The organism is Kineothrix sp. MB12-C1, assembly GCF_030863805.1.
Classification (GTDB): domain Bacteria; phylum Bacillota; class Clostridia; order Lachnospirales; family Lachnospiraceae; genus Kineothrix.
On the sequence record NZ_CP132957.1, the window covers coordinates 1,038,086 to 1,153,428 of the forward strand.

Genomic DNA, 115,343 nt, shown 5'->3' on the forward strand with positions numbered 1-115,343 from the left:
TTTTCTCATAATGCCCCCTGTTAGCCTTTCACTGCTCCGGCTACCACACCTTCTATAATGTATTTCTGACATGTCAGATAGAATATAACAATTGGAATAATAGCTAATACGAGCATCGCCATAAGCGCTCCCATATCTTTATTTCCGTTGGAGCCTACAAGCATCTGAACTACAACCGGAATGGTTTTATACTGTGTACTGATACCGATAATTAAATAAGGAAGAAGGAAGTCGTTCCATATCCACATCGCATTTAAAATAGCGACTGTAATTGCCGTAGGTTTCAATATCGGAAAAACAACTCCGAAAAACGTCTGCAGAGGGCTGCAGCCATCGATCATTGCCGCTTCTTCAATTTCGAGCGGAATGGACTTTACAAATCCTGAAAACATAAATACGGATAGGCCTGCACCGAAACCCAGGTAAAGGAAACACATACCCAAAGGGTTACGAAGGTGGAAGGTATTCGCAAGATTTGTCATCGTGAACATAACCATCTGGAAAGGCACAATCATGGAAAACACAAACATATAGTAAAGTATGGTCGAGTATTTCGATTTCACCCTTGTAATATAATAAGCGGTCATCGATGTAAATAAAATTAGCAATACTACTGAAAGAATCGTAATGAAAAATGACCAGACAATTGCGTTGAGAAGGCCAGTCTTAACCAATCCGTTCACATAGTTAGTCAATCCTACAAAAGTCTCCGTATCAGGAAGGGAAAACGGGTCCGAGCTTATGAAGAACTTCCCTTTAAAGGAGTTATTGAGGATAAATAAAAGAGGATAAAGGATAGCAACCGTAAATACACACAGAATAACAAAAATTATTTTATTAGTAAATCTGCTTTTTGCCGATGTCATTAGTGTTCTACCTCCTTGTTCCTTGTAAATGATAATTGAATAACCGCAATTACTGCCACCAGTAAAAAGAATATAACTGCCTTGGCCTGACCGACTCCTTCGTAACCGGTCTTACCATAAAATGTCTCGTAAATGTTAAGCGCCAACATCTGTGTCTTCTTCATAGGGGCACCGTTTGTCAGAGCTTTATTCTGGTCGAACAGTTTAAAACTATTCGATAAGGTTAAGAACATGCAGATAGTAATCGAAGACATTACCATCGGAATCTTCACCTTTAGCAGGGTCTGCCACGGTGTTGCTCCATCGATTTTGGCCGCTTCCACTAATTCTCCCGGCACGTTCTGAAGGCCAGCGATATAGATAATCATCATATAACCTATCATCTGCCAGTTCATCAAAAGTATCAAACCCCAGAAACCATATGCCGCATTCGATACAATTGTCGTCTCATATTTATATAAAATAGCATTAATCATTTGCTGCCATGTATAGCCGAGTACAATACCGCCGATTAGATTCGGCATAAAAAATACAGTTCTGAATAAATTCGTTCCTTTAATTTTTCTAGTCAATAATAGTGCAATCGTAAATGCCAGTAAATTAATTGTCAATACACTGATTAATGTAAACACTCCTGTAAAACCTAATGCTGTCGTAAATCCCTGGCCGCTGGAAAAGGCCGTTTTGTAATTATCTATTCCCACCCACGTAGCATTGCTCACAGTCGTGAATTTACAAAAAGATAGATATACGCCTTGTATAAAAGGAATAATAAAGGCAAATGCAAATGCTGCCACCGTAGGCAAAGTAAATATTAGGAAATATCTTTTTAATGTCTTTTCCATAACCTGTTCTCCTCTTGGTTATTTTTTAAAAACACTCCGCAGCCGAGGCTGCGAAGTGTCCCTTACTCAACTACTCATAACAATCTTTATTTGATAATAATATTAATATCAGTAATGATATTTATTCAGCTGTAGCTGATTTTTCTTCTTCCCATCTTGCTACTACTAAGCCTTTTACGTCATCCCATGTCATATTGCCATTGCAGTACTCAAGAAGAGCTGCACCGAAATCATTTTTGAAATCCTGGCTAGGGAATGTTGTAAAGTTCCATGTTACGCTGGACTTTCCATTTTCCATAAAACGGAACATTTCTTTTGCAAGCGGATCGGTAGGTTTTTCGTCATCACCGAATGTGCTGAAGGGTGCTGCATTTCCTAAAGAATTAACCATATAATCCTTACCTGTTTCAGAAGAAATCATCCAATTAACGAAATCGAGAGTTGCTTTCTGATTTTCCTCAGATACCTGGCTGTTCACACACCAGAAGTTCTCTGTACCTGTGCAAAGTCCCTGATTCTCTTCTCCTGCAACGCCTGTGTAAATAGGCATGAACTTCACGTCTTCTTCTTTTACAGTATTGCCTTCAACTTCAGAAATCTGTCCCCATGCCCAGTTACCGTTCTGAACCATTGCGCTCTGTCCGAGTGCGAATTCAGCCATAGAGTCTGTAACTGCTTTGCTTCCGAGTAAGCCCGGAGCTACTGTGGAGTTATTGATATATAAATCAAAGATATTCTTGTAGTTATCGGAATATGTGAATGCGATTGCTGCCATATCACCTACATTATTGTCTTTGTATTCGTAGTATACCGGAAGGTTAGCAAGGTGTGTCTGCCATCTCCAGTCTTCGCCGGGAAGAAGGGATGTGGATGAGAACACGCCCTGGATTCCAAGTTCATCCTTCTTCGCTGTCATATCTTCTACTACTTCTTTTAATTTATCAAAAGTATTGATTTCATCCATGTTCGCTGCTTTCGCGCCTTCTGTTGCGAAATATGCCTGCATGATCGCATCATTGTAAATGATACCATAAGATTCTACTGCGTAAGGAATACCATATACTCCGCCGTCAGCTCCTGTGATAGCAAGACCTTTATCTGACAGTGAATTGTAGATATCGGAGTTCGATAAATCGAGGCAATAGTCTTTCCAGCTATTGTAACCAACCGGTCCGTTCACCTGGAATAATGTAGGTGCGTCTTTACCTGCAACTTCGGACTTAAGAACTTCTTCGTATGTACCGCTCGCTGCTGTAACAACCTTAACTTCTACGCCTGTTTCTTCTGTGTAAGCTGCTGCTATTTCCTGCCACTGCTCATCAACTTCAGGCTTGAAGTTCAAATAATATACGCTTCCGCCTTCTGCCGATGCGCTATCTGAAGCTTCTTCTGCCGGCGCTTCCTGCGCTGTCTCTTCAGCAGGTGCTGCTGTCTCATCTGTCGCTGCTGGTGCCTCTGTTGCTGCGCTGCTTCCACATCCTACTAACATGGAAGAAACCATTGCTACACAAAGTAATGCACTAATCAGTTTCTTTTTCATAATGAATACCTCTCCTTTAAAATTGTTGTATTGGTACCGTTGTCGGTATCGTTGTCGGTAACGTTTCCGAACATGTATAAAGCATAGCATTCCGACCTTAGATTTGCAACACCTTTTTCATGAATGTTCCCATTTTTGTTATAAATAGCATAATCGGAATGCTTGTTTTTGTTACTATTGAATAAAGACCTACTGAATAGTTGCCTTCTTTGACTCTATATCACTCTACCTTTTTATCGTCTGCATGTTTTTTCTATACTCGGTCGGAGACACTCCACATACACTTCTGAATATCTTCATGAAATGTTTCTCATTCTCATATCCCACCCGATGACTGATCTCTGCCACACGGATATCCGTTTGCTCCAGAAGCTTTTTCGCTTCTCCTATACGGAATTCCTTCAGATAATTCACAAAGTTCTTTCCTGTATATTGCTTAAATACATAGGAAAAAAGAGAATAATTCATAGATACATAATTAGAAACTACAGCCATATTCAAATCTTTATCGAAATTCTCATGAATATAGCCTATGGCTTCCTGCATCTTCTGCTTATTCTTATAGTCATCGAATTCCGTATCCAACCTCCCGTGAAAATCCGTCAGCCATCCGGTAAGTTCTTCAGTGAAGGCGTCGATATCGGAGAAGCTATAAATCTCCTTAAATCTTGCTGCCTGCTCCACCTCTTTCGGAATCACATTCTGATAGATATTCATAATCGCGTCGATGAAGGAACATATATCCTCTTCAAAAGTAAGTGCTGAGTATTTCTTTCTCTTCGTATCCTTTACAATCTGCCGGATATCCGACAGCGACTCTTCGATCCTGCTCGTCCCAATCTGTTGTGCGATCCGGTTCATTTTCTCGGCGTTGGGCTTATCCGCATCCATACGTATCTCTTCGTAGTTCACCTCATAACGTCCGGTACAAAATGCCTCCTTTCTCGCCGCTTTCGCTTCCTGATAAGCAGCCTTTACATACTCCACTCCCTGATATCTCCTGCTAATCCCTGTATGTGCCTGAGAAAGTTTCTCCTTCAGGAACTCTGCCTTATCATCCCCCTTTACAACGTAGACCGAACTCTTCTCCATATCCTGCCAATAGAGAATATTCTCATCATTTACTTCCTTTTCCTCTTGCATCTGGGTACAGAGTATATAATAATCCTTACTGACCGGTCTCGCTTCGAACCATTCGGCAACCATCTGCATTTCTTTTCTCGTCACATCTCCGGCCATTACATATTTTAACTGGTTCTTTCCAATATTTCTCAATTCCTCTTCTTCTGCAGCCCTTCGGATAAGCTCCTTTTCGAAGGTTTCCAGAATAGACTTCACCCGTTCCCGCTCCACAGGTTTTAAAATGTACTCCCGAACACCTCCGCGCAACATCTCTACCGCGTAAGAAAAGTCATCATATCCACTAACCGCTACAATTAAAGGCTTATAAGTTAACTCCGAAACAGCCGCCACCAACTCAATTCCATCCATTTTAGGCATACGAATATCGGTGAACATCACGTCCACCTTTTGACTGTTCAATATTTCATAAGCACTCTGCCCATTGTTACATTCCAATATCGTATTTACCTCAACGCCGGAACGTTGTATCATCGTCTTAAGACCCTGACGTATCATTTTCTCATCTTCTACAATAAGGAGCGTATTCATTGCAATACCTCATTTTTCCGTAAGGGTATCCTTACCATGATTTTCGTATAACAGCCGAGCTTGGAAGCAATCTCAATTCCATATCTTTCACCAAAGCTCATTTTAATTCTGTCTTGTACGTTCTTTAACCCAATTCCGTTACCTGAGCCGCCGCTCGTCTCAATTTCCCCCGTAATCTTCTTATAGAGCCTTTCCACTTCTTCCTCACTCATACCTTTGCCCGCATCCGTAATCTCAATGATGCAATCCGTTCCCTCTATAATGCCCTTCATATAGATATTGGTATTCTCCGCCATTTCTTCAATACCATGGTAAATAGCATTCTCCACAATAGGCTGTAAGGACATCTTCGGAATCTCCTGCTTATAAATGATATCGCTCATATTGAGCGATAAATAGATCTCATAATCGAAGCGAAGATTAATTAAAGCCAGATAATTCTTAATATAATCGATTTCTTCTTCCACCGTCACATTGCCGGATACCCAGCGCATACTATAGCGAAGAAGCTTTCCCAGAGCGGTTACCGCATCTGATATTTCATATTTTTCATCGATTTCCGCCATCATCTTGATCGATTCCAACACATTATAGATGAAGTGTGTATTGATTTGATTCTGTAAGGCTTTAATTTCGGAATTCTTCACAAGGCGCTCTCTGTTGATATTATCTTCCATCAGCCTTCTGATCCGCTCGAGCATTTTATTGATCTGCGTTCCTAACTCACCCATTTCATCCGTTCCGCAGCCTTCGATCACTACGCCCAAGTCTCCCTTTTGCACCTGCCTAATGGAAAATAAAATGCTGTAGAACTGACTTAACAAGCCTTTTACTGCAAAGTTGATAAGGATAATTAAAAGGACAAGAATACAGAGCATAATCAAAATAAAGAACATTCTCATATTATGAATTCTACCTATTTCCGATGCGATGCCATCCATATAAATAAGCTTGCCTGACAACTCCTTGACCGGCAAATAGCCGATTACAAAGGGCTCTCCTTCTATTTCCGTATAGTAGGTATGGCTCTCTCCTTCATCGCCCTGTATTGTATTTTCTAAAACATAAGCAATATAATTATCCTGCCCTTCCTTTCCAATGCCATAATAACGATTACCGCTGTCATCGACAAAGCAGCTCCACCAATCCTGCCCCTCTTTATACAATTCCGGAAACATCGTATCCATAGACAGAGCGACTTCCAGGGTGCCTAGTTCTCCATATTCGAAATCCTTGATTTGTGTTACGAGGGACATAATTTTTTTATTTTGCCCCATCATATAAGAATCGAAAATCATATCCGTATAGTCGTATTTCCAGCCATAGATATTTTCATCCGATGCCCAGCCAAGCCTTTCCATTCTTTCCTTCCGATAGAGAATGGGCATCATCTCCTGCATGGAATCGCTATCCGCATAGACACGTATCTGATACAGATAAGGGTTGCTGTTGACTATACGTTCCAAAGATGCGATATTGACATTATAAAACTCTCTGGTCGCTTCTGTGCTGAGGCTTTCTCCTCTTTTGATACTGACAAGATAGTCTGTAAGAAAGACATCACTCAGAAAAAACTGCGTGGACATATTGATGGAATCTATATTTTTCAATATTTGGGCATAGCTGCTCTCCATGCTGTATTCCATACTGCTTCTCTTCTCTCTGATTTCTCCTTTTTCCATATCATAAAAGAGATACATGGAGAAAATAACGATGGGTACAATAACGAAGGCAATAATAATAATGGTAAACTTTATATTTAATTTTAGCCCCTGCCATTTTCCTCTTAACCGATTCATCTATGTCAACTTCCTATTCTGTCCTTTATAATTTGCTAGTCAAGTCCAAGCTTTTCCTTTATCTTAATCATTTCCTTCGTCTTCTCTTCCATTACCTGAGCGAAGCCAAGCTCTTCTCTCTTTTCCACATACTCTGCAAATATACGGTCAAACTCTTCCTCACTGGGTGCAAGAAGCAATCTGGGCAACACGCCTCCCCAAAGCTCCTTGATTTTCATATCCGCATAGCCTAACTTAGAATTTACATCCAAATCCACCGTGTACTGCTCCAGGTAATGGGTATAAGGATACGTCCACTGTGCCATCTGCCCGAGAGGCGCGGAAAGGGGCGGATTCCACTTTAATTGCATCACATTATTCTGGAACATCCAATAAGCATCATCACCGCCATAGATTCTGTCATACTCTTTTCTATCCGTATTCAAAAGCTCCAACACATCTTCTTTGATTATCGGCTCTCCATCCACCATATCGTAAGTAACTCCCTCTACTCCCAGATAAATAGCCTTCTGTCCCTCTTCGCTGATCAGATAGCTGAATAATTCAATGGCCCGGTCCGGGTTCTGACAATTCTTGGAGATCAAGGTCACCGTCCATCCGCTAATTCCTGTTCCCGGCAGGACATAATCATCTCCCCTGGAGTTCTTCGGCCCGTCTACCGCGATATAGACACTATTCGGATCGTTCTTATAGCGTATCTTCTGCTGCACATCGAGATCTGTCCGCTGGTACAGCATACAGAAGTATAACCCTTTCTCTATCTTCTCCTCCATTTGTGTCCTTTGATCGATAAAAATATCCTCCTTCAGATACCCCTCTTCCCCCAACTGTCTGAACACTTTTAACCATCGGATATATTCCTCATCCGTATATCTATCGTAATATTTTCCGTCTCTTTCATAGGGAACCGCAAGGAAATTCTGTAAAAATTGATCGAAGGAATCACAACCTTTAAACGTAAAGGCGTGAGCTCCTATCGGAATCAAAGGCTGTCCGTCCACCTCGGGAAACATCTCGGCAGCCTTCCTTACAGCCTCCATGAATCCTTCCGGCGTCGTTATATCCGGACTTCCGATGGCCTCATAAATATCCTTGCGCACTAAAAAGGTCTGATTAGATCCAATATTATCATACTTCTCATAGTCTTCCGCAAGGTAACTGGAATTAGGGTAGCAATAAATGTTCCCATCCTCTCTTGTATACCAATCGCACACCTGCTTGGTAGTCACTTCCCAAAAATAAGGATCATATTCATCCGCCAATTCATTCAGCGCATATACCATACCCTGTTCTATCATCTCGTCGATTTGAGGTTCCCACCAGCCAAGAGTAATGATATCGGGCAGCGTATCGGAAGAAATCAACGCATTGAACTTCTCCGTCTCGTTTCCCTTCGGCGTGATAAAATTAATATTCACCCCTGTATCCTGGGTTATTTTCTTCGAAACAGCATTCTCTCCCCAAGGTGTCGTAAACCAGGAAAAATTCACATACCAATCGAGAGTAACCGGCTCTTCCGAAGAGGTTTCCTCCATATTCTGTACACTTCCGCCTATCTCTTCCTTTCCCGCACATCCACCGAGAAATAGTCCGAGTAACGCCAAAGTCCCAATTCTTCTCCACAACAAAGTGTTAAATATTTTCAAGTGAGGTATTATCCTCTCACCTCTTCTCATATCGTTCTCCCCTTGCCCTCTCTGTCAAAATAGCCTCCCGTTTCTCTACCTACAATATATCAAATTGCAGGTAAAGGTACAAGGAGGCTCATTCACTATTCTTTTACACTTCCTGAAGAAATACTGCTGATAATATATTTCGAGCAGAAGCAGAATACGATAATAATCGGAACTACCGATATCGCTACCGCCACATAGGTAGCACCAATATTAGATGCGATATCCTTCACCGAATTCAGCGAAGCTATCATAACCGGTAAAGTAAATCTCTTCTGAGAATTCAAGATAACTAATGGCAGCAAATAACTGTTCCAGGAACCGATGAAAATACCGATCGACATCGTCGCAATGCCCGGAGCCATAATGGGAATCCCTATTCTATGGAAGATATAGAGTTCACTCGCACCGTCGATACGCGGAGCTTCCAACAGTGATTTGGGCATTACCGATAGAATGTACTGCCTCAAGAAAAATACGATGGCCGGAGAAGCTATGGAAGGAATAATCAACGGAATATAGCTGTCGATCAGTCCGAGCTTCATGGATAAATCATAAAATCCAAGCAATCCAAGCTGTGCCGGAATCATCATGGAAACGATGATAACGGTAAAAATTACCTTCCTTCCCTTGAACTTATAAAAGGCAAATCCAAAAGCGGTAAGGGATGAAAAATACGCTGCCAGAAGCGTACTAAGTACAGAAATAAAAATACTGTTGACAAATCCCCTCGGAATGTTCAGGTTCTTCTGGACAATTGCCCAGTTATCTGCAAGATAGGAGTCCGGTATCAGCGTAAAGCTTTTCATAATATCCGTCCCTTCTCTTGTCGCATTGACTAACATCATAATAAAGGGCAGAAGACAGATGATGGAAAGCAATAAAAGCACTGCATATATAATGGTCTGATTCACTCTCTTTATCATTTAATCTTCCTCCTTACTTTGTTTTGCATACATCATAAGATATACCCCAATCGAACAAATACAGATGATGAAGAACAAGATAAAGGCAATAGCGCCTGCATAACCAATCTGTCTGTTCTTAAATGCCATCATATACAGATGCATAACCGCTGTGGTGACCGCACGTGTCTGCTTCTGCTGTCCGAGAGTCATCAGGTATGGAATATCGAATAACTGCAGTCCTCCGATTAGGGACGTAATCGCCACATACAGCATAATCGGTTTCAAAAGCGGAATAGTAATTTTTCCAAATACGGTAAAACGTCCCGCTCCGTCAATGGCTGCCGCTTCATAGTAATCTTTGTTAATTCCCTGAACACCTGCCATTAATAAAATAAAGGAATTGCCAAACCACATCCATGCGCCTACTACTCCAACTACCGTACGCAGAAGAGGAGGCGTTCCCATCCAGTCAACACCTTCATTAACAATGCCCAATCCCTTTATAATTTGATTAAAGGAGCCGTATTTCCAGTCCATCATCGTTTTAAATAAATACGCCACACTAGTTGCAGCTATTAGGTTAGGCAGATAGAACAAGGCCCTAAACATGCTAAGACCTCTGGTGCGGTACTTCATATCGCTGAATACAATGGTGAGAAGGAATGCGATGCCAAGCTGTAAAATAATGTTGACTCCCCATATTCTTATCGTATTTCCAAATGCCTCCCACAGCAGTTTATCCTTAAATACCCTTATGTAGTTTCCCATTCCCACCCATGTAGGAATGTTGAAACCGCTGTAGTCTGTAAAGCTTAAATATAGCGTACGAACCACAGGGTAGATATTAAATGTCAGAAATACGAGAACAAAAGGAGCGATAAATGCATATCCCATATTTTCTCTGCTGCTGTACCCCTTTTTTTTCTTTACCTTACCCATCTCCTTCACATTTCCACCTGCTTTCCTATTGAATCAGGAATCACGGTGTGACCCGTGATTCCCATGTTTTTCTTTTTACTTTATTTATTACTTCTCATTTTTATTCTCTTATCTTGTAACCGTGATTTCAGGGAAGTTTGTTTCCACCTGCATATAGAAGTCTTCAATCGCTTCCTCTCTTGTCATCTCACCTTTTTGTACCGCTTCGATAGATGATCCCCAGAAGTTACCGATCTGGTCATCATATTTCGTCTTTACGGAGTAGTCGATATTCTTCGCTTCTTCCATATAGAATTCATAGGTATTCTGACCGCCGAAGGATTCGTTTGTATAGTCTTTGTTCGCTTCCAAAACTGCCAGATTGGATACTACGTCACCGTTTGACTTCTCTAACCACCACTGTGCTGTTTCGTCATTCAATGTACAATATTTTACAAACTCCCATGCTGCATCCTTTTTCTCGCTATAGGAATTGATTCCGAGGAAAGTACCGCCTCCGAAATAGGAAGAAGGTCCTTTACAGATTCCAAAGTTACCTTTATTATCCGCTGCATTATCACGAATAATTAAAGCACCCCATGAAGGAAGGGAGTAGGAGAATACCTGTGTCATCTCTGCGCCTTCTAACTCTGCAAGATCAGTCCATCCTGCATTTAAGGGAAGTTCACCTGCCATAGAAGCATACCATGCTGCAGACCATTCGGGCGCGTGCGCTACCAGATCTTCCTGATATAAAGCAACTGCGGAATCCATATAATCGAGTGCGGATTGGCTTAAGTTGAGAACGCCATCCTTTACCCAAGGTTCTTGCGTATTTACATACCATCTTAAGTTACCGGAATCGGAGAAAAGTCTGTATCCTGCATCTTTTACTTCCCTTGCTGTTTCAAGAATAGTACCGAAATCTTTGAACTTCTCAGATATAAAAGCAGGATCATCGTTGCCGAACATTTCTTTTGCAAGGTCACGGCGGTAAATAATGCTTCCCGGTGTTACCTGATAGCTAAGTGCTCTCTGGATACCGCTTTCATCCTTGCCCGCTTCATATATATAATCCATAATGCTATCTTTGTAATCATCTACATTGTATTGTGTTAAATCATCAAAGAATCCTGCTTCGAAGAAGTTAGGAATCATCTGAGGCTCACCTACAATTACATCTACTTCACTGGATTTTGCTCCCAATGCGGAAGTAAGTTTTGTGGAATAGTCTGCCGGAGCAATTACTAAAACCTCTACTTCGTTGCCCGTTTCTTCCGTATAGCGTTCTGCAAACTGCTTAAGATCTTCTGCCAGCGTCCATACTACGATTTTATCGCCGCTTGCCTGCGCAGTACCTTCGTCTTTTTTCTCCGCAGCCGCTTCTGTGCCGCTGCTATCAGTATTGGTTGTTGTACTGGTACCTCCACCGCCGCATGCTGCCAGGGATAATGCCATTGTTCCGGCCAGTAAAAGAGCCGTCAATCTTTTTAACTTCATTTCATATCCTCCTTTTTAAATACCTTTTAGTAGATAATCTCATTATATAAATTTGCGAACCTCATTTTAATGACCCATTTTTTAAAAAGGTGTCTTTTTTTTATAATTGTCACAACCGTTCACCATATGCTATACTTACACTTGCATTTCACAGGAAATGAGATGAACTTAGAAAGGCACGGTATCAATATGAGTATTTTAAATGTGGAGAATCTAACACATGGCTTTGGCGACAGAGCCATTTTTAACGATGTATCCTTTCGTTTATTAAAAGGAGAACATATAGGATTAATCGGAGCAAATGGAGAAGGTAAGTCTACCTTTATGAATATTATTACGGACAAACTTATGCCCGATGAAGGGAAAATCGAATGGGCAAAAAATGTGCGTGTAGGCTACCTTGATCAGCATACTGCCCTGGAAAAAGGAATGACAATCCGCGATGTCCTTTCCTCTGCCTTCTCCTTTCTCTTCGATATGGAAGCGGAAATGAATCTTATCTGCGATAAAATGGGGGAAGCTTCCCCGGAAGAATTGGAACAGTATATGGAAGATCTCGGTACCATTCAAGATATGCTCACAGTACATGACTTCTATATGATCGATGCGAAGGTGGAGGAAGTCGGCCGTGCTCTCGGTCTTACTGATATCGGACTGGAAAAGGATGTAACTGACTTAAGCGGCGGCCAGAGAACTAAGGTTCTGCTTGCCAAGCTTCTATTAGAAAAGCCGGATATTCTTCTCTTGGACGAGCCGACGAACTACCTCGATGTAGAACATATCGAATGGCTGAAACGGTATTTGAATGATTATGAGAATGCATTTATTCTCATTTCCCATGACATTCCATTCCTTAACAGTGTTATTAACCTGATTTATCATATGGACAATCAGGCGCTGGAACGCTATGTGGGTGACTACGATAAATTTCAAGAAGTCTATGCTATGAAGAAATCGCAGCTCGAAGCTGCTTATAATAAGCAACAGAAAGAAATTGCAGATTTGAAAGACTTCGTAGCCCGCAATAAAGCACGTGTAGCTACAAGAAATATGGCAATGTCCCGCCAGAAAAAGCTGGATAAGATGGATATGATCGAATTGGCTTCCGAGAGACCGAAGCCTGAGTTTCGCTTCAAAGAAGCAAGAACACCGGGAAGATATATTTTCCAGGCGAAAGACCTTGTGATAGGCTATAATGAACCGCTCTCCTCTCCTTTGAATCTGGAAATGGAGCGAGGACAGAAAATTGCCCTTATCGGTGCAAACGGTATTGGTAAATCCACTCTTTTAAAGAGTATTCTGGGATTGATCCCCGCCCTATCCGGCGATGTGACTCAGGGGGATTACTTAAACATCGGTTATTTCGAGCAGGAAATGGACCAGAATGTAGCTACGACCTGTATCGAAGAAATATGGAAAGAATTCCCCTCCTATACACAATACGAGGTACGGTCTGCCCTTGCGAAATGCGGACTGACTACGAAACATATCGAAAGCAAAGTGAAGGTATTAAGCGGAGGCGAGCAGGCAAAAGTAAGGTTATGCAAGCTGTTGAATCGGGAAACCAATGTCCTTCTTCTGGATGAGCCTACCAATCATCTGGATGTGGATGCCAAAGCAGAACTTAAACGTGCACTTTCCGCATATAAAGGCAGCATTCTTCTCGTCTGCCATGAACCTGAATTCTATGAAGGATTAGTCACTGATGTATGGGATTGTACGAAATGGACAACGAAGATCTTCTAAGATTCGGAGAATATAAAGACCTTTGGGATATTCCCTGATTATTTTTTGAAGAAAAACCCCAAGAATCGCGGAAATACGCCATTCTTGGGGTTTTGTTCTCTATCCAGACTCTATGATATCGTTATGCAATTGCCATACAATTGCTGTACTGATATTATTTCAACTTCCAAATATCTCTATTGTATTCCGCTATTGTTCGATCCGAAGAGAAGAATCCTGCTTTTGCAATGTTTACAAGCATCATCTTTTTCCACTTCTGTCTATCCTCGTAGTCTTTGAACATTCTATCCTTCGTCTCGATATAGTCCTCAAGGTCCAGGAACGTCATAAACCAGTCTTTGCTCAGCAGCTCTTTATAAAGTCTCTGCAAGTTCTCCTTATTTCCCTTCGCCAGCACTTCTTTACTTATAATAAAGTCTGCCGCTTCCTTAATTACAGGGCTCTTATCATAATATTCTTTCGATACGTAGTCCGCTTTTGCATAGTGTTCGATTACGGCTTCAGACTTCTCACCGAAGATATAAATATTATCATCGCCCACTAACTCATTGATTTCCACGTTAGCTCCATCGGATGTCCCCAGTGTCACAGCGCCGTTTAACATGAACTTCATATTTCCGGTTCCCGATGCTTCCTTAGATGCAAGAGATATCTGTTCGGAAATATCACAAGCAGGGATGAGCTTCTCCGCATAGCTTACGTTATAATTTTCTACCATGAGAAGGGTCATATAAGGACTCACTTCCGGGTCGTTATTAATAATATCCTGTAATACGAGAAGGAGGTGAATAATATCCTGTGCAATAATATAGGCCGGTGCTGCTTTCGCTCCAAACAGGAAAGTAAGCGGTGTAGATGGCTTCTTACCCTTCTTGATTTCCAAATACTTATGAATGATATAGAGTGCATTCATCTGCTGACGCTTATACTCGTGCAGCCTTTTAATCTGAATATCGAAAATGGAATCAGGATTCAAGGTAACGCCTTCTGCTTCTTTCACATATGCAGCGAGATCCTTTTTCCTGTTCATCTTAATTTCAACGATCTTATCGAGCACTTCCTGATCATCCATGTACTCTAATAACTTCTCCAACTCATTCGCATCCTTCTTATATCCGTTGCCAATCGTCCGGGAAAGGAATTCTGCCAGTTCGCTGTTACAGGATAAGAGCCATCTGCGGAATGTTATTCCATTCGTCTTGTTGTTGAATTTTTCAGGGTAAATTTTATAAAATGCATTTAATTCCGTATCTTTTAAGATTTCAGTATGGATAGCCGCTACGCCATTTACAGAGAAACCATAGTGAATATCGATATGTGCCATATGCACACGGTCATCCTCATCGATAATCTGCACCTTCGGGTCATCATATTTTGCCTTAATGCGTTCATCCAGCTCTTCGATAATCGGCACTAACTGAGGAACTACCTTTTCCAAATATTCCAGCGGCCATTTCTCCAATGCTTCTGACAAAATCGTATGATTCGTATATGCACATGTCTTGCTTACAACCTCGATGGCTTCATCCATCGTGAATGCTTTCTCATCCACAAGAATACGGATCAACTCAGGAATTACCATAGTAGGGTGTGTATCGTTAATCTGAATTACCGCATGATGATATAGCTTGCGAAGATCATATTTCTTCTCTTTCATCTCTCGCAGAATAAGCTGAGCTGCATTACTTACCATGAAATATTGCTGATAAATACGGAGTAAATTGCCCGCTTCATCAGAATCATCCGGGTATAAGAAGAGTGTCAGGTTCTTCTCGATTTCTTCCTTATCGAAGTCAATTCCTTCTTTTACAATGCTTTCATCGATGGATTCGATATCGAACAAACGAAGCTTATTCACACCATTGCCATAACCTGCCACATCGATATCGTATAATCTCGAGGTTACTTTCCTCTCTCCGAAGGACACGTCAAATGTAATATCTGTTTTCGTCAACCATGAATGTTCTTCTATCCATTCATTCTTCTGTGCAGTCTGCAATTTATTTTCAAAAACCTGTCTGAACAGACCGTAGTGATAATTTAATCCAATTCCTTCTCCGGGCAACCCCAGCGTTGCGATAGAATCCAGGAAACATGCCGCAAGTCTTCCAAGACCACCATTTCCGAGTGACGGTTCCGGCTCTATTTCTTCCAGCTTCGCAATATCCTTTCCTTTTGCCTTTAAGATGGAGGCTAAGTTATCGTATACCCCCAGATTGATTAGATTATTAGATAATAATTTACCGATTAAAAATTCTGCAGAGATGTAATATACCTTTTTTTCTCCATGAATCTGTTCCGATACCTTCATCAATTGTTTCACAAGTTCCAAAAGGCAGAAGTATACTTCCTTGTCACTTAACTCTTCCACCGTCTTTTGAAACATATCCTTGGAAAGTCCCTCAAGTTGAAGTTCCAGATTCGATAATAATACATCCTTTTGCATATTAGTCTGCTGTAACATATTTTTTCCTCCTATATTTTCCAGGTGTTTTCACTCTTTTTTATCTCTTACTAAGTAAGATATCACAGGAAAACGTTTTCTGCAACCGTCATTTTTTACATTTTTTCAATTTTATTTTGTATAATCTTAACAGATAATATCCATATACTTCATTCTTTCGATGGTATATGGGAGTACTAGATGCCTTCCTTCACCGCCGCCTAACAAATAATGCAGTTCTTCTACCGCCGCTGCAGACACCCCTGCAAAATCCTGACGAATCGTATTCATCTGCTTGCCTGCATAACCCATTAATGTAATACCATCGAAGCCGCAGACCGGACGAAAGATGTCCATCTCCATTAACGCTCTCATCGCTCCAATTGCCATTAGATCGGAAGCACATACGATGACATCCCTCTTTTTTGCATAGCGAAATGCAATATTTCTTGCTTGTAGTTCCGAGAAATCTCCGTTCTTGATAAGCAGATTCAATTCCATTTCCTCCGCAAGTCTTTTCATCCCCTGCAAGCGCTCCCCCGTCACATATCCGTTTTTCTTTCCTGCAATATAGAGAACTTTCTGACAATCATTTTCCATCACGGTTTTCTTCGCCACATCATATTGCGCCTGTTCCTGATTGACCCATATGGAAGATGTACTTCGATTACTAAGAGGCGCATCTACAAGTACAACCTTGAATTCCTGGGATTCCACCAGCTTCTGCCAGACCATATCCTCCTTGGACATCCCGTAGATAATAATCCCATGAATGCTTTGCGCTTTCAGATATCTGGCAATTTCCTCGGCACTTTTATTCTCGAACATGGAGAAAAAGAACGTGATAACATCGAGCCCCATTCCCATCGCTTTGTTGATGGCCCCCGAAATATACTGCATGACAATCTCATCGATCGCCTGTGTCTTCGTATTGAGATTCAGGAATAAAGCTACCCTTCCCGACTGCTTGGAGGAAAGCGCTGCTGCCACGGAATTCGGCACAAAATTAAGTTCTTCCACTGCCCGATTGACCTTTTGTTTCGTTTCCTCACTGACATTCGGATAATGATTGAGAACCTTGGATACTGTGGATATCGCCACACCCGCATGTTTTGCTACATCTTTAATCGATACCATATCTTATTCCCTTTACCTTTTGACTCCAACATTATGTATATAAATATTACTTGCCTCTGCTGAAAAGGATTCCTTCTCTGGCTCAGCGTAGTGTTGCCATAACCAGAGCATGGAAAACTTTCATACCATCTTTCTTCACAATCTGTATTTATTGTATATAAACTTTTCACAACTTACCTGTTTCGCAATTACCTAATAAATATATAATAAAAGGGTGATATTGTCTATCACCCTTTTACCTGTACTATTTTACCTGCTATAGTTTGTCCGCTAGTCAAATTGCACTTCCCAATTCTGATCCTTATAAGCTTGAAAGCACATTTCTATTTGTTTTTTGTAACTTTTTCCTCTGCGAGTATCGGCAGCTCATCTACGGAAAAATATTCAGAACCGACCGTTTCAATATTTTCTGTAAACCCACCTCCCATTACCTCACACAGTACAAATACCTTACATACTCCGTAAGCATACGGGGGGATATTATGCTTATTTCTATCTTGTATAGCAATGATTCTCTCTGCTCTCACTTCCAGTCCGGCTTCTTCTCTTACTTCCTTTTCCGTATTGCTTTTGACAGATTCCAACACATCCACCCAACCGCCGGGCAAGGACCATGTTCCATTATTTTCATGAACAAGTAATATCTTATCCTCTTTGAATATGGCAGCTCTCGTATCCAATTTGGGTGTTTGGTATCCCTCTTCATTACAAAATAAATCTTTTACCTTTTCTACCGGAATCTCTGTTTTATAGCTTAATATTTCTGCCGATATATCGCGCAAACGTTCGTAACGCTCCGTATCATATACATCCTTCGAAAAAGCCAATCCGGCTTGCGCCAGGCTTTGAATCTTCATTGCCTATTACAACGTAACTGTTCAGTACTCTCACAGTTACATTACAACTTATAATATCACAATTGTAAGATATTATAAATGAAGAAGTAAATCTATTTTTTCTACCTTCCCATCTCGAATAAGAGCTGCATCTTCTCCCGGTATCACGCCACTTTCATATTTCACTACCCTTTTGCTCTCATAATTTACAAGAGTGGTTAGCTTATAATTGCCCGGTACGTAACTCCTTCGTTCTTCAAAGAAAAGTGAAACAGGAGTTTTTCCTAGAAATACAGCTTCTACTTTTCTATCCTCACCGATAAGATATTCCGGTATCGTCGGCATAAAACGCAGCTTCAATTCTCCTTCTTCCTGATAGAACGGAGTTAATCCAAACATCATAATCTGCCACATATGGATAAATTCCGCGGTAGAACCACTAAGCCTTGCTACAAAACCTTTTCCATGTATTTTCTCGTTATGATTCGCACTGCTTACGATAAAGGATGAATTCTCCAACAGGCTTCTTCCATATACCTGTTCATCGAGAAAAGGTACTGCACAAGTCCTAAAGTCCTCGGAAAATTCTTCATACATTCCCGATTTCAGAAGCTCCAGTAAATATTTATACTCCATATGAAGCCAAATAGATTCGTTTTCCAACCAGCCCGGAGTAAAGGCTTTCGCACGCCCTATCTCGAAGCCTGCATCTTTTAGCGATTCATTGACTTTGTACATCTTGAGCTTTTCATCGTACATACCACTTTTTTTCACTCTTCGATACATACTCTTTCTCTCTTCCATCGATAGATTCAGCTTCATAAAGCGAACCGATCCTTCCAGGAAATGAGGGAGCTGACCAATCTCCACTTCTTTTATATGAATACCATCTTCTCTCTTTTCATAATCCGTCACCTTATAGGTGAAGTATGCCGGAGCGATTCCCCCTCCATACTCTATCGCACGGCTGATGCCTGCTGAAACAAGAAGGCGGAAACGCTTCAGAATCTCCAGTGCCTCTGCTGCCGGAATCTCTGCCATAGTACCGCTTAAGCCAAACAAAGTCTTTTCGCGGTATTCTTCCTTTCTGTCATTAATGGCATTCCATGTATCCATATCCTTCCATGCTATTTCTCCGTTTCCATCCACAGCAGCTTCCAAGACTGCATTTAGATTCAGGAAAAGTGCCGCCATTTCCTCTGCACATAATACAGACCTATCATATTTCTCCAGTTGCGTAATAACAAAGTCCAAGTTCCTGTGTAATTCATAAGTCTCACACATGGAAGAACCGAGCAGCCCCGGCATACCGTTCAAAGCATCATACCAACCGGGCTTACCTCCCTCCATCTCAATTCCCATACCATAGGGATCCAATGCCGCGAACTTCACCGCGCATAAGAGAATAAGCTTTTCTATTAAAGTTCCACGATATATCTCACCTTTGCCGTAATCGGTGCGGACATATTCTCCCTTCACTCCTTCTTTCACCCGGTGATCCAGCGTATGGTATTGCCTGATTCCTTTTTCAGTTTCTTCGTAACGCAACCGTCTGGGATTGATCGTTGCCCGGGATTCATAATAGGTAAATGAAGCATCGTCAAAGAGCAACTCTTCCTCTCGTTCGGGATATACAGCTAGATAAGTTTCCACCAAATCCAGATTATAAGTCCAGTGATCCGTCCAATACCCCTCGCCGAACGAGGCATTCATCGCGCTATCCGCTTCATCCATAACTTCACCGATCAATTCCTCTAACAGACAGTCTTCGCTTTTTCCCGCTGCCTCTTTTAAGATGTTCCGGTTTCGTACAAAACGAGCCAAACTTCCCGGGGTAAAAGAATCTTTCAATTCTTCTTTCAACTGACTCATACAGTCATCTTTGATAAGTCCACCTATTTTCGCAAGTTTTTCTTCCTTCACCGTATAAATTGCTTTCTGCACTTGGAGCGGATTATATCCATCGGTCTGGATGAGGTTATAGAAAGTCTTAATATTGCTATCGCCTACATAGGGGGTAAATAACACATCGCATCTTCTATTCTGATTCACATCACGGAAGTTAGCATTTCCCTGAGAATAGAACTCCGGTGACATCTGAAAGAAGTTATAGTCGCGCTCGATATCCCCATGCTTTCTGGAATAAAGGTAGAAGATCTTCTTTCCAAGCCGTACCGGATAACCGCCGCGAAGCAGATTATCCAAATAAGTCTGCTTACAGTAAGCATCGAAGACAGAATTCCCCGTTTTCGTATGAATTACTTCACATAACTCCTCTGTCAGTCGTATGGAATCCTGATGTTTTCTGAAGAAATACTCTTTTCCGACACACTTGTCAGAAAACGTTTTTAACCGCTCCTTACTTTCTACCATACCGGTCACTTCATATATTGTCACACTTTCCCCGTCTTCTAACTCCTTTTCCAAGGCAAAGAAACTGCAAGGAACATTGTTCTGTGTTATCTGCGGCCTGGAAAGCAGCTCAGAAAGATTCCCCTCCTCCAGTTCGACTGCTTTGGTCAAAGAGGTGTCATATGAAAATATGACCTCCGGATCTACAATAATAGGCAACCTTTCTCCACTTTCTGTCACCGCAAAACTATAATTACCTTCCTCTATCTCCTGTACTGCAATACTATCAGCCACACTAGCACGCACACGAAAATACGGCAATCCACTCTCCACATCTTCTACTTGCATCCATGCCTTCACAGTCTGCCCGATGTCCTTTATATGAGATAGGGATACCCCATAAGGAATGAGTGCGGGCATTCCATCCAATATTTGAAGCTTCATCCTCTTTCCGCTAATATTACGGAATGTGACCTCACGCACCAGACCGCCAATCGCTTCTTCCGGAAGGGTATAATAAAGAACATTAGTCAAAAGCCCTTCTGTTTCATTGCGCTCTTCAATTTCGAATTCATTCTTGCCAATATACATTGTCAACTTGTTTTCATCGGTGGAAAAAGGCTCCAGATACTTGCCATCCTTCTTTACAAACGTACGAAATCCTTGCCGCTTCACCATTTGATAAGCCTGATGTGCCGGGTAAAATTCCATAATGGAATGATCCTTATCCCCACTTCCAAAACTGGTGATTCCCTGTCCCCGATTCACATAAAAAGTCCATATAGGAATACCGAGCTTCCCGCTAATACCGGGTAGGAAACTGGCAAAGACACTTCCCTTCCCATAATTTTCTACTATATATCTCCCATTTTTATCAAACATACGCTTCTCCCTTCCCTCAGCCAAGCACCACTACAATCTCGTTCTCTCTCTTTGTCTGGCAGGAATTAAAATATTCTTTCCCGATAACAGCCTCTTTACCAGCCACATGCTGCCCGTTCATAATGACTTCTTTTACTTTATACTCACCGTATTCTTTCCCCTGCTCATTCAAGTACTTCACATATAACTTCTTTCCTGCGAATTCCAGATGTACCGCCGCCTCGCGGTTCTTATCAAATTGCTCCGCCAGAAGCTTTGGCTCCAGCTTCAGATTCCCATATTCGCCCTTTACCCCATACATCTGCGTAAGTACTGTCATAAGCATCCAACTGGCTGCTCCCGTGAGATAATGGTAGACACCTCTTCCTTTCGGATCGATATATTCGGGAATTCCTGGATATATCTTACACTTTTCTGCATTGCTGGCATGACGGTAGAGACTTTGCACTACCCGGAAGCCTTCTTTTACAAATCCCCTCTTATATAAAGCATTGGCATACATAGTCGTCATATGGCTGAACACAGCACCATTTTCCTTCTGCCCATAAGCAAAACCGAACATTCTTCCCATATCGGTCTTAATTTCTCCGAAATCATTATTCAACCGATAACCACCAACCTCCGGTGTATATAAATATCTATCCGCTGCTTTTATAATCTCTTCTACCTGCGCTTTCTCAGCCGTTCCCGACATCACAGCGAATACCTGACCGGTCAGCATCATACGGACGCCCTTTTGATAATCTCCTTCCACACGTCTGCCGTTATTATCGTAATAACTGTTGTACCAAGAGAATCCTTCTTCATTTTTCTGCCATTCTGTCCTTCTAATATGTTCTTTTAACCATTCAGCCTTACCTTGTATATTTCGGGACAGCTCTTTTATATCTATCATAAACCTCTCGCCGGATATCATATGACTACAGCTCGCACAGTAACGGGTCAATAACTTTTTTTTCTCTTCTATATTTTCATAAAGTGTCTCCCCTTCTTGCAGCAACACTTTCATTTCCTGTAATAACGCAATGGTCTGCACTCCGCCTTGCTCCTGCATAAAAAGAAGCAGATTCGCTATCTCCTCCATATTGCCTGCATAAGCTGCTGTGAAAGCCACACTTTCTCCACGCTCGGATGCCATATCGAGGGCATCGTTCCAGTCAGCGCCCCTAAGCCGCATATGATTATGCTCGCCTACATCATAAAAAGCCGTCAGATGTTGAAGAAGGATGTGTTCCAAAATTGTTCCCCGATAGATAATCCCTTCTCTCGTCTTCTGTTTGCAGCCGTCTTCCTGGCACCATTCCTTATCCTGCCCTTCTCCCCGGAACCCTTGGGCATCCTTGAAGTATTCTGCTTCCTCTAACATAAATTCCAAGTCGCCGCTCTGCCTCATATATAAATGAGATGTCATAAAGGGCCACATACCATGATCCATCCATACTCTGGCAATTCCATTCCTATCCGCAATAAATTCTCCTTGCCCCTTACCGATAATTGTTGCATTCGTACCATCCATGCGCACGCCGCCGAAATTAGACAGCAGCATTTCCCTGACGCCCGATGGATTCATCATAAGAAGTGCCAGACAATCCTGCCATAAGTCTCTCCATCCTCGTCCACCCTTCCCATAATCATGATGCGGCAGGAAGGAACAACCATAAATACGCCGAAGCATAGGTTGGAAATTCACCCAATACATCCATTGGTCGAAGTTTTCGTCTCCTGATTCGTAAGATACGTTAATCTTCTCCTTCCAATATGTCTTAGTCCTCGTTAATTGTTCAAAGAAAGCCTCTTCCGTCAAGTAATGATCTGCCGCTACAGACAATTCCTGCACATCTTCCCCATAACCGAGAGCTATCACGTAGGAAACCTTTTCCCCGGGATTCAATGTAAATTCTTCAAACACAAGTCCTCCCAAGGCTTCCAGACCATCCACTCGGGTACCGGCAGGTACTGTATTGATGCTGTTACTATATAATGCTCCCGGAGTCTGGAAATCTCCGCCTTCCCCGATAAAGTCTTCCGCTATCGGTAAAAATCCCGTGGGAAGTTCTCCATTTCCTCTTCCGAATACACCGTATACTACCGTATTTTTCCGATGTCCCCGTTCATCAAAGGTCAGTGTGGGATTCACCGCCACTCCGTTTTTCACCGTGAAAATCCGATGAAGCATACTCGTAACATTTCTGTGGTCCCTGATATTATCCGCACTTCTTCCATAAATAGGAATCGCCGCTACAGGCAAAGCCGTCACATAATCTTTCCCGGTATTCGTAATCGTCACCATGGTAAGCTCTACCTTGTCCTCGGTACAGGGAACAAAGGTCACGATTTCTGCGTTTAAATGATAGAGCGCTGATTTTCTCGTTATTTTATGCCACATAATGCCTGCCTCGAGAAGAGTTTCCTCTTTGGCTCCGGTAAACTTCTCCGCTTGCTGCTTTGCGGATGCTCCTGTTACGGACCAAAGGTTCCCATCCGTCATCTTAAGCCAGAAGTTACGGGTCGACTTATTGTTATGCAGGTTTTCACTGCTGACCGGTTCTAACAAAAATGTGTTCTGCCCTGTTTTTGAATCTCCTCCCAGTAAAGGGGTAATGCTGCTCATTACTCCGGATTCTCCCGCCACCGGGAAATAAAGATAACTGGTAAGCTCCGGATTCTCCACCTGAAAACTTCCTTCTTTGTCGGTAAATACATATTGCTTCATCCTTTTCTATACTCCTTTCATTACATTGATTTTTCCTTATATAGCAAGTATAATGTATAAAAATATATTTATTCTATCTCAAAAATGGTCTTTTATATAACAATATTGTTGAAAGGAGCTCTATGGAAAAATTCAGACTTTTCCTCGACGATAACCTGAAAGAAAAAAATACTACTGATAAATACTCCTTTCCCTTTCGTGTCGGTTATGAACATCTATCCAATTACGAGCAGAATTCTTTTCCTATTCATTGGCACTACGAAGTGGAGTTCACCTATGTGACAGAAGGTTGTATGGAATACCAGGCAAACGATACTTTATATAAAATAAATGCCGGAAATGCAATTTTCACCAACTCCAACGTTCTCCATACTGCCAGGACTACCGACGGAGCATCGGATTGCAGCTATCTTGCCTTTGTACTGAATCCCGTTATTATATTCGGCTACGAGAACAGCCTTATTTTCAATCGCTATGTGGATCCTATCTGTACCGATTCCGGATTATTTGCTAAGTATTTGAATGGGAATTCCTCATTTGGCGGCAAGGTGATCGCCCTGCTCTTAGAATCGGCACATATTCTGAACGCGAAGGAAGATGGCTATGAACTTCTATTAACAGAAAAGTTATGTTCGCTCTGGTTTCTTCTTTTTCAGGAACTAAAACCATACCTGAATAAAAAAGAGACAGGAACAGCTATGGATATTAAACGCTTAAAGGAAGCAATCGGCTTCATTCAATCTCATTATCATGAGGATATTTCTCTTCAGGAGATTGCCGCTTCTTGTTATGTGAGCAAAAGTGAATGCTGCCACCTCTTCAAACGTACGCTCCGCCAGACTCCTTTCACCTATCTACTTAACTATCGAATCCAAAAAAGCCTTCCCCTCTTACTGGCGAACGATAAATCCGTTACGGAAATTGCAGAAATGCTAGGTTTTCACGGGAGCAGCTATTTCTCAGAAACCTTTCGAAAATTTATGAACTGTTCCCCCAGCAGCTATCGCAAAACCCATAGAAAGTAGCTGAGCATCTATTACATAAAAAAGAAGCCATACGCGATTTACTTCCATTCGCATATGACTTCTTCTATATTTCCTAAGCAATTATATTTAAGGTATTCGGAAGCGTTACCTTATTTCTTTCTTACAAGATGTCTCGGTAAGCCGTTAATGAATAAAGGCTGTAATTCACCGATGATAAGAGGTCTTGCATATCTTTCATAACCTTCGTTCAAGCCGCATCCATCTTCTGTAATCCATTCAGCAGGTACCGGTCTCTCTACGTTAGCGATTGCGTGGATATCGTATGCGCTTGTACCGCACTGATAAGGATCTTCACCATTTCTATTAAGGGTAATCATCATTCCGGTCTTTCCTTCTTCTGCTGCAAGAACAGCGTCATGTCCAACCTGGAATGCTTCGTTAATATCTGTTAAAGAAGCGAGGTGAGTAGCTGCACGCTGTAAAGTAGAGAATTCTACCGCACGAGCCTTAAGACCTGTTTCTGCCGCTACTAAAGAGCAAAGATATGCAGCCGTACCGGACAACTGCTTGTGTCCAAATGCATCTACTGCCTTATCCGCATCCGCAAGCTCACATACGAAACGTCCGTCTGCCAAAGCTACACCTTCGGATACAGCGATCACTACGGAACTCTTGGTCGCTCCTAAATGTTTTACTTTATCCATAAACTTATCCATATCGAAAGCTACTTCCGGAAGATAAATAGCATCTACACCACTGCAGTCCTCTCCTTTTGCAAGAGCTGCTGCTGCTGTCAACCATCCGGCATGACGTCCCATAATCTCTACAATACATACGGTAGGTTTCTCAACACCGAATGACTCGTTATCACGGATAATTTCTTTTAAGCTGGTCGCGATATATTTCGCTGCCGAACCATATCCCGGGCAGTGGTCCGTAATCGGAAGATCGTTATCAATCGTCTTAGGCACGCCGATAAATCTCTGAGATTTATTATGAGCTGCTGCATAATCGGACAGCATCTTTACCGTATCCATGGAGTCATTTCCACCTGTATAGAACAGACATTCAATATCATGCTTTTCCATGAATTCAAATACTTTTTCATATACTTCTTCATGTCCTTCGATTTTCGGCATTTTAAAACGGCAGGAACCTAAAAATGCGGAAGGAGTTCTCTTGAGCAGTTCGATACCCGTCTCATCACTAAGGTATTCATCGAGGTCACATAAGTTATCCTGTAAAAATCCCTGGATACCATGTACCATACCATATACTTTCTTTACACCTAATTTCTTAGCCGCTGCGTATACGCCCGCTACCGATGAGTTAATTACAGCCGTAGGGCCGCCGGACTGTCCAACAACAATATTTCCTTTCATATTTCCTCTCCTTTAATCTTCTTATCATTCTTTATTCCCGTGAAGGCAGCGAACGAAGGGGCATGCAAGCATGTCCGTTTGGCAACTGCCTGCGGGTCCATTATCATCAACGATTATAACAGATTCACCTTTGCAATACAAGCCAAAATGTTACTGTTCACTCCGTGACCAGCAACACGCTACGCGATGCACACAAAATGTATAAAGCATGCATTTTGGCGCTTTCCTAATTAACCTATTTACAGGCAGCTCATAAAATATGCATAAAGGTTCTGATAGGTCTCCGCATTGTAATGAAGACCATCCACCAATTTATACCCGATAGAATCCAGATAGCTGTGACTATCTATCCATTGCACATCACCGCTCAATCCGTTTTGAAGCTGACTATTGAAATACTCCACCTGTTCCTCCGTAACATAAGGATTCTCCCATACCGGATTCACGGAGGCGTAGTAGACTCTGGCTCCCTTGCCGACCCACTCTGCCGCTTTTGCATTTACTAATGTCAAGTAATTGTTTAAATTGCCCGGATCATTGACACCAAGGTTAATGAGAATCTTGGAACCTTTCCCTACACTGCCGTCGATTCTCGCAATCGCATTTTCATTGAACCAGTTATAACCTTTTCCGCTCTCCGCAATCCATGTACAACTATTCTCCCCTACATTTTCCTGCATTTGCACAAATCTGGAGTCGCCTACTAAGATAACTCCTGCCACACTTTTCACCTCTGTAACTGCCTGTACCGGCTGTCCTGCCGGCTGCCCCTCATTTTCTGCGGCTGTTGGTATCGCTTCCTCTACAGGCATATTATCTTGAAGATATCGATTGCTTACGTATCCCTTTTCTTCCTCATATGAGATTTCAAACCATCCGGTATCTGCCTGACCGCTCACCAGAACTTCTTGCCCACGGTTCAAACTGCCTATCCTTTCATAATCAGTCGAAGGACCTTTTCTTATATTTACCGGATGAACTGCATACATTACCTTTGCCGATTCCAAAACTGATACCGTATATGGCGGGAAATCCTTTTTTATTTCTTCAGACTCAGAAGTTTCCGCATCTTCAGTATTTACAGAGTCCTCAGAAACTTTTTGGCCATTTGAACTTTGGGCCTTATCCTCCGTCTTCCCCTCCTTCTCACCATCAACTTCCATAACTGACTCTGGTTCGATCTGGTTCTTCGTATCTGCCTTCTTTTCTGCCTCCTGCACTCTTGCCGCAACTGTCCCAGATTCCGCCATGGCTTCTTCAACCTCAGCTTCCCCAGGCTGACTGCAGCCATATAGGCCCAGTGCCAGTATCGATGCAGCAAGTACTACTACCATTCTTCCTTTCAGTGCGACGCCCTTTCTCATAATAATATCCCTCCCATAATTTCTATCTTTTTCTTTTCATATATCCACTATCTATTTTCCAGCATCTTTATTAAGTTTATATGTAACTATGAAGGTACTAAACAGTTACGTTTATATTATAATACCAAAAATCCCCTTTTTTGTCTCACACGACTTGTTGTAACATTTTCGTAATATTTTGTTTTTGTTTTTTATAGTTTTAATTTTAATTTTTAATTAGATTTTACATATATGTTTCTAAAAAACCCTGATAAAATCAATGTTTTTCATTTTTTTAATAATCATAATATGTATTTTTCTTGATTTTCCATTTATCTCCTATTGTTTAAATATTACGAAATTGTTACAATTTATTTGTAGTTAGCTAATACAAATAAAAATAATTTAGAAATAAGGAGGGCAAAATTATGTGTTTTAATTTTAATAGTTGTACCGAGTTATTAAACGCACTTTGCAATTACCTTAATCTCGGATAATGAACAGTAGATAAAATCTTATAGAAAATAGAAAGAATCTGCATCGCGGTTATATACCGTTTTGCAGATTCTTTCTGTATATATTAATTTTTCTATATTCATATCACAATATGTTGTGAAATTTAAACCGTAATATTTACAAAATTCCGTAATATAATAGTATTATAACTACTCTCAGGGGGAGATATCATGGATTTTTTTAATAGCGACTGCTGTGATACTTACGATAATATCGATCAGGGTCCTAAGCCATTCGTTACCAATTTAAGACAGGACACCTTGGAGAATACTAATTTCCGAACCGCCCGCTGGACATGCAAGAATATGCAGCTTACCCTTATGTCTGTACCGGTAGACTCTGATATCGGTATGGATGTTCACGATACTTCCGATCAATTCTTCTATATAGAACGCGGGTCTGCACTTGTCATTATGGGAAACTGCCCGGATTGCTTGAATTATCAGGCACATGTATATGAAAATTACTCGATACTCGTTCCCGCCGGTACATGGCACAATGTGATAAACACTGGTCCCGATAAGTTAAAAATGTTCTCTATCTATGCCCCGGCCCTGCATCCCTACGGAACCATATACGAAACAAGAGATGAAGAAACTACTTATCTGGATCTTTGATATTATATGAAATACGTAACTATTCAGTAAAATACTTCCATTTACCTCTTACCGGCGTGTGGCTTTTTATCATTGCCGGTAATCAGGTGCACCATTTCCGTTTCAATTATCCACTAGTATGAGTTTCACATCATATTTAGAAAGTATTTCCTCTTCTTTTACCGTTTCTCCTGTCAGCATATCCATATTTCCTGCCAAGCTGGAAGGTACTTGAAGGTCTTTGTCCGTAAAGTTCATAACGAAGTAAAAACTATGATTATCCGCCTTTCTGCAAGTGATCTCAAGCTCAGACTTCTCGCTAATCACCGGATTCACATCCGCACTCTCCACAGCCATTTCAAGTATTTTATTGAGTCCTTCTTCCTCTATATCCGTTCCTATATAGTAAGTTACGCCGTTTCCATATTTGTTTTTCGTTGCAGCAGGCATTCCTTTATAGAAGTCACTTCCATATTTCGCAAGGCTTTCTGCGCCTTCAAGATGCATCAGATCGCATACAAGTCCACATTTTGCCTTTGTCCCATCATCGAAGATTACTTCATTGGACTGCTCCGGCGCAAGGGCGTCAATTTCTTCCACCCAGACACCCGCTAACTCCCTAAGCGGTCCCGGATAGCCTCCAAGATGTACATTATCCGACTGATCTACAATTCCGCTCATATAAGTAGTAATCAACGCTCCTCCATTTGCAGTAAACTCTTCCAGAGCCTCTCGCATCCCCTCCTTTACCATATAAAGAACCGGAGCTACCACAACCTTATACTTGCTAAAGTCAGCATCGAACGGAATCATATCCACGCCTATATTCTTATCATAGAAGAACTTATAATATTGGTGGATATGCTTTACATATGTCAGATCAACAGAGGGGCCGCTTGTATATTCGAGTGCCCAATAATTATCCCAATCGAAAACAATCCCTACCTCCGATTCATTCACAGAACCGAGCGTTGCATCTCCCAGGTTCTCCAGCTCCATTCCCAACTGTTGCACTTCCCGAAATACTCTGGTATTCTCTGTTCCCACATGTTCAATTACTGCGCCGTGAAATTTCTCACATGCTCCTGCACTGCGGCGAAGCTGGAAAAACTGTATCGTATCCGCTCCATGGGCAACTGTCTGATAACTCTGAGCCCGCATCTGCCCCGGTCTCTTAAGAGAATTATACTTCTGCCAGTTCTGCTGGCTCGGTGTCTGCTCCATAAGCATAAAAGGCGCATTCTTTAATCCACGCATCAAATCATGGTTCATCGCTGTGAAGCTCCATGTGGTATCATAGCTCGGATAATTATCCCACGATACAATATCCATTTCCTTCGCCCATTTGAAATAATCGAGACCTTTATAAGTTCCCATCAAGTTAGTCGTTATCACGGTTTCTTTGTCAAACCGGCGAATAGCATCTCTTTCCATCTTGTAATTATCGAGCATGCTGTCCGAATTAAATCTGCGATAATCGATGGAAATTCCTGCAAAAGCAGTGTTATCATCGAATAATCCTTCACTTAATGCATTAGGAAGCACGATCTCATCCCATTCATGGACGGTATGTCCCCAAAACTCGAGATTCCATGCCTTATTCAGCGCTTCCAGTGTCTTATACTTTTTCTTCAGCCATACACGGAATGCTTTTTCACATTTTTCGCAATAACAATCACCGCCATATTCATTATTGATATGCCAGCATACGATACGCTCATTATCTCCATAACGCTCTGCAAGTTTTCCTGCAAGCGTCGCCGCATACTTCTGATAGACAAGTGAATTCGCACATGCATTATGGCGCTGTCCGAATTTATGATGCCGCCCTTCATAATCCGTCCTTGCCACCTCAGGATATTTTTTCACCATCCAGGCAGGGAGCGCAGCCGTCGATGTGGCAAGCACAATATCATAATTCTCCTCGCTTAACATATCCACAATTTCATCCAATTGTGCGAAGTTATATTCTTCTTCCGATGGCTGAATCTTCGCCCATGAAAATACATTGATAGTAGCACTGTTGATATGAGCATTTTTGAATATTCTCATATCCTCATCCCAGATTTCCTTCGGCCACTGATTCGGGTTATAATCTCCCCCATATAAAATCCTTTGAAACTTTTTCTCCATTTCAATACTCCTCTCTCCAATGAATACTTAGGTATTTGCGAAATATCCAGATTAATGTTCTTCTTAGGTACATTATGTGATGTTGGGATCAAAAAGTGTTTTGATTCTGGTATCATTATATTATAATTGGACAAGGGAATGTGTAGTATGTTAAGCTAAAAAATATAACATTTTGAAACAGGTGATACGTATGCCAATTAAATTCAGAAGCACTCCTGTCAGCGAGCCTTTGACTTTTGACTCCATTGGAAATTCCTGGAACCAGGAAGATCTGTCCCGGCCGGAGGGCTATCCTCTTTATCACTATCTCCAAACAGAAAAAGGCACTGGCAGGATTACAATACAAGGGAAAAAATATATATTGAACGAAGGCGAAGGTGTTCTTATTGCGCCCTTTATTTCCCACTCCTATTACCGCCAGACAGAGGAGTGGATGACATCTTTTGCCACCTTTACCGGAGTTATTGAAAGCAGCATTTCCACAATGCTCGGAAACAGACAGGTTATTTTCATAGAAAAAGAACAGGGCACTAAAATCAGTGCCCTTATCGCTAATGTGATGGAAAAATATGAAAACCCTCCAGTGGATGTAAAGCTGCTTTCCATTGATTGTTACTGTATGTTGATGAATTTCGTAGATGGTATTTATACCAATGATCTGATTAATGACCCTTTATATCAAAGATATATAGATCCTGTAATAAAGGAAATCGAAACACATTATGACATGGAACTTACGGTTCAGGAACTAAGCGGACAAGTCTTTATCACTCCGCAGTATCTTTCCCGATTGTTTTCCCGTTTCCTCGGATGTTCTGCTTATGAATACCTGACAACTTACAGGATCAATAAAGCGAAGGAATTTCTATTAATCTATCCGCGGATGAAAGTAGAGGATATCGCGCAACGGGTAGGCTTTCTCGATGCCAGCCACTTTATCGCAAGATTCAGGAAGATAACCGGCATTACACCTCTTGAATTCCGAAAGCTCAACCGCTCCTATTCGTAAAGAGGTTTATATGTCTTAGAAACATAACAGTTTCTGGCTTATAATATCGGAATACAAGGTCATCCCTTCCGTCCGTGCCAGATGTATTACCTGTTCCCACTCTCCTTCTCTGGGCAGCATTTCGCCGAGCAGGTTTTTCCGGCACAGAAGTCTCTCCGGATAAAAGGAGGCTTCCGGCTCCCCATCGAAAATCGCCGCATAGAATATACCTGTTTCCACAATATCTTGAAAAAAGTGACTTCCGAAGGATAACTCAGGCATAAGACCCGCCTGTCGGTATGACACTTCACAGATAGCCGCCATATTGCACAACTCACTGAAGTGAACCGGAACACCTAGAGACGGAGTGGACGTTCCCCATCTTCCCGGACCGATCAATAATACACTGCTTCCCTTGAACTTTTGATTTAGTATGCCTATCAGACGAGCAATCTGATGCTTTCTCTGTTCCGGAAGCCTGATATATTCTTCCGGTTTTACATAAATCACATAATCCAGCATCAGTCTTGCATTGCCTCCCATGAAATTCCCTTCCGTCGAAAAGAAAATTTCATCCGGTTTAGGCTGCGGCAGTTCCACAGCCTTCCCAAGCCCTTTTGTCTGCAGCGGCCGGCATTGCAGCAAGTTGAACTTAAGAAGACCATCCCTGTTGAAATTTGCAGTGAATTCAATATCTACAGGATAATTGTAGGCCGCTTCCAGTTTGGATAACACTGTACGTACAAGCTCAGGAAATTCTGTTTCCGACAACAATTTCTTGAAATCCAGAATTTGAGGAGCGGAGTCCTTTTGAATACCGTGCTCCTGCAACCAGGAAAGCGTACTGAAATCAACGCTGAAAAAAATTCTTTTATCTGTCTTCAAATCATAGACAAACAAATCATCCAATGGTATTTCTGTCAAACAATTCTCTCGCAGATTGATAACATCTGCTTTATGCTGAGAGAATTTCTTTTCATCTCCATAGTCGATGGGCGGCCTCTCCGCAGGGCGGTCCAAGGGCACAATTCTGGCGTAATCGCCGGAAATCCGATCTACGGCACGGGTACCCAATCCGAAAACCAGTCGCAGCATGCCGGCATCCGGGTCCATATCTTTGCTCCATACATACAGGTTAGAGGAATTCCCCACTCCTGCTATATGAGGGAAAAACAAATCTCCATAGTGATCACCGGAAACTCTCTGTACAATGATAGCCATCTGTTCATCCTGAGCCGTCAGCCCGCGGCTTTGACGGTATGCCAGGGCATCTTCACTCATACAACTGGCATATACCATACGTACTGCCTGCTCGAATGCTCTACAACGTTCCTCCGGAGAACCTTGATTAGCACAAAAGATACTTTCATATTTTCCTGCAAAAGCATTGCCGAAATTATCTTCCAGCAATGAGCTCGAACGGACAATAATAGGAGACTGGCCGTAATGCTCCAACATCTGGAAAAATTGCTCTCTTATCATATCCGGGAATTTTCCTTGCAAGAGATTTTCCCGCAGTTCCTGTGCAATTGAGAAATAGCCTTCCGGGGTCTTTTGCTTTACGCGCAGCTTCCACCATCCATTCTGTACAATATAAGTATAGAAAATATCAGAACCGAGATAGTAAGAATCATGCACCTCCCAGCGATGCTCCAGAGTGTTCCACATATCTTTTTTAAGTATTTTCCTCCCCAACAGCATACCGACACTCTTCCCGCCGATAAATCCGGTTCCGATTTCCCGGGATGCGATACCCAGAATATCCTCCAATTTAAAATAGCGCATAGCAAGTTCTGTCATCCGGGGTTCCTTGCCGATTATCAATCCTATCAAAAGCCTCTTCATCTCCTCCTGCTTCTCTTTATCCTCTCCGAGAGTATCCTGTGCCTTCTCCAGCATGATTTCCCAATAATCTCTCGGTTGAGTGCTTATGCCAAGATCAGAAAGAAGAGCGGCCGCATCTGCGCTCGCAGTAATACAAATCGCAGTTTCCCCCTCTATCAAATGAGGAAAGAACATGGTGGGAGAATACCGCTCCCATACCTTAAGCGGATGGATGCAGATTTTCTCACCGACACTATAAATATCCAATAAAAGCTGCGTTGTTTCTCTAATACGCGCAATCGTACTATGGGTATGGACTCCTCGAATTAAGGCAAAATAAGCGACAGTGTCTAATTGATAAAGAAAGGGGCAGGTGACGCGAAAAAAGTTCCCGATCATCAGATCCGAATACCAGAATTCCAATAACTCACTTAAGCAGTCAAACACATAAAAAGCCCTAAATCCCTCCTCTTCGATTATATTATATATTTGGGTAGTAAAGCTTTCAAAACCCTCCGATGCATTCATTTCATACAGAACCGAAGGCTCATCCTCCCCCATCAATGGCTCATGGCTTCCGAAGCGAAAGTAAACAAGCCTACGCCCATCTTCTTGAGCCTGCCGTATATATGGCCTTACCACCTGCATATACTCTTCGATGGACTGAACCTGCCAAACTACATTATCCCCCAATCTTAACAAATCGATAGTCTGATCGAAACCGGAAATCCCGGTACTCACTTTATTGTCCAACATTCTTTGATTACCTCCTTTTCCTCCTGCGTGAAGAGCATTTACATAATAGGAACGAACTTTCCTATTATACAAAAAAGCGCTTTGATGTCATCATCAAAACGCCTTCGTCTTTATCTAAATTGTATGGTAATCTTCCCCGCTTTGTCAACCGGAAAATAATTTTCATCACTCCACGCTCTTAAGCGCTTCTACCATATTAATGCGGTCAAGGGAACGGTTAGTAATCAAATTAACAATTACCGCAAAACAGAACGTAATCGCTACTGAGAATAAGTAACTGACCGGCTCTATATACACTGCAAAATGGATGGATGGCATATTGAGGGCGGTAGTAAGTAAACTACTTACCATGCGTCCCACCGGTAAACCGACAAGAATACCAATTACGGTAAGGATCAGTGTTTCTTTATTTACATACTGATATACCTCTTTCTCATAGAATCCCAGTACCTTAATGGTTGCCAATTCCCTGACACGTTCCGAGATATTCGTATTCGACAAAGTAAAAAGAACTACAAATGCAAGACCTCCTGCCATAACAATAAGCAGTAAAACTACCGCGTTAATTAAATCGAATCCGAAGTTCTCCAACAGGGAAGCTACGCTGACTGCGGAAAGTACCGAGTCATGATCGAGCAGCTTTTCGGCATATGCAGGCTGATCCGCACAGACTGCGGATAGATGTGCCAGCACGCTGTTCGGTTCATATACGCCAAACAATGATTCATATAACTTTTGCGTCATATATACGTTATTACCTAAATAGTTCTTTACAACTCCACTTACTGTTACCTCATTCTGTTCTAGCTGCAAATTCTGCAAGGAAGCAGTATCATCGGTTTTGAGTCCTAAAATCCGGGCTGCATTTTGCGTCACAAGAACACCGTTATTCTCTAATAGAATAGGCTTACCATCCGGCTTCTCAAGATGAATATAATCCTCTATAGAGCTTCCGTCCGGAATCACTATTAGCTGCACAGCACTGGATTCCCCTTCGTCGCCCAGCAGTTTCACACTTTCCATCCTCAGATTGATATAATTCTCAATATTATCATCGCTTGCTATTTGCCGTATCATATCGTCGTTGTCCTTTTCTTCAAAGACAGCCAGCAAATCATACCGATAGATATCGTTATATTGGCTCGGTGCCAATTTAAGAACCGAATCCTTAATGGCGAAGCCGCAGATAATCAAAGCAGTGCAGCCGGCAATTCCCCCTATCGTCATAAACAAGCGTTTCTTATAACGAAATAAATTACGAACGGTCACTTTATTTAAGAACTTCAAGCGATTCCAGATAACCGGAATATGCTCCAGCCATACACGGGTTCCCGCTCTGGGCGATTTCGGGCGTAAGAGAGCCGCCGGCATTTGTTTCAGCTCATTATGACAAGCAAGAGCCGTTGCCCCCATAATCGCAAGCATAAATAAGATGGCTCCTCCTACCCCATATAAAATATCAAAGCGTAGATAGTATTGCGGTAAACTGTAAAGTGTCTTTAGAATAATCTCCACAAAACGAGGCATAAAGATAAAGCCAAACACATCGCCCAAAATACCGCCAAGCACACAAGCCGCAAAAGCGAATAAAAGATATTTCCGATAGATATCCACATTTCCAAAGCCTAACGCCTTATAGGTACCGATCAATCCGCGCTCCTCTTCCACCATTCTAGTCATCGTAGTCAGACTCATAAGTACTGCAACGAGTAAAAAGATAACAGGGAAAAGCCTGCCCACACCTTCAATAGAGGACAAATCACTATCGAGACTGGAATAACTATCCAAAGAAGTACGATCCTGTACATACCATTTCGTCATATCGATATCATTCAGCTCAGCATATGCATCGGCAAGTTCTTGCTGCGCTTCCTCTCGTTCCTCCGCATACTCCTGCTCTTTTTCGATTAATTCTATCTCACCTTCCTCTAGTTCTTCTTTCCCATCTGCAATTTCATTCCAGGCATCCTTAATCTTTATTCTGGCATCCGCTTCTTCCTTATTTAACTTCGCTTCCCCTTCTTTTATCTCCTCTTTTCCTTTTTCTAACTCACTTCTTCCTTTTTCTAGTTCCTTTTTTCCATCCTCCCACTGAGACCAACTCTCGGCAAGCTCCGCCTTTCCGCCTCTCCATTCATCCCAGCCTTCGGACAATTTGATCTTGCCGGCTTCCCATTTTGCTCTTCCTTCCTCTAGCTCTGCCTCGCCCGCTTTCCATTCTTCCCAACCTTTGGCAAGAGATTCTTTTCCGAATTCCAGTTTGCTTCTCTCCTCTGTCAGCCTGCTTTTCCCGACGTTCAGTTCCTCTTTTTGTGCTTCTATCATCCTTCGCATTTCGCCTAACTGTATTTCTCCTGCAATCAATTCTGCTTCCGATTCATCGATTTTTTGTAAAGCCGCCTCCTTTTGCAAGATAAAACTACTTTTTTGCTCATCCAACGATTGCTGGCCTCCGTTCACTTTACCCATTCCAAATGCTGCCTGGGCAACAACATCTGCGGCAGGGTCCGTTTGGCCCGTCTGCCCATTTATTTCCTCTATCACAGCAATCAGTGCCCCGTTCTCAGAAGCAGTGGCTGCTGCAATAGTGCCATCGTCCACCCCCGTTACAGCCAAGGCTGCCACAGCATTCACGAATGCATTCCATTCATTTACCGGCCATTCATCACCAAAAGCATCTTTAAGCTGTGCGGCTCCGGACTCTGCTTGAATACGTGCAGCGTCCAGTTGGCTCTGCGCCTTGCTGAACTCTTTCTCCACACCTGCAAATTGTTCCAAAGCCTTTTCACGTTCTTCTGCCAATAGCCGTTTACCTTCTGCCAGCTTTTGCGCATTCACCTCCAACTCTGCTTCACCTTGTACGAGCTGCTTTTCTCCGTCTTCCAGTTGTTTTTCAGCTTCTATTAGCTGTTTTTCACCGGCAGCCAACTCTTGCTCGGATTTCATAAGCGTTTTTTTACCGGCTGCTAACTCCTGCTCACCCTCAATCAGCTTCTTTTCCGCTTCTTCCAGTTCCTTTTCTCCCTTAACGAGCTCTTTTTCACCGGCAGCCAATTCCTGCTCACCTATTCGCAGTTGTGCTTCCCCCTCTATAAGCTCTTCTTCTCCTATTCTTAGCTTCTCCTGTGCTTCTGCTATCTCCTGTTTCGCCTTTTCAAGCTTGTCGCGGGCCTCGGCTATTTTTCCCTCCGCATCTTTTTGCTCATCAAGAAGCGTTGCTTCTGCATCGAGCAACTCCTGCCTACCTTCACTGATGTCCATCCATGCATCCGCAAATTTCTGATCGGCCTCGGCAAACTTTTCATTCATAGTATCCTCGGCTTCTGCAATCTCTGTTTGCGCCTCGTTCAAAACATCATCGTAACGCGCCTGCTCCCGCTGCACTTTTATACGGCTTTCAATATTGTCGATTACCCCCCGCACTTTCCCTTCATATTCATCGGAGTAACAATTCAGCTCCTTCGTTTCGGATAAAACAAGATATACTACCGTGAAAATATCGTTGTCAGCATCTGCTTTCGTAATGAAGAATGTATAATCAGAGATAAGGGTAGAACGAAGGTTCTTTCCCATCTCGTCATTTCCCCGGATATCCTTAGGATCTAATACTACACCTGTGATGGTGTATATAGTATTCATAAGGGTAGATGTCTCCATATCCTCTTCTATCGTCAACGTATCGCCTATCATTTTCCCGCTTTCCTCCAAATAGTTAGGAGTCACGGCAATCTCGCCTTTTTTTGTCGGCATCACACCCGACAATAATTGCGGCATATTAAGTCCCACTTCACTCAATACAGTCATATCCGCTGTCTTTCTGGTATCGGTCATATCGACGGAAACAGCTTCTATATATCCTCCTTCAACGGCGTCCACACCTTCTATCCGCGTTAAAATATCCACATCTTCTTGCGTCAGCCCTAATGTGGATAGGATTCTAATGTCAAACAGATTCTGTTCATCAAAAAACTGATCCGCCGAATAATACATATCGAGGCAAGCTGCATACAAACCTGTCATCATCCCGACGCCCAGCGCAGTTATAATTAAAATAGATAGAAAACGTTTCCAGCCCTTTCTTATCGAACGCCAAATATCCCTATGAAAAACTTTCATCACATCACCACTCAATCTGCGCGATAGGCATAGGCTTCTCATTTTGTTCCACCTTTACAACTTTACCGCTTTTAAAGTGAATGACCCGGTCTGCCATAGGGGCAATCGCGGCGTTGTGAGTAATAATTAGTACGGTGATATTATCCTTGCGGCAAGTATCCTGCAGAAGTTGCAGTATCTGCTTTCCTGTATTATAGTCCAGCGCTCCTGTAGGCTCATCACACAATAGAAGCTTGGGATTCTTCGCCATTGCACGTGCGATGGATACCCTCTGCTGCTCCCCGCCGGAAAGCTGTGCCGGAAAATTGCTTTTACGCTCCGCAAGTCCTACCTTATCGAGGATTTCCGATGCACCGAAGGAGTCCTGACAAATTTGTGCCGCCAATTCCACATTTTCCAGGGCGGTTAAATTCGGAACCAGATTATAAAATTGGAATACAAAGCCAATATCAGTGCGGCGATAGCCCACCAATTGCTTGTCGTTATATTGGGAAATATATTCTCCGTCCACAATAACATCGCCGGATGTAACCGTATCCATACCGCCTAATATATTCAGCGCCGTCGTCTTGCCGGCTCCGGAAGCTCCTAAAATAACGGCCAACTCGCCTTTTTGTACCGAAAAACTCGCATCATCCAGCGCTTTGATAGATATTCCATCGGAAGTATATTCTTTCACAATATGATTAAATTCAATATAAGCCATTTCATTTTCTCCTGATATTTATAAGTTAGAAGCAAAAAGGTCAAGAAAACTGCAAAAAAATACAGCATCTTGACTCATGCCTACCTGTAGCTTATTATAAATACACAGTGTTGGATTGGCAACCGACAGAACATTTTTTCGCGTAGCATTCACAACACTTCGCCTTATAAATGTCGGTTTCAGAACAAAAATATGAAAATTAATTGTAACAGTGAGGTACTCTTATGAAGGAAAATAGAAAAACACGATATACCAGAATGGTGTTACAAGACAGTCTGATTGAATTAATGAAGGAAAAACGGATATCCAAAATAACGATTAAAGAACTGTGCGACAAGGCGGATATCAATCGATCCACCTTTTACGCACATTATACCGATCAATATGACCTCCTCCGTAAAATTGAAGACGATGTCCTTCTATGGCTGAAGGAGGCCATTATCACCGTAATGGAGAAAACAGACAAGTCGGGAACCATTGAAGTTTTAGAAAAAATCTGTCAATATCTTGTAGAGAACAGCCGGCATCTTCAAGTTCTGATGAGCGAACAGGGAGATATCGACTTTCAAAAGGAGCTGTTTACGCTCATCTATCAGCAATGCGGCATGTCATCCTCCACTTTCATGAAGAATGGCTTTGGAATGAGCGAAGATAGCTTTATATTTGTTGTAAACGGAAGCGTAGGACTCATCCGTCATTGGTTAAAAAACGGATTCACTAAATCAGCAAAAGAAATGGCCGAAGTCATATACGATATGGCGTTCCCGGTCCGATAGTTCTTCGGACCGGTTATCTTATTCTTCTAAGAGCCTCACAATTTCGCTCTCCATATCTTCCGGCGCTTTGGCAGATCCGTAACGAGCCACTATATGACCTTCTTTATTTACGAGGAATTTGGTGAAATTCCACTTAATATTTTTTCCCATAACTCCTCCTTTTTGAGATTTCAAGTAAGTATACAAAGGATCTTCCTTTTCACCATTGACACAAATCTTCGAGAATTGATCAAATGTAATATGATATCTCAGACTGCAAAAATCGCTTATTTGGGCATCGCTGCCGGGTGCCTGATTAGCAAATTGATTACAAGGGAAATCCAGAACTTCCAATCCCTGTTCCTTATACTTCTCATACAAAGTCTGTAATCCATTGTATTGCGGCGTAAAACCACAGCCGGTCGCGGTATTCACAATGAGCAGAACCTTCCCCTTATACCGAGATAATGACACATCTTCCCCTTGCTTGTCCTTTACTACATAATCATAAATTCCCATATTATTCATCCCTTCTCTTTCCTATTTTTTTACTTATCATTGTTTCTTGTTTACCAACTTACATTTTTCATAATGATTGCGCACTATATAATTGTTGTAAATTCATTTTATTATGCCCAATTTATTTTTACTTGTCAATCATTTTTAGAACAAAAGTAATGCAACAAAGTCTTCCCTATAGAATAAAAAGCTCTTACCTATCGCTTTATAAGCGAATACGTAAGAGCCCTTTCCATCTTTATCGCATATTTACTTTTACAAAATCTTTTTAATAATTATCACATTTAATCGAAGCACAGAATATCTAAGAACGGGCTGTTCGTTGGATATAGCACCCAATCCCAATAATGATAATGCATAACCCAATGCCGAATCCGCTGCCCATTTTATAGAAGCTGCTGCTTTTCAAAACAAAGATAATAAGATTGCTGATCAACAGATAGAATAAACTGCTCTTTCCGACTATGCTAACTATAGATAACCATTTTATCTTGCTTAAGTAACCTGCTGCCAGGTAGTAGCAATATAGAATGAATGCACCGCCGACTAACCATGGCAATGACAGCGGGAAGCGGGACGGATAGCCCTTTGTCAGAAACAGATAATCCACTATCATATAAGAGGTTCCGGCAATGGACACCAATAATACCTTCACGTCGAAAGCAAGCCTCCTCTTTGCCAAGTAAACCCCCGCCGCAAAATATATGTAGAAGGGAAGTACCGGAAAATATGCCCCGCCATTCCCTCCGATCAATGTTCCGAGAACCGGCTTCACTTCGCGATGGGGCAGAACGCAAATCAGGAGTGCAAATATTCCAATCCCTAGTAATACTTTTGAATTCTTATGGGTTAACGGCTTCCATAAGATAAACGTCACTAAAGTCAACATTGCAAAAGAGAACAAAAACTCTGACCATCCCGCCAGCCTCTGAAACAATAGCAGCTCTAAAATACGATCCTGCCGAAAAGGAATTCTTTCTATAAATATTGCGAAGGAAAATGCAGAAATATAATAAGCACCTAATAAAACAAGAATGTTTTTACTGCCTCTTTTAATCGCATATTTAAAATCCTTCTGCAAATATGCCAGATAATACGCAAATCCAAAGGCGAATACAAATCCCGAAAAAGTAGTGAGATTCACCCATTCACTAACAACTTTCCACCCCGGCTCCTGCCCAAAGTCACAGAAAAACTGTAAACAATGGGCAAATACCATCTGTATTACCAAGATTCCTTTGAAGAAATCCAGCCTATTATCTCTCATTTTCCGGTTTCCACCTGCCTTCGTTAATAGCACGAATAATTTCTACCGGAATCTTGGGCTTTCTATCATAAGTGCACAGCCCGTTAATCTCCTGCTCCACATCCGTTATTTCTGTATAACAGAAGCCTTGTACATGTTCGGACTTAAGCAGCGGACTTATCACATCATGGTACCTCTTCGCAAAGTCTTCATCGGAAGTAGCGCTGGAATATCCCCAACCCTCCCAGTTGCCCTTTTTATAAGAGATTCCTCCGAATTCAGTAACTAATACCGGTTGCCCTTTGTATTCCCAGCCATGCGCAAACAGAGGTCTGCCCCCCGGTGCATACTGAAGAACATTCTCTAACGTACGATATCTTTCCTTTAATATTTCCTTATTCCATTCGTAATCGTGAATGGTAACAAGATCGCTGCACGTATGCTCCCATCCATCATTAGAAATCACCGGTCTGGTCTGATCCAACGACTTGGTAATATGAACCATAGCTGCACTGTGGCTTTGCTCTTCCTTCTTATCTTTAATATGGAACACTCCCCAAGATTCATTAAGAGGTGTCCAAACTACAATACACGGATGATTATAATCCCGGAAGATTTCATCCATCCATTCATCCGTAATTCTCTTTACATACTTTCTGGAATAAACATAAGCTGCCGGAAGTTCTCCCCACACGAGAAAACCCATTTTATCCGCATGATATAAGAATCTCGGATCTTCAATCTTCTGGTGCTTTCTAACGCCGTTGAATCCCATGGATTTCGCCAGCTCAATATCCTTAATAAAAGCTTCGTCCGTGGGGGCCGTTAGCAGAGAGTCTTCCCAATATCCTTGATCCAACAGAAGCTTCTGATAATAAGGGCGATTATTTAAAAGAAACTTTCCATTCTCTATCGATACTTTTCGCAGCCCGAAGTAAGAGGATACTGTATCCGCTTCCCTATCACCTTCATATACCACAAATTTCACATCGAACAGTCTCGGATTCTCCGGAGTCCATACCAAATCTTCCTGCATATTCCAGCACTTAAGCAGTTGCTGATCGAGAAATACCTTAAAGCTTCCTTCCTTTCGCAATAAATCTGTGGTATTCACTGCCATCAGCTCTTTTTCATAATAAATCTCTGTCCGCAGTTTAGTCGCCTTATCACTGCTCAATTCGTACTGAACTCCCAACTGCGCATAATCCAAATCAGGAGTGAGGAAGACTCTGCTAAGATGGACTTTATCCACTGCCTCTATCCATACGCTTTGCCAGATACCTGTAGAACGGGTGTAGAAGATACCTTCCGAATTATCTTTCCAATACTGCTTTCCCCGTGGAATCTCAAGGTCAGAAGGTGCATCTGTCACTTGCACAACAACCGTATTATCTTCATCCTTAAGAGCATCGGTAATATTTACTTCGAAACCGATATGACCTCCGATATGTTCTGTAATAAACACACCGTTCACCCATACCTTACAGCTATAATCAACCGCTCCAAAATGAAGGATAATCTCCTTACCTAACATCTCTTTTGGCAAATCTATCTTTTTACGATACCAAACAACCTCATGGGGTTCGTTAATACCAATTCCGGACAACTTTGACTGATATACATAAGGAACCGTAATATTTTGATCGAAATTGTCCACATCAAAAGAAAACTCCCAGTTTCCATTTAAGCTCAGCCATTCCTCTCGAACAAATTGGGGCCTGGGATACTCATTTCTTGGAATATTCATAGTTTTTATTTCCTTTCTTCCGTAATCCTTCTTTATTCTATTTTATTTGTAACTGTTCTACTGAATAGTTACTTTATTTTTATACTTATACACTATCCCTTAACACCTGATGATAACGATATTCCTCTTACGAAATATTTCTGTGTAAATATGTACAGGATAACCATCGGTATGATCGCGATGGTCGCAACGGTACACATCCTTGCCACCTGAATTGTTCCATACACTCCCTTGGCAAGCTGCAAACCTGCAGTCAGTGTCAAATTATCGATGTTATTAATTGCGATGGAAGGCCATAGGAAATCATTCCAGTTTGCGGTAAAGGTAAATAAACCTACCGCAATAAGAATCGGCTTGCAATTGGGAATTACAATTTTTGAAAATATCCTCCACTCTCCCGCACCATCAATCTTAGCTGATTCCAAAATCACATCGGGAATCGCATACATGAACTGACGAATGAGAAAGATATTCATTACTCCTGCCAAACCGGGGGCGATTAACGCCAAAGGTCCGTTCAACCATCCGAACACGTGCATAAGTTTATATAACGGAATGATGGTAGTAATTGCCGGAAAAGAAGACAGGAACATAATTCCAAGAAAAATAATATCCCTTCCTTTAAATTTTAACTTCGCATAAGCATATGCCGACATCGAATAAATAACTACCGCAATAATCGTCTGACTCCCCGACACGATTAAGGAATTGACGAACCATTTATAAATCGGCAGTTGCTTATTGGTAAAAGAAAGAAGCTCCTTAAAATTGCCGAGTGTCCATGTCTTTGGAAAGAGAAGAAATCCCCCCGCCTGCTGAATCTCCACATCCATCTTAAAGGAAGAAATCACAATCCACCCTAAAGGTATCAGCATAATAACCGCGAATACCGTCAATATCGCAAAGGCGATCCACCCATCTCTTTTCGTATTTGGATAGACAAAAGAATCTTCCTGATTTTTCTTAATTCTCTTCATGGGTTCCTCCTAATCTGAATTTTTCCGCATCAATATAAGCTGAGCGACGGCCACGCTGCCTATAATAATTCCGAGACAAGTTGACATAGCACTGGCCATACCCGCTACCGATTTACCTGTTCCAAATGCCAGATTACGAATATACATAATAAGAACAAAGGTCGATTCACTCGGTCCGCCTGCTGTTAACATAAGCGGCTGCCCATAAACATTGAACTGTGCGATGACCGATACGATAAGGGTATACACAAGAGGGAACTGAATGGAAGGAACTATAATATACCGGAAACGCTTCCATCCGCTTGCACCGTCCAAATCCGCCGCCTCAAGAATTGATTTATCAATTCCCGATAATGCTGCAACATATATGATCAAGTTGCCTCCGATTCCCCACCATATCGTAGTTGCCACGATCGTAATCCACGCCCAGGGCTGTGAAGCATACCAGTTAATATCCGTCCCGAACAACTTATTGAATAATCCGAGAGAACGGTTAAATATGAACAGCCATGTCAACGTCACGGAAGTAATGGAAAACAATGTGGGCATATAAAATATTCCCTGGAAGATATTACGTCCTCTGGGCCTTTTATTCAGGAGCAATGCCATGACCAAAGGAATCGCAAGCTGAAACGGGACACAGATCAATACGAAAATCACCGTATTCTTGAGTCCGTTCCAAAACTGTCTGTAAAAGACCGATTCCGTATCCGTCAAAAATACACTATAATTTTTCAACCCTACAAATGTAGGCGGTGTGAACAGATCCCATTTCGTAAAGGACGCATAAATACCATAAAACATCGGCACCAAAAAAAATATAATAAATATAATCACATGGGGAGCGATAAACAGATATGGAGTAATATTAAGCTTTTTCTTTTTTTCACTTTTTTGCATTCTACATCATCTCCTGTTACTTGTTGGAAGGGGATACTGCTTCGATATAACATCCGCTTGCGGTATCCCCTTCTTTTTGCATTACTTATTACTCGCCCATCTCAATTCGGCCTTTTGTTTCCTGTACCGCCTGATTCAAAGCGTCTTCTGCTGTCATACGTCCAAATAATACTTCTCCTGTAATCTTATCCAAAGCTTCTACTGCATAGCCATAATATTTATAGTCATAAATCTTCAATTCTTCATTTTCATCTGCAAAGAATGCCTGCGGCATATCTTTGAATTCTGCAACTTCTTTAATTGCTACGTGTGCCGGCACCTGACCTGCTTTTGCCCATTCTAAGCCGTTATTTCCAAGATAGTCGATAAAAGCAAGAACTGCCTGTGTCTTTTCTGCATCTCTGTTCGGATTCTTAGGAAGTACGAACTGGTGAGATGATGTCCAGTTGCCCTTTGTTCCCGGCTCGAATACCGGATAATCGAACATCTTAGCATTGAGCCCTGTTTCTCTTACGTTGTTATACATCCAGATACCTTCCGGACAATAGAGCATCTTTCCGCCGAGGAAAAGCTGCCACGGATCATCGCCGTCTTTATTGGTATATCCTAACTGCTCTAACTCTGTCCATGTATCGAATACTTGTTTTGCCTTGTCATTGTTGAAATCCGGAACAGAACCATCTGTACTCAATGTTCCGCCGAGCTGCGCATAGGAGGATAAGAACATAACTCTCTGCCATGTCATTCCTATCGGAATAATCTCGTCTGCCAAGCACGCTTCTCCTGCTTCTTTTACTTCATCCCATGTCAGCACGCCATCATCCATAGATCCGTTGCCATATTTCTCATATAAATCCATATTTACATAAAGACTGAAAGAGTGAACATCGAGAGGAATACCATAATGCCCTCCGGCAAGTTCTGTCATTGTCCATGCTTTCGGATTATAATTTTCAGGTTTCACATTAGAATCTGCTAACACTTCATTGTAATCATCAAGAAGTCCCATCTCCTGGAACAAAGGAATTCTCTCGACATGATTAATTGCTACGTCAGGAACATCGGTTGCTGACTGAATTGCAAGAGGCATCTTCAAATATAAATCGTTCGCTTCGATCGCACGATGATTTACTGTATAATCGGGGTTCGTTGCATTGTAAGCATCTACGATAGCCTGCATGGAGGAACCGTCCGCTCCCGTGAACACGGTCCAGAACTCAATAGACCCTTTCTTACCCGGTGCCACCGACACCTGTTCTTCTGCTGTCTCTTCTCCTTGCGCTTCTACTGCTCCGCTATCCGCTGCAGCTCCCTGGTTCGTTCCTGTACTAGAGCCGGAACATGCCATCAAGGAAAAACTTGTTACCATTGCCAGAAATAATGCGACTGCTCTTTTTGCCATAACTTTTTCTCTCCTTTTTGTTTTATGTAAAATACTTTACCAAATTTTTAAAAACATAATTATTGTTTTTAATATTTTTCCCCTTTTTAATTAATAACGACATTTATGTTTTAATATATTTATATAATAATACACTTTGTATATTATTTCAATACTTTTTTTATTTATTTTATATATTTTTATTAACATTAGTCGTTTTTATAATTTACTTTTATGTTTTAAATCATTTCTCTTTTTGCTTTTACCATTTATTTAAAACAGTTTTTCTGTTTCTTTCGACAGGAATTGAATTCCAAAGACCTTTCCCGTGGAATAAAAAAAGGAACCCTTCCGTTAGATAATATCCAAAAACCTTATCCAACAAACAGGTACCTTTCATATCTGCCATTATAGTACATAGATAAATCTCTTCTCTATTTTCTTCTTACCATTTTTCTATTTAATATTCTATACTGAGTACGATATTCTGAGGGTGATCGCCGAATTTCTCCCCAAAGATATTAAATCCTCCCACGTACTTCGCATCCTTCTTATTACCTATGCGAACTACAATCGAAGATCCCTCACCAATATTCAGCATTTCAGTCGTAACACTTCCCACCTTATTTTCATTGATGTAACAACCGTCCTTCCTCACTTCCCATGTTGTCAGAAGTCCATATTGGGTATTCCCGGACATGCAAGACGGCGGGGTAAGCCTCCCCCTTCTCGCTCCGAAGTCTCCCGGGCTTCGCCACATTCCGCAATCCACACCGTTAATCCACATCGTAATATCGGATTTCCAATCCTCTCTATAATTCGGTGCCTCAGAACAGATCTCAAGAGATATCCCCAGACGTTTTAGATTCGCCTCTTTGGGGAGTTGATTAGGGAACTTGTATTCTACATATCCTGCAGAACTCCATAGGATCTGAGCATTGAGATGTTCCGGCAAGTAGAAGCAATAGGTCAAGTCTTCATTTCCGATAATTCCATCCTCATCCGCAATCCCGCAAGTGGAATACATCTCACAGTCAGTATAAGCTCCTATCGGCATACTTACACTGGTTACCATATTCACATTGCTCGGAGAACTATGTATGCCAATAGTCACCACGTCATTCTTTCTACTGCACAAACGCACTCCGCCTCTCGTTCCCGGCTGCACTTCCGCATTAATCAACTGAGCCTTTTCCAGTATCCGGACATGCAAAGCAGCACTCGATGCCGCTATGCCGAGCTTCTCCGCTATTTCCCCAATATTTAAACTCTCCTCATTCAAAAGCTTCAATATATCCAGCCTCACCGGTGTGGATAATGCTTTTCCAACATCGCACAATTCTTCCGTATTGTCCAAATTCAACGTCAACAACTTAGCCATAGCACATTTTCTCCACCTTAATTTTCAAATCAACACTTTTTTCGTTAATTTATTATCATCATTATACAAGAATCGCGTAATTTTCACAAGATGCTAAACATGGCCGGCAATTCTTTATTTTAATTAGGATAGTCCATCAATAATTAAGCAACATATGTTCAAGCTGTATAATAACTAATACTAATTGACACTTTGTCAGTTATATATTATATTAAGGTTACAAGGAGGTGCACCATGCGAGATGTAAAAGACCCAAAGGTACGCAAGGCTGAGATTATGGAAGCGGCATTGTTTCTATTTGCACAGAAAGGTTATTTGAACACTACCACCCAAGATATCATCGATAAAGTGAAGATATCCCGAGGCCTGCTGTACTACCATTTCAAAAATAAAGAAGATATACTCTATTGCCTGGTAGAACGCTATTCAGAACCGCTATTACAGAAACTTTCGACGATAGCTTATGAGCCGAATCGATCGGCAATGGAGAAAATAAAGTCTTTTATGGAGGTTACAATCATTTCACCGGATACTATCACAAGCGAAATGATCGAGCTGCAAAAGACCGTCGACTTGGAGCAAAATCGTTATTTGATGGATCGTTTCTCCCATAATTTCACAAACAAGTTAATCATATACTTTACCCATATTATCGAACAAGGTATCTCAGAAAAAGCATTTCACGTGGGCTATCCGTCAGAAACAGCCGCTTTCCTTATCACCGGATATGTGTTCGTTTCCAACGAGATTAAGACCTTACCTATAGATATAGAAAAATCAAAAGCCTATATTATCGCTTTCCAAACGCTATTGGCACGGACATTGGGAGCTGATATCTCTTTTTTACCAACTGAGTCAATGAAAATAAATATCGATTTTCTCAACACATAAACTGACACCTGGTTAACCCTGGAGGATTCATTATGTTAGAAATTAAGAACTTCACAAAAATCTATCAAGAAAAGAAGAAGGCTGTGGATAATTTATCTCTTTCCATAGAGCCGGGAGATATCTATGGTTTTATCGGAGCCAACGGTGCCGGAAAAACAACAACCTTAAAAGCAGTGGCCGGCATTCATGATTTTGACGGCGGCAGTATTCGCATTGACGGTCATTCCATAGAAACAGAACCTCTTATCTGCAAAAGAATGTTGGCATACATTCCTGATAATCCTGATTTATATGAGCATTTAACCGGACATCAATATATCAATTTTATCGCCGATTTATTCGAGGTACCCTTTTCTGAACGTATGGAAAAAATAAAAAAATATGGAGACTTATTCGAAATGACCAACCATCTCGGAAGTATCATTTCCTCCTATTCTCATGGAATGAAACAGCGTACAGCCATTATCTCAGCATTGGTACATTCTCCTAAGTTGCTGATTCTGGACGAACCATTCGTAGGTCTTGACCCCAAGGCAACATTTATATTGAAACAAGTAATGCAAGAATGTATTTCTGACGGTGGTGCCATTTTCTTTTCTACGCATGTACTTGACGTAGCAGAGAAGCTATGTAACAAGATTGCAATTATAAAAAACGGAAAACTGATTGCAAGCGGAATGACTGAGGAAGTCAAAGGAAATCAATCCTTAGAAGCTTTCTTCATGGAGGTACAAGATACATGAACAGAACATGGTTACTTCTCCGGATACAAATAATAAACACTCTTCCTATTAATGAAATCCGCGAACCGGGAAATAAGAAGAAAAATACCGCAATTCTTATGGGGATCGGCATGATAACAATTGCACTCCTGCTTTTTTCCTACAATATCCTTACCGCTCAAGCCTTGGCACAGACCGGCGCGCAGAAGTTGATACCTGCTTATATGGCAGCAATATCCAGTTTCGCCATTATAATTCTGACGATGTTTCGTTCCAACGATATATTATTCGGAAGCCGTGATATAGAGATGCTTTTCTCCTTGCCCATCAAGTTCGGAGAAATCATTAGCAGTAAGTTTTTATTCCTATATTTACTGAACTTTATAGTAAGCTTCATTTTCATGGTTCCGGGCGGAATTATCTGGATTATAAATACCGATATGGATATTTCTCGATTTACACTTTATTATATAACCATTTTCTTTGTACCTTTGCTACCTATGTGCATAGCATCCTTCATCGGTATCCTTATCACGCTGGTCACTTCCCGCCTTAAAAACAGGAACATTATTTCCCTGATACTTTCGTTTGCAGCCATCGGATTAATCGGATATATCAGCGCATACAGTTCACAGGAGGGGAGCGATATTTCCATTCTTAGCACAATGCTGGCTCAGCAAATTACCAGGATCTATCCGCCCTCCAAACTGTTTCTGGAGCACCTTGGTTTTTCTGCCTTGGCGGGTATGGGAACTTTTATTCTTCTATCTTTCATGGTCTTTTATTTATTTGTAAAAATAACAGCATCAAGATATCTCTTATTTCGTACCTTGGCAACCACATCCTCCCAATATGTTATACGTAAAGGAACTGCAAAAGCACATTCCCCGTTCATCGCTCTCTACCGAAAAGAGCTGGGGCGATTCTTCAATTCCTATACAACCGTTTTGAATACCGGATTCGGAGTGATATTCTTATGTATTTTTAGCATTTTTCTATTGGTTGTTCCTTTACAGCAGTTAGGTAACTATGTGGGAGTTGCAAATATTAATGAATTTCTTGCTGATTATGCCCCGGTGGTCATCGCCTCCATGCTCTCTTTAAGCTGCCCTGCGGCATCTTCCATCTCCTTGGAGGGCAGGAATATTTGGATACTCCAAAGCTCCCCAATCTCTACCAAAATGATTCTAAACAGTAAGCTTGCAGTGACTCTGACACTACATGCCTTCGGCTATCTTTTTGCCGTACCTGCCATTATCCTTCAAGTGGATATGAACTTCATACAATTTATCAGCCTTTTGCTCGTCCCTATCTGCTACTCTCTCTTCACCGTCACGCTCGGTATTTCTCTAAACAAGAAATACCCCAATTATGAATGGGACAACGAGGTGACCGTTGTAAAGCAGAGCATGCCTGCCATGATATCCAGTATCTTCGCAATGATCGCTATAGGAATTCCCGTATTGCTTCACCTGCTCCTGGCATTCCCCCTTTTACCGACACTCTTAGGAACGGCAACTATTTTAATAATAGCTGCAGGCATTATGCATCATAAAGCTTGTATGGCAAGTTATCTTTGATTCCATGAATACTTATCCATACATAGAAATTGCGTGTACACTAAAATACCGCATTCTAAATGGAAGCTACCAGCCCGGACAACAGCTTCCCTCTATCCGAATAATCGCCGCACAGGAAAAATGCAATACTGCAACAGCCCAGCATGCAACAATAAGCCCAATTTTATCAAAACAAACAGCCTTGACTCTGCCCTTGGGACACAGTTTATACTATCTTCAAGGGAGGAGAACTATATGGCATTGCTTGTTCAGATAGTAAGAAAAAGAGCCTTTTTATCATTTGCAACAGTTTGCACGAGTGTTTTGTTTGCTACAGTTACATTATGGTGGAATGCGCAGTTAAGCGATATTATTGATACCATTAGCGGAGGGGGCACTAGCGACAGAGACAATCGTATTAGCGATTATTGCGATGGTCGCCATGTGCCTTTCCAGTTTGCTGAAAACATATCTTTCCGGCTATGCTTGCGAGATTCTCACTCATGACTTGCGGATAGGTTATGCCCGATATTTTTCATTATTACCTATATCTGAAATTGAACGACTCAATGCCGGAGAGCAGCTATCAAAACTACAAAACGAGATTGCAGATGTTTCGGGATACTTAAACAATAATTTATTTCAGTTGATAAATGATGGAATAAGTTTCATTACTACGCTCGGCTGGCTGCTAATTCTGAATACAAAGCTGACACTGGCAGTAAACTTACCAGTGCTTGTCATTATGATATATGTATTCTACTCCAGCAAAATCATTAGCAATGCCACTGAGCATAGTCAGCAAGCCAAAGGGCGAATGAATAAATACGCCGATACCCTACTGACATTATTTCCGATAATCCGGCTTTACGATGCAACGCAAATGATACTCAGGAATTACAATAACGAGGTTACCGAATGGGAACGTCAGACCATTCGAATTGAAAGATTGCGGGCACGGCTGATGTCATTATCAGGGTTTTTAAGTAATATTCCGCTTATGTTGTTGTTTCTCGTTGGCGGCGGCAAAAGCACCTTGTTAAAATTGGTAAGCGGGCTTTACGATGTACCGGATGGCAGGATAATAATCGGTGAATCTCAGACATCCCCAGAAAGACGCAAGCATGTTGCCTGACGGACTCGATACTTTTGTCGGTGAGCGGGGCGGTCAAATTTCCGGCGGTCAGGCGCAGCGTATTGCCATTGCGCGGGCTATGCCGAGACTAAACAAGAAATCTCTTGAAGCCACGGCGAAAAACACGGGAGAATTAACCGCACTCATTACATGCACTGATGTTGCTTTGTTATATGGCGGACAGGATTACCTGATAAAGAGATTTGAACAGCGCAGTTTAGAATTATTGCGTGCAAGAATGGAAATACACAAACGAAATGCGCTGGGCGCCGCTATTTTGCCATTATTCGGGCTTGGCGGCTATCTTGTGCTTTTGATGGCGAACAGCACATGGATTTCTAACAGGCTACTCACTTTTGGCGATTTAACCGCGGCGTTCCAATATCGAAACGGTGTTCTAATCGGCTCAATGATGCTGATAAATTGCATAGTTTCAATACAGGCAAGTATGGCGGGGCTGCACCGCATTAACGAAATAATGGCAGAAAAGACGGAGGAATAATATGGAGTCAGTTTTGATGCGAATCGGTGAGGTTGCTGCATTTTTCAATGTGTCGGTCAAGGCGATGCGTATATATGAAAAAATGGGCATCTTGAAACCGGTAAAAGTCGATGAAAAGACTGGCTACCGTTATTATAGCGCCGACCAAATAAAACAGCTCGATGCCCTTTTGGAGCTTCGAGAACTCGGCTTTTCTCTTGCGGAGATAAGGGACTTATTGGAAAATGGCATAACGCAAGAGCAATACATGGAGGTGCTTGTTCATAAAAAAGTCATGTGGCAGGAAAAAATGTCGCAGGCTCAAGATAGAATTGATACCATTGACGAAGTTATTGAGAAACTGGTAAATTCAAAACCTCCGGTAAAACTGCATGAGTTGACAGAGGCGGAACGCGCGCATTTATTAAGTCGGTTAGCTTGCTTAGATGTCAATTTACATGAGTTACATGGGCGTAATATACTCAGCGAAGCATTGTGGTTATAATTATTTCTAACACTACGGCAAGGGTGGATGGTCGAAAGGCACCGCCCTTGCCGATTATTATAATTCCATCCAAACAACAGTCTACGGAGCGTGGATTGTTTACGAAATTCCTATCCATTATACTTAGATCATCGCAAATAACATGGATGCAGAAAGGGAACTTTATTTTCAGAAGCATCATAAAAGCAATATGATGTAAAGATAATTAAGATTTAGGAGGTTTCGTAAATGAACGAAAAAATTGTAATGACAGCCGATAATTATGACCGTATCGATGGCAGGAATGCCTATCGGTCCGATATAAAAAAACTGACTTTGGGTACTCCTGTGCTTGCCGAAAATCAGAACATGCAGATAGCCGCTCAAATATGGAAGGAAAACATCGATGGTCAGCAGGAAATATATATAGAACTTCCCATTCATCAAATATTTGATCTGATGATATTTTTAAGCCGAACGCTCTTACACTTTCGCGAGGCCTATCGGCTTCCTCTGTTGTATGACCCGCAACAACCGACGATAGAGCGCATCGGTATACAGGGTGAGGCAATGCCTGTTACTATTTGTACCGACAATCCAAATATAAATGAGGATATTCAGGCATTTTCGCAAGCGCTGAATGACCTTGGCGAATTAAGCGGTGAACGCCTGCGCGTGCTTACACGTATTTTAGAAGAAATGGAGTATTATTAACATGAAGAGTTCTACGGGTTTGTCCCCCTATCGACAACTTACGAAAGAAGAGGAAAAGCTTGTTTGGGAAAAGCCCCTCTCCCATATAGAAAGTGAGGCAGAGAATCGAATCTATGCCGAAGTAAAAAGAAACTGGCACAGCAAAGAAATGAAAATTACGAATATTCTCCTGGAGGGGGATGCAGGGTCGGGAAAAACACAACTTGCAAAGGCACTTTCCGCTGATTTCGGATTACCATATACCAAAATCACTTGCTTTGCAGATATGGATAAATCCGATGTGCTCGGCTCCATTCTGCCTGTTCTATCGGAAGATGGACATAGCGCCCAAGAGGTGTGCTATGAGTTCTATCCCTCCGAAATCGTTAATGCTTACGAAAACGGATGGTTATTGGAGATACAGGAACCCACTGTCATTCGGGACGCTGCCGTTCTAATGGCACTGAACTCCGCGCTGGAACCGGATGGCAGCATCAATCTGCCTAACCGCATTGTTCACCGGCATCCTGATTTCATTGCCATAATTACTACAAATAGAGGATACAATGGCTGCCGGCCGTTGAACGAGGCATTGCGAGACCGAATCCATCACACCGAGAAAATGGACTTGCCCCCTAAGGCCGTTATGATGGAGAGGGCTATTGCCAAAACCGGATATTCTAAAGAAGACATTTTATCCTTGTTGGCAGATATGATTATCACTCTGGATGAAACAGCCAAGGCTAACGCCATTAAAGGTGTGGCAGGTATGCGTTCTTATCTCTTTTGGGTAGATGCCGTGGCAAACGGAGCTTCACTTCGCTCCTCCATGTATTATAAGGTGATTTATAAAATTACGACCGCTCCGGATGAAATCTCCATTTTAGAACAAGCTCTGCTTTCCAAAGGTCTGCTGGAACAACTAGAGCAAATAGAGGCAGCACAATCTCTCGGGCAGAAAAAACAGAGTTCGGATGCGATAGAATTACATTTATCCGAAGATGGGCATTTCTATGGAAATGAAGAAGAAATATCGGAAGATTCCGACGCCCTGCGTTTACGAAAATCAAAGGATAGCGACAGTCACTCCGATCAAATCTCCGACAGCACAATAGAGGAAACAAAAAGCAGCGATAACAACGAAAACGGCACTCCCCTTTATCACGAATTAGATGGGAGAATCCCCACAGAACAGCAAAAACAAGAGTTCCGGAAAAAAATCAATCGAGAAGCACGCGAAAGTATAAAAAACAGCATACATCAGCAGATAAAGCTGATTGTTCACCGCCCCGAAGTAACCGAGGAAAATCGAAAAACTTATCAAAAGCAAGCATCTGCGCTTGCTCCGATCATTCGCGAACTGATTCAGAAGACACGCCCTTTGTTGGAACATGAAACCGCCACCGAATTCTCATCGGGGCAGCTATATGGAACGAACTTCTGTGCCAATCGTATCGCAATGCAGGATTTCCGCTATTTTGCAAGGAAGCGGCCTCCGGAAGATGATCCATCCCTTGCTGTGGCTTTGCGCATAGACGAATCGGCCTCCATGTCGGCTTTCGGGCGGCTGGATGCAGCAAAACAGGCTGCGATCGCCCTCTATGAATTTTGCTATGGCTGTGGTATTCCCGTTATGATTTATGGCGATACTGCCGATCGTTCGCGCATGGAACAAATGTCCCTTTACTCCTATGTGGACTTCAATAGCAATAATCCTGACGATAAGTATTCTTTAGTCAGCATTCAAGGCAGAAGCAACAACCGCGATGGAATGGCAATCAGAATTATTGCAGACCGACTTATGACAGCCCCTGAGAAAACAAAATTATTTATAAGCATTAGCGATGGACAGCCCAAAGCGATGCCGGACTACACAGGCGATTTGGCTGTGACCGATATGAAGAAGACTTTACAAGAATACCGCCGTAAAGATATACACTTTCTAGCCGCTGCCATCGGACAGGACAAGGAAATCATCAGCGATATTTATGGAAAAGAGAATGTATTGGACATCACCGACCTAAAGCAACTTCCGGCCCGATTGATTCAGATTATTGCAAGATATTTATAAAATAATGAAAGACATCACTTTTATTAGTGGATGTATTATACATTTCAACTAATCTCTTCCATATAATATTTGGATATTAGAAGCATGCCAACGACAGTTCCTCCTATCCAGCTAACAGCACCTAGCATAAAAAATATAGCAATCGAAGATACAGCACCGATAATAAAGAATGCAGCACACCCGATACTTGCTATAAATAGACTTAAACGAATTCCATTCCGAAATAGTATTCCTTCAAAGAACAACGATATGCACATGAAAAAATATGAACCCATCAATGCAAAAAATACAGAATTGGGATAACCGGATACCAGTTTCTCTAAGCCAATTAGAGAATCACTCACAATACTTGGCATTACAGTAATGAGCTGAATCAAATAATTGGCTAATGAGATGCTGATATAAACTAAGCCAAAATTCATTGCTAAATGGCTCCATACTTTTTGTTCGTCATCTGTCAAATAATAAACACTGACACAAAAAATTAAAAATGATACTGCTAAAAACATCGAAGGAATGACCGTTAATAGTTGTATCGGTTTGAAACTCGCCGCATAACTTTCGATTCCGTTCCAAGTATCAAAATTAAATGTAGTAATCAGTGCGATTATAAAAAGGACTACAAAAATAGCGACAGCAACGGATGATATAATAGCCATTTTTATAGTAATTCTCTTAGTATCTTTCATAGGACACCTCACCTTAATCATTACTATCTACACACTAGATATATATAAATTACAATATGAAATTGCCTTTGAATATTATCCGTTCATTAAGTTATAAAGGATAATCGCACACATCTTTAATTTCTTCTCTTTTTTCCAGCGACTCCGGAGGAAAAAGTATTGTTTGCCCTCCTAATAAATATACCCCTTTCTCGAAAGCAACTCTTGTACGTATGCTGGAGTCAGGAAAAAACATCACCACAGTTTTCCCTGACAGAAAATGAGCGTATTCCCCACTGTGCAGTTCATCTGCGATATTGAATATCCTCAGGATATCATCCTTGCTGTAATCTCTTAGCCTCACCAAACTCTTCATATCGATTTCTCCCTTATATAGCCGGATTTTAAACCCCATTCTCATACAGTCTCATTGGTTATGACAACAGACTGTCAATCAAAATCCCATTAACTTCCTCCGCTATTTCATGATTTATTCCATGGCCAACTTCAGGGAAAAATCGTGCGTTCATTTTGTATTGCAGCAGTTTTTCCTTACCTCCCAATCGGGCAAAGGGATCTGCCTCCCCTACTAAAAATAATGTCTTTTCTCGAATTGTTTCCACCTCTTCCTCGCTAAAAGGCTTTATCTTATGCCAGCGCATCGCCATATTGTTAAAGCCCTTAAGCAAAGAGCGGTAATGCTCCAAAACAACCGGGTTTTCGATAAATACCCCGCTGTTTTTTCCGCTTAATTTTAATAGTAGTTTTATAGTATTACGTTTTGTCGGGAACAACGCTTCCGGTAAAAAGATCTTCATCATCGTTTTCATAGGACCGGAACTGCCAACCGGAACAGAACCGGCCATGCATACCATTTTTATTACTCTATCCGGACGATGAAGCCCATAGTACTGAGTCAGGTAAGCACCATTAGATACGCCTGCCACAAATACCTTATCGAGCTTAAGACCTGCCAGTACCTCATCGATCCATTGTGTATTATCAAAATTTTTATTATAATTTTCATTCGGACAGCTCTTGCCCGGTCCCCCGATTGTATCAATCGCATAAATACTAAAATGACGTGCCAGTGCCTTGGCATTGTACAGCCACATCAATGCAGAATCATCCCCCACTCCGTGAAAAAGAACAAGAGGCGGCTTATCTTCATTTCCGCATACAATCACATGCGTAGTTCCGTAAGTTGTCGAAATATCCCTTTCTTCCTTTTCCAAATCCCACATGGCAAGTAATTTATCGTATGTATTGAGGATATTCCTCTGTGCAGCAGCATTTCTATAAACCTTCATAAGTCGGTTCCCCTTTCCGATTATCAGCAATGACCTTTTCCAAGCAGCAGTTCCAAAGATCGTATTCAACACCCAAACCCTGGAAACAAAAACGAACAACCGCTCTAAAAGTATCCGCTTCATTTTCCAACGCCCCTTGCTCTCCCATAATTAACTTAGAATATTCAAAAACATTTGCAACAAACACAGACCAAAAGCTGTTAGCCGCACTGCTTGGGTTGGTATGAGGAATAACTCCCTGCCTTACTCCCCTTTCTATTATATCTGCCAACGATCTTCTGTGAATATCAGATTTTACAGCCCCTTCCTCCCACTTTTCCGTTCCAAACACAGCAAATGCATCAAAAGGAGCACGCATATAGAATTGCATCATAAGCGGCTTTTCCTTATTTGCCCCAAACATACCGTAAGCGTAATACATGAGCTGTTCTACCGGATCCATATCCTTTGACGCCTCCAGCAAGGCATCGGAGAACAAAAATCCTTCACGAAACATCCATGTATAAAGTTCGGTAAATAATTCTTTTTTAGTCCTGTAATAGTAATAGACCAACCCCTTTGCCAGCTTTGCTGCCTCCGCTACATCATCCATATTTGTACCGTGATATCCAGCACGAATATATACGGAAAGTGCCGCCTCGAGTATTTGCTGCCTTCTGCTCTCTCGTACAAAAGCATTCTTCTCCAAGTTCCTTGGCATCATTTCACCTCATTTATTGACTTAACTTTAAGTCAATGATATTTAATATATATGCTGATGTCAAGATTTTTCTGCTATTAACACTACTCAAAGAGAAACGGCAGTCACTACTTCATTTTTAACACATTTTCTAACATGTCAATTTACATAAGAGGGGGCAGATGATTCATTTTACAAAAATACCGGTAAAACGCCAGCGCCGATTCCTGCTGATCCGTATTTACGAGTAACCGTGTCATTTCGGACAGTATATGATTCATTACCGTACCGGAACAATACTTAAATGCCGTATTTCCCCAACGCGGCGTGGTACTCTCATCGAAATGATCCCAAAACAATAAAATATTCTCAGACGGAAGACGCATTTGATACTTCGGATGTCCTTCGATCAGTCCGTCATGTACATCCTCCCCAAAGAAATCCTCTCTGACCATAAATGCACCTATAATTCGTCGTTCTTGCTCCGGCTGTCCTCTCCTGCGTTCAGTCAGCAGGCACATCGAATTAGGCTTCAATCTCTCTGCAACTCGTGGCTGTCCTTTTGAATGCCCACTCAAGTATCGTCCCGTCGAAACTATAGGTGTCTTGCAGACATGTTCTACTTGTTCCGATATAATGTCAAAAACAGCATGTGAGTTGGCTGTTATGGAGAAATTGAGTAATTTCTGCCTTCTCTCCTGTTCGGCCTTTTTCACCTGACGCTGTCGCTTTATTTCAGCTTCTTTCTTAACAATTTGCGCTGTGATATGCCGTTGCATATTCTTATCTCTCAAAATCAAATACTCTCCGAATGCATCCGGATAGATAAACTTTTTTTCGCCCTCAGGGAAGCATACTGTTATTGTTTTGGCAGTTAAAGCCGTAACAACACCCGCGCCGAAAGTTTTATGTTTAATTGCCTGACCTTTAATATTCATTTTTATACCCTTCTGCGCGCTCCGTGCGCACTTAAATCAATAGGTTGAATACGTATTTTATTCAACCTTCTCTTTTCTAATGTGAAAAAGAACTTCTAATCCTGATCTGAAGACCAAAGATGGAAGTTCTTTTCAAAAATGTGATCGATAAAAGGTTATTACTCTGTTTTCACCCCGGCACGTTTTTTATCACTTATGCGCAGAACAATACTACCCGCATCGGCCTGTAGTTCAATTTTATCGCTTTGAAATTCCGGGATATCTCCAATTGTAAGTGTTGTCCCAGTCGGTATATTTTCAAGATCGACTGTAACGGTATCGAGCAGATATTCCGGCTCAGCGGCGTGAGGAACCTGCAGTTGCATCTGCTCCAGAACTCCGGACACTTTTTCCTTGTTTATGAGCACAATATCAGCAACGCTATTGAATTTTTTCTTGGCATCCAACACTTGGAAACTGATATGGAGTATTTCGTCATTCATGCCGTTATATTCCAAATCCTTAATTAGCGTCGGATAGGTTTTTCCTTCTGTCTGTATATTCACCTTGCTTCCGTTACGCTTGGTTCGCAAAAGTTGCCTGGCCGTACTCTGGTCGATTTGGACGGAGAGCGATTCCTTCAATTCCGCACCACAAATGATGCACGGTATAATTCCTGAACGTCTCAATTGTTTAGGCTTTGCAGTTACGTCGCGCTTCTGCGCCAAAATAGTATTCATCTTAACTCCTCCTATTAAATAAATTGGTGTCTTGTTTAAAAAAAAGAAAGGCTCTTCATAGTACGCCAATCAGCGCAATATCAAAAGCCCTTCTCAAAGACGGTTCTTTTATATTTAACTTTTATCAGTATAACATAGCTTCGAAAGTAAAGCAAGCATCCCAATCAATACATCCGGTTCCACTATTGATATATCTTAATATAATATTATTAATATTTATGCCATTTTTAAAGGAGAAATCAAATGGATAATTTTCATCAGGAAGACTTTATAGATTTCCAGAGCAGGCAACCACAAAGAGGTCCCGGTTATGGTCCTGGCCCTGGCCCCGGTCCTGGTCCCGGTCCAAATCCTGGCGGTCCTTCGGGAAATGCTCCCCGGTCGGCTCCCCCAAACTATATCCCTTCCAGACAAGCGACTACATTTCGAGTTGACTCTTCTTCTATTCGAAACTGTATGGGGCGTTTTACCTATGTCTGGTTAAGTAATGGAGAAGAATTTTGGATGTATCCTATTCAAGTAAGCCGCAATACCGTGTCCGGATTCCGTTGGAACCGGTTGTTCGGATGGACTTTCTTTGGAGTATCCCTGCATCGGATCGATGCTTTTATGTGCGTATAGTCTATTATACCATGCCCCCCAGAATAAAACCCTCGATAATTATCGAGGGTTTTATCATATTTTTTTACCATTTGCACATACTAATCAAAAGCAGGAGGACAATCATATGAAAGCAACCGACAAAAATAAATCCATTCCCACCGTACCCGACGGTTCTTGGGAGGCTACACCACCCCGACAAGGTTTTAAAAATCCGGGAACCTCAACAGCCGATTTGCAAAACGACGGTTATCCGTCAGCAGCACCGCTTCCTAATTCGGAAGAGGAAGAGCGTCCGAGAGAACATTAACACTCTCTCGGTACATAATTAGTAGAATTATGCAGTATGAAATGCAACACAAAAATAAAACCCTCGATAATTCGAGGGTTTTACGCTGCGGATGACAGGACTTGAACCTGCACGGTCGCCCACCAGAACCTAAATCTGGCGCGTCTGCCAATTCCGCCACATCCGCTTATTCTCCTGCTCTAAGCAACAGAATTTTCTCACGTAAACCATCTTAACATCTCATCGTTTTTCTGTCAATATGTCTTATCACAATATTGTTACGACTAAATCTTATTTTCACCATCCTTTTTATATCCCGCCCTTGGCAATAAACAGCAGAAAATCAATCGGCAAGCGAAAGCATGAAGGTAAATGTACTGCCTTCTCCGGGTTTGCTGTTAACCGAGATACTGCCGCTGTGGGCTTCCACTATCCATTTGACCATAGAAAGCCCAAGACCTACTCCACCCGACTTTGCTGACGTTCTCGATGGATTTATTTGATAAAAACGCTCCCAGATGCGATTGAGATGTTCCTCAGCTATCCCAATTCCATCATCGGCAATAGAACCGACAATTTTGTTTCCGTCTTTTTCAAGTCCAATTAGGATATGTCCACCCGGTTTACCATATGTAACGGCATTCGATACGAGGTTAATGAGCATCCGAAGTATCATCGTTTCATCAGCCTGCACATATAATCCGGATGTGATATTCGTTTGAATTTCAATTCCTTTTTCATTTGCTGCTTCATACTGTTCCTCCGCGACCATCTCGGTAAGCTCACTCAAATTGAGCAGCTCTAAAGTCAGCATCTTATGTCCCATATCAATTCTGGAAAACATCAAGAGATGGGAAATCAATCCTGATATCTTGCGCGCTTGTGCCAGCACAACCGAAAGCGCATCTTTCGCCTCTTCCATCGTTTTTGCATTCTCCAAAGCATATTCGCTCTGCGATACAATCGCCGAGACAGGCGTTCTCAACTCGTGGGAAACATCTAAGGTAAATTGCTTCTCGCTTTCAAACGATTGTTCCAGGCGCCCAATCATATCGTTAAAAGTTTTTACCAGGGTATATATTTCATCCTTGCCCTCTCCGACTTGAATTCTCTGTGAAAGGTCCCGGCCTCCCCCAATACGCTCCGCCGCCTCGTTAATCTGCCTTACGGGCTTAAACGCCTGCCTTGTAATAAAGTATCCTCCCAATGAGACAACGACAACCTGAAACGGCAACATAACTCCTGCAATGGAAAGCATTGTAATCAACGCACTTTCAGAATCGGAGATAGCCGTAATTCCCCGTATCCATACATCACCGTACTCCTCAAAGGAAATACAGCGATCATACACATACCACTTGGAGTTACCGTTATTTATCGTACTCACCGTATTATCTGTGAAGCCCCGGGGACTCTTAAGGTTTTCCGGCAATTCTCCGTATACTTTCTGCATATCCTTGTTATATACGGATAAGTATACTTGGAGATAGAAGGAGTCAAAGTCATTATCAATCTTCAATTCTCCGTTTTTGTAGTAAATTTTATCAAGTCTATCCTCAATCACCCCAACGAGAACGTTTTTCGTCGAGGTCTCCTCAAGACCTTTGCTAATGAAAAATATAAACAACATCATAAGCGCAACGATTACGACTATCAAGGTGGTATACCAGAGAGTCACTTTCGTTTTAATTGAAGTCCTATTCATTATCCTCCTTTAGAACATAACCTGTTCCTCTAATCGTATGAATCAGCTTTTGAGAAAAATCCTCATCTATCTTTTTTCTTAGATAACGGATATATACATCGATCACATTGGAGCCTCCCTCGTAATCGTAGTTCCAGATATGTTGTGAAATCTTTTCCCTTGTAAGCACAATACCTTTATTATGCATCATAAATTCAAGTATTGCGAATTCCTTACTGGACAGCGATATATAGGTGCCGCCGCGTGTTACTTCCCTGAAATCGCAATTCATAGTTAAGTCTGCAATAGAAATAATATTGCTCACATGACCGGAGGAACGCCGGATCATGGCACGAATCCTCGCCATTAACTCATCAAAAGCAAATGGTTTTACGAGATAGTCATCCGCCCCTTGGTCCAGACCAGCCACACGATCTTCTATACTGTCGCGTGCCGTCAACAGCAAAACCGGTGTTTTATTGTTTTGGGAGCGGATTTCTCTTAATACCTCAAGACCGCTGATACCCGGTAACATGATATCGAGAATAATGGCATCATATTCCGCACAATTAATATAATTAAGAGCCTCACCGCCGTTCATACACCAATCTACGGCATAATGCTCCGATTCCAGCTTCTTCACTATAACATCATTCAAATCAGGTTCATCTTCAACTACCAGAATTCGCATATGTCACCTCCATGAAATTTTATTATCTATTCTAAGCGAACCTCATTAAAGAAAGATTAAATTTATGACCGATTCCTTATACTTTGAACCGAGAACAACTTATCTTTCGCAACAGCAATGCTATTATACTATGTTCTTCATTTCTGCCGCCTTGATACATGTATTGATGATTATACCTCTTATATAGGAAGCGTTTCAACCTTTCCGCCTTCGGTATCAGTATATGGTTCGAAGTCCGGTCTCGGTATTTTTCCCGTACTGATGACATCCCTATGCTTCATGTAAAGAAAGCGCTAAGAAGCTACCGCTTTAATCTTTCTTTAATGAAATGCAATTAGAATACAAGAGGTAAAAATTCAGGAGTCCTCTAAGGAGTGTTCCATCTTTATTATTACTATCGAGGGTTACACAAAAATATAGGACCTACACATCAAGGAGGCTTTATACATGACATTCTGGAACAAACTTTTTTCTAACTTCGGGCTTATACAAATAACTCTACCACAGGTTATTATGATATTGCTCGCTTTGTTGTTAGCATATCTCGCCATCGTCAAAAAATATGAACCGCTATTACTTCTTCCTCTCGCCTTTGGCATGATGATCGCCAATATTCCGTTGGCAGCTCTTTCCGCATATAATGAAGGAGGCCTAATTTATTATTTATATCGAGGAATTGACTTGGGCATTTACCCGCCAATGATTTTTTTATGTATCGGCGCTATGACCGACTTCGGCCCTTTGATTGCCGCTCCCCGCAACGCACTTATCGGCTTGGGCGGCCAGCTCGGTATTTTTGTCGCTATGGGAGGAGCCTTATTAATAGGGCTGGCCCTTACATACATCATCCCCGGATTCGAACCCTTTACCCTGAGCGAGGCCGCTGCTATTGGTATTATCGGCAGTTCAGACGGACCAACTTCTATTTATACCGCCGATCGTCTTGCACCTGATCTCCTACCCGTAATTACTATTGCCGCTTATTCATACATGGCTCTGGTTCCGATTATCCAACCACCGATTATGCGTGCTCTTACCACACCCGAGGAACGGGTCATTGTGATGCCTCAATCGAAAAAGGTAACCCGTAAGCAGAAAATCTTCTTTTCATTTGGTATAACCCTTGCCACATTGCTTTTAGTTCCTGCGGCGGGTTCATTGATCGCTATGCTGATGCTTGGAAATCTAATTAAAGAAAGCGGCGTAACTAAAAGATATATTCATTCGTTACAAAATGATTTATTAAATATATTAACATTGCTAATCGGTCTTTCCGTCGGTGCAACTGCTACCGCAGAACGGATTCTGACCCCTCACACAATCCTGATTATTTGCTTAGGGTTATTCGCCTTCGCATTCGGAACGATTGGCGGTATTATTATAGCAAAGATTCTGTGCAAAGTAACCGGCGGAAAGGTGAACCCTTTAATCGGGAACTCAGGTGTATCCGCTATGCCGATGGCCGCCCGCGTTTCTCAGAAACTAGGGCAGGAATATAATCCTCATAATTATCTTTTAATGCATGCCATGGGACCTATCGTATCCAGCACGATTGGTTCAGCATTAATAGCAGGTATTTTCATCACCCTTTTCGCTTCATAACATCGCTTGAAGAAAATCGAGGAAATCTCTGCACATAAGAACATGCAATCCTATTCAAGGTCTATAGTAAAGATGAAAAGCCCTTTGGAGAAATCCGAAGGGCTTTTCTTATAGAGTTTATATAAATAATTTTTCAAAATAACAAAGTCAATCCTGTAACAAATACAATAAAAATTAACGCCCATGCAGGAAGTTATGACTGTCTTGTTACCTGTTCTAACTGTTCCAACATATAATGGTTGATTTTATGATAATTCGCCACATTCTCTACAAAGGAGAAGCATAAACTATTCCGTTACCGTATTCTTTTCTTTCCCACCGATATGACTGATTATCTTCTTGTTAATACGTCGAAGGAATAGTGCAGACATTCCCACTGATACTATCTCCGCAACCGGGAAAGCCCACCATACATAATCCACATTTCCAAGCCTGGACAATAAATAAGCTACCGGAATAAGAACAATCAACTGTCTGGCTAAGGATACCATCATGCTGTATACACCGTTTCCAAGCGCCTGAAACACCGAACTGCACATAATGCTGAAGCCAGCTCCCAGGAAACTGATACTGATAATACGAAGGGCCGGTATTCCGATAGCAAGCATCATTTCGGATGCGTCAAACATCTGCAGCAGGGTCTGTGTGAAGAATTGAAACAGCAGAAAGCCAACAATCATCAAAAGTGTAGCATACGCAATACTGAGCTTCACCGTCTTAATAAGACGCTCCTTCTTTTCTGCTCCATAGTTATAGGCAACAATAGGAACCATACCATTCGTCAGACCGAATACCGGCATGAAAATAAAACTTTGAAGCTTAAAATATACACCAAACACCGCCGTTGCCGTTGCGGTAAAGGAAATCAGAATAAGATTCACACTATAAACCATCAACGAACCGAGAGCCTGCATTATAATAGAAGGAACTCCTACCACATAAATATGACCGATAATACCTTTATCAGGCCGAAACCCTTTTATCTGTAATCTAACTTCGTGATTCACCTTTTGGTTAATGATGATCGCCAAGATACCTGCTGTAATCTGTCCGATAACAGTAGCGATCGCCGCACCCGCCACGCCGAGCTTAGGCATTCCAAAGAGACCGAAGATAAGAATAGGATCCAGAATAATATTAATGATTGCACCGATACCCTGAACAATCATTGTATACATAGTCTTACCCGTGGATTGCAGCATACGTTCAAAGGTAATCTGCATAAAAACACCGATAGATGCCACACATACTATCATCAAATACTGAGTCCCATATTCTATAATCATGGTGTCTGTCGTTTGGCTTTTATAGAAAGGCACCACCATAAACAAACCTATAACGAGGAAGATCAAATAAGATAAAACCGCCAAAAAAACACCGTTTGACGCGGCCTTATTCACCCTCTCCATATTCTTCTCGCCCAGCGCTTTGGATAATACAGCATTAACGCCCACGCCGGTGCCTACCGCCACGGCGATAATAAGACTTTGAATCGGAAATGCCAGCGACACTGCTGTCAAAGCTTTCTCATCGATCATCGCCACAAAAATACTATCTACAATATTATACAACGCCTGTACGAGCATGGAAACCATAATCGGCAGCGACATAGTCAGTAACAACTTGTTGACAGGCATATGACCCATCTTATTTTCTTTTTGTAATTCCATATTTTCTCCTTTTTATTCCGCGTACGTAGCCGCGCATCGTTTACCCGCAGGGTCTTTATTCTATCGGTCTATAGAATCAACGCTTTTACACTTTAGTGTGGCAAGGCCTTCCCTATAGAATAAAAAAAGAACATCTCATATCTTGTCAGATAAAGATGTCGCTTCATTATAATGAGGCATCGGGGATTCGAACCCCGGACAACTTGATTAAAAGTCAAGTGCTCTACCGACTGAGCTAATACCCCCTATTTAAACTGGGCTAGCTGGATTCGAACCAGCGACTGCAGGAGTCAAAGTCCTGTGCCTTACCGCTTGGCGATAGCCCATCACTTGTAACACCAAGCTTATCCTCCCGAAGTTACGGGAGCGCTTTACTCCTTTAATAAGGAAAGGGTGGGTAAAGGGATTCGAACCCTCGACCTTCAGAACCACAATCTGACGCGCTAACCAACTGTGCTACACCCACCATATGAGATAATAAAAATTATGCTTCCTATATCTCAAACGTGCTCGAAGGGATTCGAACCCCTGACCCACGGCTTAGAAGGCCGTTGCTCTATCCGACTGAGCTACGAACACGGAAGCGGGTGATGGGAATCGAACCCACGTATCTAGCTTGGAAGGCTAGTGTTCTACCATTGAACTACACCCGCATATATTTTACAACTTGCACTATTCAAAATCGGGGTGACAGGATTCGAACCTGCGACCTCCTGGTCCCAAACCAGGCGCTCTAGCCAAGCTGAGCCACACCCCGGTATATCTTCGATTCTTGTCACAGCGCAAGACATATTATATAATATGCATTCCCCTATGTCAACTGATTTTTATAACTTTCTTTTTTGTTTTTCTTTCTTTTACATTTTTCCCAGAAAACCGCACTTTAAAGATAATTAATTGTAAATTGTGCCTTATTTTCGTCATCTAATTCCATTATAATATAAGAAGGACGCTTACCTTCTTGTCTTGGGTAAGAGAGACTTCCCGGATTGATCGCTATCACTTTACCGCTCATATCGATAAGGGGTCTGTGTGTATGCCCGTACATAACGATATCCGCACCGCGCGCCAGCGCCTCTTCTTTAATTATCTGGCACCCCATCGACACATGGTAATTATGCCCATGAGTCAACCACACATGGTAGTTGCCTATTTGAAACTCTCTTTCCCGGGGAAGATCTGAAAAAAAGTCATTATTTCCAGTTACCATTTCCACTTGGCAGCCGGCACTTTCACAAATCATATATTCGCTTCCTTCCACATCCCCACAATGTACTACCATGTCTATAGGTCTTACTTGTTCCAGAACCTTTAAATAATTTGCGTTCTGTCGATGCGTATCACTTATTATCAGTACCCTCATATTGACCTCTCTTTAGAATCTCTTCTTCAGTTCTTCTTTCATTTTACGAAGCGCTTCCCCTCTATGGCTCACGCTATTCTTCTCATCGTCGCTTAACTGTGCCGTCGTTTTTCCAAGCTGCGGCAGATAGAAGATAGGATCATAACCGAAGCCATTTTCTCCTTTTTCTTCATAATCAATTCTTCCTTCAACCTGCCCATAGGTGGTGATCACTTCTCCGTCGGGGAAAACAGCAGCTATCGCACAGATAAAACGAGCTGTCCTCTCCTCATCCGACACCCCCGACAGCCTTTCTATCAAATTGGCATTCTTAATTCGATAGGACGTGTCCTCTCCCATATACCTGGCAGAATAGATTCCCGGTTCCTTATTCAGATAATCGATTTCTAACCCTGAGTCATCCGCAAGGACAATTTCTCCACATTTCTCCGCCACAGCTTTCGCTTTTATTACCGCATTTTCTTCGAAGGTCACACCGTCTTCCTCAATGGATAGATCGATTCCCTCTTCTTTCATTGACACTACATGGAATTCTGTATCGGCAAGAATCTCTCTGATTTCTTTCATCTTTCCGGCATTGCCTGTAGCAAAAACAATTTTTCTATTCATTATAAGCCGACCTTTCGTTTACTCTCCTTGCAACAGTTCAGTACCTTCTTCTCTTTCATATGCCTTGATAATCGCCTGATAGATCCCCGAGGCAATATAATCAAGGTAAATCTCATTTCTTAAAAGAGATGCTTCCTTTTCATTTGTAATATGCCCTACCTTTATACCAGCTGCCGGTATTTCCGCCTCCTGTATAACATAATCGCCTTCACCCGCAGGCTCAAGCCCGAGGGCTTTCCCCTTAATGCTTGTTACAACCTCCCGTTCCAGCAGATCCGCAAGTTCAACGCTTCCAAAGTCCGGAATGAAATAGCGCTCATTATAAACTGCCGATGTACCAAAATCCATGGTATCCTGAGATTCCCCCACTTCAATGCGTATCAGCATATCCGCTTTTACATCATTGGCAATGGAAACCCTCGTCTCTTCTTCCGGATACACATCCTCCATTCGCGTATAATACACTTTGATATCCGTAATATCTAACTTTTCCTTCAACTTCCTCGCAATTCCAAGGACCACATCTTTCTCCGCCAATCCATAGGCAGAGGCACCTGACTGTTCTTTCCCCCCTGCAGGATCGATGACTACAATCTTCTCGTGCAACTCTCCCGGGGGCAGGAATTCTATGTATAAATTATTTTCTTCCAAAATACTACGATATTCATATACTCCTGTCAATGAGAACTTTAGCATGGTTCCGCTTTCTTCACTCTCACAATAACCGAATTTTATGTTATCCCGATTTCCGGTAATCGAAGTTCTGCCATAGAAATCGCTATAATCATTTTCGAATATTACCCACAATTCTTTTGACATATAGTAGTTCTCAATTTTGACAGCCTCAGCCTTACTCGCACCCGGCAGGGGGATACATAGGTAATTCGCATCGCCCTCTCCCTCTCCGAAAGAGAGAGGCCCCCTCTCCTGCCCCGCTTCTCTATCCATGGTCCGCACTTCATCCTGTGCCACATCGGCAATGACCACCACCTTATGAGAGGCCATATACACAATAACCGCCATCGATACGGCTGCAAAAGCCACACTATATCCTATGGTCTTTTTCATCAGTTGCTGCATAACTTCTAACTCCCATTAACAGCTCAGCCTTCGGCTAAACTGTTACAATTCCCATTATTTCTCTGCATCGGATCTTGGCTTTTTTGCCGGCTTCGGCCCCATAAACTGATAATAATAGGTCTTCATCATACCGTTATATATTTTCCTGTTCTTGTCCGCTCTTCTTCCGATATCTCTCTCCGCATTTTCATAAGAAGTAATCATATACAAAGACCATGCATCCAGCATACGGTAACGCTCACCGAGAGCCTCATATAAGATATGAAGATTCTCTTTATCCTCAAGACGCTCACCATAAGGCGGATTGGTAATGATAAACCCATATTTTTTCCCGTGACTTAAATCTTTCACATCTCTTTTCTGGAAGTGAATCAGCTTGTCCACTCCTGCAAGCCGCGCATTCTCCCTTGCAGCCGCAACAATATCCTCATCCGCATCATAACCTTGAATATCCGTCTCTACGCTCAAATCTACCATTTCATTCGCTTCTTCAAACGTATCATGCCAAATCTGCTTCCCTACGACGTGAGACCAATTCTCCGCAGTAAAAAAACGATGCATTCCCGGAGCCATATTAGCTGCCATCATTGCTGCTTCTATCGGGAAAGTTCCACTTCCGCAAAAAGGGTCTACAAGAATTCTGTCCGCCCTCCATGGAGTCAGCATAATAAGCGCTGCTGCCAGGTTCTCCGCAATCGGAGCTTTCGCTGTCAGCTTACGATATCCTCTCTTATGAAGCGATTCCCCGGTTGTATCAAGGCCTATCGTCACCTCGTCTTTTAATAAGAAGACTCTTATAGGAAAAGATTCTCCATCTTCTTCAAACCAGCTCACTCGATACACTTCCTTTAGACGGTCCACCATCGCCTTTTTCATAATGGACTGGATGTCCGAAGGGCTGAACAGCTTACTTTTTACACTGCCTGCCTTTGCCACCCAGAACTTACCATCCTTAGGAATATAATCCTCCCATGAAAGATTCTTAGTTCCCTGGAAAAGCTCCTCAAAAGTCTCCGCATGAAAGCTGCCCACTTTAATAAGTATTCGTTCCGCTGTTCTTAAAAAGATGTTCGCACGGCATACTGCCTCTTCGTCACCAAAAAAGGTGACTCTTCCATCTTCCACATTGCTAATATCATAGCCCAAATCGATAATTTCTTTTTTCAAAACTGCTTCCAGACCAAAGTGGCATGGAGCAATCAATTCATATCTTCTCATCTTATCCTCGATTCCTTAATTTATAGTTACTGTTCACAGCTTTGCTGCTCACAGCAGCAGAATGCACACAAAATGCAATCGAACTGCATTTTGGCGCCTGAAGCACTCGCAAAATCGCATAGAAATGCCAAGATAAAGCATTTGGCATCGCGATTTTGACTTCGCGGAATAGCGATTGCTAATAATAACTATTTATAACAATTCAGTCCCCTCACTATTATATACGGAAAATTTGTATATGTTTTATATTAATGCCTCTTCCCACTACATGTCAATTGATTGTTATAGTTACATCTACGGTTGCGCATTGTAACTATTTTTAAACAACGAAAAAAGCGGGCGCTATTTATATAAATAGCATCCGCTTTCTTTGCCATCCGCTAAAACAAAAGCATCCTTAGCAATTATTACTTTTCTGATTTGTTGTTAGAAGAGTTGTTGTTATTGCTATTTTTTTGGTTCTGATTCTGTTTGTTACTGTTGTTGCTGTTGTTGTTATTGAACTTGCTCTCCTGACTCTGCTTGTCACTGTTCTGGTTATAATCGTTTTTAGACATGTTTCATTCCTCCTGATTAATTTTTGTTACAAGAGTAGTATGTCTGCTTCTATACAAAAGTATTCATTTACATTCATTTTCTTATGTAAGACTTTAGTACCATTTTTTTATTCAATTTGCACAAAAATGAATTAGGACTTTGGTACTATTTTTGACTTGCATTTTCCAAAATTCGTGCTATAATGACATTGTAAACAGAAATAACCCTTCATCATTTCTGTTTACAGACCCTTATATTAATTATTTATACTCCCCTCATGCAGAGCGTCAGACCCTTTCTGACGCTCTGTTACTTTTTATTTACCGAATTCTATTTTGAAAAATACGAACAACCATAACCACACATAAAACAGGAAGAAAAATGGGAAGAAGCACAGATACGACAGAGCCAATAATACCAATAATAAAAATTACTACTATAACAGCCAAAAGGACAAATAACCAGACAGGCATGCGATAGATACCGCTGCCGAATCCTCCTTTTTCCTTTTCATCAGCACCTTCTTCATATACTTCGTCATATTCCTGGTACCCGCTGCCCGTTCCTTCCCGCTTCTTCGCTTCTAGAATCGTCTTAGCCAGCAGCCTCGGATCGCCAAGACTTTCTATGACTTCCTCCTCACTCGTTCCCAGCCTGATCTGTACATCGATATAGTCCTGATAATACCTTATATTTTCATTTACAGAGCTGCTGCTCAGATTTCCGGCCAGTGCCATCTGCAAAGTCTCAATAAATTCTTTTCTCGTCATCGTTTCTCACTCCGCTAAAAGTATTCCATTTGTTTCTTTTATTATTCTATAGAATTCTATAAAACAAAAAAATCTCCACATCACATTTATGATAATGGAGATTTTTCATTTCGTCAAATTACATTTTTATTAAAAATATCTATCTTTTATATAAAGCTAATTACTCTTTAACACCGCCAAGGGCCACGCCGGCAATGATATATTTCGACAGGATAAAGTATACGATAAATATTGGCAGTATCGTAATAACGAGTCCCACATAGATAATACCATAATCAGTTCGGAAACGCTCTCCCCTCATTAACTGAACGAACATCGGAAGTGTATATAATTTCTGTGAGGACAGCAGCATGGAAGGCGTATAGAAGTTATTCCATGAAGCGATAAATACGAAAATTGCCTGAGTCGCAACAGCAGGCTTCATAAGAGGCACTGCAACCGTATTAAAGGTTCTGAATTCCGGGGAACCATCAATTCTGGCCGCATCGATAATCTCTAGCGGCAGAGCGCTTAACATATATTGCCTCATAAAAAATACCGTTGCCGGAGCTGCAATCGCGGGTACGATAAGGGGCATATAATTATTACTGAATCCCAACTGATACATAAAACGGAAAAAGCCTACAGAAGATACCTGTGTCGGAATCATCATAATTGCCATAATAAATGCCCATGCAAACTGGCTGCCTTTGAATTTATAAACAGTTACACCATATGCGGTAGCCGTGGAAAAGTATACCGACAAAACAGTACTTAAGCCTGCAATTATACAGCTATTTACCATATAGCGATATAACGGTACGTTTTGATTCGTCTGGTAAAGCAGCTTCTGGACATTCTCCATAATATGGGTGGAAGGAATAACGGAAAATGCCATCTGTATATCGGTGCTGGACCTTGTTGCATTAACGAGCATAATCCAGAAAGGAATCAAACTTAAGAAGCAAAGAAAAATACAAACGATATTTCTGAAAATAGATGCTGCCAGCACTCTTCCATGAGCACCATCCTTCACTTTGACTTCGCGTGCATCATTTGCTGCCATATTGCTTTCCCTCCTTTCTTGCTAATTCTTTGCGTACTGCTTTATGTTGCTTCTTCTCCAAGATCGCATCCTTATCACGCATAATATAGAAAAGAATGAGGCTGAAGAACAAGGTGACAACAAACAACACCACAGAAGTCGCTGAGGCCTTACCCATCTGTCTCGCCCCCGTAAACGCTAATTCCCGCATGTACATCGTAATCGTTCGCGTTGCATAATCAGGATCACCATATCCGCTCGTCGTAAGCAGTTTAGGAATATCGAACATCTGCAGGCCACCAATCGCGGAGTTAACTAGTGTAAACAACAGGATAGGACGGAGTAACGGCAATGTAATCTTTTTGAATATCTGAAAGTTGGAAGCGCCATCCACCCTTGCCGCTTCGAAAAGCGATGGACTGATTCCCAACACACCGGCGGTCAGTACGACCATCGTATTTCCATACCACATCCAGAAATTAATAAAGGAAATGATTCCTCTTGTCGCCCATCTATTCTTAAAAAACCGAAACGGCTGATCCAAAATGCCGAGCTGCATGAGAAACTGATTCACTGGTCCGTTAGGATCATTGAACAAGCTATAGAACAATACCGAAATAGTAGCCGCCGTAATAATATTAGGCATGAAGGTCATAATCTTATATGCGCCCTGTGCCCTTAACTTCACTCGCGTGTCCGTAAACCACACCGCAAGCAGAAGTGCCAGAAGTATCTGGGGAATGAAATTCATCAGCCACATAATAATCGTATTCCACAAAGACTGAAAGGTATAAGTTCCGAATAACGTACCATCCTTGCTGATAAACACCGTCTTAAAATTCTCGAATCCATTAAATACAGGCCCAACTTCCACGTTAAACATCGTATCGATATAATTCTCACAAAAGGCCAGACCAATCGTATATATTAGCGGCCAAAACTGAAATATTGCAAACACAATAAAAAATGGAGCAATAAAGTAGTAACCGTATCTACCATATTCCACTGTCTTGTGTTTTTTCTTTGCAGGCTTTGCCATTATTTTCACATCCTCTTCTTTGTCAAATATCCATCCCTTTATTTCGATAGGCATTCTTACATTGCCCCTATAATATCTGTACCGGCCCGATAGAGCCGGTACAGAGTTCAAATATAATTTCTTTATTCTACTGTTACAGCCGGATAAGCTTCTGCCACTGCCGTTTTGAAGTCAGCAACTGCCGTGTCCTTATCTTTGTTTCCCAATGAATATTCTATTACCTGTGTATCCAACAACGCATTTACTTTCTGGTCATATGCGCTCATCCAAGATACGTCTACATCTTCTGCAAGAGGTGAGAAGATAGAAATGAAATCCTGTCCCCCAAGGAAGTCATAGGAACCTTTGCCTGCATCCGACAAAGTTTTCATAGCCGCCTTATTGTTCACATAATCGAGAGTTTCCTCTGACATCTTTGTCATAATCTCTGTATCAGTGCAAAGGGCTTTCATAATCTTTCCTGCCAGTTCTTTATCGGAACAGCCTGCTGTCGCTCCAAGCCAAGTTCCTCCCCAATAGTAAGGAGCCGGTCCCTGTGCCATATTCCAAAGTCCATAAGTTCCTTCTCCAACTGCCTCACCGCCGCAATTCGCTTTGATGGTCCAATGTAGGAACCACGTACATCCGAAATAACCGAATACAGAATCACTGGAAGGGCCTGCGTTCCATTCTTCACTCCACTGAGTAGTCTTCTGGGTCAAATCTTCCGTCTCCAATACCTTAACAATATCCATATATTCGAGCATTGCATCGTCCATATGGAAAACACCTTCTTTATCCACCCATGGCTGGGTCTTATTGGATAGGAATGCGTTCACTACGTCACCGTTTGAGGAAAGCATTCTCGTTGCATCGCCGGACTTCTCTTTAATTTCCCTTGCTGTATCGAGGAAAGCTTCCCACGTGCCAATCTTAGCTTGCATTTCTTCCGGAGAAGTTACACCGAGATATTTCTCAGCCAGGTCTGTTCTATAGATAAAGGATCCAGGACAGCTCTGCCAGGAAAGACCTTTTAAGGAATTATCTCTTTGATCCGTTGCGATGGTCAATGTATAAGGATACATTTGCGCAAGGTCTTCATCGGTAATACCCAAATCAGTAACAGGAAGCGTATAATCACTATTGGTATACTTCATAATATAAGCCGCCTCAAAAGCAATCAAGTCCGGATAATCCGGTGCATCGGGTGTTTGCAATAACTGATCCACCTTCTCTTGATATACCGAATCATCCCCTACATTTACATATTCAATTCTGTCTGCAATTTCCGGATATGCATCATATACATACTGCAATCTTTCGCCAAGTTCCGTATTCCATGAATAAATATAGAACTTATCCGTAGACGTTTCCCCGCCCTCCGCAGGTACTTCTTCCTTTACTGCCTCCGCCTTTTCCTCTGCCGGAGCTTCTGTAGTTGCTGTCGGTGCACTTTGGCCACAGCCTGCCAGCAAGCCGGCAACCATAGTCAGTGAAAGTAAAGCACTAAGCACTCTTTTCTTCATTTACTTTTCCTCCCTTTGAATTATTAATAATAGGTGTGTTGTTTGTTTGCATTTATTTAATTGCCATAGAATTAGTTTGGGTTTTCCCATGGCAACAATGCCTAATTTATAGTTCCCACTGATTTCCCTTCGAAAACTTCCCCTTCTACCACCACTTGCTGAATCAGCGTCGTCTTAGGATGTTCAATTAGGTCGATCAGGCACTCTGCCGCCTTCGCCCCTACCAATTCGGTATCCTGGCGCAAAGTGGTAAGTTGTGGTTCCAGATGTCTTCCTATCCTTATTCCGTCATATCCCACTACCGATATATCTTGAGGAATGCTAAGTCCTCGCTCTTTAATAGCGTTAATTCCACCGAAACTTGCGAAGTCGTCCGGATATAAAATGCAGGTTGGCGGATTTGGTAAATCCAAAAGCTCCTGTGTCTTCTCAAAAGTAGCTTTCGTATCTCTATACGCCGCCTCTTTTATGTATTCATCCGGAATCTCCAGTTCGAGTTCTTGCGCCGTCTTATAGAAAGAAGACAAGCGGCTTTGTGTTACTGCTGAATCCATGCCGTGTATGTAGGCTATTTTACGGTGGCCTTTGTTATATACGAAAGTGAGAAGATCTCTCATTCCCTTCACATTATCAGAAATAATTGCAATTCTGTTATTAAACAAATGGTCGATGGTCACTACCGGAATATCACTTCTTACAAGATCCATTACCTCCGGATCATAGAAATCGATGCAAGCAATTACCACTCCATCAAAGCCCCGATATCTGGCATGATCCAGATAAGACATCTTATTGTTTCTCGTCTTGCAGCAGTTGATAAAAGTCATATCATAGCCTTGCTGTTCTGCTGTTTGCTTAAAACTGTCGAGCACATAGGCGAAGTAGTCATGCTTCAAACCGCTTTGCGCATCATCAACAAAAAGTACACCCAGATTGTAAGTACGGTTTGTCTTCAATGCCTTTGCCGCAGAATTAGGAAAATACCCCATCTCTTTTGCCGTCTTCCTAATATATTCCTTCGTCTCTTCTCCAATATCGCTATGATTATTTAATGCCTTGCTTACCGTCGCTACCGATACTCCGCATGCTGCGGAAATATCTTTCATTGACACCATATCGTCTGCTCCTTCGAATCTCCAACCAAACAAGTAGATGCTTTGTTCTGAAGATAAGTATTTTTGATTCACTTAATCGTTTTCGTAATTCCAATATATAACACTTTTTATAATTTTTCAATAGTTTTTTAATTTTATTTGTTTATTTTTAATATTTTGTGAGTTTTTAACAGTTTTAAGCAGTTGTTTTTTTATAGTTTTTACAATTACATTCCACGATCAGGAGTAATTCTCCCGCTCTCTCTTTACTTTCACTTGACTTTTACTTAAACGTTTTCTATAATTCAATTCTAAGAAGTACTTTTGCTATCATTTAACGTTTTCGTGCCTTTACCTTTACTAATTATTACTTAAACAATTACCACCCAATCATAAACACTTATGAGATATGGAGGAAATTATGAAATTTGGATATTTCGATGATAGCAGGAAGGAGTATGTCATTACCACGCCTACAACTCCTCTCCCCTGGATTAATTATCTGGGATGCAACGAGTTCTTCAGCCTTATTTCCAATACAGGCGGCGGATACTCCTTCTATAAAGATGCAAAGCTTCTGCGTCTTACCAGATACCGCTACAACAATGTTCCCGCTGACGGGAACGGCAAATACTTTTATATCAAAGATAACGATACCATCTGGAATCCGGGTTGGCAGCCCACCAAAACAACACTCGATAACTATGAATGCCGCCATGGCATCGGCTACAGCCGTTTCCTATCTTCCAAAAATGAAGTGACGGCCTCAGTCCTTACCTTCGTTCCTCTTAATGATAATTGCGAAGTCAGCACTCTGACGCTAACAAATAACTCCTCCGCCCCGAAAAACCTCTCTCTTTTTTCTTATGTAGAATGGTGTCTCTGGAACGCGGATGATGATATGAAGAATTTCCAACGTAACCTTAATATCGGAGAAGTGGAAATTATCGGGTCTGCCATTTATCATAAGACAGAGTATCGAGAACGAAGAAACCATTATGCAGTCTATGCGGTCAATACCTGCATCGATGGCTTCGATACGAACCGCGATGATTTCCTAGGCCCCTATCGCGGCGCAGATTCTCCTCTCGCCGTAGAAAACGGTTCATGCACCGGATCCATAGCCAGCGGATGGTCGCCCATCGCTTCTCATCAAATCACAATGGATTTGGCACCCGGGGAAACGAAATCATTTATTTTCGTGCTCGGATATTTGGAGAACCCAAACGATGAGAAGTGGGAAACTGCCGGAGTTATTAACAAGAAACCGGCGGAAGAAATGCTCTCACGATACCGGACCGATGGGGATGTAGAAAAGGCTTTTACCTCCTTAAGAAATTATTGGGACGCTTTACTTACTAAATATACCGTTAAATCTTCTAATGATAAAGTTGACCGCATGGTAAATATATGGAATCAGTATCAGTGTATGGTGACCTTTAACCTATCGCGCTCTGCCTCCTACTATGAATCAGGAATTGGTAGAGGGATGGGATTTCGCGATTCCTGCCAGGATCTCCTCGGCTTCGTACATCTCATTCCTGACCGGGCGAGGGAACGCATTATAGATATCGCTTCCACCCAGTTCCAGGACGGCAGCGCTTACCATCAGTATCAACCCCTTACGAAAAAAGGGAATTCCGATATCGGAAGCGGCTTCAACGATGACCCTCTCTGGCTGATTGCCGGTACCAGCGCCTATGTGAGAGAGACAGGCGATACATCTATCTTAACAGAGTCCGTCCCTTTCGATAACGATATATCCGTGGCAGCTCCTCTCATGGAACATTTAAAACGCTCTCTCGACTATATCATAACCCACAAAGGTCCTCATCACTTACCCCTTATCGGACGTGCCGATTGGAATGACTGCCTGAACTTAAACTGCTTCTCAGAACATCCCGGCGAATCCTTCCAAACCTTCGGTCCAAGCGAAGGAGCCGTGGCCGAATCGATATTTATTGCAGGCATGTTCGTGAAGTATGGAGAAGAATATGCACAGCTATGTGACTTAATGGGAATGCCTACGGAAGCCGGGCGCGCCAGGCAAGAAGTGGAAAGTATGAAAGAAGCCATCCTAACGCACGGCTGGGACGGCGATTGGTTTCTCCGCGCTTATGATGCTTACGGACAAAAAGTCGGCTCTGCTGAATGCGAAGAGGGACAGATTTTTATTGAACCTCAAGGCTTTTGCGTTCTTGCCGGCGTTGGCGTAGCGGAAGGCATTGCCAAAAAGGCATTGAATTCTGTTAAAAGAAGGTTAGATACCGATTATGGGGTTATGATCTTGCAGCCTGCTTACACCCGCTATCATCTGGAGCTTGGAGAGATTACCTCCTATCCACCGGGTTATAAGGAGAATGCCGGAATCTTTTGCCACAATAACCCTTGGGTTTCCATTGCGGAGACGGTGCTCGGACGCGGTGACCGCGCCTTTGAAATCTACCAGAAAACGTGTCCTGCCTATGTAGAGGAAATCAGCGAGATCCACCGCACAGAACCTTATGTTTATGCACAAATGATTGCCGGACGCGATGCGAAATTCCACGGGGAAGCCAAAAATAGCTGGCTGACAGGTACGGCGGCATGGACCTTTATTAATATTTCCCAGTATATTCTGGGTCTATATCCCACCCACCAAGGGCTCTCCATAGACCCTTGCGTCCCTAAAGATTTTGGCGACTTCGAGTTGACCAGACAATTCCGGGAGGGAAATTATACCATTAAGGTACAAAATCCGGACAATGTGGAAAAAGGAGTAAAACAAATTTATGTGGACGGCGTTCCCATAAGCGGAACGATTATCCCTTATATAAAAGGAAAAAGCTTTTATCATGTTGTTGTCGTTATGGGATAAACTATATGAATGAACAAAGGGAAACTTCCCGGATTTATTGGGAAGTTTCCCTTTGCTATTATATATTGTTGTGCCGGAACGCCCCTCTACATCAGAGGCCCGAACAGGCGAAGCACTCTTCCGAGCAAGCGCTGAAGTATCGGTATCTTCTTGTAATATTCCATATCGACCGAAATACACTTTTCCAAAGTCTCCTGAAAATCTTTCTCCACTTCGGCGACCACTTCATTGCGGTACATATAGGCGGCACATTCGAAGTGATGATACAGACTTCGGTAATCCAGATTTATCGTTCCTACCACTGCCTTTTCATCATCGGAAACAAAAAGCTTCGCATGGATAAAGCCAGGTTCATATTCGTATATTTTCACACCTGCTCCAAGCAAATCAGGATAGTATGTTCGCGAAAGAGCAAATACAGCCTTCTTATCCGGAATATGGGGAACGATTATTTTCACATCCACACCTCTTCTTGCCGCATATTGCAGTACATCCAGCAAAGCATTATCTACAATAAAATAAGGTGTCATAATATGTACATACCCGGTTGCCTGATTAATTATATCCATGTAAACTGTCTCAGAAATATTTTCCGGTGTGGAAGGGCCATCTCCATAAGGCATCACAAAACCGGAACTTCTTATCGTATGTTTCTCATTCTGCCTAATATATTTGGAATAATCCTCATTACCGGGTGATGATACATTCCACATCTGTAGAAACATCAAGGTGAAACTTTTTACTGCATCCCCTTCTATCTTGATCGCTACATCTTTCCAGTATCCGTATTTCACTACTTTATTAATGTACTCATCTGCTAGATTGACACCGCCTGTATAGGCAATCTTACCATCGATTACTGCTATCTTTCTATGATCCCTGTTATTTTGTGCGGTCGATAATAAGGGCCTGATAGGAGAAAACATTTTCGCCTGAATACCATAGGTACACAATTTCTTCGGATAAGAATACGGGAGAAGCACAATGGAGCACATGCCATCATACATAAAGCGGACCTCCACACCCGCTTCCACCTTACGCTTTAGAATATCCAAGATAGAATTCCAGAGGATTCCTCTTTCAACAATAAAAAATTCCAGGAAAATAAATTCCTGTGCCTTTTCCAACTCTTCAAGCAAGTCATCAAACTTCTCCTCACCAGAGGAAAAATAAGTGACTGACGAATTACCATAGGTAGGAAATCCCCCTTCTTGTTCTACATAACGGCTCAGATTCGCCATATGAGCATTGGAAACACCCATTTTCTTCTTCGTCTTGTCATCCGTAAGGAGCAGATGTGCCGTTTCTTGTCTTATCTTATTCAGTCGTTTTTTAAGGCCGGCATTCGTCCAATCCCCTATGATGAACAGATAGAGAAGAGCTCCGAACACCGGAGCCACACAGATGGGAATTACCCATGCTAACTTGAATTCAGGAATCTCATCCTTATTGATAATATGAACCAAGAGCGCCCCGCTAATAGCCACCATTATAAAAAAGGTCACTTCCGAATATTCTCCCAGCCACCTGTATACAGCAAACAGCCATGACAGTTGCACTAACAAAAGAACCAAGGTAACCATCGTTCTGCCAAATACAATTTTCAGCGCTATTCTAAGAAACTTTCTCATCTTTTGCACATGCTCCTTTCGAAAGTGGAAATAAAATTTAACCGCACATTCCTAAAAATCCGGTAAAGCTCATAATAGCCTTACCGGACAATAACTTTCGCATAAACCGAGATCAATATTAATAGTTCTCTGCTCTTACCTGGAAATAAGACTGAGGATGATCACATACGGGACAAATCTGAGGAGACTTCTTACCGAAGTGGATATGGCCGCAGTTAGCGCACTCCCATACTACATCTCCATCTTTGGAGAATACAATACCTTCTTCAATATTCGCCAGAAGTTTGCGATATCTTGCTTCATGCTCTTTCTCGATAGCTGCCACGCCTTCAAAAAGTGTTGCAATCTTTGTAAAGCCTTCTTCTCTTGCTTCCTTTGCAAAAGTTGCATACATTTCTGTCCATTCGTAATTTTCGCCAGCTGCCGCATCTTTTAAATTCTCTATCGTATCGCCGATACCATCATGCAGAAGCTTAAACCAGATTTTCGCATGCTCTTTCTCGTTATTTGCTGTTTCTTCGAACAACGCCGCCATCTGAACATAGCCGTCTTTTTTTGCTTTTGATGCGTAGTATGTATATTTGTTTCTCGCTTCAGATTCCCCAGCAAATGCTGTCCTTAAGTTCGCTTCTGTTTTAGTACCCTTTAAATCTGCCATAATTTTTCTCCTTTTCCTCTTAGCTTATTTTACAGTGTTTCAAGCATTGCCATCACACCATTGTTACCTGTTGTCTTCCACATTTTCTGTCTCTTTTGTACATGCTTCGCATATCCCCTCAAAAAGCAGGGAATGTCCGGTAATTACATAACCGTTAGCATATTCAACATCCTGCTCCGGCTTCGGGAAACGCTTCATTCGCACATCGTCAATTCTTCCGCAGCTTTTACAACGAACATGACAATGAGGTTCCATAATACAGTCAAATCGATCCGCACCAACGCCGGAGACACGACGAAGCTGGCCTTCTTCCACCATCCGGTTCAATATCCGAAAGACCGTTGCCCTTCCGATTGATGAGTGCCTGTTGCAAATCTCAATATAAACAGCATCTGCTGTAGGATGTCCCTCCATCCCGCGCAAAGTCTGCGCCACAATTTCCTGCTGTATGGTATTCCTGCGTTCAGCCATAAACTCTATCCCTTTGTTATTGGTACAAAGTCTCATTAATAATATAATAACACAATGCCACAATTTGTCAATATATTTTCTGTTTTCTTGTAATATTTTTCGTTATTCTCAGCTTCTTTTGAGTGTATGCAATTCTTCCTCAAAACATACCCCATCGATCTGAGGAATTGCCAGCTCCTCCGACTTCATAATACATTTTTTCACGAACCCGGAAGCTTTCTTTACAGAACGGCTGAATTCTACATTGTTTACGGCATCTGCGGCGATAATAGATGCAAATAGATCCCCGGTGCCCGACCGTTCTATTCCAGCCTTATGGGTACGAAATAACTTCGCCTCTTTCCCCTTCTCCATCACATAATTAGCGATCATTCCACCTTGCGGTATTCCTGTAATCACTACTTTATCCGGTCCCTTATCCAAGAGCATCCGGCCCATGCGGTGCAGTTCAGCCTTCTTCCAGCCTTCAGGCTTATAAGGAGTATCTGTCAGCTTGCAACACTCCGTCAGATTGGGGGTAATAATATCGGCACAAGCCACCAGCTTCCCTAACTCTTCACACATTTCATCCGTATATGTTCTATAGATCCGTCCATGGTCTCCCATCACTGGGTCCACAATAACCGTCGTTTTATCGCTTCTGAACTCCTCGATAAATCGAATCACCGTTTCAATCTGCTTCTTGGAGCCCAGAAATCCCGAAGCAATCCCTTCAAAAGTAAGGTTCAACTTATGCCATTTGGAAATGTAATCATCGATTCTATCTGTATAATCGTCAAAAAAATAATCCTTAAATCCGGTATGATTGGAAAAGATGGAAGTAGGTACCGGGCAGCATTGCACTCCCAAATAAGAAATGACCGGCATAGCTACCGCTAATGAACAACGCCCATACCCCGATAAGTCATTGATTACTGCTATTTTCTTCTGTCTATTATGGGACATCCTTTCATTCCTCCGCAACTTTCCTTTATCCTCTAAGTATCTGTAGTTCTTTCATAAATATCAGCGAATCCCTTATGATTCTCCAAGAAAATATCCACCAATAAGGGATCAAAATGAGTGCCGCGCCCCTCTTCAATGATGCTCTTGCTCTTTTCATGGCTGAATGCTTCCTTATATACGCGCTTCGACCGCAAAGCATCGTAAACATCGGATAGAGCCATAATACGCGCTGATATTGGAATATCATCACCCTTTAGCCGATTCGGATAACCGCTTCCGTCCCATTTCTCATGGTGACCAAGAGTGATCTCCATGCCAATACGAATAAATTCATTCGTATTGTATCTCTTTTCAATACTGGCAAGCGTCTCATATCCAATTGTTACATGAGTCTTCATAATTTCAAATTCTTCCGGAGTCAGCCTTCCCGGTTTTAATAAAATGGCATCCGAAATACCGACCTTGCCGATATCATGAAGAGGAGCCGCCTTAGCGATATTCTCTATAAAGTTACTACCAATTTCATCCGGGTACTCACCCATTTCCCATAACTTCTTCGCTATCAGTTTACAATATTCTGAAGTCCGGCCAATATGGCCTCCCGTGTCATCATCCCGCGATTCCGCCAACTTCACAAGGGCATGTATCGTTGCAATCTGAGCACTCGATACTTCTTCTACCTTCTCCTGTACAAGGTCTTGCAGATGATTATTATATTCTTTCATCTTCTCTTCTGCTGCCTTAACTTCCGTAATATCCTGAATCGTACCGTGAACCGAAATCGGATTCCCCGAAAAATCCCGCATAACGATACTTCTCACATGCACCCATTTAATTCTTCCGCTCTCCATCAAAAGCCGGTAACGCAGTTCAAGTCCTCCGGCACCCTTCCAGAAGTCTTCCATAGGCCTTTTTGCCTTTCCATAATCTTCAGGATATACTTTGGAAAAATAAAGGTCCAATGAGGACTGCACGCCTTCTTCTAACTCCAAAATCCGACTTACCGTATCGGACCAAGTGAGTTCTTTCGTCTGTACATCAATTTCCCAATTGCCAAGCAGGGCGATTTCCTGAGCCTCCCGCAGTCTCGCATCACTTTTCTCCAAGCGTGTGGATATTTGCGCATATCTGGACATAAGCTCCGACACCAGATTCTCCTGAATGCGTTTGTCAATTTGATCCGCAAAATATTCAAAAGCCATCTTAATATGCTCATCCGAATAGGAACTCAACCCCTCATATTCCATTTTCTCTATCATCATCGACGTATGCTTCAACGCTTCTCCTCCTTAAGGAAGTAATCGATTCCTATGTTCTCCAGAGATCTCAAACATTCGATTGCCAGTTCCATAGATACTCGCGTGTGTAAGAGACTTCCGTGCTGCGGAGCAATGATAGAGATATCCAACTCCTCGATGCGGTCTAATGCATAATCAAGCGCCTTCTTCGAAGTCATATTATGCTTATGAAAATTAAGAATTCCTTCTATCTGACATATTTTATTTCCGGCCGGACATGCATTTCTTTCCTCGCAGTCCCTACATCGCTCGCCGATTTGCGTATACAAATTCCAATTATAATCGTAACTTCCAAAAATATCGCTACTGAACAGCACCTTCGTCTTCGTATCATACGTGATGAAACTTCCGGGAGAATGAGAATAAGGCGTCTGGATGAACTGCAATCGCCTTCCGCTCGCAAAATCAAAGTGCATTCTCATTTCTTCGATACAAAGTTTGGGCGATTTCGCTGAATAATAGTTGATAAAAAGGTTATTTTCTTTATGAGAAATAATTTTTAATTCTTCACTGTTAATTACAGATTCCATATGAGGAATATTCGCACATAGATCCGGATCATAATGCTGATAAATCAAACGCTTAATTTTATGCGGACTCGTACCCGTTCGCATAATTTTAAGCATAACGGTACTGAAATCATCCCTGCTGCCGCTATCAATCAGCACAGCTTCATCTCCGTCCACAATTAAATATGGATTGCAGTGAAGACCCATATGTTCATCCGCAAACCCAACCCAATAAACACCTTCTGCAATTTCTATATATTCACTATAGTCTAAACTTCGATTTTTCATTTGTAGTGAGTCTCCTTATTATGCCATATGAATATTATAATTTATCTAAATCACAGAAGCAAGGTGTTTCCGATTTATACTTCTTAATTAATTCTATAAAAGAACAAAAGTGTGCGTAGCTGGGCATCTATTTTATGTGATGGAGGCACTTTCCTATTACATAAAAATACCCTGTAAGTACAATACTTACAGGGTTGTCTTTATGTGCACGACCGCACAATACACGTGCGCTAGAGGATTCGAACCCCCGACCTTTTGGTCCGTAGCCAAACGCTCTATCCAGCTGAGCTAAGCACACATCTGTTACGATTTGATTCGCAACAGTTGTATTCTACATGCTTCCCGAAAAAATGTCAAGCAAAAATCAAAAAAATTTATTATTTATCGTCATTCCGTTTTGATTCAAAATCCGGCAATTATGCCCTCCCCTTTCTATAGACTCTCACACAATTTCTTCCGGCTCCCTTCGCTTCATACAACGCTTCATCCGCCTTGCGGATAAATCCCCTCATTTCCAAATTACTGATTCCACCGGGAATATCCGTACATAAACCAATACTTACAGTCAAATGAGAGGAGCTATCATCCGCCTTCATAAATTTACTCTCTTCCACTGCTTTTCGTAGCCCTTCCGCATATGAGAGGGCCTGTCTCTCATCACAATTAAAAATAAAAATCAGAAACTCCTCGCCTCCATAGCGGATAATCTTCGCGAATTCCATAGGAAGACATTCTTTCATAATCTCCGATATCCGAACAAGACATTCATCACCTTTCGGATGTCCGTAAGTATCATTATACTGCTTGAAATAGTCTACATCCAACATCAGACACGATAAAGGTCTTTGTTCCATTCGATCAATACTCTCATGAAACCTGGGATGCACGATATCAGTCAGATACCGCCTATTGTATAATCCGGTCAGGCTATCCCTGCTGTTTTCACGGCTCAGGCGTTCATTCACCTCGGAAAGCCTCTTATTTTGCTCTTCTATCATCTCCTGTTTCCTATATATTCTTGCACGGTGCCCATTCAAATAAAGAGAAATCGCAAGAGCAGCAAGAGACACAAAAAGGCTGTCCATCCCTTCATAGCGAAACACCTGCAGGGGCTGTACAGATGAAAACGGACTATTCACACTGCATAAAGCAGAAGCCATTCCAAACACAGCAATGCTCTGCCATGGCTCTAATATGGCTAATGCCGAAACGATTAACAATGTAACTATGTATATTATCAACCCGCTTTCTTCCATCTGACCGGATAACATCATCTCGCAGGTGCTAAGTATGACCACCGTTACATACAAAAATCCAAGAGCCCCATAAAGGCCATAATTCTTCCCCTTTTTTACTTCCCAAATAACATCAATTGCAATAAAAAATAGGGTAATGACAAGCAAAGCCATTCCAAAAATGAAGGTTCCGTTTACAATTTCCATCTTTGCCCCGGAAAGATTCCCTGCCAAAAAAGATATTCTCCCCATCTCCGGCAATAAGAGCATAGTAATCCCGTAAATAAGAATAATTCCCCGCAACATATAATATGCATGCTTCGCATCATAAAGCAGCTTGCCCTGCACTGCTTTCCCATATGTTCCACCCGAACATAGTCCCAAATACTTTAATGCTTTTTCCATTCAATCTTCGCCTTCTTTTCCCGCCCAACCATTGAAAACGCAAAAAACACATGAAACCAGCCCCGGTTCCACATGTCTTTTGTAGGGTAAATAATTAATTTATCTTCATTTCTCACTTCAATTTCTTATTTTTCGTATAGGCTTCAAGTATATCACATCGCACTTATGTATTCAACTGATTAATAAAATAATCGGGCAATTGCTGAATCTTTATCCAGAATAAGTGTCTTATTTTCCCCCTGCAAAGAATTTTTCAATGCATCCAGGCTCCTAATATATGTATAGAAATCTGCCTTACTCTCATCGTTATAAGCTTCTGCCAATTTCTTCATATATTCGGATTCGCCTTCCGCTTCTAAAACAGCTGCTTGTTTCCTCGCTTCTGCCAGCATTACCGTTACTGTTTTATCCGTCTGATTCATAATCTTCTGGGCTTCTGATCTTCCCTCGGCCGAGAAGGAAGCTGCAATATTATTTCGTTCAGAAATCATTCGCTCATATACTGCTTCCTTATTATCATCCGGCAAATCCAACAGCTTAATTTCTGTCTTCACAATCTCAATACCATATTGTCCGATCGCCGAATTCGCATTGTTCGTTATCAATTCTGTCAGCTTTGTTCCCCTCGATGCTATGATTTCATCCTGGGTCATAGAGCTTATCACATTCTTAGTCGCATTATATGATGCCACACTGCTTCTGTCTTCCGCATTGCCGATGGAATAATTGAGCGTTTGTGCGAATTTCACCGGATCAGTAATCCGCCACAAAATATAATTATCCGTAATCATCGACTTCTTATCACTCGTAATGACATCTGACTGCTTAATATCATAAAGCATTAATTCTTTCGGTATCTTTTTAACAGATTGTATAAAAGGTACCTTGAAATTAGCCCCTGCTTCCGATACTACATATTGAATCTTACCAAACTGCGTCACTGCCGCATATTCATTTTCCGCTATCGTATAGATTGAATTACCAAATACAAATACTGCCACAATCAGTACAATAGCTGCTATAATCTTCGACTTTTTCATCTGCTTATCCTTTCTTACTCCGCTTTAAGCTCTACTCACCCTGGCTGCTTCCATTCTCCGCCGCAACATTGTCTTCTGTCTCATCCACTTCACTGTTATTTGTAGTCGCACCTTTGCGCATTGCTTCCGTTCCGCTCTCTGCCACACCGGAAAATGGCTCTAATGGAAGCATGTTCTGTGTGCTTCCGTTATCGATAATCACCTTTGCATGCGGCAGCACATCCTCCATCGTTTCGTAGAAAATTCTTTGCTTCGTTATTAAAGGATTCTTAATATATTCTGCATACATCTCATTAAATCGAGCTACCTGTCCTTCCGCTTCATTAATCCTTGCCGCCTTGGATGCCTCGGCCTCCTGAATAACCTTATCCGCGTCGGCCTCTGCCTGAGGTACTTTTTCATTCTGATATTTTCTGGCATTGTTGATTGCCGTTTCTTTTCCTTGCTTTGCTGTCTCAACCGACTTAAATGCCTGCATAATCCTGTCAGTAGGCGGTTCTGCATCCTGAATCGTCAAGTTAACAATCTGCAATCCAATATCATTCTTCTCTAACTCTTCGTTAAGCAGCACTCTGATATCTGCCTGAATCTGGCTCTTCCCGGTCGTTATAACATCGTCTACTTTATAGTTGCTTATAATCGTACGAATACACGCCTGGGCAGTATTGCGAAGAATCTCTACAGGGGAACCTGAAGCATAGAGATATTCTTGCGGATCACTTACTCTATATTCCAAGTAAAAATCTACATTAACAAAATTAAAATCAGAAGTAATCATCATAGCTTCTTCGGGCATGCTATAACTCGTATTATCTTCCGCCGATGTACGATAACCTATCTGTAAACCATGAGTAGTCGTGTCTACTTTAATTACATTTTGGATAAAAGGAAACTTCACATACAAACCTGCTCCTTTGACATCCACCACCTTACCGAACATCGTAATAACTGCCTGCTGTTGCTCTCCTACTTTGTAAAAACTTGCGAGCAAGCACACTAGCACCGCTATTGCAATAACTCCTATTTTAATTCCTTTTGTTACTTTTTTTAAATCGGCAGATGGCTTCTTTCCTCCCATTTCCCCACCGCTAAAACGCTCATATGCGTTTGCATTATCATTTCCGCCTTTGTACTCTTTTCCGTTCACTTTAATAACCACACCTTTCTACAGCCTGCAAACTTCGGATTGCAGGTAACATATTTTCAAGTAAAATAGTCACACTTTGTGTTCTATTATACACGATTATTAAGTAAATAAAAATTAACATTAAATAAAAATTTCCATACTTGCATCATTTTGCATATCAATGTATCATACAAATAATAGGTTTTTAAGGAGGATTATAGAATGCGGAAAGAGATCGATGTATTTAACTATGCAAATGAAATTATGAATGCCGTAAAAACGGGAGTCCTATTAACTACAAAAACAGAAGAAAAGGTAAATACCATGACAATTTCCTGGGGAACGCTTGGAATCGAATGGGGAAGGCCGATTTTTACTGTTTTTGTAAGAGAAGGGCGGTTTACCAGATCCCAGCTCGATAAAAAACCTGAGTTTACCATCAATGTACCTTACGGAGACTTCGACCGCAAAATACTCGGAGTCAGCGGTGCAAAATCCGGCCGTGATACCGATAAGATAAAAGAACTTAACCTAACATTAGAAACACCCGATAAAATTTCTGTTCCTGCGATTAAGGAACTTCCTCTTACATTGGAATGTAAAGTGTTATACTCTCACAAACAAGACGGAGAGAGGATGCCTGCCAGCATCAACGAGAAGTTCTACCCTCAAGATGTAGACAGCACTTTCCATGGATCCAACAAAGATTATCATATTGCTTACTTTGCAGAAATCGTAAGCGCTTACATTATCGAATAACCGGACCGGGCATTATCCGTAATAAAAGAAAAAGTGAGCATATCGCAATATTTACAATGCGGTATGCTCATTTTTCTTCATTTATCATATCTTTTTATCTAACAGTCTTTCAAAACCCTTATCGAATTTCACTGCATTAATTCCCAGGGACCATATTCTTCCGTACCGGGAACGTTCCCTTGCGTCCACCATTTCGCCTTATAAGTTTGCTCATTATAGATAACCATATCGCCAGCCACATATATTTTAGTCTGGTCATATGCACTTATCGTTCCAGGGTCCGTGGGATCTGTCGGATCCTCTGGGTCTACCGGATCTGTCGGATCTTCGGGATCTACCGGATCTGTCGGGTCCTCCGGGTCTACCGGATCTGTCGGATCTTCGGGATCTACCGGATCCTCCGGGTCTACCGGATCTGTCGGGTCCTCCGGGTCTACCGGATCTGTCGGATCAACTGGTTCTGCCGGGTCCAAATCAGTACCGGTCACAGTGAAATCTACAGTATGCCTTCCGATCTCTGCACCGGAGGGCATGATTCTCTGGGTAAGTTCGATACTTGTAATGTCTTGTAGATTAACGATACCGTCTACCTTCAATTTAAATGTTACCTTTCCTCCCGGTGCAACAATCTTACTATCATAGACAGTGGAAAGATCTGCAATCGCATAACCATCTTCGTTGGTCACCGTACCCGATCCATAACCTCCCGATGAGAACGTAGAACCGCTGGCTGTCTTAATATAAAGCTTAGGCGACTTAATTGTCTCATACGCCGTTTCCAAAAGAGCCAGAACTTCATCGGATTCATTCTTAGTGGAATTATTCTTAAGGATGAATTCATAACCCTTTCCCGAATAGTCGGAATATGTTTGTATCTGTGCCGTAATGGATAAATCAGGATTGCCAATCGTATATTTGGTGAGTTCTCCACTGCCGAAAAGTGATTGTTTGATCGTTTTCGTCAGTTCATCCTTACGTCCCGGCGTAGTAGTCTGCGCATCCTGAGACTGCATCCAACTGATAATACCTCCCAAGTTATTATCCAAAACATATTTCGCCTTTTCCTCGATGGAACGAATGTTATCAAAAGTAAAAAATGCCCCTGTGCTTTCATTGTATAAATATGGTGCCTTCGCATCGTCATCCCAATATTCCACAAGTCCCGGATACTTTGCTTTCAATTGGCTCATAGAACCATATCCCCATACACCGCCGCAGCGTCCGCCTTCCCCGGACTTAATAGGTGCTTCATTCAAAGCTCCATAAGTAAGAGATTGATCAGCGTCCTTATTAATCTGTGATGCTGTTCCAAATAATCCCGGGAGTCCGTCTACTCCGCCATCATTGCTGACACGTTCCCAACCGCGAGTATAGAATGCTGCACCAATAACTATTTTGTTCGCCGGAGCTCCCTGTGATAACAAATACTGCACACTGGCATCTACCGATAATCCGTCATCCGCATCAGGGTCATTGGGATTCGTGTAAAGCCCTGTATGATGCCCGCTTGCAGAATCCCATGCTCCACGCATGTCATAAGTCATTATATTGGCAAAATCCACTACTTCAAATAATCTTTCAATATCTACCCCTAAATCCAATGTCTTTTTCGGTGCCGGAAGAGCTACTGTCAGTTCATAGTATTTCCCCAGCTCTTCTCCCTGAGCATCCAAAGCTTCACGTAAATCATTCAATAAAGTGATATAATTCTCTTTATCGGCTACGGAAGCGTTCGGTGTTCCTTCATCATTCGTATTGTCCACCTTATCCGCACTGCGAACGGAACCCGGATATTCCCAATCCAAATCCACAAAATCCATATTCGCATACTTGATAAATTTCATTACGTTAGAAACAAAATTCTTCCTTACTGTTGCATTGGCAGCTACTGCGGAAAAATCTCCTGATTTGGACCATCCTCCGATGGAAATACCTATTCTCAAATTAGGGTTCTTCGCGCGTAAATCCTGAAATGCTGAAATCAAACCGGCATTCGCCGCTCCCCATTGAACATCCTGCATGCCTACCGGTGCGCCCACTGCGGCATCCTTATCTGTAAACTTCAACGTACCATTCGCATCGAAGTCCAGAAAGGCGAAGTTCAAATGTGTCAGTTGATCTGCCGGAATTCCTGATGGATAAAAATTGCCTTGTCCTCCCCAAATAGACCAGTCCCCATAATACATTACATTTCTCAGACGTGTTTCATCTTTGGTGTATTCTACAGCCCCCTGATTATTCGCATGGACAACTAATGAATCAGATGACAATAGAAGACCCGCACTAAGCAAAAATCCCATTGTTGTTGCAATGCAACGTTTCCATAGTTTCTTTTTAATCATGTAACTTCCTCCCTTTACTTTTTACTACACTGCCGCTCCGCTTCATCTTCTCCTTTCGCCGGCGTACGGAGAAAAAGAAACAGAAGCTTTATTATTTATCAACTTTACGTTGAGCAATGCCGAGATAACATATACGGGATAAAATACAAGGAACTACTGACCGCCCAAATTGAACAGAGCTACGGTCGCATTATTTCAAAATTAAGATTTTTATTTTTGCGTTTACTAATTACTTTCAATATAATTTGATATTTTCCACATGTCAACAATATACAATTTTTTGTGGACATATTGCCAATATTTTCATATTTACAGCAAATTTATCCAACTTAATTTGTTTATTTTAATCATATTTTATATATAACTTTACTTTTTAATATATTTTATATGCAATATGTATAATTACATATTGCTTTGTACTTATTCCTAAAAGCTGTGATAGTATATCCTGGCTTCATAAGCTCTGAAATGCTCTTCAGCCATATTATCCTTGTAATTACATAGTAAAAGTTCCGCTTTACTATCCTTCCATTCTTTAAGAATCGGGACATCAATTTCTTTTCCATGGAAATTTGCAATTACTAACAGCGCTTCTCCTTCCCCTTTCCTCGTATAGCAAAATAGGTCCTTATCTTCTTCCAGAAGCAGTTCAAATTCTCCATTTACAATAATTGGATAGTCCTTTCGCATTTGAATTAACTGCCTATAATAATGAAAAATGGAATTCGGGTCTCTTAACTGATCTTCCGCATGAATAGAAGGATAGTTCTCATTTATCTTAATCCAAGGTATTCCATCAGAGAATCCGCCATTCTTTTCTGAGCTCCACTGCATAGGTGTTCTCGCATTGTCGCGGCCCTTCGCATGTATGGACTTCATAATTTCTTCCTTGGAATAACCTTTTTCCAAACGTTCCTTATATATATTTAAGGTTTCTATATCCCGATAGCTATCGATATCCTCCCAGTTCACATTGGTCATGCCAAGCTCTTCTCCTTGATAAATATAAGGAGTTCCCTGCATACCGTGTAAAATGGAAGCCAGCATTTTCGCTGATTCCACCCTATATTCCTTATCATTTCCCCAGCGGGAAACGATACGTGGCAAATCATGATTATTCCAGAATAAACTATTCCATCCGCTTCCATATAAGTTCTTTTGCCATTTCGCGAAAATCTTCTTTAGTTTAATAAAATCCAACTCTTCCAAATCCCACTTTTCTTTTCCCTCCTGTTGGTCCAGAACAATATGCTCAAATTGAAATACCATTGAGAATTCAGACCTATCGGGATTACTGTACAGCTTTGCCCTTTCTATATCCGCTCCCCACGCTTCCCCCACTGTAACAAGATCCGCTTTTTGAAACGTATTCTTGCTCAGTTCCTTAATATAATCATGGAGCTTCGGACCATTTGCGGTTATTTTCAGATCCGGTTCTTTGGCAATCTGATCGATCACATCCAGACGGAAGCCTCCGATACCTTTATCCATCCACCATTGAATCATCTCATAGATTTCTTCTCTAACCTTTTCATTATCCCAATTCAAATCAGGCTGCTTTGGCGAAAACTGATGAAAATAATATTGCTTTAGTTCCGGCACCCACTCCCATGCCGAGCCTCCAAAGGTCGCCCTCATATCATTGGGAGGCAGTCCCTCTACTCCATCCCTCCATACATAATAACCATGATAGGGATTATCTACGCTCTTTTTCGCTTCTACAAACCATGGATGCTCATCGGAGGAGTGATTTAAAACCAAATCCAGAATAATTCGAATTCCTCTCTTTTTCCCTTCTTCTATAAGCTCTTCCATATCTTTCATACTTCCGAACATAGGATCAATATCCTGATAATCCGAAATATCATATCCATTATCATCCTGGGGAGATTTACACACGGGAGACAACCATATTGCCTCTATACCCAATTCTTTCAGATAATCTAACTTTTGAATAATTCCTTGCAAGTCACCAATTCCATCCTGATTGGAATCCTTGAAGCTTCTTGGATAAATTTGATAAATTACAGAACTCTTCCACCACTCAGATATTGTTTCTTTCTTCATAAATACCCTCCTGCCATTAATCTTAAAAGTCAATCCAAATGTTACTCCATAGTAACAGACTTGGAACTTCACATTCCAGCACATTGCCTCTGTCTGTTTTAATTATTCGATAATCCAGCTCCTTCACTTCACCATGATCCACATCCGGTGAAATAAAATAAACACCTTGCGGATTACTGTCGATCTGAACTCTCATACGGATATTTAACTTTTCCACTGGTTCTTCTTTTCCAAGATTCCAATTATTTTCTGTGCAGGAACAGAGGTTAATGAAGCTGATAAGCTTTCTGTCGCTATTTTCTTTAATCGTTATCCATATCTTGCCCGGCTGTGCGTCAACGCTCCATTCTTCTCCCATACACCGATACTCTGTATTATCCCATCCGATATGAGTCATACTTACATCGATTAAAGAATTATCATAAAACAAATTCATATACTGTATCATAAAATCATAATAATTGCGTAGCTTTTCTGCCGTCTCCTCTCCGATAAAAGAATGATCTACATAATACCCTTGGGTAAGAACTCCGTTCTCCTCTCCAAGCAGCAAATGATACGCACCATTTGTTATGATGGTTGCCATTAATAGATAGGCTGATACCGCTGCCCTCTCTTCTTTGTCCAGCCGGAAAGGTGCCAAATAGGCCGCTAAAATAATTGGCTTTCTGCCGCTGCACGCTCTTTTAGCACGTGAAATTATCTCCTTAATATGATGATAACCCACATATGGCTCCCATACTTCAATATAAATAGCATCCTGGGGAGAGTTTGCAACGGTATCTACCGGCCAGTTCCCCACATTGTTAAAAATAAGGTGGTTATCCAAAGTGATTTTATTTAATGCCAGCTTCGTATCTTCAATCAGTTCAGGAAATAATTGGTCTAGCCGGAGAAGCTCCTCATTACCAAAGGAAAAGGCTGTTTTAGGAAAACCATAGGTATCCATGTGAATTCCATCGAATCCAACACCTTCTACCGCCTTACAGTATTCTTCTATAATGTGGCTATGCCAGCGGCTTTTCCTTGATACATTCATTATATAGAAGGTGTCAATAAATACAAGCGGTTCTCCTGCACTCGTATAAAGGGCTAGTTCCTTGTTATCTTCATAAAATTCTTTCGCTGCCGCATAAATGGCTCCATATCCTATGGATTTCATTCCATATTTTTTACATTCCTGAATTTTACCTTTAATTACGGACAGATCGATTTCTTTCCCCATCATATCTTCATAACATGTTGACTCTGAAACAAGATCATCATGGCGGTATGACCAATCATAATATTGAACCATATTAATATGATACTTTCTCAAATTACGAACATCCTTATTGCTCCTGCCATCCTTTGTTGCAAAATCACTTAAAAACCCATATCGTATCGACATGGAGGAATCTCTTACTACATCGAATGCAGTATAATAGCTTTCTACTTTTTCACCGATGGAAATTAGTAATTGTACACCATAGCCTGAAAATTCCGTGTCAAAACCTTCTATTGTTACGTTCTCTATTGTGTCCTGAATCATAAATTTTTCCGTTCGGACAGCCTCCTGGAGATGGCTAATAGAGAGCGTACCTAACAATGGCTCTACGAGGTTCCCCTCTACTTCTACAATTAGTTTAATAGGTTCACCGGTAAGATATTGAGCTTTTTCCGGATATAAATCCACTTTCATTTTCATTCTCCTTTTTAAATTATCCTTTTACTGCCCCTTCTGTTAACCCTGCCATTAAACTCTTCTGAAAGATAAGAAAAATAATAATAACAGGTACAATAGCGATTACTGCCGTAGCCGCCATTAGATTCCATTTAGCCCCGGCAAATTGCTGAAAATATACGGACAAGGCTTGAGGAACATTATGTTTCTCGCTGCTTTGCAGGTAAAATACGGCTTGGGAATAATTATTATAGATTCCGAATCCATTTAATATTACAACTGCGGATATCGAAGGCTTTAGCAGCGGGAAGACAATATGCCAAAAAGTTGTAAACCAGGAACATCCATCAATACGGGCTGATTCTTCCACCTCTTTGGGCAGCGATTTTATATATCCCTGAAATACAAAAATTGCCTGAGGCATTGCGATTGCCGCACATACCACTGCCATCCCCCACAGCGAGTTAATTGCTTTTAACTTAATCATTAAACTATATAAAGGCACCGTATTAATAATCCCCGGTATCATCATACAGCTAATAAATATTCCAAAAATTATCTTATTGAATTTATAATTAAAACGAGCGATTGTATATGCCGCCATGGAACAAAGCAATACAATAATGATAAGGGTCAGAAATGTAATAATTAACGAATTTACCATTGCCCTTCCAATATTGGATTTGAACCATCCCTCTATATAGTTCAGGAAATAGAAATCAGGTATAAACATATTTCCTTCATAAAACACACGCTTGGGCGTATTTAACGATAAGATCATCAATATTACAAACGGAAACAGACACATGCTGCATATTAATAAAATAGCTGCATATCTTAACAAGTTCAAAAAATTATTCATCGCTATGATTCCTCCCTATTCTTCTGCCTTTTGCTTTGTCAGTCTCATGGAGATCAGTACCGGTATTAAAATAATAAAGAACATAATAACTGCAACCGCCGTTGAATATCCTGTTCTGCTTCCGTAGCACATTCTCATAATATAAATACTCAATGTCTCTGTTGAATACCCCGGACCTCCGCCTGTAAGCGACATTACAATATCAAATACAGACAAGGAACCAATGATGTTAGTAACCACATTAATTCGAATCGATGGTACGAGAAGAGGCAAAGTGATAAACCGGAAACGGCTTATGGAAGATGCCCCATCCATTTTTGCCGATTCATATAATTCTGTTGGAATTGCCTGTAATCCTGCCAAGTAGATTACCATTGTCATTCCGGCATACTGCCATACATTGACCAAAATCAAAACGAGCATGGTAGTCCAGTAGGAACCCAGCCAATTTCCGAATAAATCACCTTTTCCCATATTATTAAGAAAATGGTAAATGAACCCCCTTCCGGGCTGCAAAAGAAGATACCAAATATATCCCATAATTAAAGGGCTAATAATAGCCGGAAGATATATGATCATTCTGGTAATCCCTTTTCCTGTAAACTTACTGTTCATGAGCAATGCATAGATAAGCCCCACAATATTCAGTAGCGGCGCACTTCCCAATGCAAATAACAGTGTAGTTTTCACATCATTTAAGGCACGTTCGTCCTGAAAAAAGTTTCTGAAATTCTCCAGTCCGATAAAGCTCAGCCTTCCAATCCCATCCCAATCGGTAAAACTCATTCCAACACCCTTTATAAGGGGGTAGATAAAGAATATCGTATATAGAATAAATGCTGGAATCGCCATATATGTATGTAGACCAGTTTTTGTTTTTTCCATTATATATCCCTTCCTAAAAGTGCCATTGTACAAGATACAACGTTTCATTGTACAACGGCACTCCTCATTCCATATTCTAATTCATTCCATTATCCCAAGCTTTTTCATATGCTTCGGCGAACTCTCCTGCCGTATACTTTCCGGCAAATAATTCCTGCAACAGACGTCCTGCATCATCACCGGAGAATGCAGTCGGTTTTTCATTTGTAAAACCAATGTTCACCGCTGTGCCTATGGCATCATTCACTTCTCCTACAATAGTCGCCGGTGCCCACTCTGCATTTACATCCGTAAAAGCGCACGGTGCCTTGGACAGCTCGCTGTATTTCTTCTGATTTTCAGCATTGAATAAGAAGTTTAAGAATTCAATCGCTTCTTCTTTGTACTCGCTTGTAGAAGAGATCGAATAACCCGAATCCTCTGCACTTAAAACAACTGCTTTTGAACCTGGCATATATGCCGGATATGGTGCAAATCCGATTTTATCTTCCATGTCGGGATTTGCTTCTAACAAGCTGGATAGAACCCACATACCATTACTTAGCATGGCCGCTTTTCCATTGGCAAAGTCTTGTACGCAGTTATCGCTCGTAGCCGTTACCACATCGGTATTAATAAGTCCTTTCCCCTGTAACTCCAGCATCTTTTCAGCAAATACTGCCATTGCTCCATCTTCTGCACCGAAGTTTAACTTGGCTTTATCATTATCTAACATCGCTTTTTTCGTTTCTACTGCCCCATATTCCTGCTTTAAATAGCCATGCGGTATAAATTCAATCAGATGTCCTAAATGCCATGCTTCACTTCCGAAGATAAACCACGGTGTAACATCCGGTTTTTGCTCTTTAATTGTTTCAAGATTGCTTACGAATTCGTCCCATGTCGTTGGGACACTTAACCCCAGCTCGTTAAAAATTTCTTTGTTATAGAAAAATCCTGCTGTTGTCATGTTGGTACATACTCTATATTGTTTTCCTGATTTCACATCGGTACAAGCTTCTTTCATTGCCGGTGAAAGTCTATCCCACCATTCCGATTGCTCCGACAGATCGAGATATTTTCCTTCATCTACAAACCCTTGCTCATATGTAGTCATAATATCAGGTGCCTGGTCAGCCGCAAATTTTATCTTGATAATATTGCTTGCATCCTTTTGGTATTCCTGCATTACCGTAATTCTATCCTGTGAATCATTAAACTCATTAATAATTTCATTCATTAAATCAATTGTTTCAATCTTACCGGTAAAAAGCTTCAGCGTTACTTTACCATTTTTTGAATTTGCAGTATCCTCCACGCTTTTAACTTCTGCGGTCTTCTCTCCGTTACTCCCTGCATTCTGACTGCCCCCGTTGCCGCAGCCTGCAAAAAGACCCGTTATTAATGCTGCACATAAAATTACAGCAACTATCTTTTTTTGTTTCATAAACATTTCCTCCTTTTTTTGATACGTTTAGCTTAACACCCTGTTGCTTTGTTTTAAATACCACATTCTTTAGATTGAGGTTCGCGTTTATTGGATTATGAATAAAAACCATTGTACAAAAATTCTGATATTACTATAATGTGACTATACCAAGTAAACAATATACATATTGTGTCATGCAGGAAGGTATTAAATGAAAAATCATAAATTGTTATTAGCTCGGAACTGGAGCTTTAAGTCCAAACTTTTAGTCATTATATCTGCCCTTATTATATTTATTATCATGCTCATTTCCAGCTTTAGTTACGCCATGTACTCAAGGCATTTTACGAACGAAACGATTAAGCAGACGCAGCAGATTATTGAACAAGTGAGTATAAATGTAGATACTTATATGAATGAGCTTTATCGTCTCACTCTTTCTCCCTACTATAATGATTCCATTATGAAAGAGTTAGAAACACAATTGGAGGGAGATATCGAGCAGTTGGATAAAAAGAGAAATATTGAAGCCTTTCTCTCTTCTGTAATGACACTTCCAAGAAGTGAAATATTGCGGGTTTATATTTTAACAGATTCCGATTTATATTCTTATACAAGAACACCTTACGATATGGAGAATTACCATGATTATGCAAAGACACCCTGGTACCAACAAGCAAAGGTAACCTCCCTTCCCATATTTATTCCGGTTCATTCCGAGAAAGTGTTCGGAGATAAAAAGACACAAATATTTTCAATTGCTCAACGTATAAGAAGCAAGGAAGATAACTCAAAGGTATTGGCAGTCATCAAAGTCGATTCTAATTACGATGGAATTAAATCTATTTGTGATCAAGTGCAACTACAGGATAAAGGTTCCCTTTTTATTGTGGATGAAAATCAAAATATCCTATATCAGAATAATAAACTTTTAGAAAGTGATCTTTTATCTAGGCTAAATATTAATGAGGCGAGCGAAAATGGAAACTATATAAGGACGATAGAAAACGAAGAATATATTATCAATGCAGCTACTTTAAAATCTACCAATTTAAAAGTAATTGTAGTAAATTCTTATTCTGAGCTAAATAAAAGATCCATTCTTATAAGAAATACTACAATTATGCTGGCTTCCATATGTGCATTATTGGCAGTCTCTCTCCTGTTCTTATTTGTACAAAACTTTTTTAAACCTTTATTTAATATTATTAATCTTATGAAGGAAGTTCAACAAGGGAATCTGGATGTACAGACAGAAATCGCAAACAATGATGAAGTCGGGTATTTAGGACGATCTTTTAACAAGATGGTACTACAGATAAAGGAAATGCTAGAAAAGAATACTTTATTGGTAAAGGAAATTTATGAATCCAGATTTCTGCAAAAAGAAGCACAATACAATAACCTTTGCAGCCAAATCAGACCTCATTTTCTTTATAACACGTTAAATACTATCAGTCTGCAAATCAAATGTAATGAAAATGAAGATGCTCTCCATAGTATTGAACATTTGTCCTACTATTTACGAGGGATCATGAATGGAGATAAGAATATTAAACTCTCCTCAGAAGTCGATATCGTTACCGCTTACCTTGGAATTCAGAAAGCACGATTCGGCAATAGCCTGAATTATCACATTGATCTCTCTCCCGAAGTACAAGATTACATGATTCCTGCGCTAACCTTACAGCCGATTGTTGAAAATGCAGTAATTCATGGCTGCGAAGTAAAACGTGGAGAATATACAATTGTAATCACAAATGAAATACAGGATAATAAATTAATTCTCTCTGTATCCGATAATGGTATCGGTATAGAACCAACTCTTCTCAATACGTTAAATGAAAAACTTTCCTCTTCCATTCATCATGCACAGGAAGATAGTACTGAAACCATAACTGAAAGCATTGGATTAGATAATGTAAACAAACGAATAAAACTCCATTATGGGGAAGCCTATGGCTTACAGATGTTCTCCCAAACATCTCAGGGAACAAAAGTTATTGTAACCCTTCCTTATGATTCGCCCCTGAAAGAAAGGTTAAAACTATGTACACTACTTTAATTGTAGATGATGAACAACTTATGCTCCGTTATCTGGAAAAAAACTTAAATTTACTTTCTCCTGACTTTTGTGTTACAGGAATCGCTTGTGATGGATTGGAGGCAATCGAACTGTTGGAAAAACAGAGCTTCGACTTAGTAATTACAGATATAAAAATGCCTGAAATGGATGGTCTTAATCTTGCAAAATACATTGGAGATACTTGCAAACACACGAAAGTAATTATCATTTCCGGATATAATGATTTCGAATATGCAAGAACAGCTATCAAATATGGCGTATCCGACTACCTGCTAAAACCAATCAGTGATAATAGTCTCGTAGAAACGTTGTCTTCTGTTAAGGAATATCTTAAAGAAGAAGCTAAGAACAAGCATTCTCCTACCAGAGACTATGCAAGCCATTTTACCAATGAAGAGCAGTTGAAAAACACCTTCCTTTCCGCAATTATTAAAAATAATCAAGATGATATCCAGCCCCTTTATTCCTTTATAAAAAACAAGGATATGATATTTACTAAGTCCTATTCCTGTATCCTTCTCCTTAGTATCGATGACTTGTCACTGCTTCTTTACGATAAAGGTATCTATTACTCCTCTTATCGTTATGAGTTAGTAAGGCAATGCCAGTTGTATTGCAAAAATCATGATATTGGCTTTACTTATGATAGCGAAGGCTATCCTATCTTATTAATTACGGAGGACTCGGAAGACCAGGTTCTACTACTCGCTAACTCCATATATAAAGATATTCGGGATAATTCCTGGGATAATAACCAGGTCCATATTACAGGAGCAATTGGATGTCTTGTTTCCGATACGATGAAATTATCCCATTCTTATATTACTGCGATGGAGTCGTTTGCTCTTACCTTAAAAGATGTAAAATCACCTATTTCTTCTAATCATTTTTTCAGTTATCAGAACTTTATCCATGAGGTGCATGCCTTGTGTGAAGCTCTATATTATGATTATGTTTCTAAAAATAATATAAAAGCTGCTTCTAACATGCTTCTTTATGTGAATTTATTCGAAGAAAAAATAAATACAGCTTCTATTTTAAAATATGGCAGCTATCTCATACGATATGTTTCCCGCAAATGTAACATCAAATCTCAATTTATACGCTGTGCATTTAATGAATTAATGAAAGGCATTAATCAAATAATTGTTGCGGATGCTATAGATAAGAAGCATGCTCAGGAGCTTCTCCTTCAAGCTTTTAAAGCTTTAGATCATGACAAGATCTTAAATACTCTTCCTGAAGCTTCCAGATTGATAGAAAATGCCAAGGAGTATATCTGCACTCATTATGAGGAACAAATCAGCCTAATGTCCGTCGCTGATTATCTAGATATTAATCCTACTTATCTTAGCAATTTATTTCATAAAGTAATTGGAGAACCTTATACGAAGTACATTGCTAGGATCCGCATGGAAAAAGCGGTTTTACTATTAAAAAGTAATCCAAACGAAAAAATATATGTAATTGCAGAAAAAACAGGCTTTGTAAGCGCAAAGCATTTTAACCATGTCTTTAAAAAATTTTATGGGGTCACTCCTACGGAATATATCAAAGGTTAATACTATAGCCGGAAGAATCCAATCATTTCATCTAAACCCTCTGCACTCTTTTGATTTTCTATAGTTTTAAGCAACACATCATCTGTCTTCGTTGCAATATCTGTTACCTTTTCCGCAATATCCGTTGTTCCTTCTGCTCCCTCTCCTGCTGCTATCGTTATTCCATCAATTGCCTGCCTCATCTGCTGAATAGTATCATACAACTGCTCGGTTATCCTATTGATTTCAACCACTACTTCCTGAACCATATCGGCATCTTTATTATATTGCCGGCTTGTACTAACTAACATTTTATAATCTTTCAACACCTGATTATCTACAAATTCAAGAAGAGCACTCGAATCCTTTACTACACTTCCCACTGCTTCGGACACATTTTCTGTAATATCATTTATCCTGGAAACGGCCCGTTTGGAGTTCTCTGCAAGTACTCTTATTTCATCCGCAACAACTGCAAATCCTTTTCCTGCTTCTCCGGCTCTTGCCGCTTCTATTGCTGCATTCAAAGCCAGAAGATTCGTTTGAGAAGTTATCTGCAGTATCGCTTGAGAAAGTTCCTTTATTTCTTCAATCGCTTCCGTTTTCTTTATGGAATCTCTTAGCTGAATATTCGTCTTATCATATATATCGATTGCATTTTGATGGGAAACACCAGTTTCTTCTTTTAGCTTTTCAGCTCGTTGCTTAATTTCATTAGCCAAATTTTCACCATGAAGTGTCTTGTCTTTCATATTGGAAACTTCTGATTCTATTTCATAGGTGGATGCATTCATTTCCTCCGTAGCTGCAGAGGTCTCTTCCATACCTGCTGACAACTCCTCGGTCGTAGCGGAAATATCTTCAATATTATTATGTATCACTTCCATATTCTTTAATGTTCGGTTCGCAATATTTCTTACATTTTCCGATTCCTGCTGAATCTTCTTTATAATATCTGCAATTCGTTCCTGCATATGATTCGCCGAATTGGCAATTGCGCCTATCTCATCTTTTCTCTTCAATATGTTTTTATCATCAAAATGAGAATTAAATTCTCCTTCTTCCATGCGCTTAAGTCTATCTTGTATCAGGCCGATTCCTTTGGAAATCATATTTCCCAAGACATAAGACACCGCAATACCTATTATAAGTAGAATGCTTGATAATAATGTAATCATTATCATTACATGATTAATCTTTTCGGTAACTATATTCGTATATACACCAACAAACCACATCCCAATAACGGCTCCTGTGGTATCCTTAATCGGAACATAATATGTCTGTGCTGATTTCCCAAGAATATCTGCCGTTCCTGTATAAGCCTCTCCATTATCGATGACACTTTGCACCACTTCTGAGGATGCCTGTGTACCGATCATTCTATTTCCGCTTTCATCCATTACATTGGTTGCAACTCTCGTATCATTTAGAAAAATAGTTGCCAGAATAGATGATCCTTTTGTAAATGCATCGATTATTTCATAATTTTCATTTATCTGTATATCCCCTTTATACAGTTTCCCATCTTGGACAGACCAGTCGCCGGCGTACGTTTTCTCAAGCAACTGCATCCCCATATTGGCATAATTAGTAAGCTCCTCTTTATTTTCCTCAAAAAATAAATCATTGACTTTTGCATGCGTAAACATAATAATTGACGAAGTTAATAATAGGATAACCCCCACCGAAGCCGTTATAATCTTCCATTTGATTTTCATTAGTTTTCTCCTCAGCTAATATTTTTTTGTAACAGCTTTTCGTTCTTTGTATATGGTTCATTCATTACTGTTTCTTTTATACTACTTTCATTTATAGAAGTAAATATCAGTAAGGACACTTTATATTTTTTTCAAATAAAATGAGACTATTGCTTCAAAATGAAAAATAAGTCATGAAACAATAGCCTTTTTTAGTTTTTTATTTTACTAATTTCTACAATTTATAATACTTTTTATTTATTTCCACTTTATAACTCTTTTCTGCAATTGCATAACCAATGTATTCAGTATGGTGACTACAATAGCAATCCATATGATTCCTGCAATAACTCTTGTATAATCCGCATAGTCAGAATACTTTTTCACAAAGTAGCCGAGTCCGGCACTCGCTCCCAGCATTTCTGCTCCGGTCAGACAGAGCATTGCCGATGTCAACGAAATGGATAACCTTCCGATTACATCCGGCAGAGAATAGGGAAGAATAATTTTAAAAAGCATTGTCGGCAAAGATACTTCCATGGCTCTCGCAGAATCGATTATCTTTGGATCTACACTTCCCGCTTTGGCAATCATACTCATGAAATTAGGCCAGAACACAGCCGAAAAGATAATAAAAATAGATGCATGACGAAAGGATGGCATAAGCGCCACAACATATGGTGTGTACACTAAGGGCGGAATACTGCTTATCACTCTTGTGATGGGAAGAAGCGTATCTCTCAATCTAGGTACATATCCAACAAAAAGCCCTCCAAAAATCCCCAATATCATCGCATAAGCGATTCCTTGCAATAATATAATCATAGAACTGCTAAGTCCGGCAATCAAATCCATCCAGTTCAGATAAAAAATATGAAATACCTTCTCCGGTGAAGGCAGCAATACCGGATGGGTATATCCCAATTTCGCCACAATTTCCCAAAGTATCAAAACTGCGTATACGACCTTTATGATATCTGAAACACTTTTCTTTTTCGTTCTCCATAGGGTAAAAAGGTAAATACATTCCATAAGCAGTATGGCTGTTACAAAGGATACGGGTACCTCAGTACCTGCCGTACTTGGCAGAAATAGAACCAATCCCAACAATGCCAGAAACAGGAGGCTAGAAATTATCATATCATTATCTTCTCCATTCCGATTTTTTCAGCCATACTTTTATAAAACAGATTCATTAACTGTTTATGGAGCTGTACAAACTCCTGGCTCCCTATTAGTTTCTCTTTTGTTCTGGGCCTTTCCAATTCCACTTCGATGTCCGCCTGAATGTCCTTGTCTCCTAAAAACAGAATACGGTCCGAAAGAAGGATTGCCTCTTCAATATCATGAGTCACAAAAAGTACCGTTTTTTTCTCTTCTTTGGAAAGTCTGCTAATCATCTCCTGTAAGGCACTCCTGTTTTTCGGATCGACTGCGCCAAAGGGTTCATCCATAAGAAATATATCCGCATTTGAGGCCATCAGCCTGGCAATAGCGACCCTTTGCTGCATTCCTCCTGAGAGCTGTGAAGGATATTTCTTTTTGGCATCGCCGAGCCCGACCTTATCCAGATAATATTCTGCTCTCTCCAGCATTTCCTTACGTGTTCCCTTATATTTGCTCTGCTTCATGGCAAATGTTATATTATGGGTGGCATCCATCCATGGGAATAAAGAATAGTGTTGAAATACTACTCCTCTCTCCGTTCCTGGACCCTCTATTTTCTTCTCATCAATGTATACGGCCCCGCTGCTAGCCTTATTGAGGCCCTCTATTACACTTAAGAGAGAACTCTTGCCGCAACCGGAAGGACCTATCATGCAGACGAACTCCCCTTCTTTCACAGAGAGATTCACCTTTTCAAATGGTGCAAATCCTCCTTTTTCATCCTCATATATCAGTGTTAAATTTTCAAGTCTGATTTTATCCATTGCATTCCAACCTCTCTGTGAATGTCATAAATTAAATATAATATCCCGATCCGACTTTCTTAATTGCGGGCCAAGGAAGAATAAAATGTATTGTCCGGATTCTTATCGGCAAGCTGTTTTAAAGCCTCCTCATAAATACTTGTATCCACATGCTCAGCCACATCGATATCACCGGTAAAGTATCCACTGCCCACAAGAGAATTATAATAATCAATAATTCCCTGTTTGTTGGGGTCCAGAGTCATAATTGTTCTGTTTTCAAACAGGTATTGCCTTACATATTCTTCCGTTTGATTGGAATAAGAAGCTAGAAAGCTCACAATTTCATCCCGATTAGCTTCATCTTGGTAATACTCCAGAGCTCTAATATTGGCCCTTGTAAATGCGATCAACTCCTCTCTCTTATTGTTGAGTGTAGTTCTGGATGTCACCTGGCGGCAGCATACATAGAGGGGTTCTAATTCTCCTACTTCATATACAATCTCTACGGAATCTTCATATTTATTTGCAAATTCTACCGGAAGAAATCCTAAATCTGCTTCGCCTTTTTTTACCGCTTCCGCAACATTGATTTGACTGTCCACTTCTATTACCTGAATAGAATCCACATCGATTCCCTGTTTTACCAGATACCCTCTGGAAACCACCCATGCGGTATCCGCGCGAACTGTTGCGATGGTGATTCCTTCATAGTTCGTAATGTCCTTATATATTTCCACATTTTCCGGTAAAGAGATAATGGCACCGCCTTCTGCCGCCGTCCCTTCAAAGATTACAAGATCGGAACCGTTAGCGATAAAGTTTAAGTCAGGAACAATACCCGTTCCCCAGATGTCCACTTCTCCCTTATCCGTGCTGATGGAGGTGAGCGCCGCTGTAGCATCCTGGATTTCAACAAATTCAAAATCCACGCTTTCCTCCTCATAATAACCAAGATGGTCGGCCAGCAGTACTACGGCAGTTCTTATGGTTCCCGGGGTAATACCGAACTTCAGGCTTCCTGCACTCTCTTCACCGGAATCTTTTCCGCAGCCTGCAAACAATAATCCTAACGATAATACAAGTGCCGATGCCCATATTCTCTTAGATTTCTTCATAGTCTTCTTCTCCTCTTTCTTCCCCTTCTTCATATAAATCGGATGAGAGATATCTCTCTCCTGAATCCGGAATGATCGTTACGATAGTCTTACCTTTATTCTCCGGCCTTTTTGCTACTTTTACCGCAGCATATAGGGCAGCTCCGGCAGAAATTCCTATGGATATTCCTTCTTTTCTTGCGCTTAGTCTTGCAAATGCATAGGCATCCTCATCTGTAACCGTGATAATCTCATCAAATAAGCTCTCATCCGTCACAGGTGGGGTTGCCCCGCCGCCGATTCCCTGAATCTTGTGAGGCCCTGGTTCGCCTCCTGACAGGACCGGACTTCCGGCAGGTTCTACAGCGATGACTTCAATTTTTGGATTTCTACTTCTGAGATATCTTCCGGTTCCCGAAATTGTACCTCCTGTACCGGAGGAAGCAACGAAGATATCCACCTTTCCATCCGTATCTTCCCAAATCTCGGGACCTGTTGTCTTTTCATGGGCTCCGGGATTATCAGGATTACTTCCCTGTCCCGGTATAAATACATCCGGTATCCTTTCCGCAATCTCCTTTATCCGTTCCCCTGCTCCTGCCATATTCAGTTCAGCCTTAGTCAATTCAACCTCTGCACCATATGACTTTAAAATAGTAATTCTTTCTTTACTCATATTTTCAGGCATAGCGATGATCGCTTTATATCCCTTTGCCGCTGCAGCCATGGCGAGCCCAATTCCTGTGTTCCCGCTTGTTCCTTCCAAAATAGTAGCTCCGGGCCTCAGCTTCCCTTCTTTCTCCGCATGCTCAATCATATTTTTTGCAATCCGCGATTTCACACTGAATCCGGGGTTAAGAAATTCCAATTTTCCAATAATTCTTCCATAGGTCTCGCATTCTTTCTCGATATTATGGAAAGCTACCAAAGGCGTATTCCCCACTAGTTCCAAAATATTGTCATATACTTTTCCCATATGCACAATCACACCCTTCCGTTACCTGTAAAACTTCTCATTCGGTGTAGCGCTCAATTCCTTTCTGCTTTGAGGCTGTGACCAATACTCTTCATATGGAATCTGGTCTACAAAACGAGTATTGAAGTCTGCAAAAAGATTCTCCTTATTCCCTCTTCCCTTTGAAAAATCCCTGAAATATGTATTATTTCTAAACGCTGGAATCTCATATAAATCCCTCGCATATGCCCAAATATTTTCGTAATCCACTACACGCTTTTGCTGAGGACCGAGGTTTCTGTAATAATGAGTATCCCATCTTGCTAATGTTACAAAGAACCGGATATCGCTATCCGTCACATAATCCCCAAATAAAAATCTATTCCTGGACAATCGCTCCTCCAATTCATCCATTGCACGAAAGAAATCTTCATAGGCTTCCTGATATGCTGTCAAGGATTGGCAGAAAGCCATGCGATAATGTGCGTTATTAATATTGGGGAACAACCAATCGTTAAACTCATCGATTTCTTTGCGAAGCTCCGATGGATATATATCCGGTGCATCCTTACTTTGAAACGGCTTAAATGCGACTTCCAAATAATTTGTCAGCCTGTGGTAATCATTGTTTACCACCTTCTTTGTAGTCACATCCACCAAAGCAGGAACTGTGCATCTTCCTTCATATCCCGAATCTGCATTGTAGTATGCCTCGCTTAAAAATTTAATTCCTAATACCGGATCTTCAAAATTTTCATCGTCCGGAAAACCCCATCCGTAAATATTGCTCTCACCTGTGGAATCCACAATATTTACACTTATAGCATCCTCTAATCCAAGCAGTTCCCTCACAATAGATGCTCTGTTGGACCAATGGCAGCCTTTTGCCCAAAGCAAATGGTATCTTCCGCTCTCTGCCTTTAGTTGCCCTTCTTCCTCCCCGAAAGCCGCTGTGAAATGGTTTGGCTGCCTTACAAAGGCACCTCTTTCATCTATTTCGTTCTTTATTTCCTTGGGCCTTGGCTTCGCCCCTCTTTCCACTGCAAAGCGCTCCGCCTGCTCATCCGTATAAAGGACTGTACCTTCCTTTTCTGTTCTCTTTCCTATTTCGCAATATGACATAATCTTTTTCTCCTATTATTTTATTTTAGAACATCGTTTCTCCAAAGGGCCTTTATTCTATTCCGCGTGTAGCTGCGCATCCTACACGGAGTGCTTTTATTCTATAGGATTAACAATTTTATACTTTAATGTTACAAGGTGTTTCCTTTAGAAATCGAGTAGGAGGGAAATTTAAATACATTTCCCGACCTCTCACACCACCGTGCGTACCGTTCGGTACACGGCGGTTCAATCAACTTAACAATTAACGTACCTTTCGGTGTAGTAATCTAACATGGAGATTAGTCCAAATGCGGCTAATCTCTTGTTTGTAATGACAAAGTTTAATGCACCACTACATACATGTGCAATTCTTGCTCCACTGTATGCTATTGCAAATGCATCCTCCTTGTTCATTCCTAGTTTCACCAAGTTTTCTGCCCTGTTTTGCGCGGTTTTCCAATGTTTCCATATGCACATACGAATTCTAAATCTAATTCTTTTGTCTGTAGCTCGGCATAACTCTTTCATACTTCCAATTTTAAAGTAGTTTATCCAGCCTCTGATAAGTTGATTTAACTTTTCAATTTTGTAGCTGTTACTTACTCCCCAACTACGGCAAGTCAATTCTTTCATTCGTTTCTTGAATTTCATAACTGACTTGATGTGTGGTTTTGCCTTGTACTGATGCGAGTATCTGTCGAAGTAAAAGCCAAAACCAAGATATTTTAGCCCTTGTGGTTTATCCACTTTGCTTTTGGTTATGTTTACTTTCAACCCTAGTTTTTCTTCGATAAAACGTGTTAGGTTTCTCATCACTCGTTTTGCCGACATTTCACTTCCCACCATAATAATACAGTCGTCTGCGTATCGGACAAAGCTTAGACCTCTTTGTTCCATTTCCTTATCTAGTTCGTTCAACATGATGTTTGCAAGAAGTGGTGAAAGATTCCCTCCTTGTGGTGTTCCTATCACTGATTCCTTATATTCATCATCTACTATAATTCCGCTAACCAGGAATTTTCGGATAATAGAGATAACATCTCCATCTTTGATAGTTCTTCCTATTAGTGTCATCAGCTTATCATGGTTTACTGTGTCAAAGAACTTTTCTAAGTCAACGTCAACTATCCAATCATTTCCGTCATTCATCATATCCAATGCCGTTATGATTGCTTGCTGTGCATATCTGTTTGGTCTGAATCCATAACTATGCTCATGAAACTGCTCCTCGTAGATTGGTGTTAATACCTGTGCTATCGCTTGTTGTACAAATCGGTCTGTTACTGTTGGTACTCCTAGGTTTCTGACACCACCGTCTGGCTTTGGTATCTCCACTCTGCGTACAGGCAGAGGTTTATATTTTCTTTCCCTCAGCTGTTCCTTGATAATTTCGCCGTTCTTTTCAAGATGTTCTCCCAGTTCTGTGTACTTCATATCGTCCACTCCCTCTGCACCTTTATTTCGTACGACTTGCAGATATGCGGTATTGAGATTCTCTTTACTTAATATCTGCTCCATTAGACTACTTGTGTCCATGCGTTGTTTCCTTTCCGTCCCGCTAAATTTGGCCATCCTTTTCCCGATTGGTTACGGCAGATGTTGTCATTTCTGCAATACGAGACCTACTTCAACTGATTGATTGTTCACCCCTTCACTCCATTCCCATTACAGAAACTTCTTCGCTACTATGGGATCGGCTGACTTCTCACAGTTCGTTGTTACTCGGCGAATGAAACCGCTGTGAGACCTCCACGCTTAAGATGCACGCTCTTTCCCTCCATATATCCGCCGCATTTACTCTGCTTCTACAAATGTGGTAGTAATTAGACTTTGTTGCTTTTAGCCAACTTATCTCTCGAAGCCTAGCCTTATATGCGATTTCTGTCCGTCGGACCAGAGGTTTGCCTTCAGCTTCCTTCAGATTCCACCTCACGGCGGACACCCTTGCTGTTCAGCTATACATTTCCCACTACCTGGGCATGTTCGGGGACTTGCACCCGTTAGAGCGCGCCCATGGCGCGCAAACTAAAAAATAGGTGCCATATGCATGACACCTACTGAACGCTCACCACTTCTCTTACTTACGGATAGTTTCAGGGCACAATGCATATGAAAAATAAACTGTATTCATACAGGCAGATTTACAGCAGCAACATACCCCATTCATATTTTCTATTTCTCTCATTAAATTCTTCATAGACTTTTTCCCTCTCCATATTGTATACTATTCCTACTGGTTTAATATGTTTTGAATTATATTACTCTTTCACAATAAAGTCAACAACTATCCGGTTATCGGCTAATAGGTATTTCGTATAAGAAATTATAGTTTTTTTCTATAACACTTTTTTTCTATATTATATTTTATTGCATAGAAAAAGACATCGCCTTCTTTTAGAAGAAAACAATGCCTCTCACTCTTATAAAAATAAAAAAATCTTCAGAATTGTACCATATTGCTCATACTTTAGCGATAAATATGCACTCATACTACCTTAATATTTCTATTTCAAATCCATATTCACGCAATATAAGGTCATCATCGATTCTTTCTTCATATATTCCGTCTACCTTCTTAAATCCATTTTTTATATATACATTTATAGCCGGTTTATTTATATCTACAACAAAAAGTCTTAAATATTTGGCATCCTTCTGCTTAGTAAGTGCAATAGCATGCTTAAGCACCGCACTTCCGATTCCACGTCTTGCATAATCAACATTAACTCCAAAGCGGTCAAAATATAACGCCTTTCCATGGGTATTTTCCCATTTCACATAACGCTCTCCTGTATGTGATTCACATAACGCAAACGCCGCAACGATATTGTCATGTTCCTCTACCAATAAATAAAGGCGGTTATTCTCAATATCATCACTAAAAAACGTGCACGGATAAATTTCGTCCCAAATTGATATGTCATTTCTGTTCATATCATCAATTATCTTCCCATACATCTCTTTGAGTTTCGGCAAATCGTTAATATCAGCCAATCTCAAATCCATATCAATTCACCTCCGAATATCCACGATATACTATGAATCTATAATAACATACTTAGCTGTAGAACAAAAGTGTGCTTCGTCCAAAGGGATTTTTGTATCATTATGTCAAAATAGATGCAAGGTTTTTAAGGTCAATTTTATCAACTTCCCTAAGCTCATATCCACTATGAAATAATTTCTGAGCTTCTGCAGAAATACACGGGATAATTCGCTCTTCAAATAAAGCGCTCGAAAACCATTCTGCTTTAAAATCATACCAATCATCATTTAATCCGGCTTGTTTTGCACTTCCATCTTCACTGATTATTAAAGGGTGTATATCTATATATCCCAATTCCGGATGATACAGTTCAATACGTGACGGACGCCAGTCAGTTATAATTGTATAGCCTTTTACGTTTAAAGCATCTAATAAAATATCTGTGAACTTTCCATCAAAATCCACATCAATATCTCTGTGCACTCTGTTTTGCTTCCCAAGTAAAATATCTATTCCCCAGCCTCCATCTATCCAATATTCTATTTTTAAGCCATCCAGAAAATTCAAAACTTCCATTAAATTTTCCTTGTTGGTGATTTCCTTTTTTGCCATAAAATCTCCTTATTATAAATTGGCTTTTATGTGTTTGTTACATCAACTAACTCTACTAAATATAACACAAACAATCAGGCTGAAAAAGATACAAAATTGTACTTTTTCAGCCTGATAACTCTTAGTGCTGGTGGCCGGACTTGAACCGGCACGGGATTGCTCCCGAAGGATTTTAAGTCCTTTGCGTCTGCCTATTCCGCCACACCAGCAAAAAAACTTAATGGGACCTATAGGGCTCGAACCTATGACCCTCTGCTTGTAAGGCAGATGCTCTCCCAGCTGAGCTAAGATCCCATAAACAATATAATTTTGAACTAAACGACCCGGATGGGACTCGAACCCACGACCTCCGCCGTGACAGGGCGGCGCTCTAACCAACTGAGCCACCGGGCCAACTAATCTAATAATATTAAGTACGTATAAATGGACCTTCGGGGACTCGAACCCAGGACCGACCGGTTATGAGCCGGTTGCTCTAACCAACTGAGCTAAAGGTCCGCATTCCCTAATTAGGGACTATAACAGCCGATGATCGGACTCGAACCGATAACCTGCTGATTACAAATCAGCTGCTCTGCCAATTGAGCCACATCGGCGAATTGCGAACGAACGACTTAATAGTGCTATTATTCAAATAACACGAGTGACTCCGACGGGAATCGAACCCGTGTTACCGCCGTGAAAGGGCGGTGTCTTGACCGCTTGACCACGGAGCCTTCTCTTTTTCCTGAGTATTTTTACACTCGCACTCCCCGAGTAGGGCTCGAACCTACAACCCCGCGGTTAACAGCCGCGTGCTCTACCATTGAGCTATCGAGGAATCTGTTACTGAGTGGTCTCCCACTCTTTTTAGGGTCCATACCCTCAAAACCGAATACCTACAGACCTTCTTATGCTGCCATCTTCCGGTCCTTTCACTCTCTCATATCTTTTCATCCGTTTTTTCTTCTTTTGTAAGAGTGTTCTCCACTCTTTATCCCAGCCTATAAGGATAAGCCCTCGACCGATTAGTACTTATCAGCTGCACGTATTGCTACGCTTCCACCTTAAGCCTATCTACCTCGTGCTCTACAAGGGGTCTTACCATGATTAATTCATGGGGATATCTCATCTTGAGGGGGGCTTCACGCTTAGATGCCTTCAGCGTTTATCCCTGCCGGACTTGGCTACTCTGCCATAGGTCTGGTACCTAACAGATACACCAGCGGTCCGTCCATCCCGGTCCTCTCGTACTAAGGACAGCTCCTCTTAAATATCCTACGCCTGCGCCGGATAGGGACCGAACTGTCTCACGACGTTCTGAACCCAGCTCGCGTACCGCTTTAATGGGCGAACAGCCCAACCCTTGGGACCTTCTACGAAGCCCAGGATGCGATGAGCCGACATCGAGGTGCCAAACCACTCCGTCGATGTGAACTCTTGGGAGTGATAAGCCTGTTATCCCCAGGGTAGCTTTTATCCGTTGAGCGATGGCAATCCCACGTTATACCACCGGATCACTAAGTCCTAGTTTCCTACCTGCTCCACCCGTCGGTGTCACAGTCAAGCTCCCTTATGCCTTTGCACTCTGCGAATGGTTTCCGACCATTCTGAGGGAACCTTTGAGCGCCTCCGATACCCTTTCGGAGGCGACCGCCCCAGTCAAACTCCCCGCCAGACATTGTCCCGGAACCAGTTTCATGGCTCTCGGTTAGAAA

Annotated in this window: 91 protein-coding genes, 15 tRNA genes, 1 rRNA gene and 1 pseudogene (2 of these 108 running past the window's edge); 21 read left to right on the forward strand and 87 right to left on the reverse strand. The window is 41.3% G+C overall.

The window, feature by feature from the left end; genetic code table 11:
* The 10 genes from malQ to RBB56_RS04890 form a co-directional block, all read right to left on the reverse strand.
* A protein-coding gene (gene malQ, locus RBB56_RS04845) for a 4-alpha-glucanotransferase (protein WP_306721267.1) crosses the window boundary here: on the reverse strand, positions 1-9 show its 5' end (the start). Its footprint begins 1,467 nt before the window's first position; 9 of the gene's 1,476 nt are visible here — the first part of the coding sequence; its start codon is at positions 7-9; its stop codon lies beyond the left edge, outside the window.
* Between the two features lie 11 nt (positions 10-20).
* Entirely contained in the window at positions 21-866 is an 846-nt protein-coding gene (locus RBB56_RS04850; RefSeq protein ID WP_306721268.1) for a carbohydrate ABC transporter permease, read from the reverse strand.
* Positions 866-1,711 carry a carbohydrate ABC transporter permease gene (locus tag RBB56_RS04855; protein WP_306721269.1) on the reverse strand — a complete coding sequence of 282 codons (846 nt, stop codon included), beginning with the start codon at positions 1,709-1,711 and terminating at the stop codon, positions 866-868. Before RBB56_RS04855 ends, RBB56_RS04850 begins: the two co-directional genes overlap by 1 nt.
* A gap of 121 nt (positions 1,712-1,832) precedes the next feature.
* Positions 1,833-3,251 carry an ABC transporter substrate-binding protein gene (locus tag RBB56_RS04860; protein ID WP_306721270.1) on the reverse strand — a complete coding sequence of 473 codons (1,419 nt, stop codon included), beginning with the start codon at positions 3,249-3,251 and terminating at the stop codon, positions 1,833-1,835.
* A gap of 225 nt (positions 3,252-3,476) precedes the next feature.
* The gene (locus tag RBB56_RS04865; protein ID WP_306721271.1) at positions 3,477-4,922 is read right to left on the reverse strand and encodes a response regulator; all 1,446 of its coding nucleotides are present in this window, start codon (positions 4,920-4,922) and stop codon (positions 3,477-3,479) included.
* A complete protein-coding gene (locus tag RBB56_RS04870) occupies positions 4,919-6,721 on the reverse strand; it encodes a sensor histidine kinase (protein ID WP_306721272.1) in 1,803 nt (600 codons plus the stop codon). The genes RBB56_RS04865 and RBB56_RS04870 overlap by 4 nt, the downstream gene beginning before the upstream one ends.
* 35 nt (positions 6,722-6,756) lie before the next feature.
* Positions 6,757-8,346: an extracellular solute-binding protein gene (locus tag RBB56_RS04875; RefSeq protein ID WP_306721273.1), complete on the reverse strand. Its 1,590-nt coding sequence runs from the start codon at positions 8,344-8,346 to the stop codon at positions 6,757-6,759.
* Positions 8,347-8,492: 146 nt separating this feature from the next.
* Positions 8,493-9,320, reverse strand: a complete 828-nt coding sequence (locus RBB56_RS04880; protein WP_306721274.1) for a carbohydrate ABC transporter permease — start codon at positions 9,318-9,320, stop codon at positions 8,493-8,495.
* Positions 9,321-10,241 (reverse strand): carbohydrate ABC transporter permease, encoded by a 921-nt coding sequence (locus RBB56_RS04885; RefSeq protein ID WP_306722094.1) that lies wholly within the window; start codon positions 10,239-10,241, stop codon positions 9,321-9,323.
* 108 nt (positions 10,242-10,349) lie between these two features.
* Positions 10,350-11,720: an ABC transporter substrate-binding protein gene (locus tag RBB56_RS04890; protein WP_306721275.1), complete on the reverse strand. Its 1,371-nt coding sequence runs from the start codon at positions 11,718-11,720 to the stop codon at positions 10,350-10,352.
* Positions 11,721-11,909: 189 nt separating this feature from the next.
* Between RBB56_RS04890 and RBB56_RS04895 the strand changes: the two genes are divergently transcribed.
* Positions 11,910-13,466 (forward strand): ABC-F family ATP-binding cassette domain-containing protein, encoded by a 1,557-nt coding sequence (locus RBB56_RS04895; protein WP_306722095.1) that lies wholly within the window; start codon positions 11,910-11,912, stop codon positions 13,464-13,466.
* 154 nt (positions 13,467-13,620) lie between these two features.
* Here RBB56_RS04895 and RBB56_RS04900 read toward each other — a convergent pair whose 3' ends face one another.
* From RBB56_RS04900 to RBB56_RS04920, 5 genes are all read right to left on the reverse strand, one after another.
* Complete coding sequence (locus tag RBB56_RS04900; protein WP_331526571.1) at positions 13,621-15,930, reverse strand: glycogen/starch/alpha-glucan phosphorylase; 2,310 nt, start codon at positions 15,928-15,930, stop codon at positions 13,621-13,623.
* Between the two features lie 126 nt (positions 15,931-16,056).
* Positions 16,057-17,046 carry a LacI family DNA-binding transcriptional regulator gene (locus RBB56_RS04905; protein WP_306721276.1) on the reverse strand — a complete coding sequence of 330 codons (990 nt, stop codon included), beginning with the start codon at positions 17,044-17,046 and terminating at the stop codon, positions 16,057-16,059.
* A gap of 323 nt (positions 17,047-17,369) precedes the next feature.
* Entirely contained in the window at positions 17,370-17,903 is a 534-nt protein-coding gene (locus RBB56_RS04910) for an NUDIX hydrolase (protein ID WP_331526574.1), read from the reverse strand.
* 72 nt (positions 17,904-17,975) lie between these two features.
* Positions 17,976-21,116 (reverse strand): hypothetical protein, encoded by a 3,141-nt coding sequence (locus RBB56_RS04915; RefSeq protein ID WP_306721277.1) that lies wholly within the window; start codon positions 21,114-21,116, stop codon positions 17,976-17,978.
* A gap of 16 nt (positions 21,117-21,132) precedes the next feature.
* Positions 21,133-23,829, reverse strand: a complete 2,697-nt coding sequence (locus tag RBB56_RS04920) for a GH36-type glycosyl hydrolase domain-containing protein (RefSeq protein ID WP_306721278.1) — start codon at positions 23,827-23,829, stop codon at positions 21,133-21,135.
* Between the two features lie 122 nt (positions 23,830-23,951).
* On the opposite strand from RBB56_RS04920, the gene RBB56_RS04925 reads away from it, so the two are divergent.
* A complete protein-coding gene (locus RBB56_RS04925; RefSeq protein WP_306721279.1) occupies positions 23,952-24,854 on the forward strand; it encodes an AraC family transcriptional regulator in 903 nt (300 codons plus the stop codon).
* Positions 24,855-24,964: 110 nt separating this feature from the next.
* Here RBB56_RS04925 and RBB56_RS04930 read toward each other — a convergent pair whose 3' ends face one another.
* Complete coding sequence (locus tag RBB56_RS04930; RefSeq protein WP_306721280.1) at positions 24,965-26,197, reverse strand: 6-phosphofructokinase; 1,233 nt, start codon at positions 26,195-26,197, stop codon at positions 24,965-24,967.
* Between the two features lie 239 nt (positions 26,198-26,436).
* A complete protein-coding gene (locus RBB56_RS04935; protein WP_306721281.1) occupies positions 26,437-27,561 on the reverse strand; it encodes an SH3 domain-containing protein in 1,125 nt (374 codons plus the stop codon).
* Positions 27,562-28,226: 665 nt separating this feature from the next.
* Between RBB56_RS04935 and RBB56_RS04940 the strand changes: the two genes are divergently transcribed.
* The gene (locus RBB56_RS04940) at positions 28,227-28,673 is read left to right on the forward strand and encodes a cupin domain-containing protein (protein WP_306721282.1); all 447 of its coding nucleotides are present in this window, start codon (positions 28,227-28,229) and stop codon (positions 28,671-28,673) included.
* A 102-nt stretch (positions 28,674-28,775) separates the two neighbouring features.
* On the opposite strand, the gene RBB56_RS04945 is transcribed toward RBB56_RS04940, so the two are convergent.
* A complete protein-coding gene (locus tag RBB56_RS04945; protein WP_306721283.1) occupies positions 28,776-30,785 on the reverse strand; it encodes a beta-galactosidase in 2,010 nt (669 codons plus the stop codon).
* A gap of 190 nt (positions 30,786-30,975) precedes the next feature.
* Here RBB56_RS04945 and RBB56_RS04950 point away from each other — a divergent pair, with 190 nt between their 5' ends.
* Positions 30,976-31,794, forward strand: coding sequence for an AraC family transcriptional regulator (locus RBB56_RS04950; RefSeq protein ID WP_306721284.1), 819 nt, complete (start codon positions 30,976-30,978; stop codon positions 31,792-31,794).
* A 15-nt stretch (positions 31,795-31,809) separates the two neighbouring features.
* Here RBB56_RS04950 and RBB56_RS04955 read toward each other — a convergent pair whose 3' ends face one another.
* The 3 genes from RBB56_RS04955 to RBB56_RS04965 form a co-directional block, all read right to left on the reverse strand.
* Positions 31,810-34,353 (reverse strand): PEP/pyruvate-binding domain-containing protein, encoded by a 2,544-nt coding sequence (locus tag RBB56_RS04955; protein WP_306721285.1) that lies wholly within the window; start codon positions 34,351-34,353, stop codon positions 31,810-31,812.
* A gap of 165 nt (positions 34,354-34,518) precedes the next feature.
* Positions 34,519-38,469: an FtsX-like permease family protein gene (locus RBB56_RS04960; protein ID WP_306721286.1), complete on the reverse strand. Its 3,951-nt coding sequence runs from the start codon at positions 38,467-38,469 to the stop codon at positions 34,519-34,521.
* Between the two features lie 4 nt (positions 38,470-38,473).
* Positions 38,474-39,175, reverse strand: a complete 702-nt coding sequence (locus tag RBB56_RS04965; protein WP_306721287.1) for an ABC transporter ATP-binding protein — start codon at positions 39,173-39,175, stop codon at positions 38,474-38,476.
* A gap of 224 nt (positions 39,176-39,399) precedes the next feature.
* Here RBB56_RS04965 and RBB56_RS04970 point away from each other — a divergent pair, with 224 nt between their 5' ends.
* Entirely contained in the window at positions 39,400-39,951 is a 552-nt protein-coding gene (locus tag RBB56_RS04970; RefSeq protein ID WP_306721288.1) for a TetR/AcrR family transcriptional regulator, read from the forward strand.
* Between the two features lie 18 nt (positions 39,952-39,969).
* Here the strand turns inward: RBB56_RS04970 and RBB56_RS04975 are convergent, their stop codons facing one another.
* The 7 genes from RBB56_RS04975 to RBB56_RS05005 all read right to left on the reverse strand — a co-directional run bounded on the left by RBB56_RS04975 (position 39,970) and on the right by RBB56_RS05005 (position 48,081).
* A complete protein-coding gene (locus RBB56_RS04975; protein ID WP_306721289.1) occupies positions 39,970-40,449 on the reverse strand; it encodes a glutathione peroxidase in 480 nt (159 codons plus the stop codon).
* A gap of 304 nt (positions 40,450-40,753) precedes the next feature.
* Complete coding sequence (locus RBB56_RS04980) at positions 40,754-41,716, reverse strand: heparan-alpha-glucosaminide N-acetyltransferase domain-containing protein (protein ID WP_306721290.1); 963 nt, start codon at positions 41,714-41,716, stop codon at positions 40,754-40,756.
* Positions 41,706-43,442 (reverse strand): glycoside hydrolase family 2 protein, encoded by a 1,737-nt coding sequence (locus RBB56_RS04985; protein ID WP_306721291.1) that lies wholly within the window; start codon positions 43,440-43,442, stop codon positions 41,706-41,708. The genes RBB56_RS04980 and RBB56_RS04985 overlap by 11 nt, the downstream gene beginning before the upstream one ends.
* 92 nt (positions 43,443-43,534) lie before the next feature.
* The gene (locus RBB56_RS04990; protein ID WP_306721292.1) at positions 43,535-44,419 is read right to left on the reverse strand and encodes a carbohydrate ABC transporter permease; all 885 of its coding nucleotides are present in this window, start codon (positions 44,417-44,419) and stop codon (positions 43,535-43,537) included.
* A 9-nt stretch (positions 44,420-44,428) separates the two neighbouring features.
* The gene (locus tag RBB56_RS04995; RefSeq protein WP_306721293.1) at positions 44,429-45,319 is read right to left on the reverse strand and encodes a carbohydrate ABC transporter permease; all 891 of its coding nucleotides are present in this window, start codon (positions 45,317-45,319) and stop codon (positions 44,429-44,431) included.
* Positions 45,320-45,407: 88 nt separating this feature from the next.
* Positions 45,408-46,721, reverse strand: coding sequence for an extracellular solute-binding protein (locus RBB56_RS05000; protein WP_306721294.1), 1,314 nt, complete (start codon positions 46,719-46,721; stop codon positions 45,408-45,410).
* Between the two features lie 439 nt (positions 46,722-47,160).
* The gene (locus RBB56_RS05005) at positions 47,161-48,081 is read right to left on the reverse strand and encodes an ArsR/SmtB family transcription factor (protein WP_306721295.1); all 921 of its coding nucleotides are present in this window, start codon (positions 48,079-48,081) and stop codon (positions 47,161-47,163) included.
* A 234-nt stretch (positions 48,082-48,315) separates the two neighbouring features.
* On the opposite strand from RBB56_RS05005, the gene RBB56_RS05010 reads away from it, so the two are divergent.
* The 9 genes and pseudogenes from RBB56_RS05010 to RBB56_RS05045 all read left to right on the forward strand — a co-directional run bounded on the left by RBB56_RS05010 (position 48,316) and on the right by RBB56_RS05045 (position 56,117).
* Positions 48,316-48,972, forward strand: coding sequence for a TetR/AcrR family transcriptional regulator (locus RBB56_RS05010; protein WP_306721296.1), 657 nt, complete (start codon positions 48,316-48,318; stop codon positions 48,970-48,972).
* 32 nt (positions 48,973-49,004) lie between these two features.
* On the forward strand, positions 49,005-49,715 hold the full coding sequence (locus tag RBB56_RS05015; protein ID WP_306721297.1) for an ABC transporter ATP-binding protein: 711 nt from the start codon (positions 49,005-49,007) through the stop codon (positions 49,713-49,715).
* Complete coding sequence (locus RBB56_RS05020; RefSeq protein WP_306721298.1) at positions 49,712-51,274, forward strand: putative ABC transporter permease subunit; 1,563 nt, start codon at positions 49,712-49,714, stop codon at positions 51,272-51,274. The genes RBB56_RS05015 and RBB56_RS05020 overlap by 4 nt, the downstream gene beginning before the upstream one ends.
* 4 nt (positions 51,275-51,278) lie before the next feature.
* Positions 51,279-51,530: a GntR family transcriptional regulator gene (locus RBB56_RS18610; protein WP_442905422.1), complete on the forward strand. Its 252-nt coding sequence runs from the start codon at positions 51,279-51,281 to the stop codon at positions 51,528-51,530.
* A gap of 96 nt (positions 51,531-51,626) precedes the next feature.
* Positions 51,627-52,388 (forward strand): ABC transporter transmembrane domain-containing protein, encoded by a 762-nt coding sequence (locus RBB56_RS05025; RefSeq protein ID WP_306721299.1) that lies wholly within the window; start codon positions 51,627-51,629, stop codon positions 52,386-52,388.
* Positions 52,381-52,890: pseudogene (locus RBB56_RS05030) on the forward strand (ABC transporter transmembrane domain-containing protein); the annotation flags it as partial. The gene RBB56_RS05025 and the pseudogene RBB56_RS05030, both read left to right, overlap by 8 nt.
* 1 nt (position 52,891) lies before the next feature.
* Positions 52,892-53,374, forward strand: a complete 483-nt coding sequence (locus tag RBB56_RS05035) for a MerR family transcriptional regulator (protein ID WP_306721300.1) — start codon at positions 52,892-52,894, stop codon at positions 53,372-53,374.
* Between the two features lie 228 nt (positions 53,375-53,602).
* A complete protein-coding gene (locus RBB56_RS05040; RefSeq protein ID WP_306721301.1) occupies positions 53,603-54,067 on the forward strand; it encodes a DUF6530 family protein in 465 nt (154 codons plus the stop codon).
* A gap of 1 nt (position 54,068) precedes the next feature.
* Entirely contained in the window at positions 54,069-56,117 is a 2,049-nt protein-coding gene (locus RBB56_RS05045) for an AAA family ATPase (protein ID WP_306721302.1), read from the forward strand.
* Positions 56,118-56,161: 44 nt separating this feature from the next.
* Here RBB56_RS05045 and RBB56_RS05050 read toward each other — a convergent pair whose 3' ends face one another.
* The 6 genes from RBB56_RS05050 to RBB56_RS05075 all read right to left on the reverse strand — a co-directional run bounded on the left by RBB56_RS05050 (position 56,162) and on the right by RBB56_RS05075 (position 60,431).
* Positions 56,162-56,806 (reverse strand): hypothetical protein, encoded by a 645-nt coding sequence (locus tag RBB56_RS05050; RefSeq protein WP_306721303.1) that lies wholly within the window; start codon positions 56,804-56,806, stop codon positions 56,162-56,164.
* 91 nt (positions 56,807-56,897) lie between these two features.
* Entirely contained in the window at positions 56,898-57,161 is a 264-nt protein-coding gene (locus tag RBB56_RS05055) for a hypothetical protein (protein ID WP_306721304.1), read from the reverse strand.
* Positions 57,162-57,219: 58 nt separating this feature from the next.
* Positions 57,220-58,095: an alpha/beta fold hydrolase gene (locus tag RBB56_RS05060; protein WP_306721305.1), complete on the reverse strand. Its 876-nt coding sequence runs from the start codon at positions 58,093-58,095 to the stop codon at positions 57,220-57,222.
* Positions 58,082-58,798: a TetR/AcrR family transcriptional regulator gene (locus RBB56_RS05065; protein ID WP_306721306.1), complete on the reverse strand. Its 717-nt coding sequence runs from the start codon at positions 58,796-58,798 to the stop codon at positions 58,082-58,084. The genes RBB56_RS05060 and RBB56_RS05065 overlap by 14 nt, the downstream gene beginning before the upstream one ends.
* A gap of 140 nt (positions 58,799-58,938) precedes the next feature.
* Entirely contained in the window at positions 58,939-59,712 is a 774-nt protein-coding gene (locus tag RBB56_RS05070; RefSeq protein WP_306721307.1) for a hypothetical protein, read from the reverse strand.
* A 158-nt stretch (positions 59,713-59,870) separates the two neighbouring features.
* On the reverse strand, positions 59,871-60,431 hold the full coding sequence (locus RBB56_RS05075; protein ID WP_306721308.1) for a 50S ribosomal protein L25: 561 nt from the start codon (positions 60,429-60,431) through the stop codon (positions 59,871-59,873).
* 243 nt (positions 60,432-60,674) lie between these two features.
* Here RBB56_RS05075 and RBB56_RS05080 point away from each other — a divergent pair, with 243 nt between their 5' ends.
* The gene (locus RBB56_RS05080) at positions 60,675-61,052 is read left to right on the forward strand and encodes a hypothetical protein (RefSeq protein ID WP_306721309.1); all 378 of its coding nucleotides are present in this window, start codon (positions 60,675-60,677) and stop codon (positions 61,050-61,052) included.
* A 106-nt stretch (positions 61,053-61,158) separates the two neighbouring features.
* The gene (locus RBB56_RS05085; RefSeq protein ID WP_306721310.1) at positions 61,159-61,341 is read left to right on the forward strand and encodes a hypothetical protein; all 183 of its coding nucleotides are present in this window, start codon (positions 61,159-61,161) and stop codon (positions 61,339-61,341) included.
* 86 nt (positions 61,342-61,427) lie between these two features.
* Here the strand turns inward: RBB56_RS05085 and RBB56_RS05090 are convergent.
* From RBB56_RS05090 to RBB56_RS05100, 3 genes are all read right to left on the reverse strand, one after another.
* Positions 61,428-61,507, reverse strand: a tRNA-Leu gene (locus RBB56_RS05090).
* 156 nt (positions 61,508-61,663) lie between these two features.
* A complete protein-coding gene (locus RBB56_RS05095; RefSeq protein WP_306721311.1) occupies positions 61,664-63,025 on the reverse strand; it encodes a sensor histidine kinase in 1,362 nt (453 codons plus the stop codon).
* Positions 63,018-63,695 (reverse strand): response regulator transcription factor, encoded by a 678-nt coding sequence (locus RBB56_RS05100; protein ID WP_306721312.1) that lies wholly within the window; start codon positions 63,693-63,695, stop codon positions 63,018-63,020. Before RBB56_RS05100 ends, RBB56_RS05095 begins: the two co-directional genes overlap by 8 nt.
* 447 nt (positions 63,696-64,142) lie before the next feature.
* On the opposite strand from RBB56_RS05100, the gene RBB56_RS05105 reads away from it, so the two are divergent.
* The gene (locus RBB56_RS05105) at positions 64,143-65,297 is read left to right on the forward strand and encodes a sodium ion-translocating decarboxylase subunit beta (RefSeq protein WP_306721313.1); all 1,155 of its coding nucleotides are present in this window, start codon (positions 64,143-64,145) and stop codon (positions 65,295-65,297) included.
* A gap of 287 nt (positions 65,298-65,584) precedes the next feature.
* On the opposite strand, the gene RBB56_RS05110 is transcribed toward RBB56_RS05105, so the two are convergent.
* The 17 genes from RBB56_RS05110 to RBB56_RS05190 form a co-directional block, all read right to left on the reverse strand.
* On the reverse strand, positions 65,585-66,967 hold the full coding sequence (locus RBB56_RS05110) for an MATE family efflux transporter (protein WP_306721314.1): 1,383 nt from the start codon (positions 66,965-66,967) through the stop codon (positions 65,585-65,587).
* Positions 66,968-67,139: 172 nt separating this feature from the next.
* Positions 67,140-67,212 (reverse strand) — tRNA-Lys (locus RBB56_RS05115).
* 9 nt (positions 67,213-67,221) lie between these two features.
* Positions 67,222-67,293: transfer RNA gene (locus tag RBB56_RS05120), tRNA-Gln, on the reverse strand.
* 66 nt (positions 67,294-67,359) lie between these two features.
* Positions 67,360-67,433: transfer RNA gene (locus RBB56_RS05125), tRNA-His, on the reverse strand.
* A 39-nt stretch (positions 67,434-67,472) separates the two neighbouring features.
* Positions 67,473-67,546 (reverse strand) — tRNA-Arg (locus RBB56_RS05130).
* A gap of 3 nt (positions 67,547-67,549) precedes the next feature.
* Positions 67,550-67,620: transfer RNA gene (locus RBB56_RS05135), tRNA-Gly, on the reverse strand.
* Between the two features lie 29 nt (positions 67,621-67,649).
* Positions 67,650-67,724 (reverse strand) — tRNA-Pro (locus RBB56_RS05140).
* Between the two features lie 126 nt (positions 67,725-67,850).
* On the reverse strand, positions 67,851-68,330 hold the full coding sequence (locus tag RBB56_RS05145; RefSeq protein WP_306721315.1) for a metallophosphoesterase family protein: 480 nt from the start codon (positions 68,328-68,330) through the stop codon (positions 67,851-67,853).
* A 12-nt stretch (positions 68,331-68,342) separates the two neighbouring features.
* Positions 68,343-68,939, reverse strand: a complete 597-nt coding sequence (locus tag RBB56_RS05150; RefSeq protein WP_306721316.1) for an XTP/dITP diphosphatase — start codon at positions 68,937-68,939, stop codon at positions 68,343-68,345.
* 18 nt (positions 68,940-68,957) lie between these two features.
* The gene (locus RBB56_RS05155; RefSeq protein WP_306721317.1) at positions 68,958-70,019 is read right to left on the reverse strand and encodes an N-acetylmuramoyl-L-alanine amidase family protein; all 1,062 of its coding nucleotides are present in this window, start codon (positions 70,017-70,019) and stop codon (positions 68,958-68,960) included.
* A gap of 54 nt (positions 70,020-70,073) precedes the next feature.
* Entirely contained in the window at positions 70,074-71,237 is a 1,164-nt protein-coding gene (locus tag RBB56_RS05160) for a THUMP domain-containing class I SAM-dependent RNA methyltransferase (protein ID WP_306721318.1), read from the reverse strand.
* A 407-nt stretch (positions 71,238-71,644) separates the two neighbouring features.
* Positions 71,645-71,794 (reverse strand): hypothetical protein, encoded by a 150-nt coding sequence (locus tag RBB56_RS05165; protein ID WP_306721319.1) that lies wholly within the window; start codon positions 71,792-71,794, stop codon positions 71,645-71,647.
* A 300-nt stretch (positions 71,795-72,094) separates the two neighbouring features.
* Positions 72,095-72,544: a DUF1700 domain-containing protein gene (locus RBB56_RS05170; RefSeq protein ID WP_306721320.1), complete on the reverse strand. Its 450-nt coding sequence runs from the start codon at positions 72,542-72,544 to the stop codon at positions 72,095-72,097.
* A gap of 160 nt (positions 72,545-72,704) precedes the next feature.
* Positions 72,705-73,589, reverse strand: coding sequence for a carbohydrate ABC transporter permease (locus RBB56_RS05175; RefSeq protein ID WP_306721321.1), 885 nt, complete (start codon positions 73,587-73,589; stop codon positions 72,705-72,707).
* A complete protein-coding gene (locus RBB56_RS05180; RefSeq protein WP_306721322.1) occupies positions 73,576-74,661 on the reverse strand; it encodes a carbohydrate ABC transporter permease in 1,086 nt (361 codons plus the stop codon). Before RBB56_RS05180 ends, RBB56_RS05175 begins: the two co-directional genes overlap by 14 nt.
* Before the next feature lie 68 nt (positions 74,662-74,729).
* On the reverse strand, positions 74,730-76,112 hold the full coding sequence (locus tag RBB56_RS05185) for a hypothetical protein (RefSeq protein ID WP_306721323.1): 1,383 nt from the start codon (positions 76,110-76,112) through the stop codon (positions 74,730-74,732).
* A 101-nt stretch (positions 76,113-76,213) separates the two neighbouring features.
* Complete coding sequence (locus RBB56_RS05190) at positions 76,214-77,227, reverse strand: LacI family DNA-binding transcriptional regulator (RefSeq protein WP_306721324.1); 1,014 nt, start codon at positions 77,225-77,227, stop codon at positions 76,214-76,216.
* Positions 77,228-77,627: 400 nt separating this feature from the next.
* On the opposite strand from RBB56_RS05190, the gene RBB56_RS05195 reads away from it, so the two are divergent.
* Positions 77,628-80,063 carry a GH36-type glycosyl hydrolase domain-containing protein gene (locus tag RBB56_RS05195; RefSeq protein ID WP_306721325.1) on the forward strand — a complete coding sequence of 812 codons (2,436 nt, stop codon included), beginning with the start codon at positions 77,628-77,630 and terminating at the stop codon, positions 80,061-80,063.
* Positions 80,064-80,149: 86 nt separating this feature from the next.
* On the opposite strand, the gene cls is transcribed toward RBB56_RS05195, so the two are convergent.
* The 10 genes from cls to hflK form a co-directional block, all read right to left on the reverse strand.
* Positions 80,150-81,694: a cardiolipin synthase gene (gene cls / locus RBB56_RS05200; protein WP_306721326.1), complete on the reverse strand. Its 1,545-nt coding sequence runs from the start codon at positions 81,692-81,694 to the stop codon at positions 80,150-80,152.
* 118 nt (positions 81,695-81,812) lie between these two features.
* Positions 81,813-82,352 (reverse strand): rubrerythrin, encoded by a 540-nt coding sequence (rbr, locus tag RBB56_RS05205; RefSeq protein ID WP_306721328.1) that lies wholly within the window; start codon positions 82,350-82,352, stop codon positions 81,813-81,815.
* A gap of 63 nt (positions 82,353-82,415) precedes the next feature.
* The gene (locus RBB56_RS05210; protein WP_306721329.1) at positions 82,416-82,823 is read right to left on the reverse strand and encodes a Fur family transcriptional regulator; all 408 of its coding nucleotides are present in this window, start codon (positions 82,821-82,823) and stop codon (positions 82,416-82,418) included.
* A 108-nt stretch (positions 82,824-82,931) separates the two neighbouring features.
* Positions 82,932-83,768: a pyridoxamine kinase gene (locus tag RBB56_RS05215; RefSeq protein WP_306721330.1), complete on the reverse strand. Its 837-nt coding sequence runs from the start codon at positions 83,766-83,768 to the stop codon at positions 82,932-82,934.
* Between the two features lie 32 nt (positions 83,769-83,800).
* Positions 83,801-85,045 carry an HD domain-containing phosphohydrolase gene (locus RBB56_RS05220; protein ID WP_306721331.1) on the reverse strand — a complete coding sequence of 415 codons (1,245 nt, stop codon included), beginning with the start codon at positions 85,043-85,045 and terminating at the stop codon, positions 83,801-83,803.
* Entirely contained in the window at positions 85,042-85,863 is an 822-nt protein-coding gene (locus RBB56_RS05225) for an MBL fold metallo-hydrolase (protein ID WP_306721332.1), read from the reverse strand. Before RBB56_RS05225 ends, RBB56_RS05220 begins: the two co-directional genes overlap by 4 nt.
* A 224-nt stretch (positions 85,864-86,087) precedes the next feature.
* A tRNA-Arg gene (locus RBB56_RS05230) sits at positions 86,088-86,161 on the reverse strand.
* 118 nt (positions 86,162-86,279) lie between these two features.
* The gene (locus RBB56_RS05235) at positions 86,280-87,503 is read right to left on the reverse strand and encodes a GGDEF domain-containing protein (RefSeq protein WP_306721333.1); all 1,224 of its coding nucleotides are present in this window, start codon (positions 87,501-87,503) and stop codon (positions 86,280-86,282) included.
* A 179-nt stretch (positions 87,504-87,682) separates the two neighbouring features.
* Positions 87,683-88,543 carry a protease modulator HflC gene (gene hflC / locus RBB56_RS05240; RefSeq protein ID WP_306721334.1) on the reverse strand — a complete coding sequence of 287 codons (861 nt, stop codon included), beginning with the start codon at positions 88,541-88,543 and terminating at the stop codon, positions 87,683-87,685.
* Positions 88,544-88,574: 31 nt separating this feature from the next.
* Entirely contained in the window at positions 88,575-89,702 is a 1,128-nt protein-coding gene (gene hflK / locus RBB56_RS05245) for an FtsH protease activity modulator HflK (protein WP_306721335.1), read from the reverse strand.
* 189 nt (positions 89,703-89,891) lie between these two features.
* Here hflK and RBB56_RS05250 point away from each other — a divergent pair, with 189 nt between their 5' ends.
* Positions 89,892-90,428, forward strand: a complete 537-nt coding sequence (locus RBB56_RS05250; RefSeq protein WP_306721336.1) for a flavin reductase family protein — start codon at positions 89,892-89,894, stop codon at positions 90,426-90,428.
* Between the two features lie 128 nt (positions 90,429-90,556).
* Here RBB56_RS05250 and RBB56_RS05255 read toward each other — a convergent pair whose 3' ends face one another.
* The 6 genes from RBB56_RS05255 to RBB56_RS05280 form a co-directional block, all read right to left on the reverse strand.
* Positions 90,557-92,770 carry a glycosyl hydrolase family 18 protein gene (locus tag RBB56_RS05255; RefSeq protein WP_306721337.1) on the reverse strand — a complete coding sequence of 738 codons (2,214 nt, stop codon included), beginning with the start codon at positions 92,768-92,770 and terminating at the stop codon, positions 90,557-90,559.
* A gap of 426 nt (positions 92,771-93,196) precedes the next feature.
* Entirely contained in the window at positions 93,197-94,837 is a 1,641-nt protein-coding gene (locus tag RBB56_RS05260) for a glycoside hydrolase family 13 protein (protein ID WP_306721338.1), read from the reverse strand.
* Positions 94,838-94,859: 22 nt separating this feature from the next.
* Positions 94,860-96,518 (reverse strand): glycoside hydrolase family 66 protein, encoded by a 1,659-nt coding sequence (locus tag RBB56_RS05265; RefSeq protein ID WP_306721339.1) that lies wholly within the window; start codon positions 96,516-96,518, stop codon positions 94,860-94,862.
* Positions 96,519-96,537: 19 nt separating this feature from the next.
* Positions 96,538-97,362, reverse strand: coding sequence for a carbohydrate ABC transporter permease (locus RBB56_RS05270; RefSeq protein ID WP_306721340.1), 825 nt, complete (start codon positions 97,360-97,362; stop codon positions 96,538-96,540).
* 15 nt (positions 97,363-97,377) lie between these two features.
* The gene (locus tag RBB56_RS05275; protein WP_306721341.1) at positions 97,378-98,247 is read right to left on the reverse strand and encodes a carbohydrate ABC transporter permease; all 870 of its coding nucleotides are present in this window, start codon (positions 98,245-98,247) and stop codon (positions 97,378-97,380) included.
* A 76-nt stretch (positions 98,248-98,323) separates the two neighbouring features.
* Positions 98,324-99,673 (reverse strand): ABC transporter substrate-binding protein, encoded by a 1,350-nt coding sequence (locus tag RBB56_RS05280; RefSeq protein WP_306721342.1) that lies wholly within the window; start codon positions 99,671-99,673, stop codon positions 98,324-98,326.
* 193 nt (positions 99,674-99,866) lie between these two features.
* Here RBB56_RS05280 and RBB56_RS05285 point away from each other — a divergent pair, with 193 nt between their 5' ends.
* Positions 99,867-101,720 carry a cache domain-containing sensor histidine kinase gene (locus tag RBB56_RS05285; RefSeq protein WP_306721343.1) on the forward strand — a complete coding sequence of 618 codons (1,854 nt, stop codon included), beginning with the start codon at positions 99,867-99,869 and terminating at the stop codon, positions 101,718-101,720.
* On the forward strand, positions 101,705-103,303 hold the full coding sequence (locus RBB56_RS05290; protein ID WP_306721345.1) for a response regulator transcription factor: 1,599 nt from the start codon (positions 101,705-101,707) through the stop codon (positions 103,301-103,303). Before RBB56_RS05285 ends, RBB56_RS05290 begins: the two co-directional genes overlap by 16 nt.
* A 2-nt stretch (positions 103,304-103,305) precedes the next feature.
* On the opposite strand, the gene RBB56_RS05295 is transcribed toward RBB56_RS05290, so the two are convergent.
* The 17 genes from RBB56_RS05295 to RBB56_RS05375 form a co-directional block, all read right to left on the reverse strand.
* A complete protein-coding gene (locus tag RBB56_RS05295; RefSeq protein WP_306721346.1) occupies positions 103,306-105,003 on the reverse strand; it encodes a methyl-accepting chemotaxis protein in 1,698 nt (565 codons plus the stop codon).
* Positions 105,004-105,240: 237 nt separating this feature from the next.
* Positions 105,241-106,122 (reverse strand): ABC transporter permease, encoded by an 882-nt coding sequence (locus RBB56_RS05300; RefSeq protein ID WP_306721348.1) that lies wholly within the window; start codon positions 106,120-106,122, stop codon positions 105,241-105,243.
* Positions 106,119-106,913: an ABC transporter ATP-binding protein gene (locus RBB56_RS05305; RefSeq protein WP_306721349.1), complete on the reverse strand. Its 795-nt coding sequence runs from the start codon at positions 106,911-106,913 to the stop codon at positions 106,119-106,121. Before RBB56_RS05305 ends, RBB56_RS05300 begins: the two co-directional genes overlap by 4 nt.
* A 59-nt stretch (positions 106,914-106,972) precedes the next feature.
* On the reverse strand, positions 106,973-108,043 hold the full coding sequence (locus tag RBB56_RS05310; RefSeq protein WP_306721350.1) for an ABC transporter substrate-binding protein: 1,071 nt from the start codon (positions 108,041-108,043) through the stop codon (positions 106,973-106,975).
* Complete coding sequence (cysK, locus tag RBB56_RS05315; protein WP_306721351.1) at positions 107,997-108,965, reverse strand: cysteine synthase A; 969 nt, start codon at positions 108,963-108,965, stop codon at positions 107,997-107,999. Before cysK ends, RBB56_RS05310 begins: the two co-directional genes overlap by 47 nt.
* A 21-nt stretch (positions 108,966-108,986) precedes the next feature.
* The gene (locus tag RBB56_RS05320; RefSeq protein ID WP_306721352.1) at positions 108,987-110,066 is read right to left on the reverse strand and encodes a glutathione S-transferase C-terminal domain-containing protein; all 1,080 of its coding nucleotides are present in this window, start codon (positions 110,064-110,066) and stop codon (positions 108,987-108,989) included.
* A 237-nt stretch (positions 110,067-110,303) separates the two neighbouring features.
* On the reverse strand, positions 110,304-111,584 hold the full coding sequence (ltrA, locus tag RBB56_RS05325) for a group II intron reverse transcriptase/maturase (protein ID WP_306722097.1): 1,281 nt from the start codon (positions 111,582-111,584) through the stop codon (positions 110,304-110,306).
* 954 nt (positions 111,585-112,538) lie between these two features.
* Positions 112,539-113,054 (reverse strand): GNAT family N-acetyltransferase, encoded by a 516-nt coding sequence (locus RBB56_RS05330; protein WP_306721353.1) that lies wholly within the window; start codon positions 113,052-113,054, stop codon positions 112,539-112,541.
* 100 nt (positions 113,055-113,154) lie between these two features.
* A complete protein-coding gene (locus RBB56_RS05335; RefSeq protein WP_306721354.1) occupies positions 113,155-113,646 on the reverse strand; it encodes a nucleotidyltransferase domain-containing protein in 492 nt (163 codons plus the stop codon).
* 125 nt (positions 113,647-113,771) lie between these two features.
* Positions 113,772-113,855, reverse strand: a tRNA-Leu gene (locus RBB56_RS05340).
* A 12-nt stretch (positions 113,856-113,867) separates the two neighbouring features.
* Positions 113,868-113,940: transfer RNA gene (locus RBB56_RS05345), tRNA-Val, on the reverse strand.
* Between the two features lie 25 nt (positions 113,941-113,965).
* Positions 113,966-114,039, reverse strand: a tRNA-Asp gene (locus RBB56_RS05350).
* Between the two features lie 31 nt (positions 114,040-114,070).
* Positions 114,071-114,144: transfer RNA gene (locus tag RBB56_RS05355), tRNA-Ile, on the reverse strand.
* 25 nt (positions 114,145-114,169) lie between these two features.
* Positions 114,170-114,242 (reverse strand) — tRNA-Thr (locus RBB56_RS05360).
* Positions 114,243-114,290: 48 nt separating this feature from the next.
* Positions 114,291-114,362 (reverse strand) — tRNA-Glu (locus tag RBB56_RS05365).
* A gap of 32 nt (positions 114,363-114,394) precedes the next feature.
* Positions 114,395-114,466, reverse strand: a tRNA-Asn gene (locus RBB56_RS05370).
* Positions 114,467-114,633: 167 nt separating this feature from the next.
* Positions 114,634-115,343: ribosomal RNA gene (locus RBB56_RS05375) — 23S ribosomal RNA — on the reverse strand; it runs 2,210 nt beyond the window's last position.

Excerpts from the sequence above, each read along its gene's own strand:
- RBB56_RS04850 (WP_306721268.1), bottom strand. The coding sequence starts at position 866 with ATGACATCGGCAAAAAGCAGATTTACTAATAAAATAATTTTTGTTATT.
- RBB56_RS04855 (WP_306721269.1), bottom strand. The coding sequence starts at position 1,711 with ATGGAAAAGACATTAAAAAGATATTTCCTAATATTTACTTTGCCTACG.
- RBB56_RS04860 (WP_306721270.1), bottom strand. The coding sequence starts at position 3,251 with ATGAAAAAGAAACTGATTAGTGCATTACTTTGTGTAGCAATGGTTTCT.
- RBB56_RS04865 (WP_306721271.1), bottom strand. The coding sequence starts at position 4,922 with ATGAATACGCTCCTTATTGTAGAAGATGAGAAAATGATACGTCAGGGT.
- RBB56_RS04870 (WP_306721272.1), bottom strand. The coding sequence starts at position 6,721 with ATGAATCGGTTAAGAGGAAAATGGCAGGGGCTAAAATTAAATATAAAG.
- RBB56_RS04880 (WP_306721274.1), bottom strand. The coding sequence starts at position 9,320 with ATGATAAAGAGAGTGAATCAGACCATTATATATGCAGTGCTTTTATTG.
- RBB56_RS04885 (WP_306722094.1), bottom strand. The coding sequence starts at position 10,241 with ATGGGTAAGGTAAAGAAAAAAAAGGGGTACAGCAGCAGAGAAAATATG.
- RBB56_RS04890 (WP_306721275.1), bottom strand. The coding sequence starts at position 11,720 with ATGAAGTTAAAAAGATTGACGGCTCTTTTACTGGCCGGAACAATGGCA.
- RBB56_RS04895 (WP_306722095.1), top strand. The coding sequence starts at position 11,910 with ATGAGTATTTTAAATGTGGAGAATCTAACACATGGCTTTGGCGACAGA.
- RBB56_RS04900 (WP_331526571.1), bottom strand. The coding sequence starts at position 15,930 with ATGTTACAGCAGACTAATATGCAAAAGGATGTATTATTATCGAATCTG.
- RBB56_RS04905 (WP_306721276.1), bottom strand. The coding sequence starts at position 17,046 with ATGGTATCGATTAAAGATGTAGCAAAACATGCGGGTGTGGCGATATCC.
- RBB56_RS04910 (WP_331526574.1), bottom strand. The coding sequence starts at position 17,903 with ATGAAGATTCAAAGCCTGGCGCAAGCCGGATTGGCTTTTTCGAAGGAT.
- RBB56_RS04915 (WP_306721277.1), bottom strand. The coding sequence starts at position 21,116 with ATGTTTGATAAAAATGGGAGATATATAGTAGAAAATTATGGGAAGGGA.
- RBB56_RS04920 (WP_306721278.1), bottom strand. The coding sequence starts at position 23,829 with ATGAAGCAATATGTATTTACCGACAAAGAAGGAAGTTTTCAGGTGGAG.
- RBB56_RS04925 (WP_306721279.1), top strand. The coding sequence starts at position 23,952 with ATGGAAAAATTCAGACTTTTCCTCGACGATAACCTGAAAGAAAAAAAT.
- RBB56_RS04930 (WP_306721280.1), bottom strand. The coding sequence starts at position 26,197 with ATGAAAGGAAATATTGTTGTTGGACAGTCCGGCGGCCCTACGGCTGTA.
- RBB56_RS04935 (WP_306721281.1), bottom strand. The coding sequence starts at position 27,561 with ATGAGAAAGGGCGTCGCACTGAAAGGAAGAATGGTAGTAGTACTTGCT.
- RBB56_RS04940 (WP_306721282.1), top strand. The coding sequence starts at position 28,227 with ATGGATTTTTTTAATAGCGACTGCTGTGATACTTACGATAATATCGAT.
- RBB56_RS04945 (WP_306721283.1), bottom strand. The coding sequence starts at position 30,785 with ATGGAGAAAAAGTTTCAAAGGATTTTATATGGGGGAGATTATAACCCG.
- RBB56_RS04950 (WP_306721284.1), top strand. The coding sequence starts at position 30,976 with ATGCCAATTAAATTCAGAAGCACTCCTGTCAGCGAGCCTTTGACTTTT.
- RBB56_RS04955 (WP_306721285.1), bottom strand. The coding sequence starts at position 34,353 with ATGTTGGACAATAAAGTGAGTACCGGGATTTCCGGTTTCGATCAGACT.
- RBB56_RS04960 (WP_306721286.1), bottom strand. The coding sequence starts at position 38,469 with ATGAAAGTTTTTCATAGGGATATTTGGCGTTCGATAAGAAAGGGCTGG.
- RBB56_RS04965 (WP_306721287.1), bottom strand. The coding sequence starts at position 39,175 with ATGGCTTATATTGAATTTAATCATATTGTGAAAGAATATACTTCCGAT.
- RBB56_RS04970 (WP_306721288.1), top strand. The coding sequence starts at position 39,400 with ATGAAGGAAAATAGAAAAACACGATATACCAGAATGGTGTTACAAGAC.
- RBB56_RS04975 (WP_306721289.1), bottom strand. The coding sequence starts at position 40,449 with ATGGGAATTTATGATTATGTAGTAAAGGACAAGCAAGGGGAAGATGTG.
- RBB56_RS04980 (WP_306721290.1), bottom strand. The coding sequence starts at position 41,716 with ATGAGAGATAATAGGCTGGATTTCTTCAAAGGAATCTTGGTAATACAG.
- RBB56_RS04985 (WP_306721291.1), bottom strand. The coding sequence starts at position 43,442 with ATGAATATTCCAAGAAATGAGTATCCCAGGCCCCAATTTGTTCGAGAG.
- RBB56_RS04990 (WP_306721292.1), bottom strand. The coding sequence starts at position 44,419 with ATGAAGAGAATTAAGAAAAATCAGGAAGATTCTTTTGTCTATCCAAAT.
- RBB56_RS04995 (WP_306721293.1), bottom strand. The coding sequence starts at position 45,319 with ATGCAAAAAAGTGAAAAAAAGAAAAAGCTTAATATTACTCCATATCTG.
- RBB56_RS05000 (WP_306721294.1), bottom strand. The coding sequence starts at position 46,721 with ATGGCAAAAAGAGCAGTCGCATTATTTCTGGCAATGGTAACAAGTTTT.
- RBB56_RS05005 (WP_306721295.1), bottom strand. The coding sequence starts at position 48,081 with ATGGCTAAGTTGTTGACGTTGAATTTGGACAATACGGAAGAATTGTGC.
- RBB56_RS05010 (WP_306721296.1), top strand. The coding sequence starts at position 48,316 with ATGCGAGATGTAAAAGACCCAAAGGTACGCAAGGCTGAGATTATGGAA.
- RBB56_RS05015 (WP_306721297.1), top strand. The coding sequence starts at position 49,005 with ATGTTAGAAATTAAGAACTTCACAAAAATCTATCAAGAAAAGAAGAAG.
- RBB56_RS05020 (WP_306721298.1), top strand. The coding sequence starts at position 49,712 with ATGAACAGAACATGGTTACTTCTCCGGATACAAATAATAAACACTCTT.
- RBB56_RS18610 (WP_442905422.1), top strand. The coding sequence starts at position 51,279 with ATGAATACTTATCCATACATAGAAATTGCGTGTACACTAAAATACCGC.
- RBB56_RS05035 (WP_306721300.1), top strand. The coding sequence starts at position 52,892 with ATGGAGTCAGTTTTGATGCGAATCGGTGAGGTTGCTGCATTTTTCAAT.
- RBB56_RS05040 (WP_306721301.1), top strand. The coding sequence starts at position 53,603 with ATGAACGAAAAAATTGTAATGACAGCCGATAATTATGACCGTATCGAT.
- RBB56_RS05045 (WP_306721302.1), top strand. The coding sequence starts at position 54,069 with ATGAAGAGTTCTACGGGTTTGTCCCCCTATCGACAACTTACGAAAGAA.
- RBB56_RS05050 (WP_306721303.1), bottom strand. The coding sequence starts at position 56,806 with ATGAAAGATACTAAGAGAATTACTATAAAAATGGCTATTATATCATCC.
- RBB56_RS05055 (WP_306721304.1), bottom strand. The coding sequence starts at position 57,161 with ATGAAGAGTTTGGTGAGGCTAAGAGATTACAGCAAGGATGATATCCTG.
- RBB56_RS05060 (WP_306721305.1), bottom strand. The coding sequence starts at position 58,095 with ATGAAGGTTTATAGAAATGCTGCTGCACAGAGGAATATCCTCAATACA.
- RBB56_RS05065 (WP_306721306.1), bottom strand. The coding sequence starts at position 58,798 with ATGATGCCAAGGAACTTGGAGAAGAATGCTTTTGTACGAGAGAGCAGA.
- RBB56_RS05070 (WP_306721307.1), bottom strand. The coding sequence starts at position 59,712 with ATGAATATTAAAGGTCAGGCAATTAAACATAAAACTTTCGGCGCGGGT.
- RBB56_RS05075 (WP_306721308.1), bottom strand. The coding sequence starts at position 60,431 with ATGAATACTATTTTGGCGCAGAAGCGCGACGTAACTGCAAAGCCTAAA.
- RBB56_RS05080 (WP_306721309.1), top strand. The coding sequence starts at position 60,675 with ATGGATAATTTTCATCAGGAAGACTTTATAGATTTCCAGAGCAGGCAA.
- RBB56_RS05085 (WP_306721310.1), top strand. The coding sequence starts at position 61,159 with ATGAAAGCAACCGACAAAAATAAATCCATTCCCACCGTACCCGACGGT.
- RBB56_RS05095 (WP_306721311.1), bottom strand. The coding sequence starts at position 63,025 with ATGAATAGGACTTCAATTAAAACGAAAGTGACTCTCTGGTATACCACC.
- RBB56_RS05100 (WP_306721312.1), bottom strand. The coding sequence starts at position 63,695 with ATGCGAATTCTGGTAGTTGAAGATGAACCTGATTTGAATGATGTTATA.
- RBB56_RS05105 (WP_306721313.1), top strand. The coding sequence starts at position 64,143 with ATGACATTCTGGAACAAACTTTTTTCTAACTTCGGGCTTATACAAATA.
- RBB56_RS05110 (WP_306721314.1), bottom strand. The coding sequence starts at position 66,967 with ATGGAATTACAAAAAGAAAATAAGATGGGTCATATGCCTGTCAACAAG.
- RBB56_RS05145 (WP_306721315.1), bottom strand. The coding sequence starts at position 68,330 with ATGAGGGTACTGATAATAAGTGATACGCATCGACAGAACGCAAATTAT.
- RBB56_RS05150 (WP_306721316.1), bottom strand. The coding sequence starts at position 68,939 with ATGAATAGAAAAATTGTTTTTGCTACAGGCAATGCCGGAAAGATGAAA.
- RBB56_RS05155 (WP_306721317.1), bottom strand. The coding sequence starts at position 70,019 with ATGCAGCAACTGATGAAAAAGACCATAGGATATAGTGTGGCTTTTGCA.
- RBB56_RS05160 (WP_306721318.1), bottom strand. The coding sequence starts at position 71,237 with ATGAGAAGATATGAATTGATTGCTCCATGCCACTTTGGTCTGGAAGCA.
- RBB56_RS05165 (WP_306721319.1), bottom strand. The coding sequence starts at position 71,794 with ATGTCTAAAAACGATTATAACCAGAACAGTGACAAGCAGAGTCAGGAG.
- RBB56_RS05170 (WP_306721320.1), bottom strand. The coding sequence starts at position 72,544 with ATGACGAGAAAAGAATTTATTGAGACTTTGCAGATGGCACTGGCCGGA.
- RBB56_RS05175 (WP_306721321.1), bottom strand. The coding sequence starts at position 73,589 with ATGGCAGCAAATGATGCACGCGAAGTCAAAGTGAAGGATGGTGCTCAT.
- RBB56_RS05180 (WP_306721322.1), bottom strand. The coding sequence starts at position 74,661 with ATGCCTATCGAAATAAAGGGATGGATATTTGACAAAGAAGAGGATGTG.
- RBB56_RS05185 (WP_306721323.1), bottom strand. The coding sequence starts at position 76,112 with ATGAAGAAAAGAGTGCTTAGTGCTTTACTTTCACTGACTATGGTTGCC.
- RBB56_RS05190 (WP_306721324.1), bottom strand. The coding sequence starts at position 77,227 with ATGGTGTCAATGAAAGATATTTCCGCAGCATGCGGAGTATCGGTAGCG.
- RBB56_RS05195 (WP_306721325.1), top strand. The coding sequence starts at position 77,628 with ATGAAATTTGGATATTTCGATGATAGCAGGAAGGAGTATGTCATTACC.
- cls (WP_306721326.1), bottom strand. The coding sequence starts at position 81,694 with ATGAGAAAGTTTCTTAGAATAGCGCTGAAAATTGTATTTGGCAGAACG.
- rbr (WP_306721328.1), bottom strand. The coding sequence starts at position 82,352 with ATGGCAGATTTAAAGGGTACTAAAACAGAAGCGAACTTAAGGACAGCA.
- RBB56_RS05210 (WP_306721329.1), bottom strand. The coding sequence starts at position 82,823 with ATGGCTGAACGCAGGAATACCATACAGCAGGAAATTGTGGCGCAGACT.
- RBB56_RS05215 (WP_306721330.1), bottom strand. The coding sequence starts at position 83,768 with ATGTCCCATAATAGACAGAAGAAAATAGCAGTAATCAATGACTTATCG.
- RBB56_RS05225 (WP_306721332.1), bottom strand. The coding sequence starts at position 85,863 with ATGAAAAATCGAAGTTTAGACTATAGTGAATATATAGAAATTGCAGAA.
- RBB56_RS05235 (WP_306721333.1), bottom strand. The coding sequence starts at position 87,503 with ATGGAAAAAGCATTAAAGTATTTGGGACTATGTTCGGGTGGAACATAT.
- hflC (WP_306721334.1), bottom strand. The coding sequence starts at position 88,543 with ATGAAAAAGTCGAAGATTATAGCAGCTATTGTACTGATTGTGGCAGTA.
- RBB56_RS05250 (WP_306721336.1), top strand. The coding sequence starts at position 89,892 with ATGCGGAAAGAGATCGATGTATTTAACTATGCAAATGAAATTATGAAT.
- RBB56_RS05255 (WP_306721337.1), bottom strand. The coding sequence starts at position 92,770 with ATGATTAAAAAGAAACTATGGAAACGTTGCATTGCAACAACAATGGGA.
- RBB56_RS05260 (WP_306721338.1), bottom strand. The coding sequence starts at position 94,837 with ATGAAGAAAGAAACAATATCTGAGTGGTGGAAGAGTTCTGTAATTTAT.
- RBB56_RS05265 (WP_306721339.1), bottom strand. The coding sequence starts at position 96,518 with ATGAAAGTGGATTTATATCCGGAAAAAGCTCAATATCTTACCGGTGAA.
- RBB56_RS05270 (WP_306721340.1), bottom strand. The coding sequence starts at position 97,362 with ATGAATAATTTTTTGAACTTGTTAAGATATGCAGCTATTTTATTAATA.
- RBB56_RS05275 (WP_306721341.1), bottom strand. The coding sequence starts at position 98,247 with ATGGAAAAAACAAAAACTGGTCTACATACATATATGGCGATTCCAGCA.
- RBB56_RS05280 (WP_306721342.1), bottom strand. The coding sequence starts at position 99,673 with ATGAAACAAAAAAAGATAGTTGCTGTAATTTTATGTGCAGCATTAATA.
- RBB56_RS05285 (WP_306721343.1), top strand. The coding sequence starts at position 99,867 with ATGAAAAATCATAAATTGTTATTAGCTCGGAACTGGAGCTTTAAGTCC.
- RBB56_RS05290 (WP_306721345.1), top strand. The coding sequence starts at position 101,705 with ATGTACACTACTTTAATTGTAGATGATGAACAACTTATGCTCCGTTAT.
- RBB56_RS05295 (WP_306721346.1), bottom strand. The coding sequence starts at position 105,003 with ATGAAAATCAAATGGAAGATTATAACGGCTTCGGTGGGGGTTATCCTA.
- RBB56_RS05300 (WP_306721348.1), bottom strand. The coding sequence starts at position 106,122 with ATGATAATTTCTAGCCTCCTGTTTCTGGCATTGTTGGGATTGGTTCTA.
- RBB56_RS05305 (WP_306721349.1), bottom strand. The coding sequence starts at position 106,913 with ATGGATAAAATCAGACTTGAAAATTTAACACTGATATATGAGGATGAA.
- RBB56_RS05310 (WP_306721350.1), bottom strand. The coding sequence starts at position 108,043 with ATGAAGAAGGGGAAGAAAGAGGAGAAGAAGACTATGAAGAAATCTAAG.
- cysK (WP_306721351.1), bottom strand. The coding sequence starts at position 108,965 with ATGGGAAAAGTATATGACAATATTTTGGAACTAGTGGGGAATACGCCT.
- RBB56_RS05320 (WP_306721352.1), bottom strand. The coding sequence starts at position 110,066 with ATGTCATATTGCGAAATAGGAAAGAGAACAGAAAAGGAAGGTACAGTC.
- ltrA (WP_306722097.1), bottom strand. The coding sequence starts at position 111,584 with ATGGACACAAGTAGTCTAATGGAGCAGATATTAAGTAAAGAGAATCTC.
- RBB56_RS05330 (WP_306721353.1), bottom strand. The coding sequence starts at position 113,054 with ATGGATTTGAGATTGGCTGATATTAACGATTTGCCGAAACTCAAAGAG.
- RBB56_RS05335 (WP_306721354.1), bottom strand. The coding sequence starts at position 113,646 with ATGGCAAAAAAGGAAATCACCAACAAGGAAAATTTAATGGAAGTTTTG.